Annotated in this window: 98 protein-coding genes and 2 pseudogenes (1 of these 100 running past the window's edge); 70 read left to right on the top strand and 30 right to left on the bottom strand. The window is 68.1% G+C overall.

The genetic code is table 11. The features are described from left to right. Together VK92_RS09065 and VK92_RS09060 are read left to right on the top strand one after the other, a co-directional pair. Positions 1-1,514, top strand: the 3' portion of a protein-coding gene (locus VK92_RS09065) for an oxidoreductase (protein WP_048025872.1). The gene continues 511 nt to the left of window position 1, outside the view; only the last 1,514 of its 2,025 coding nucleotides appear in the window; the start codon falls outside the window, past its left edge; its stop codon occupies positions 1,512-1,514. A gap of 43 nt (positions 1,515-1,557) precedes the next feature. Then, positions 1,558-1,998 (top strand): nuclear transport factor 2 family protein, encoded by a 441-nt coding sequence (locus tag VK92_RS09060; RefSeq protein WP_048025873.1) that lies wholly within the window; start codon positions 1,558-1,560, stop codon positions 1,996-1,998. A 183-nt stretch (positions 1,999-2,181) separates the two neighbouring features. On the opposite strand, the gene VK92_RS09050 is transcribed toward VK92_RS09060, so the two are convergent. Genes VK92_RS09050 through VK92_RS09030 form a run of 5 tightly spaced genes read right to left on the bottom strand, consistent with a single transcriptional unit; the run spans position 2,182 to position 7,245 of the window. Continuing rightward, positions 2,182-3,258: an alpha/beta hydrolase family protein gene (locus VK92_RS09050; protein ID WP_048025874.1), complete on the bottom strand. Its 1,077-nt coding sequence runs from the start codon at positions 3,256-3,258 to the stop codon at positions 2,182-2,184. Between the two features lie 13 nt (positions 3,259-3,271). After that, positions 3,272-4,939, bottom strand: coding sequence for a bifunctional 3-(3-hydroxy-phenyl)propionate/3-hydroxycinnamic acid hydroxylase MhpA (gene mhpA / locus VK92_RS09045; RefSeq protein WP_048025956.1), 1,668 nt, complete (start codon positions 4,937-4,939; stop codon positions 3,272-3,274). A gap of 50 nt (positions 4,940-4,989) precedes the next feature. Then, a complete protein-coding gene (locus VK92_RS09040; RefSeq protein ID WP_048025875.1) occupies positions 4,990-6,057 on the bottom strand; it encodes a maleylacetate reductase in 1,068 nt (355 codons plus the stop codon). A 7-nt stretch (positions 6,058-6,064) separates the two neighbouring features. Further along, a complete protein-coding gene (locus tag VK92_RS09035; protein WP_048025876.1) occupies positions 6,065-6,367 on the bottom strand; it encodes a Dabb family protein in 303 nt (100 codons plus the stop codon). After that, positions 6,364-7,245 (bottom strand): intradiol ring-cleavage dioxygenase, encoded by an 882-nt coding sequence (locus VK92_RS09030; RefSeq protein ID WP_048025877.1) that lies wholly within the window; start codon positions 7,243-7,245, stop codon positions 6,364-6,366. Before VK92_RS09030 ends, VK92_RS09035 begins: the two co-directional genes overlap by 4 nt. A gap of 117 nt (positions 7,246-7,362) precedes the next feature. On the opposite strand from VK92_RS09030, the gene VK92_RS09025 reads away from it, so the two are divergent. From VK92_RS09025 to VK92_RS09000, 6 genes are all read left to right on the top strand, one after another. Beyond that, positions 7,363-8,286: a LysR family transcriptional regulator gene (locus tag VK92_RS09025; RefSeq protein WP_048025879.1), complete on the top strand. Its 924-nt coding sequence runs from the start codon at positions 7,363-7,365 to the stop codon at positions 8,284-8,286. Between the two features lie 162 nt (positions 8,287-8,448). After that, on the top strand, positions 8,449-9,357 hold the full coding sequence (locus tag VK92_RS09020; protein ID WP_048025881.1) for a SphA family protein: 909 nt from the start codon (positions 8,449-8,451) through the stop codon (positions 9,355-9,357). A 495-nt stretch (positions 9,358-9,852) separates the two neighbouring features. Next, entirely contained in the window at positions 9,853-11,943 is a 2,091-nt protein-coding gene (locus VK92_RS09015; protein ID WP_048025882.1) for a TonB-dependent receptor, read from the top strand. 29 nt (positions 11,944-11,972) lie between these two features. Then, positions 11,973-12,740, top strand: coding sequence for an ABC transporter ATP-binding protein (locus tag VK92_RS09010; protein WP_059627677.1), 768 nt, complete (start codon positions 11,973-11,975; stop codon positions 12,738-12,740). Continuing rightward, positions 12,737-13,753 (top strand): ABC transporter substrate-binding protein, encoded by a 1,017-nt coding sequence (locus VK92_RS09005; RefSeq protein ID WP_048025883.1) that lies wholly within the window; start codon positions 12,737-12,739, stop codon positions 13,751-13,753. Before VK92_RS09010 ends, VK92_RS09005 begins: the two co-directional genes overlap by 4 nt. After that, the gene (locus tag VK92_RS09000; protein WP_048025885.1) at positions 13,750-14,790 is read left to right on the top strand and encodes a FecCD family ABC transporter permease; all 1,041 of its coding nucleotides are present in this window, start codon (positions 13,750-13,752) and stop codon (positions 14,788-14,790) included. Before VK92_RS09005 ends, VK92_RS09000 begins: the two co-directional genes overlap by 4 nt. Before the next feature lie 54 nt (positions 14,791-14,844). On the opposite strand, the gene VK92_RS08995 is transcribed toward VK92_RS09000, so the two are convergent. Both VK92_RS08995 and VK92_RS08990 read right to left on the bottom strand, forming a co-directional pair. Next, on the bottom strand, positions 14,845-16,221 hold the full coding sequence (locus VK92_RS08995; protein WP_048025887.1) for an ATP-binding protein: 1,377 nt from the start codon (positions 16,219-16,221) through the stop codon (positions 14,845-14,847). Next, positions 16,222-16,947 (bottom strand): response regulator, encoded by a 726-nt coding sequence (locus VK92_RS08990; protein WP_021157221.1) that lies wholly within the window; start codon positions 16,945-16,947, stop codon positions 16,222-16,224. Between the two features lie 246 nt (positions 16,948-17,193). Here VK92_RS08990 and VK92_RS08985 point away from each other — a divergent pair, with 246 nt between their 5' ends. The 3 genes from VK92_RS08985 to VK92_RS08975 all read left to right on the top strand — a co-directional run bounded on the left by VK92_RS08985 (position 17,194) and on the right by VK92_RS08975 (position 19,129). Continuing rightward, the gene (locus tag VK92_RS08985) at positions 17,194-17,940 is read left to right on the top strand and encodes a MipA/OmpV family protein (protein ID WP_048025889.1); all 747 of its coding nucleotides are present in this window, start codon (positions 17,194-17,196) and stop codon (positions 17,938-17,940) included. Positions 17,941-18,227: 287 nt separating this feature from the next. Then, on the top strand, positions 18,228-18,563 hold the full coding sequence (locus VK92_RS08980; protein WP_021157219.1) for a hypothetical protein: 336 nt from the start codon (positions 18,228-18,230) through the stop codon (positions 18,561-18,563). Positions 18,564-18,610: 47 nt separating this feature from the next. After that, positions 18,611-19,129, top strand: coding sequence for a hypothetical protein (locus VK92_RS08975; protein ID WP_226127361.1), 519 nt, complete (start codon positions 18,611-18,613; stop codon positions 19,127-19,129). A 31-nt stretch (positions 19,130-19,160) separates the two neighbouring features. Here the strand turns inward: VK92_RS08975 and VK92_RS08970 are convergent, their stop codons facing one another. The 3 genes from VK92_RS08970 to VK92_RS08965 all read right to left on the bottom strand — a co-directional run bounded on the left by VK92_RS08970 (position 19,161) and on the right by VK92_RS08965 (position 21,949). Next, positions 19,161-20,375 (bottom strand): lytic transglycosylase domain-containing protein, encoded by a 1,215-nt coding sequence (locus tag VK92_RS08970; protein WP_048025891.1) that lies wholly within the window; start codon positions 20,373-20,375, stop codon positions 19,161-19,163. Positions 20,376-20,612: 237 nt separating this feature from the next. Continuing rightward, positions 20,613-20,789, bottom strand: a complete 177-nt coding sequence (locus tag VK92_RS41580; RefSeq protein WP_155648212.1) for a hypothetical protein — start codon at positions 20,787-20,789, stop codon at positions 20,613-20,615. Continuing rightward, positions 20,789-21,949, bottom strand: a complete 1,161-nt coding sequence (locus tag VK92_RS08965; RefSeq protein ID WP_048025892.1) for a porin — start codon at positions 21,947-21,949, stop codon at positions 20,789-20,791. The genes VK92_RS41580 and VK92_RS08965 overlap by 1 nt, the downstream gene beginning before the upstream one ends. A 482-nt stretch (positions 21,950-22,431) precedes the next feature. Here VK92_RS08965 and VK92_RS08960 point away from each other — a divergent pair, with 482 nt between their 5' ends. Genes VK92_RS08960 through VK92_RS08945 form a run of 4 tightly spaced genes read left to right on the top strand, consistent with a single transcriptional unit; the run spans position 22,432 to position 27,415 of the window. Continuing rightward, on the top strand, positions 22,432-22,941 hold the full coding sequence (locus VK92_RS08960) for a sigma-70 family RNA polymerase sigma factor (protein WP_048025893.1): 510 nt from the start codon (positions 22,432-22,434) through the stop codon (positions 22,939-22,941). A 3-nt stretch (positions 22,942-22,944) separates the two neighbouring features. Continuing rightward, positions 22,945-23,931 (top strand): FecR domain-containing protein, encoded by a 987-nt coding sequence (locus VK92_RS08955; RefSeq protein WP_048025894.1) that lies wholly within the window; start codon positions 22,945-22,947, stop codon positions 23,929-23,931. A 54-nt stretch (positions 23,932-23,985) separates the two neighbouring features. Continuing rightward, complete coding sequence (locus tag VK92_RS08950; RefSeq protein WP_048025895.1) at positions 23,986-26,562, top strand: TonB-dependent siderophore receptor; 2,577 nt, start codon at positions 23,986-23,988, stop codon at positions 26,560-26,562. Between the two features lie 55 nt (positions 26,563-26,617). After that, complete coding sequence (locus tag VK92_RS08945; RefSeq protein ID WP_419761818.1) at positions 26,618-27,415, top strand: hypothetical protein; 798 nt, start codon at positions 26,618-26,620, stop codon at positions 27,413-27,415. Between the two features lie 15 nt (positions 27,416-27,430). On the opposite strand, the gene VK92_RS08940 is transcribed toward VK92_RS08945, so the two are convergent. Then, positions 27,431-28,321 carry a LysR family transcriptional regulator gene (locus VK92_RS08940; RefSeq protein ID WP_048025896.1) on the bottom strand — a complete coding sequence of 297 codons (891 nt, stop codon included), beginning with the start codon at positions 28,319-28,321 and terminating at the stop codon, positions 27,431-27,433. Between the two features lie 112 nt (positions 28,322-28,433). On the opposite strand from VK92_RS08940, the gene VK92_RS08935 reads away from it, so the two are divergent. After that, positions 28,434-28,859 (top strand): VOC family protein, encoded by a 426-nt coding sequence (locus VK92_RS08935; protein WP_048025897.1) that lies wholly within the window; start codon positions 28,434-28,436, stop codon positions 28,857-28,859. Positions 28,860-28,999: 140 nt separating this feature from the next. Continuing rightward, the gene (locus VK92_RS08930) at positions 29,000-29,584 is read left to right on the top strand and encodes a flavin reductase family protein (RefSeq protein WP_021163062.1); all 585 of its coding nucleotides are present in this window, start codon (positions 29,000-29,002) and stop codon (positions 29,582-29,584) included. A gap of 51 nt (positions 29,585-29,635) precedes the next feature. On the opposite strand, the gene VK92_RS08925 is transcribed toward VK92_RS08930, so the two are convergent. Further along, the gene (locus tag VK92_RS08925; protein WP_027787799.1) at positions 29,636-30,532 is read right to left on the bottom strand and encodes a LysR family transcriptional regulator; all 897 of its coding nucleotides are present in this window, start codon (positions 30,530-30,532) and stop codon (positions 29,636-29,638) included. Positions 30,533-30,629: 97 nt separating this feature from the next. Between VK92_RS08925 and VK92_RS08920 the strand changes: the two genes are divergently transcribed. The 3 genes from VK92_RS08920 to VK92_RS08910 are packed head-to-tail and all read left to right on the top strand — an operon-like array spanning position 30,630 to position 33,640. Then, positions 30,630-31,928 carry a CitMHS family transporter gene (locus tag VK92_RS08920; RefSeq protein WP_048025898.1) on the top strand — a complete coding sequence of 433 codons (1,299 nt, stop codon included), beginning with the start codon at positions 30,630-30,632 and terminating at the stop codon, positions 31,926-31,928. A gap of 42 nt (positions 31,929-31,970) precedes the next feature. Continuing rightward, positions 31,971-33,329 (top strand): acyclic terpene utilization AtuA family protein, encoded by a 1,359-nt coding sequence (locus VK92_RS08915; protein WP_048025959.1) that lies wholly within the window; start codon positions 31,971-31,973, stop codon positions 33,327-33,329. Then, on the top strand, positions 33,329-33,640 hold the full coding sequence (locus VK92_RS08910; protein WP_027787796.1) for an AtuA-related protein: 312 nt from the start codon (positions 33,329-33,331) through the stop codon (positions 33,638-33,640). The genes VK92_RS08915 and VK92_RS08910 overlap by 1 nt, the downstream gene beginning before the upstream one ends. A gap of 49 nt (positions 33,641-33,689) precedes the next feature. Here the strand turns inward: VK92_RS08910 and VK92_RS08905 are convergent, their stop codons facing one another. After that, a complete protein-coding gene (locus VK92_RS08905; RefSeq protein ID WP_048025899.1) occupies positions 33,690-34,511 on the bottom strand; it encodes a carbon-nitrogen hydrolase family protein in 822 nt (273 codons plus the stop codon). A gap of 273 nt (positions 34,512-34,784) precedes the next feature. Between VK92_RS08905 and VK92_RS08900 the strand changes: the two genes are divergently transcribed. Beyond that, the gene (locus VK92_RS08900; protein WP_048025900.1) at positions 34,785-36,614 is read left to right on the top strand and encodes a methyl-accepting chemotaxis protein; all 1,830 of its coding nucleotides are present in this window, start codon (positions 34,785-34,787) and stop codon (positions 36,612-36,614) included. Between the two features lie 71 nt (positions 36,615-36,685). Here the strand turns inward: VK92_RS08900 and VK92_RS08895 are convergent, their stop codons facing one another. Next, a complete protein-coding gene (locus tag VK92_RS08895) occupies positions 36,686-37,477 on the bottom strand; it encodes a response regulator transcription factor (RefSeq protein ID WP_048025901.1) in 792 nt (263 codons plus the stop codon). A gap of 219 nt (positions 37,478-37,696) precedes the next feature. Between VK92_RS08895 and VK92_RS08890 the strand changes: the two genes are divergently transcribed. Genes VK92_RS08890 through VK92_RS08875 form a run of 4 tightly spaced genes read left to right on the top strand, consistent with a single transcriptional unit; the run spans position 37,697 to position 42,817 of the window. Next, positions 37,697-40,048 (top strand): hypothetical protein, encoded by a 2,352-nt coding sequence (locus VK92_RS08890; RefSeq protein WP_048025902.1) that lies wholly within the window; start codon positions 37,697-37,699, stop codon positions 40,046-40,048. Continuing rightward, a complete protein-coding gene (locus tag VK92_RS08885) occupies positions 40,045-41,265 on the top strand; it encodes a hypothetical protein (protein WP_122982924.1) in 1,221 nt (406 codons plus the stop codon). The genes VK92_RS08890 and VK92_RS08885 overlap by 4 nt, the downstream gene beginning before the upstream one ends. Positions 41,266-41,278: 13 nt before the next feature. Then, a complete protein-coding gene (locus tag VK92_RS08880) occupies positions 41,279-41,950 on the top strand; it encodes a DUF1266 domain-containing protein (protein WP_021163069.1) in 672 nt (223 codons plus the stop codon). A 60-nt stretch (positions 41,951-42,010) separates the two neighbouring features. After that, positions 42,011-42,817: a hypothetical protein gene (locus VK92_RS08875; RefSeq protein WP_048025961.1), complete on the top strand. Its 807-nt coding sequence runs from the start codon at positions 42,011-42,013 to the stop codon at positions 42,815-42,817. A gap of 42 nt (positions 42,818-42,859) precedes the next feature. Here the strand turns inward: VK92_RS08875 and VK92_RS08870 are convergent, their stop codons facing one another. Together VK92_RS08870 and VK92_RS08865 are read right to left on the bottom strand one after the other, a co-directional pair. Continuing rightward, positions 42,860-43,789, bottom strand: a complete 930-nt coding sequence (locus tag VK92_RS08870) for a phosphatidate cytidylyltransferase (RefSeq protein WP_021163071.1) — start codon at positions 43,787-43,789, stop codon at positions 42,860-42,862. A 37-nt stretch (positions 43,790-43,826) separates the two neighbouring features. Further along, positions 43,827-44,459: a lysophospholipid acyltransferase family protein gene (locus VK92_RS08865; RefSeq protein ID WP_021163072.1), complete on the bottom strand. Its 633-nt coding sequence runs from the start codon at positions 44,457-44,459 to the stop codon at positions 43,827-43,829. A 234-nt stretch (positions 44,460-44,693) separates the two neighbouring features. On the opposite strand from VK92_RS08865, the gene VK92_RS43295 reads away from it, so the two are divergent. The 12 genes from VK92_RS43295 to VK92_RS08810 all read left to right on the top strand — a co-directional run bounded on the left by VK92_RS43295 (position 44,694) and on the right by VK92_RS08810 (position 58,375). Continuing rightward, positions 44,694-44,825 carry a hypothetical protein gene (locus tag VK92_RS43295; RefSeq protein ID WP_269112272.1) on the top strand — a complete coding sequence of 44 codons (132 nt, stop codon included), beginning with the start codon at positions 44,694-44,696 and terminating at the stop codon, positions 44,823-44,825. A gap of 100 nt (positions 44,826-44,925) precedes the next feature. Further along, positions 44,926-45,537 carry a CDP-alcohol phosphatidyltransferase family protein gene (locus VK92_RS08860; protein WP_021163074.1) on the top strand — a complete coding sequence of 204 codons (612 nt, stop codon included), beginning with the start codon at positions 44,926-44,928 and terminating at the stop codon, positions 45,535-45,537. A 73-nt stretch (positions 45,538-45,610) separates the two neighbouring features. After that, positions 45,611-47,380: a bifunctional alpha/beta hydrolase/class I SAM-dependent methyltransferase gene (locus tag VK92_RS08855; RefSeq protein WP_021163075.1), complete on the top strand. Its 1,770-nt coding sequence runs from the start codon at positions 45,611-45,613 to the stop codon at positions 47,378-47,380. Next, positions 47,377-48,783: a phosphatase PAP2/dual specificity phosphatase family protein gene (locus VK92_RS08850; RefSeq protein WP_048025903.1), complete on the top strand. Its 1,407-nt coding sequence runs from the start codon at positions 47,377-47,379 to the stop codon at positions 48,781-48,783. Before VK92_RS08855 ends, VK92_RS08850 begins: the two co-directional genes overlap by 4 nt. Continuing rightward, on the top strand, positions 48,783-49,235 hold the full coding sequence (locus tag VK92_RS08845) for a hypothetical protein (protein ID WP_048025904.1): 453 nt from the start codon (positions 48,783-48,785) through the stop codon (positions 49,233-49,235). Before VK92_RS08850 ends, VK92_RS08845 begins: the two co-directional genes overlap by 1 nt. Positions 49,236-49,472: 237 nt before the next feature. Further along, on the top strand, positions 49,473-52,004 hold the full coding sequence (locus VK92_RS08840; RefSeq protein ID WP_048025905.1) for a type VI secretion system Vgr family protein: 2,532 nt from the start codon (positions 49,473-49,475) through the stop codon (positions 52,002-52,004). A gap of 5 nt (positions 52,005-52,009) precedes the next feature. Continuing rightward, positions 52,010-53,029, top strand: coding sequence for a DUF4123 domain-containing protein (locus VK92_RS08835; protein ID WP_082160919.1), 1,020 nt, complete (start codon positions 52,010-52,012; stop codon positions 53,027-53,029). Positions 53,030-53,034: 5 nt separating this feature from the next. Further along, entirely contained in the window at positions 53,035-55,866 is a 2,832-nt protein-coding gene (locus VK92_RS08830) for a T6SS effector BTH_I2691 family protein (protein ID WP_048025906.1), read from the top strand. A 4-nt stretch (positions 55,867-55,870) separates the two neighbouring features. Further along, positions 55,871-56,602, top strand: a complete 732-nt coding sequence (locus VK92_RS08825) for a putative type VI secretion system effector (RefSeq protein WP_048025907.1) — start codon at positions 55,871-55,873, stop codon at positions 56,600-56,602. Between the two features lie 10 nt (positions 56,603-56,612). After that, entirely contained in the window at positions 56,613-57,341 is a 729-nt protein-coding gene (locus VK92_RS08820; RefSeq protein ID WP_048025908.1) for a putative type VI secretion system effector, read from the top strand. Between the two features lie 10 nt (positions 57,342-57,351). Continuing rightward, positions 57,352-58,080: a putative type VI secretion system effector gene (locus VK92_RS08815; protein ID WP_048025909.1), complete on the top strand. Its 729-nt coding sequence runs from the start codon at positions 57,352-57,354 to the stop codon at positions 58,078-58,080. Positions 58,081-58,123: 43 nt separating this feature from the next. After that, positions 58,124-58,375, top strand: a complete 252-nt coding sequence (locus VK92_RS08810; RefSeq protein WP_048025910.1) for a PAAR domain-containing protein — start codon at positions 58,124-58,126, stop codon at positions 58,373-58,375. Positions 58,376-58,425: 50 nt separating this feature from the next. Here the strand turns inward: VK92_RS08810 and tssF are convergent, their stop codons facing one another. After that, a complete protein-coding gene (gene tssF, locus VK92_RS08805; RefSeq protein ID WP_048025912.1) occupies positions 58,426-60,237 on the bottom strand; it encodes a type VI secretion system baseplate subunit TssF in 1,812 nt (603 codons plus the stop codon). A 194-nt stretch (positions 60,238-60,431) separates the two neighbouring features. Beyond that, the gene (locus VK92_RS08800; protein WP_419761819.1) at positions 60,432-61,454 is read right to left on the bottom strand and encodes a diguanylate cyclase domain-containing protein; all 1,023 of its coding nucleotides are present in this window, start codon (positions 61,452-61,454) and stop codon (positions 60,432-60,434) included. 481 nt (positions 61,455-61,935) lie between these two features. On the opposite strand from VK92_RS08800, the gene bcsB reads away from it, so the two are divergent. From bcsB to VK92_RS08755, 9 genes are read left to right on the top strand one after another with little or no spacing between them, the layout of a single operon-like run. Continuing rightward, a complete protein-coding gene (bcsB, locus tag VK92_RS08795; protein ID WP_048025914.1) occupies positions 61,936-64,248 on the top strand; it encodes a cellulose biosynthesis cyclic di-GMP-binding regulatory protein BcsB in 2,313 nt (770 codons plus the stop codon). A gap of 3 nt (positions 64,249-64,251) precedes the next feature. Then, positions 64,252-65,475 (top strand): cellulose synthase complex periplasmic endoglucanase BcsZ, encoded by a 1,224-nt coding sequence (gene bcsZ / locus VK92_RS08790; RefSeq protein ID WP_048025915.1) that lies wholly within the window; start codon positions 64,252-64,254, stop codon positions 65,473-65,475. Next, positions 65,460-69,341, top strand: coding sequence for a cellulose synthase subunit BcsC-related outer membrane protein (locus VK92_RS08785; protein WP_048025916.1), 3,882 nt, complete (start codon positions 65,460-65,462; stop codon positions 69,339-69,341). The genes bcsZ and VK92_RS08785 overlap by 16 nt, the downstream gene beginning before the upstream one ends. 11 nt (positions 69,342-69,352) lie before the next feature. Next, a complete protein-coding gene (gene bcsE, locus VK92_RS08780) occupies positions 69,353-71,323 on the top strand; it encodes a cellulose biosynthesis protein BcsE (RefSeq protein ID WP_048025917.1) in 1,971 nt (656 codons plus the stop codon). After that, positions 71,320-71,553, top strand: coding sequence for a hypothetical protein (locus VK92_RS08775; protein WP_027787777.1), 234 nt, complete (start codon positions 71,320-71,322; stop codon positions 71,551-71,553). The genes bcsE and VK92_RS08775 overlap by 4 nt, the downstream gene beginning before the upstream one ends. Continuing rightward, positions 71,550-72,326, top strand: a complete 777-nt coding sequence (gene bcsQ / locus VK92_RS08770) for a cellulose biosynthesis protein BcsQ (RefSeq protein WP_021164403.1) — start codon at positions 71,550-71,552, stop codon at positions 72,324-72,326. The genes VK92_RS08775 and bcsQ overlap by 4 nt, the downstream gene beginning before the upstream one ends. Next, positions 72,323-74,860, top strand: coding sequence for a UDP-forming cellulose synthase catalytic subunit (gene bcsA, locus VK92_RS08765; RefSeq protein WP_048025918.1), 2,538 nt, complete (start codon positions 72,323-72,325; stop codon positions 74,858-74,860). Before bcsQ ends, bcsA begins: the two co-directional genes overlap by 4 nt. Before the next feature lie 27 nt (positions 74,861-74,887). Next, positions 74,888-76,444 carry a cellulose biosynthesis protein BcsG gene (bcsG, locus tag VK92_RS08760; protein WP_021160834.1) on the top strand — a complete coding sequence of 519 codons (1,557 nt, stop codon included), beginning with the start codon at positions 74,888-74,890 and terminating at the stop codon, positions 76,442-76,444. Beyond that, entirely contained in the window at positions 76,426-76,629 is a 204-nt protein-coding gene (locus tag VK92_RS08755) for a hypothetical protein (protein WP_042975818.1), read from the top strand. The genes bcsG and VK92_RS08755 overlap by 19 nt, the downstream gene beginning before the upstream one ends. An 81-nt stretch (positions 76,630-76,710) precedes the next feature. On the opposite strand, the gene VK92_RS08750 is transcribed toward VK92_RS08755, so the two are convergent. The 4 genes from VK92_RS08750 to VK92_RS08735 are packed head-to-tail and all read right to left on the bottom strand — an operon-like array spanning position 76,711 to position 79,918. Then, positions 76,711-77,592 (bottom strand): pirin family protein, encoded by an 882-nt coding sequence (locus tag VK92_RS08750; protein ID WP_048025919.1) that lies wholly within the window; start codon positions 77,590-77,592, stop codon positions 76,711-76,713. Positions 77,593-77,624: 32 nt separating this feature from the next. Then, a complete protein-coding gene (locus VK92_RS08745; protein ID WP_048025920.1) occupies positions 77,625-78,017 on the bottom strand; it encodes an OsmC family protein in 393 nt (130 codons plus the stop codon). Between the two features lie 46 nt (positions 78,018-78,063). Next, entirely contained in the window at positions 78,064-79,644 is a 1,581-nt protein-coding gene (locus VK92_RS08740) for a cation:proton antiporter (protein WP_021160830.1), read from the bottom strand. Positions 79,645-79,654: 10 nt separating this feature from the next. Then, positions 79,655-79,918, bottom strand: a complete 264-nt coding sequence (locus VK92_RS08735; RefSeq protein ID WP_048025963.1) for a DUF1427 family protein — start codon at positions 79,916-79,918, stop codon at positions 79,655-79,657. A gap of 279 nt (positions 79,919-80,197) precedes the next feature. On the opposite strand from VK92_RS08735, the gene VK92_RS08730 reads away from it, so the two are divergent. Then, entirely contained in the window at positions 80,198-80,884 is a 687-nt protein-coding gene (locus tag VK92_RS08730; protein ID WP_021160828.1) for a hydrolase, read from the top strand. 22 nt (positions 80,885-80,906) lie between these two features. On the opposite strand, the gene VK92_RS08725 is transcribed toward VK92_RS08730, so the two are convergent. Continuing rightward, a complete protein-coding gene (locus VK92_RS08725; RefSeq protein ID WP_021160827.1) occupies positions 80,907-81,830 on the bottom strand; it encodes a LysR family transcriptional regulator in 924 nt (307 codons plus the stop codon). 118 nt (positions 81,831-81,948) lie between these two features. Between VK92_RS08725 and VK92_RS08720 the strand changes: the two genes are divergently transcribed. The 6 genes and pseudogenes from VK92_RS08720 (at position 81,949) to VK92_RS42825 (ending at position 84,295) form a co-directional block, all read left to right on the top strand. After that, on the top strand, positions 81,949-82,116 hold the full coding sequence (locus tag VK92_RS08720; RefSeq protein WP_021160826.1) for a DUF1427 family protein: 168 nt from the start codon (positions 81,949-81,951) through the stop codon (positions 82,114-82,116). 19 nt (positions 82,117-82,135) lie between these two features. After that, positions 82,136-82,336: pseudogene (locus VK92_RS39635) on the top strand (hypothetical protein); the annotation flags it as partial. Then, a pseudogene (locus VK92_RS41575) lies at positions 82,314-82,538 on the top strand (DoxX family protein); the annotation flags it as partial. The pseudogenes VK92_RS39635 and VK92_RS41575, both read left to right, overlap by 23 nt. A gap of 25 nt (positions 82,539-82,563) precedes the next feature. Then, positions 82,564-83,478 (top strand): glyoxalase, encoded by a 915-nt coding sequence (locus tag VK92_RS08710; RefSeq protein ID WP_048025921.1) that lies wholly within the window; start codon positions 82,564-82,566, stop codon positions 83,476-83,478. Continuing rightward, positions 83,475-84,170 (top strand): YoaK family protein, encoded by a 696-nt coding sequence (locus tag VK92_RS08705; RefSeq protein WP_048025922.1) that lies wholly within the window; start codon positions 83,475-83,477, stop codon positions 84,168-84,170. The genes VK92_RS08710 and VK92_RS08705 overlap by 4 nt, the downstream gene beginning before the upstream one ends. After that, a complete protein-coding gene (locus VK92_RS42825; protein WP_217709461.1) occupies positions 84,167-84,295 on the top strand; it encodes an alginate export family protein in 129 nt (42 codons plus the stop codon). The genes VK92_RS08705 and VK92_RS42825 overlap by 4 nt, the downstream gene beginning before the upstream one ends. Positions 84,296-84,386: 91 nt before the next feature. On the opposite strand, the gene VK92_RS08700 is transcribed toward VK92_RS42825, so the two are convergent. Further along, positions 84,387-85,973 (bottom strand): acid phosphatase, encoded by a 1,587-nt coding sequence (locus tag VK92_RS08700; protein WP_021160821.1) that lies wholly within the window; start codon positions 85,971-85,973, stop codon positions 84,387-84,389. Between the two features lie 224 nt (positions 85,974-86,197). Between VK92_RS08700 and VK92_RS08695 the strand changes: the two genes are divergently transcribed. The 3 genes from VK92_RS08695 to VK92_RS08685 all read left to right on the top strand — a co-directional run bounded on the left by VK92_RS08695 (position 86,198) and on the right by VK92_RS08685 (position 88,561). Further along, a complete protein-coding gene (locus tag VK92_RS08695) occupies positions 86,198-87,583 on the top strand; it encodes a cytochrome-c peroxidase (RefSeq protein ID WP_048025923.1) in 1,386 nt (461 codons plus the stop codon). A gap of 109 nt (positions 87,584-87,692) precedes the next feature. Further along, positions 87,693-88,079, top strand: coding sequence for a hypothetical protein (locus VK92_RS08690; RefSeq protein ID WP_048025924.1), 387 nt, complete (start codon positions 87,693-87,695; stop codon positions 88,077-88,079). An 11-nt stretch (positions 88,080-88,090) separates the two neighbouring features. Then, entirely contained in the window at positions 88,091-88,561 is a 471-nt protein-coding gene (locus tag VK92_RS08685) for an NUDIX hydrolase (protein WP_048025925.1), read from the top strand. Between the two features lie 70 nt (positions 88,562-88,631). Here VK92_RS08685 and VK92_RS38910 read toward each other — a convergent pair whose 3' ends face one another. Both VK92_RS38910 and VK92_RS08675 read right to left on the bottom strand, forming a co-directional pair. After that, the gene (locus VK92_RS38910) at positions 88,632-89,075 is read right to left on the bottom strand and encodes a hypothetical protein (RefSeq protein ID WP_053076319.1); all 444 of its coding nucleotides are present in this window, start codon (positions 89,073-89,075) and stop codon (positions 88,632-88,634) included. A gap of 114 nt (positions 89,076-89,189) precedes the next feature. Continuing rightward, entirely contained in the window at positions 89,190-90,899 is a 1,710-nt protein-coding gene (locus VK92_RS08675; RefSeq protein WP_027787758.1) for a glutamine--tRNA ligase/YqeY domain fusion protein, read from the bottom strand. A 244-nt stretch (positions 90,900-91,143) separates the two neighbouring features. Here VK92_RS08675 and VK92_RS08670 point away from each other — a divergent pair, with 244 nt between their 5' ends. Next, a complete protein-coding gene (locus VK92_RS08670; protein ID WP_011351716.1) occupies positions 91,144-91,353 on the top strand; it encodes an ornithine acetyltransferase in 210 nt (69 codons plus the stop codon). 178 nt (positions 91,354-91,531) lie between these two features. Beyond that, entirely contained in the window at positions 91,532-92,086 is a 555-nt protein-coding gene (locus VK92_RS08665) for an RBBP9/YdeN family alpha/beta hydrolase (protein WP_048025926.1), read from the top strand. A gap of 84 nt (positions 92,087-92,170) precedes the next feature. Here the strand turns inward: VK92_RS08665 and VK92_RS08660 are convergent, their stop codons facing one another. After that, the gene (locus tag VK92_RS08660; RefSeq protein ID WP_048025927.1) at positions 92,171-93,391 is read right to left on the bottom strand and encodes a CaiB/BaiF CoA transferase family protein; all 1,221 of its coding nucleotides are present in this window, start codon (positions 93,389-93,391) and stop codon (positions 92,171-92,173) included. A gap of 249 nt (positions 93,392-93,640) precedes the next feature. On the opposite strand from VK92_RS08660, the gene alaS reads away from it, so the two are divergent. Next, entirely contained in the window at positions 93,641-96,265 is a 2,625-nt protein-coding gene (gene alaS / locus VK92_RS08655) for an alanine--tRNA ligase (RefSeq protein WP_048025928.1), read from the top strand. Between the two features lie 232 nt (positions 96,266-96,497). Here the strand turns inward: alaS and VK92_RS08650 are convergent, their stop codons facing one another. After that, complete coding sequence (locus VK92_RS08650; protein WP_048025929.1) at positions 96,498-97,412, bottom strand: LysR family transcriptional regulator; 915 nt, start codon at positions 97,410-97,412, stop codon at positions 96,498-96,500. A 124-nt stretch (positions 97,413-97,536) separates the two neighbouring features. On the opposite strand from VK92_RS08650, the gene VK92_RS08645 reads away from it, so the two are divergent. From VK92_RS08645 to VK92_RS08595, 11 genes are all read left to right on the top strand, one after another. Continuing rightward, positions 97,537-98,787 (top strand): YbfB/YjiJ family MFS transporter, encoded by a 1,251-nt coding sequence (locus VK92_RS08645; protein ID WP_048025930.1) that lies wholly within the window; start codon positions 97,537-97,539, stop codon positions 98,785-98,787. Positions 98,788-99,164: 377 nt separating this feature from the next. Next, complete coding sequence (locus VK92_RS08640; protein WP_331457552.1) at positions 99,165-100,829, top strand: ShlB/FhaC/HecB family hemolysin secretion/activation protein; 1,665 nt, start codon at positions 99,165-99,167, stop codon at positions 100,827-100,829. 64 nt (positions 100,830-100,893) lie between these two features. Next, on the top strand, positions 100,894-104,052 hold the full coding sequence (locus tag VK92_RS08635) for a two-partner secretion domain-containing protein (RefSeq protein WP_048025931.1): 3,159 nt from the start codon (positions 100,894-100,896) through the stop codon (positions 104,050-104,052). Positions 104,053-104,438: 386 nt separating this feature from the next. Then, positions 104,439-107,882 (top strand): two-partner secretion domain-containing protein, encoded by a 3,444-nt coding sequence (locus VK92_RS08630; protein WP_048025932.1) that lies wholly within the window; start codon positions 104,439-104,441, stop codon positions 107,880-107,882. A 331-nt stretch (positions 107,883-108,213) separates the two neighbouring features. Continuing rightward, positions 108,214-108,750, top strand: a complete 537-nt coding sequence (locus tag VK92_RS08625; protein WP_048025933.1) for an NUDIX domain-containing protein — start codon at positions 108,214-108,216, stop codon at positions 108,748-108,750. 139 nt (positions 108,751-108,889) lie between these two features. Beyond that, positions 108,890-109,327 carry an acyl-CoA thioesterase gene (locus VK92_RS08620; RefSeq protein ID WP_021157113.1) on the top strand — a complete coding sequence of 146 codons (438 nt, stop codon included), beginning with the start codon at positions 108,890-108,892 and terminating at the stop codon, positions 109,325-109,327. A gap of 9 nt (positions 109,328-109,336) precedes the next feature. Beyond that, entirely contained in the window at positions 109,337-110,272 is a 936-nt protein-coding gene (locus tag VK92_RS08615) for a branched-chain amino acid ABC transporter permease (RefSeq protein WP_048025934.1), read from the top strand. Continuing rightward, complete coding sequence (locus VK92_RS08610; RefSeq protein ID WP_048025935.1) at positions 110,265-111,494, top strand: branched-chain amino acid ABC transporter permease; 1,230 nt, start codon at positions 110,265-110,267, stop codon at positions 111,492-111,494. Before VK92_RS08615 ends, VK92_RS08610 begins: the two co-directional genes overlap by 8 nt. Further along, the gene (locus tag VK92_RS08605) at positions 111,491-112,243 is read left to right on the top strand and encodes an ABC transporter ATP-binding protein (RefSeq protein WP_048025936.1); all 753 of its coding nucleotides are present in this window, start codon (positions 111,491-111,493) and stop codon (positions 112,241-112,243) included. The genes VK92_RS08610 and VK92_RS08605 overlap by 4 nt, the downstream gene beginning before the upstream one ends. Next, on the top strand, positions 112,240-112,944 hold the full coding sequence (locus tag VK92_RS08600) for an ABC transporter ATP-binding protein (protein ID WP_048025937.1): 705 nt from the start codon (positions 112,240-112,242) through the stop codon (positions 112,942-112,944). The genes VK92_RS08605 and VK92_RS08600 overlap by 4 nt, the downstream gene beginning before the upstream one ends. Before the next feature lie 184 nt (positions 112,945-113,128). After that, positions 113,129-113,875, top strand: coding sequence for a glucose 1-dehydrogenase (locus VK92_RS08595; RefSeq protein WP_021162382.1), 747 nt, complete (start codon positions 113,129-113,131; stop codon positions 113,873-113,875). A 52-nt stretch (positions 113,876-113,927) separates the two neighbouring features. On the opposite strand, the gene VK92_RS08590 is transcribed toward VK92_RS08595, so the two are convergent. Together VK92_RS08590 and iolB are read right to left on the bottom strand one after the other, a co-directional pair. Beyond that, complete coding sequence (locus VK92_RS08590) at positions 113,928-114,422, bottom strand: heme-degrading domain-containing protein (protein ID WP_048025938.1); 495 nt, start codon at positions 114,420-114,422, stop codon at positions 113,928-113,930. 82 nt (positions 114,423-114,504) lie between these two features. Then, positions 114,505-115,323 carry a 5-deoxy-glucuronate isomerase gene (gene iolB, locus VK92_RS08585; protein ID WP_048025939.1) on the bottom strand — a complete coding sequence of 273 codons (819 nt, stop codon included), beginning with the start codon at positions 115,321-115,323 and terminating at the stop codon, positions 114,505-114,507. Positions 115,324-115,343: the final 20 nt, after the last annotated feature.

The following is a 115,343-nucleotide window of genomic DNA, read 5'->3' as shown; positions in this document are numbered from 1 at the left end:
TCAACGAGTTCATTGCCGCGCGCACGAACCATCGCGACGACGCGTGGGGCGGTGCCTACGAGAATCGCATCCGTTTCGCGGTCGAGATCGTGCGGCGCGTGCGCGAGCGGGTGGGCAAGAACTTCATCGTCGTCTACCGGCTGTCGATGCTCGATCTCGTCGAAGGCGGCTCGACGCTCGACGAGGTGATCCGGCTCGCGCAGGCGATCGAGACGGCCGGTGCGACGATCATCAATACCGGCATCGGCTGGCACGAGGCGCGCATACCGACCATCGCGACCAAGGTGCCGCGCGCCGCGTACGCATGGGTCACGCGGCAATTGATGGGCAAGGTCGGCATCCCGCTCGTGGCGACCAACCGGATCAACACGCCGGAAGTCGCCGAACAGCTGCTCGCCGACGGCTATTGCGACATGGTGTCGATGGCGCGGCCATTCCTCGCCGACGCCGAATTCGTGCGCAAGGCGCGGGAAGGGCGCGCGGACGAAATCAACACGTGCATCGGCTGCAACCAGGCGTGCCTCGACCATACGTTCAGCGGCAGGATCACGTCCTGCCTCGTGAATCCGCGCGCCTGCCACGAAACCGAGCTCGTGATCCGCCCCGCACGGCAGCGCAAGCGCATCGCGGTGGTCGGTGCCGGCCCGGCGGGCCTCGGTTTCGCGGTCACGGCGGCCGAGCGCGGCCACGCGGTGACGCTGTACGAAGCGGGTGCCGAGATCGGCGGCCAGTTCAACATCGCGAAGAAGGTGCCCGGCAAGGAAGAGTTCAACGAAACGCTTCGTTACTTCCGCCGGCAGATCGAGCTGCGCGGCATCACGCTGCACGTCAATACGCGCGCGAGCGCCGAGATGCTGCTGCGGGGCGAATTCGACGAGGTGGTGATCGCGACGGGCATCGTGCCGCGCACGCCGCCGATCGACGGCGTCGGGCATCCGAAGACGCTCGGTTATCTCGACGTGCTGCGCGACGACAAGGCCGTGGGCCGCAGCGTCGCGATCGTCGGCGCCGGCGGCATCGGTTTCGACGTCGCGGAATATCTGGTTCATCGCGATGGCGGCGAACAGGCGGACGCGGACCGGTTCTTCAACGAATGGGGCGTCGATCGATCGTATGCGAGTGCCGGCGGGCTGGGCCGTGCGCAACCCGAGCCGGCCGCGCGGCAGGTGCATCTGCTGCAGCGCAAGGCATCGAAGATCGGCGACGGGCTCGGCAAGACCACCGGGTGGATCCACCGCACGGCGCTGAAGGCGCGCGGCGTCGGCATGTCGTCGGCGGTGACGTACCGTCGCATCGACGACGAAGGATTGCACGTGACGATCGACGGCGTCGAACAGACGCTGCCGGTGGACAACGTGGTGATCTGCGCGGGGCAGGAGCCGTCGCGCGAACTGGCTGAGCAACTGCAGGCCGCCGGATGCCGCGTGCATCTGATCGGCGGCGCACACGAGGCCGCCGAACTCGATGCGAAGCGCGCGATTCACCAGGGCACGACGCTGGCCGCGACGCTTTGACGCCGATTCGTTTCTTTTCCGTCCGATGAGTCAGGAGACTTCGATGACACACGCACCGCTGCAAGTTCATCCCGCCGTCGCGAAATCGCTCGACGCGTGGCATGCGATGATCGACAACAAGGATTTCAGTGCACTCGAATCGATCGTTCACCCGGATGCGGTGTTCCGTTCGCCGATGGCGTTCAAGCCGTACGGGCCGGCACCCGCGCTGTTGATGGCGCTACGCACGGTGATCACGATCCTCGAGAATTTCGTCTATTACCGCCAGTTCGTCACCGACGACGGCCTGAGCGTGGTGCTGGAATTCAGCGCGAGCGTCGGCGACAAGGCGCTGAAGGGGATCGACATGATCCGCTTCGACGAAGAAGGGCGGATCGTGGAATTCGAAGTGATGATCCGGCCGTTCAATGCGCTGCAGGCGCTCGGTGCGGAAATGGGCGCGCGGCTCGGGCAGCAGTTGCCGGCGTTCAAGGTTGGCAGTTGAAGCGGGTCATGATTGCGCAACTGCGCGCGTATCCCGGTTCGGCCGGCCGTCGTGAACGGATGGCGAAGTATGCCTTCACGCACGTGGAAATCGACGGCGTCGCGGCAAGCGGCGGGGCGACATCGTCATGCGTGATGCCCCGCGCGGTGTCGACCGTCGGCACGGCCGGCACCGCATGCGTGTTCACACCACTGCCGCCCGCGCCAGCCGCTCGGCGAACCAGTCGCAGACGAGCGCGGTGCGCTCGGATGCGTGGTTGTAGATCGTGTGCTCGCCGTCCGGCCGGACCTTGAGCGTCGCATCGCCGGACGTCGCGGCATCGAGAAACGGCTGTTGATCGTCGATCCGGATCAGCGGATCTTCACCGCCGTGCAGCACCAGCAGCGGACACACGATACGGTCGCGTTCGGACGAGAAACTCATCCGCGCGAAGTTCGCCGCCACGGCATCGGGATCGTCGTTGCCGAGCATCGCCGCGGCCTGCTCGACGAACGTGCGGAACGGCAGCAGCGTCGGCGCCGCGAGCGCGCCGTTCACGCAGCAGGCCGCGATCCGTCGGTCACTCGCGGCAGTCGACGCCGCCCACAACCCGCCGATGCTGTTTCCCCAGATACCGATCGGCCCGGGCACATGATCGGCGACGTGATCGACGAAGCGCCGATAGGCGGCGCTCATGTCGACGTCGACGAAGATCCGCTGTTCGAGCCGCGTCTCGCCCTGGCCCGGCCCCTCGGCGAGCAGCGTGGCGAGGCCGCGTGCCGCGAGTGCGCGCGCGATCGGCCAGTACGCGAAGCCCCAGCCGCTCTGGCCGCCGAACACGATCACGGTGCCGCGTACGTGCTCCGCCGGCGGTCGCACCAGCCAGGCGATCAGGCGCGCATCGCCGAACGGCGCTTCGACACGTTCGATGCGCTTGTCGGACCAGCGCGCGAGGCCGTGCGACGCGTCGACGAGCCGCGCATAGAGCGCGCGCTTGCGCGGCACGTCGTGGTTGAACGCCATCTGCGCGAACAGCAGGTTCGCGATGGCCATCGCCTGCGCGTCGGCGGCCGTGACCCGGTGGCCGGCATCCGCCGCCTGCGCGGCGCGCGCGAGCTGCGCGTCGGCCAGCGCTTCGGCCGCGACGTCCCACGGTTCGCCGGTGGACGTGCGGGCGTGCAGCGCGGTTGCGTCCGCGTAGTCCATCCCGCAATCGAGCAGGCGCGTGACGGGCATCGCGCGCTGCAGCGACAGCGCGAACGGTGACAGTTCGGTCGTCATGCGTCGGTCTCCTTCACGATGCGTGGGTGACGGCTGCCGAAGCCGCCGAAGCCGCGGCAGGCTCGCTCGAAACGGCGGACCAGTGCAGTGTGTCGCGCAGCGCGTCGACGAGCGCGCCGAGATCGCACAGGTCGCTTACCGAACCGAACACGATGAAATCGGGCCGCTTGATATACGCGGCGATGCCGTGCGCGTGCATGAACGCGTGCTGCTCGCCGTCGAGATCGACCACGGCATCCGGCGCGCACACGTCGTCGGCCAGCACGGCCACGTGACAGCCGAGCTGCGCGAGGAATGCGCGCTGCGCGTCGTCGAGATGGCGGGCAGGGTGCGCGCGCGTGACGAGCTGGAAACCCTGGCCGACCACGTCGTCGAAACGGCCCTCGGCCGCGCCGCGCCTCGCGCGGCCTTGCGGGGCCGGTGCGCCCGTCGTCGGCAGCAGCGTGCCGTCGGCTTGCGCGTGCACGATGCCGTGGCCGAGCTTGGGGAACGGCGGCATCGGCGGCATGTTGCCGGAGCGGAACGCCGCGTCCCGTTCGGCGACCTTGCGCGGATCGTCCTCGTTGACGACCTGCCCGAGAAACAGCGACATCTGCGTGATCGCCGTCACGTGCGGGCGGCGCTCGGCTTCGTAGGTGTCGAGCAGGTCGGCGGACGCGCGCCCGGTCAGCACCAGGTCGAGCTTCCACGCGAGGTTGATGCCGTCGCGCATGCCGGAGCACGCGCCTTGTCCCATGTACGGCATCATCGTGTGCGCCGCATCGCCTGCGAGCAGCACGCGGCCCGCGCGCCAGCGTTCGGCCATCCGCGTCTCGAACGTGTAGACGACGTGCCGCAGCAGCTTCAGGTCGTCCGGGCCGTAGCCGTAGTGGTCGTTGAGCCACTTCCAGCCGGCTTCTTCCGTTTCCCATTCGGCCGTCGATTCGTTCGGCAGCACGCGCAGCTCGAAACGCGTGCGCTTCGTGCCGATCGGCATGTGCATGTACGCGCGCGCCGGATCGCAGTAGATCGTCGTGCGCGCGCAGCCGTCGCCGAGATCGCGCTTGTTTTCCGAATCGAGATTGAGCCAGCGTTCGTTGTAGCCGAAATCGGAGCGTTCGATGCCGAGCGTGCGGCGCACGAGGCTGTTCGCGCCGTCGGCGCCGATCACGTAGCGCGCACGAAAAACGCGCGGCCTGTCGGTCCATTGCGCGTCCTGGACGCAGCGGGACGGATGCGCGGTCAGCGTCACGCCGTCGTCGTCCTGCTGCAGCGTATCGACTTCCCAGCCGCGCAGGATCGTCACGTTCCTGAAGGCGCTGGCGCGTGCATCGATCGCGTCCTCGATGTCGGGCTGGTAGATCGAGATGTGCGCGGGATAACCGCATGCGCGACCGGTCCAGTTCAGTTCGAGCAGCAGGTCGCCGTTCGCGTCGCAGTAGTGATAGGTGTCGACTGCCTTCGCGTTGCGCAGCGCGTGATCGACGTCGGCACTGGCTTGCACGATGCGCGCGGTTTCGCCATCGATGTGCGTGAGGCGCGGCAGGCCGTAGGGCGTCGGCCAGCGTTCGAGGACGATCACGCGATGGCCGGCGCGGCCCAGCATCGATGCGGCGACGAGGCCGGTCGGGCCGTAGCCGACGATCGCGACGTCGCAGTGTTCGGCGGTGCTGTCGCCGTGCGCGCTCGATTCGGTATTCATGTGGGGTGTCTCCATGACTGTGGCGTTTGTTGGTTTGTCGTGTGTTCGATTCAGCGCGCGGTCGTGCCGGGCAGGTTGCCGTCGAACGCGTCCTGCAGCAGCGCGCGCAGGCCGTCGCGTTCGATCGGGCGAGGGTTCCAGTACGGGTTGGCGGCCGCGAGATCGGCCGCGCGATCGAGATCGGCTTCCTGCATGCCGATCGCCTTCAACGAGACGGGCGCGCCGTTGTCGAGCGCCAGTGCATAGAGGCCGCGCGCCGCGTCGTTCGTGCCGATCGCGCGGGCGATGCGCTGCATCGCATCCGGCGCGTGCGCCGCGTTGTACGCGAGCGCATGCGGCAGCACGACCGTATGGGTCGGCGCGTGCGGCAGGTTGAAGCTGCCGCCGAGCGTATGACAGAGCTTGTGGTGCAGCGCCATGCCGACGTTGCCGAGCACCATCCCGCACAGCCACGCGCCGTAAAGCGCGTCGCCGCGTGCGCCGAGATCGGCGGTGTCGCGACGCACGCCGGGCAGGCCGCGCGCCAGCGCGCGAATCCCTTCTTCGGCGACGAGGCTCATCACCGGGTTCGCGTTGTTCGCGTAGAGACCTTCCGCTGCGTGCGCGATCGCATTGAGCCCGCTCGTCACGGACAGCTCGACGGGCAGCGTGACGGTGAGCGCGGGATCGTAGATCACCGTTTTCGGCAGGACGCGCGCGTCGGAGCCCGTGCGCTTGATGCCGTCTTCCGTCAGGCCGTAGATCGGGGTCATCTCGCTGCCCGCATACGTCGTCGGGATGGCGAGGATAGGCAGGCTGCTTTCGAGCGCGATCGCCTTGCCGAGGCCGATCGTCGAGCCGCCGCCGATCGCGATCGCGCAATCCGCGCCGCACGACCGGGCGAACGCCTGCGCATCGCGGGCGATTTCGATCGGCACGTGCATCGTCGCGCGATCGTACAACCCTGCCGCGCGCGCACCGAGCCGCTCGACGATGTATTGCGCGAGGTCGCGCTGCTCCGGCGTGCAGAGTACTAGCGCACGCTGCGCGCCCAGTTCCAGCACTTCGCGTTCGAGATGGTCGAGGCTGCCTGCACCGAAGATCACGCGTGCGGGGCGTGCCTGGTAAATGAAATTCATGTCGTCGTCACTCCATTGCGTAGTCGACCTGGTGGCGCGCGATGCGCAGGCCGGCCAGTGTGTCGCGTACGCGTGCGTGTTCAGGATGCGTCGTGTATCCGTCGAGCGCTTCGCGCGACTCGAATTCGGCGACGAGTATCAGGTCGCACGCGTAATCGGCCGCGCTGAAATCCGCGCCGACCTCGAGGTGCGTCATGCCTGGAATCCGGCCGCGCAGGCTTTCGAATGCACGCTTCACGCTGGCGCGTGCCGCCGCGCGTTCGCTGTCGGTTTCGCCTGCGACGTTCCACATCACGACGTGCCGGATCATGCGCCGCGCCCGGCGGGATTGAGCACGAAGTCGTAATCGAGCGTGTAGAACGGCGTGTCCATGCGCGAACCGTCCGGCGCGATGCCGGGCGCGTGCCGCACCCAGTCGGCGACGAGCGTCGACCGTACGCCGAATACCGCGTCGGAGTCGAGATAACGATCGCCGTCGCGAAACACGTGCGTGATCAGCGTTTCGTAACCGCGCGCCGCGATCATGAAGTGCAGGTGCGCCGGGCGCCACGGATGACGGCCGAGCGCGTCGAGCATGGCGCCGACGGGGCCGTCGTGCGGAATCGGATACGGTTCGGCGAGGATCGAGCGGAACGCGTAACGGCCGTCGGCGCCGGTGCGCAGCCGGCCGCGCGCGCGATGCGTGACCGAACCGTCGTCGGCCGGAAGCTGGACGTCGTAGTGCCCGTCCTCGTCGGCTTGCCAGACTTCCAGCGACGCGTGCGCGACCGGCATGCCGTCGATGCCGCGCACGTGGCCGGATACGAAACAGGGCTCGCCGCATGCGCCGTTCGCGATGTCGTCGAACATCGCGAACTCGGGGCTGCCGTCGACATAGAACGGGCCGAATACGGTCGCCTCCGTGCAGCCGGCCGGCTTCGCATGGTTCTGCGCGGTGACGAGGGTCGACAGCCCGAGCACGTCGGAAAGCAGGATGAATTCCTGGCGCTTGTCGTCGGTAATGTGGCCGACCGCGGTCAGGAAGCCGATCGCGGCTTGCCATTCGGCCTCGGTGAGCTTCGTCTCCCGCGCAAACGAATGCAGGTGCTGGACGAGACTGGTCATGACCGTGCGCAACCGCTCGTCGCGACAGCCGGAGAGCGATGCGATCACGGCCTGCGTGATGGTGTCTTCGTTGAGATTGCGCATGGGGTTGTCTCCTGATGTCGTTGGATGGCGCGTTGACGTAACATTAATTCCTCCCCGGATCGTAAAAAAGATGGTTTGGAGGAGTTTTGTTCTCCGCCAAGTGGAAGAATCCAACGCATGGACAAGTGGACGCAGATCGAATTTTTCGTGCAGGTCGCCGAGCTGGGGAGCCTGTCGAAGGCCGCCGAGCGGCTCGGCATGTCGAGCGCGGCGGCGAGCCGCTGCCTGAATGCGCTGGAGGAGCGGCTGGGGGCGCGGCTCGTCGAGCGGACTACGCGCCGCCTGTGGCTGACCGACGCGGGGCACGAATACCACCGGCGCTGTGTCGCAATCCTGACGGAGCTGTCGGAGGCCGATGCGGCCGTCAACGAAACGAGCGTCAATCCGGCCGGCACGCTGCGCGTGACCGCTTCCGTATCGTTCGCGTCGATCTATATCGCACCGGCGTTGCCGGAGTTTCACCGGCGCTACCCGAACCTGAACGTGCAGATCATCGCGGCGAACCGCTACCCGGATTTCATCGAGGCGGGCATCGACGTGGCGATCCGCACGCGCGAGCATGAAGCGGATTCGGGCATCACCGTGCGCAAGCTCGCCGAGACACGGCGCGTGCTGGCCGCGTCGCCCGGATATCTGGCGAAGCACGGCGCGCCGGCGACACCCGATGCGCTGTGCGACCACCGGTTGCTGGTCTACAACCTCGCGAACGATCCGTACGCGCTGCATTTCCGCCGCGGCGCGAAGAAGCAGTCGGTCACGATCAAGAGCGTGCTCGATGCGAACGAAGGGCAGGTGATCCGCGCGGCGGCGCTTGCCGGGCTCGGCATCCTGATCCAGCCGCTCTACATCATCCACGAGGATATCGTCGCGGGGAAGCTGGTGCCGGTGCTCACCGACTGGCAACTGCCGGCACTCACCGTCAACATCGCGTACCAGAGCCGCCGTCACCAGCCGGCGAAGATCCGTGTCTTCACCGAATTCCTGATCGAGCGTTTCGAACGCCTCGGGCTCGCGCGCAAATGGAAGGAAGTCGGCCGCTGATCGCGGGTCGTTGCCGCGCCGCCGCGCATTTCTCCGTGTAACGAAGAACTGTTCTCCTGAACGTCGTCTTTTTCGCCGCTGTCGTGCGCTTTACATTGCGTCTCCCCGGGCCTGCGATGCCCGGCCCGCGATGACACGATAACAATCCGGTCTGGAGACGACATGAAATTCACCTTGCGACGGGTACCCTTGGCATTCCTGATCGCCGGCGCCATGCAGGTTCCGGCGTCGGCCACGGAGAACGGGCAGATCAGCTATCCGTTCGGCGTCAACACCGTGCTGAACGGGCTGCTTCCGCCGCCCGGCAACACGCAGTACTTCAACTACGCGCTGTACTCGGTATCGAACCGGTTTGCCGGGCCGGACGGCGGCGGCGCGGTGCCGGGGTTCCACCTGAGCGTCGTCGCGGAAACGCCGCGCGTGGTTCACACCTGGGGCGCGACGTTCGGGCCGTTCTCGCTGTCGAGCAGCGCGATCGTGCCGATCGTGCACCTGCACCTGTCGACGCCGGTCGGTACGGGAAACCGCACGTCGCTCGGTGACGTGATCCTCGAGCCGTTCATGATCAACTACGCGAACGCATCGAAGACCTTCTTCGCGTTCTTCTCACCGTCGTTCGCGGTGCCGAGCGGCGCGTATGCGGCGAACCGGATCGCGAACACGGGGTTGAACACGTATGCGTTCCTGCCGTACGTCAGCACGACCTGGTTTCCGGGCCGCGACTGGGAGATCTCGACGACCACGCTGCTGGAGCTGAATTCGCCGAACCATGCGACGCGGTACCACTCGGGTGCGGTGGCCGTGCTCGATTACCTGGTCGGCTATTCGATCGACCGGCGCGTGCAGGTCGGCGTGCAGGGCACGTTCCTGAAGCAGTTCACCGACGATACGCAGGACGGCATCAAGGTCGCGTCGGACGGTTTTCGCGGGCAGTCGGTCGCGATCGGCCCGCAGCTGCGTTACATGTGGGGGCCGGCGTCGGGCGTGGTCGTGAAATACCAGCACGAATTCGCGGTGCGCAACCGGCCGCAGGGCGACAAGCTGTGGGTGCAGTTCAGTTTTCCGATCTAGGCGGCGACGTTGCGCCGGCCGGTCGCGGCGCGCGTCATGGGCGCGAGTGGCCGGTCGACGAGGGCCGGCGCGCTGTTGCGATTGCGTTTGCATCGCGGCGTCGAAACCGGCATGCCTCGGGCAACTGCCTTTCCGGCGGCCGACGCGGTCGTGTCGTCGACACGTGAGCCGGAGTACCGGCCGATTTATCCAGGGATGCTGCCGCTGCGACCCGTCGCGGGTCCCAGCCGCGAGCCGGGCGTACTGACCCACGAATCCTGACAAAACCCTGACGGAATAAATTGATATAACGTATCATCCGACGTTTGGATCGACGGCCGTCCGAGGCTGTCGGGCAAGCCACGTGCGACGAAACCACACGAAGACCGATACGAAGTGACGAAGACGAAACACAGGCGGGCGCGCGACGCGCGGCTGCACGCCGGCTCGCGCCGGTACGACGGGGGATGGCGCTCGCGTGCCGCGTATGGTTGCGCAACCTGGGTGGGGTGTGCGATGGCGACGTCCGCCGCGCTTGCCGCGGAAGCGGCCGCATCTGCATCCGACGACCGCCATGCGCTGCCGGCGATCAACGTCAGCGCGCGATCCGTACCGGCCGACCCGCTGACCCGACCGCTCGAGACGGGCTCGCGACTCGGGCTGGCAAGTCTCGATACGCCGGCAAGCGTCGAGTCGGTCACGGCCGGCACGATCGAGGCGCGCGGCGATCGCACGGTGCTCGATGCGGTGACGCGCACCGCGGGGTTCGCGAGCGCGATGGCGCCCGGTACCGGCGGCACCGCCTTGAGCGTGCGCGGTTTCAGCGGGCAGGAATCCGTGATGACGCTGCTCGACGGCGTGCGGCTGATGCCGGCGGCCGGCACGATCACCTTTCCGTTCGACACGTGGTCGGTCGAGCGCATCGAGGTGCTGCGCGGCCCGGCGTCGGTGCTGTATGGCGAAGGAGCGATCGGCGGCGTCGTCAACGTGGTGCCGAAGCGGCCGCAGCGCACGCGCGAGACGACGCTGCAGGCCGGCGTCGGCGCCGACGGCGCGAAGCGCTTTGCGTTCGATACGACGGGCGCGCTCGGCCCGCGGTTGTCGTATCGCTTCTACGTGAGCGATGCACGCGCGAACGGCCTCGCCGAGCGGGCCGATACGCATACGACGGCCGTCGGCGGCGCGCTGAAATTCGACGTGAGCCCGAAGCTCACGTTGACACTCGACTTCGACTACGGCCGCCAGATGCCGGCGACCTACCATGGCGTGCCGGCACCGAACGGCGTGCTCGATCCGTCGCTGCGCAAGCTCAACTACAACGTCGGCGATGCGACGATTGCCTACTACGACCAGTGGACGCGCCTGTCGGCCCGCTACCGGCCGACGGCCGGCGTGACGATCGACAACCAGCTCTACTACCTGACGTCGAACCGCCACTGGCGCAATGCCGAATCGTACGCGCTCGACACCGCGACGGGTCTCGTCACGCGCAGTGACTATCTCGACATCGGCCATCACCAGCGGCAGATCGGCGATCGGCTGAGCGCACGCTTCGACGGCACGCTGTTCGGCCGCGCGAACCGTTTCGTCGTCGGCACGGAATTCAGCCAGGTCACGTTCAGTGGTACCAACAATTCGCCGTATGGCGGCGAATCGACGGTGCCCGCGCACGGTTTCGATCCCGGCGTGTTCACGAGCCCCGACCCGACGGTGCCGCAGTTCAGCACGCGGGCACGGCAGGCGGCGGTGTTCGCCGAGAACCGGCTCGACGTGCTGCCGCGGCTCGCGTGGGTGAGCGGCCTGCGCTACGACCACATCGCGTTCAGCCGCGAGCAGGCCGCGACCGGCGCCGGCTTCGACAAGCGCTTCGCGAACGTCGGCTGGCGCACGGGCTTCGTGTTCGAAGTCGCGCCGACGCTCAGCGCGTATGCGCAGTACACGACGGGCGCGGAAGGGCTCGGGTCGCTGTTGACGCTGTCCGCGTCGCAGGCGAACTACCGGCTTGCCACCGGCGAACAGTGGGAGGCCGGCGTCAAGCAGACGCTGCTCGACGGCCGCGCCTACTGGACCTTCGCCGTGTACGACATCACGAAGCGCAACCTGCTCAGCACCGATCCGTTCAATCCCGCGCTGCGCCAGCAGGTCGGCCGGCAATCGTCGCGCGGCATCGAGCTGACGGGCGGCGCGCGGCTGCCTCACGGCTGGACGGTCGACGCGAACGTCGCGCTGCTGCGCGCGCGTTATGACGAGTTCAGCCAGAAGGTCGGCAGCGCGACGGTGTCGCGCGCCGGCAATGCGCCGGCCAACGTGCCGCAGCAGACGGCGAACCTGTGGTTTGGCTGGGCATTTGCCGAGCGCTGGCAGGCGAATGCGGGCATGCGTTACGTCGGCGCGACGTACGGCGACGACGCGAACCGCATACAGGTGCCGTCGTACACGGTGTTCGATGCGTCGCTGCGCTGGCAGCCGACGGCGCGCACCGAGCTTGCGCTGTACCTGCGCAATCTCGCGAACCGCACGTACGCGGTGACGACGTCGAACGGCGGCGAGCAATGGCTGCTCGGCCCGTCGCGCTCGGCGGAGCTCGTCGCGACGATGCGCTTCTAGTGCGGCGCGGCGAGCCTCCCGTGGCGCACATGCTCGACATCGAACGCGTGAGCTGGTCTCCCGGCGGTGCGATCGCCGTGCTCGATTCGGTGACGCTGAGCGTGGCCGACGGCGAGTTCGTCGGGCTGGTCGGCCCGAACGGCAGCGGCAAGACGAGCCTGCTGCGCTGCGTGTTCCGTTACGCACGGCCCGATGCGGGCCGTGTCGCGCTCGACGCGCAGGACGTGTGGCGCATGCGGCCGCGCGCGGTCGCGCAGCGCATCGCGGTGCTGCAGCAGGAGACGCCCGACGATTTCGGGCTGACGGTCGACGAGCTGGTCGGCATGGGGCGCACGCCGCACAAGCGGCCGTTCGACGCGGAGACGGCGGACGATCGCCGGATCGTCGAATCCGCACTGCACGACGTCGGCCTCGTCGAGCGCCGCGCGCAACGCTTCGCGTCGCTGTCGGGCGGCGAGAAGCAGCGCGCGCTGCTGGCTCGTGCGCTCGCGCAGCAGCCCGAACTGCTGCTGCTCGACGAACCGACCAACCATCTCGACCTGCGCCATCAGCTCGAACTGCTCGCACGTGTGCGGCGCCTCGGCATCGCGACGCTCGCCACGATTCACGATCTCAATCTCGCGGCCGCGTATTGCGACCGGCTCCACGTGCTCGCGCACGGCAGGGTCGTCGCATCGGGCGCGCCGGCCGACGTGCTGACCGACGCGCTGCTGCGCGACGTGTTCGGCGTCGTCGCGCTCGTCGATCGCCATCCGGTCACGGGCCGGCCGCGCATCACGCCGCTTCATCCGGAATGACCGCCATGCTGTTTCCCGTCCTGCCCTCCGCGTTGCAGTCTGCGTCGTCGTCCGCATTCCGCCGGCTGGTTGCCGCGACTCTGCTCGGCTGCGCGGCCGCGCATGCGGGTGCCTATCCCGTCACCGTGCGCAGTTGCGATCGCGACGTGACGTTCGACCGCGCGCCGACGCGCGCGGTGAGCAACGACGTGAACCTGACCGAGATGATGCTCGTGCTCGGCCTGAAGGACCGGCTCGTCGGCTACACCGGCATCGGCGGCTGGAAGACGGGCACCGCGCGCGTGCGCGACGCGCTGCGCGGCGTGCCCGAACTCGCGAGCCAGTATCCGTCGCTCGAGGTGCTCGCGGCCGCGCGTGCCGACTTCTATCTGGCGGGCTGGAACTACGGGATGCATGTCGGCGGTGCGGTGACGCCGGCGACCCTCGCGCCGTTCGGCATCCGGACGTACGAGCTGACCGAATCGTGCTCGCACGTGATGAAGCAGACGGCCGCGTCGTTCGCCGACGTGTTCCGCGACCTGAACAATCTCGGCCGGATCTTCGGTGTCGACGCGCGCGCCGCGCAGGTCGTGGCCGCGATGCGCGCGCGTCTCGCGGCGGTGTCGCGCGCGATCGGGCGTCCGGCGCCGCTGCGCGTGTTCGTCTACGACAGCGGCACCGACAAGCCGATGACGGCCGGCGCGCTCGCGATGCCGACCGCGCTGCTGACGGCGGCCGGGGCGCGCAACGTGATGGCCGACCTGCCGCGCAGCTGGACGCAGGTGAGCTGGGAAAGCGTGGTGGCGCGCGATCCGCAGGTAATCGTGATCGTCGATTATTCGGCCGTGACGGCCGCGCAGAAGCAGCAGTTCCTGCTGAGCCAGCCGTCGCTCGCGCGCGTGGCCGCCATTCGCGACCGGCGCTTCATCGTGATTCCCTACGATGCGGCGACGCCGGGCCCCGAGAACGTCGCGGCTGTCGAGACGCTGGCGCGCGCGCTGTATCCGGCCGCGTTCGCCGGGCCGGCGCGATGAGCAGGCACGTGCGTGCTTCGCGGCCCGGCATGCGCACGGTGCTGCCGGCGCTCGCGCTGCTGCTGGTCGTGTCGATCGTCGTATCGGCCGCGTTCGGCCCGGCGCCGATCGCGATGCCGGCCGCGGTGCGGATCGTCGCCGCGCACATCGTGCCGGCGTTCGGCGAGGCCGGCGCGTTCGCGGCGGCGGCGGGCGACGACAGCATCGTCTGGCTGATCCGGATGCCGCGCGCGCTGCTCGCCGCGATCGTCGGCGCGACGCTGGCAGCGGTGGGCGTCGCGTTGCAGGCGGCGACCGCGAACCGCCTGGCCGATCCGCACCTGCTCGGCGTGAGCGCGGGCGCGATGCTCGGCGCCGTCGCGGTCACCGTGCTGGCCGGTGCGGCACTCGGCCCGTTCACGCTGTCGGCTGCCGCCTTCGCCGGCGCGCTCGCGGCGACGGCCTGCGTCATCGCGCTCGCTTACCGGCGCGGCCGGCTCGAATCGGACCGGCTGCTGCTCGCGGGCGTATCGGTGTCGTTCATGATGGCCGCGTTCGGCAACCTGCTGCTGTATCTCGGCGATCAGCGCGCCGCGTCGTCGGTGCTGTTCTGGATGCTCGGCGGCGTCGGGCTCGCGCGCTGGGATCTGCTGCCGGTGCCGGCCGTGTGCGCGACGCTTGCCGGCGGCGCGCTGTACGCGCGCCGGCGCGAACTGAATGCGCTGATGTCGGGCGACGTGGCCGCGGCCGCGCTCGGGGTGCCGAGCGCGCGGATGCGGCGCGAGGTGTTCGTCGTCGCGTCGTTCGCGACCGGTGCGATGGTGGCGGTGAGCGGGGCGATCGGCTTCGTCGGGCTCGTGACGCCGCATCTGTGCCGCCGCGTCGTCGGTGCCGAGCACGGCAGGCTGCTGCCGGTTGCCGCGCTGACCGGCGCGATCCTGCTCGTGTGGGCCGATGTGGCGGCCCGCACGCTCGCGGCGCCGGAGGATCTGCCGATCGGGATCGTGACCGCGATGTTCGGCAGCCTGTTCTTCGTCGCGCTGTTGCGCCGCCGCTGAGCGACGCGTGTGCAGCGGGGGCGGGCGCTCAGGTGAGGGTGCCTGCGGCGCGCGTCATTGCCGCGGGACGGCCATGCTCGTGCCGCGGCCGGATGCGTCGCCCTGCGCGACGGTATCCGGCACGTCGAACAGGTTGTCCGGCAGCGTCCGCACGGGCAGTGTGATCACGAAGCGTGCGCCGCCGAGCGGTGAATCCTCGAGCCGCACGTCGCCGCCGTGCACCAGTGCAACGCGTCTCACGATCGCGAGCCCGAGCCCGAAGCCGCCGGTCTGCCGGTCGCGGCTGGAGTCGAGCCGCTGGAACGGTTCGAATACGCGGGCGCGTTCGGCGGCCGGAATGCCGGGGCCGTCGTCGTCGACGCTCAGCACGAGCGCGCCGGACGCGTCGCGTGCGGCGGCGAGCAGCACGGTGCGGGATGCATAGCGTGCACCGTTGCGGATCAGGTTCAGCAACGCGCGGGCAACCAGCTTCGGGTCGCACACGTGGGTCGCGGGGGCTCCGAGCGTCGATACGTCGAGCGAGATGCCGCGATCGGCGACATCGTTCGAGACGTTGCCGGCGACGCTATCGATCAACGCGTCGACGACGACTTCCATCGGCGCGAGCTGGCTCGCGCCCTGTTCGAGCCGGCCGATCGTCAGCAGCTCGGTGACGAGCTCGTCGAGTTCGCGCACGTCGCGGCGCAGCGCGTCGCGGCGTTCGCGCATCCGGCCCGTTTCATCCGGCTCGGCGAGCAGCGCGAGGCCGAACTCGAGCCGCGCGAGCGGCGTCTTCAGTTCGTGCGAGATGCCGTGCATCATTTCGCGCTGCTGCTTGATCGACGCCTCGATGCGCTCGGCCATGTCGTTGAACTGTTGCGACAGTTCGTCGATGTTCGACTTGCCCGACAGCTTCACGCGCGTCGACAGCGTGCCGGAGCCGAATGCGCGTGCGGCGTCCTGCAGCTTGCGCAGGTCGCGCCAGTGATAGTGAACCCACAGCACCACCGCGAGCAGTGCGCTGAGCGCGAGCAGCATGTATGCATAGATCTTGATGTCGAGGCTGAATGCTTCGATCGGCCGCGCATGCAGTACCGAACCATCCGCGAGCGGCATGTAGTAATCCTTGCGGTCGTAGCTGATCGAGATTCGGCCGGCGTCGAGATCGCGCAGCGGCTCGCCGCTCAATTGCGCGCGGGCGGTGGCCATCGGCATGAAGTCGAACCTTTCGTTGCCGTGTTTCGCGAGCTCGCGCAGCGCGAACTTGCGCTGCTCGCCCGGGTGGCGTTCGAGGTAATCGTTGAGCACGAACGCGTAGGTCGTCAACGACTCCCGCTCCGCCTGCGCGGTGCGATCGTAGAAGATCCGGTCGAACGACAGCTGGACGAAGATGATCGACGCGGCGACGAACAGGATCACGACGAGGTACAGCCTGATCAACGGACGCAGCATTTATTCGTCCCACGCGGAAGGGCTGAACAGGTAGCCGCGGCCCCAGATCGTCTTGATCTTGTGCGGCTCCGACGACGCATCCTCGAAGCGGCGGCGCAGCTTCGAGATGCCGGAATCGACCGAGCGGTCGAGTCCGTCGAACTCGATCCCGCGCAGCTGCTTCAGGATGTCGTCTCGGCTCAGCACGGTGCCGGCCGCGCGCGCGAGGATCAGCAGCAGGTTGAATTCGGCAGTCTTGAGGTCGACCGGCTCGCCGCGCCAGGTCACGGTGCGGTTCGGCGGCGAGATCGCCAGCTCGCCGAACACGAGCGCTTCGGGGGCGGCCACGGGCGTGTCGGCGGCGGCCGGCTGCGCACGGCGCAGCAGCGCGCGGGCGCGCGCGACCAGCACGCGCGGCTCGATCGGCTTCGTCACGTAGTCGTCGGCGCCCGTCTCGAGGCCCGCGACCTGGTCGTAGACGTCCAGGCGCGCGGTCAGGATCAGCACGGGGACGTTGGTGAACGCGCGGATGCGCCGGCAGACTTCCATGCCGTCGAGGTTCGGCAGCATCAGGTCGAGTATCACGAGGGCCGGCTGGTGCTCGCGCACCGCCGCGACGGCGAGGTCGCCGCGCCGCACGACCGTCACCGCGAATTCATAGCCGTCGAGGTATTCGCGGACGAGCTGCGCCAGGCGGTCGTCGTCTTCGATCAGCAGTACGCGGTATTTGAGTGGATCTTCGTTCATGGTCTCCTCTTGACGCACGCGTCAACTCACGCCCCGGCAAGCCGGTGCGTGGCGCGGCACGCGAATTCTATCCGGCGCGCCGAAGGCCGGGGGAGCGGGGCGACAATCTCGAACAATCGAACACAATTGAGCACAGATTTTCCGAAGATTCAGGACAGTCTCGGCGCGGGGCGGCACCTAGACTGCGGGCTCCGTCACTTCTATCTCAATATTGTGCGCCCAATACTTCGCCGCTACCGCTATTGCATGCCGCTCGCCGGCCTGACCCTCGCCGCCGCCGCCCACGCGGAAAACCAGTATTCGCTGTCGCTCGGCGGTGGATTCGCACCGCGCTATCCGGGCAGCAACCAGTATCGCGGTGTCGTTGCGCCGGGGCTTTCCGCGAAGTTCGGTAACGGCTTCTTCATCGACAGCACCGAGGGCGCCGGCTACCGGCTCGACCTGCCGCACGGCGTGTTCCTGTCGGCGGCCGTGAGTTACGACGCGGGCCGTGCGGACGAGAACCGCTTCGACCTGCCGGGCTCCGACTACCTGAAGGGCATGGGCCGGATTCCGGGCTCGGTGCTCGTGGGCGTGCGCGCGGGCGTGACGCTCTTCAACGCGGCGGAGCTGAGCGTCACGATCGACACACCGGTGACGCACACGTCGCGCGGCGTGTCGGGGCACATGGATCTCGCGGTGCCCGTGTTCAAGACCTCGCAGCACGAGATCATCGTGACGGGAACCGTGCACGCGGGCTCGGGGCGCTACACGCAGACGTTCTACGGCGTGACCGACGCACAGTCGATGACGAGCCGGTTCCGGCCGTATTCGACGAGCGGCGGGATCGACAGCGCGTCGATGGCGATCGCGTGGAACTGGACGCTGTCGCAGCACTGGTCGGTGCTCGCGACGGGTGGCGTGACGCGCTTGCTCGGTCGCTACGGTGACAGTCCGATCGTCCAGTCACGCAGCAACTATTACGGCATCGCGGGCGTGACCTACAAGTTCTGAGTGAGTTGCGGGCGCGCGCATGCCGCACGCGCGGGCGTCGGTGCCGGCGCCGGTGTTGCAGCCGTCGCGGCGAATCGCGTGCGGTAACATGCTGGCGGGTCCGGCGCCGTGCCGGACTTGCGACCCGGTTCGCCGATACGGCCGGACCGTATCGCGTCACCGCCGGCATTCGCCGGCCGGCCTTCGTCGGGGAACGGTCGGCGGCACGCGGCACCGATCATTCATGCGGCGCCGGGCCGTGCACGAAGGCCGTACACGTCACACCGGGGCGCGACAGGGAGAAACCGATGAAGAACACGATCGCGATACTCGTTGCACTCGTTGCGAGCGCAACCTTTGCAGGATGTGCGGACATGGACACGAAGCACCCCAACGCCACCGCCGGCGGCGCGGTGATGAACCCCGCGCCGTCGGGTGCCGCGAGCGCGTGCAAGGCGGACGCCGCGCCGGACGACGCGCTGGTCGGAAAAACCGAGGCCGATGCGGCCGCGCTGCTCGACGGCTGCCTGTGGCGCGTGCTCGAACGCGACGGCAAATCGCTGCCGGGCACGATGGACTATCGCCAGGAGCGACGCGACCTCGGCATTCGCGACGGCAAGGTGATCTGGGTGCGGCGCGGGTGAGGGGGCTTGCCGGTGGCGCTAGGGGTACACGAGCGTGGGTCGTCGGCATGCGTGCCGTGCCCGGGATCGCCGCGTCTGCGAGGCTGTCGATGATGGCCCGGGCAGGGGCCCGCGCGCTGACACTGGCGGCGCTGGGTGTCCTGGCCGGATGCGGACGACATGATGGCACTGCATCCGGGCCGCGCACCGTATGCATCACCGGCTATAACGAGTACACGCGAAAGCTTCACGAGTTCTGGCTCGACAACGAGCACAAGTCGGGATGCTTCGGCAATCCCTCGGCACGGGAGTCGGGCGAGGCCTTCGGTGGCGGCGGTGGGTTTGCGTGCGGCTGCCGGGTCACGCCGGGGCAAACGGCGAAGCTCACATGGGTGTTCGCGCAACCGCTGGCCGAGATCCGGCGTGGCGCCCAGGCGGAACACAAGGCGATCGACGTGACGATTCCGCAGCCGGAATCGTCGACGTCGCGCTATCTGCGCGTGTATTTCAGGAAGAACGGCACGGCCGAACTGCAATGGGTGGACGACATGAACGCGCCCGAGCTGCCGCCGACCGTGGAGAAATGATCGCCGTGCTACGCGGGCGATCCCGGATGCGTTACTTCGAGATGTACCACAGCGCATCCGTGCTGACGCGCGAAGGCTGAGCGGCCGCAGCCGGCACCTGGGCCGGCGCGGGCGGCGGCGTGTTCGACGTGATGGCCGTCGGCAGCGTGGCCGGAACGTTCGCGGTGGACGGCGAGGCTGCCGTCGTTCCCGACGTCGAAGGCGTATTCACGTACCAGAGTGCATCGGCCGATGCCGTGCGTTTTGTCGTCGCTGCCGCCGCCGGACTGGCTGCCGTATTCGTCGCGGCATTCACCGACTTCTTCGAGAATACGGCCGTCGTCGCCGTACCGGCCTGCGCGGTCATGCCTGCGCCACCGGCTCCGCCACGCTGCGCACGCGCCTCGAACGGCCCGAGCTGGAAGATTAACGTTTGCGCGGGACGCGTCAGGACGGCATACGGGAACTGCAGCTCCCACGACATCAGCACGCGGCCGGACGACGTTTCGGTGAAGATCGCCGGCAGGTGCTTCATGTCGCTGAACTGCACGTAGACCCGCGCGCCATCGTCGAACACCTGGGTCGGCTTGGCCTGATCCGCTCCGGTGACCGTCCAGCCGAAGTTGTACGTGCCGGCCGGGCCGGCCGGGCCGCCCTGCGGGGGCGCCGGCGGCGGAGCCGTCGAGATCGTGCGCGGGCGCGTGACCTGCTGCGGGGCAGACACGCTCAGGCTCGCGAACGGGTTGTACGCCTGGGCCTGTTGCGGCGGCGTAAAGGACGGTGGAAGGATGGGCATGGGAGTATCCGGCGAATCCGGCATGGTCCGGATTGCATCATAGACCTTGCGCGCATACGCGAGGCGCTTGTCGGGCGACGCGGAGTTGTACGCGCCGATCGCGTTCCAGTTGGCGCCGAGCTGGCGGATGTTCTGCGACAGGATCCACGCGCCGACATACGCGTTCGTGCACGCATCGAACAGGCTCTCCCGCGTGATGCCTTCGCGCGCGAGCGTCGGCAGCCAGGTGCTGTTGATCTGCATCAGCCCGATGTCGACCGTGCCGTTCGTGTTGGTGTTGACGGCGTTCGGGTTCATGCCCGACTCGACCTGTGCGATGCCGCGCATCAGGCTGACGCTCACGTGCTGGAACGCGGCCGCGTCGTCGAGGCAATCGGCCCGCGCGACACCATGCAGCGCGCACGACAGCGCAATCGTCGAGGCGATTTTCAGCGTTTCTCGGCTGATCGAACGGGTGGTCTGACGCGGCATGGCAGGATGGGGCGGAATCCGGGCGCCCGGTGCAAGGAAATTACGCGAGACGCGAAGTTTGCCATAGCGAGCAGGCAAATGGCTCGCGTCAAACTTTCCTTTGCATTTGCCCATGCGCCCGACACGCCTTTTTATCGTGTCCGATCACGGCGTGCGGCGAAGCATTATCGGTAAATATGGCCGGATTTCCCGGTGAATGGCGGGGCAATGGCGGCGCCGGAATACTGACGCATCGCGTCATTCGTCCCGGGAAACCGGTGCTGAATCAAACCGGATGAAAATCGGCAGGCGGCCGATATCCGCGGTGAAACGGGCGATGAAAAGGCGATCGGGAAATACGCCGGCGGCCGGTGCCGCCGTATCGGCCGATGCGGATTCGGCCGGCCGCACGGTGGGCAGCCGGCCGTTTTGCATCAGAAGCGGTGACGCAGGCCGAGGTTGACCATCGTCTGCGAGCTCGTGCCCGCGTAGCCGTACGAACCGATCGACGCCTGCGCGCCCATCGAGCCGCCGTTGCCGTCGCCGGTCCGGCCGCTTGCGTGCTGGTACGCGGCGGTCAGGTAGACGTCGGTGCGCTTCGACAGGTTGTAGTCCGCGCCGGCCGATACCTGGTGATAGGTGGCCGACGTGTCGCCGCCCGAGCGCGTATAGCTGTAGCCGACGCCGACCAGCAGCGCGTTCGTCGCCTGGTAGTTCACGAAGCCTTGCCCGGTGTTGTAGTGCTCGTTCGAGTTGAATACCGAGCTCGCATCGCGGCGGTACTGCGCGTTGCTGTAGCCGACGCCGAACGTGAACGGGCCGGCGACGTACTGGCCCGCGATACGCGCGATGCCGATCGAGTGTGCGCTCGCATAACCGTTGTTGATCGGGCCGTCGAAGGTGCCGTCCGACGAGCTGGTCCAGCCGTTGCGCAGCGCGTTCGACGCGGGGCTGTTGGTCGCGTGGAAGTACCCGCCCGCGACGCTGAACGGCCCGTTGTTGTACGACACAGCGGCCGAATACGATTGCGCGGCGCCGGTGCTGCCGGCGATGCCGCCGAACGAATACATCGCGGAGAACTGCAGGCCCGCATAGACGGCCGACGTGTACTTCACCGCGTTGTCGACGCGGAAGCTGTTGTCGTAGTTGTCGACGTCGCCGGGCGTCGCGAACACGCTGCCGAGATAATTGTCGGCGGTGATGCCCTGCACGAGATCGACGAGCGGATCGTACTGGCGGCCGAACGTGAGCGTGCCGTAGCGGTCGCTCGTCAGGCCGACGAACGCCTGCCGGCCGAACATGCGGCCGCCCTGGCCCTGCCGGCCGTTGCTCGGGTCGAAGCCGTTCTCGAGCTGGAACAGCGCCTTCAGCCCGCCGCCGAGATCCTCGGTGCCTTTCACGCCAAAGCGGCTGCCGGCAAGGTTGCCCGCGCTGCTGTTGCCGAGCATCCACGCGTTGTCCTTGCCCTGCGCATGGTTCACGTAGGTGATCGACGTGTCGATCACGCCATACAGCGTGACGCTCGACTGCGCATGCGCGACGGGTATCGCCGCGAATGACGCGATCGAAATCAGCGAGAGGGTCGTGCGTTTCATTTCATCTCCTTGCGCATTGGCTTGTGTTCGTGATCCGGAATGGCAGGAGACTACCGAGTGCGATTAAAACGGAAAAACGAAATTCTCTTTTGTGGCTTGAGGCAGACAGGGATGTGCTCCAGTCTCGACGATCGAGGGATTTGAATTATTGAAAATTGCGTATCAATTGATTGTCATTTCGCGATTTGGCCATTCCGGCTTGCATATCTCGCGATAATTTCGACCGATTCGACGGGGAGTCGAGGTGGTTCGGATATTGTTATCGATCCGTCAAATAACTATTTAACGAATCGATTTGGCCGCGGTGTAATGAATGTGTTAACGACGCATCGGGCGACGGCATCGCGGCGGCGTCTCCCTTCCTGTCACGTTGTCGTGGCACGCATGGCACGCATGGCACGCCGGTCGTCGACCCGGTTTTGTATATAATAATCATTCTCATTTACAAGATCGTTGACGCCTGCGCACCCCGGAACCCGGCCATGTCTGCTGACCAGCTGTCTCTCCATCGAGAAATCGACGCCCTCTATACCGGCCACCACGCGTGGCTGCGCGGCTGGTTGAGCCGGAAGCTCGGTTGCGCGCACCGCGCGGCCGACCTGGCGCACGACACCTTCATGCGCCTGCTCGCACGCGACGAGCCGATCGGCGCCGACGAGCCGCGCGCATTTCTGACCACGGTCGCGCAGCGCGTGCTGAGCAACCACTGGCGGCGCGAACTGATCGAGCGCGCGTATCTCGATGCGCTCGCGCAGCGCCCCGAAGCGTATGCGCCGTCGCCGGAGGAGCGGGCTGTCGTGCTCGAGACGCTGCTCGAAATCGACCGGCTGCTCGACGGCCTGCCGCTCGCGGCGAAGCGTGCGTTCCTGCTTGCGCAACTCGACGGGCTCACGCAGGCCGAGATCGCGCGCGAACTCGGCGTGTCGCTCGCGACGGTGAAGCGTTATCTCGTGAAGGCCGGCACGCAGTGTTTCTTCGCGATGGCGGCCTGACCGATGGCCGCCCCGGGAGCGCCGGCGGTGCCGCCGCAGGTTGCGCGTCGCGCGGTCGAATGGTGGGTCGACCGGCAGGCCGGCCGCACCGGCGAAGCGTTCGACGCCGCGCTCGCGCGCTGGCGCGCGGAGGATCCGGCGCACGACGCGGCATGGCGCCATATCGAGACGATGCAGCAGAGGTTGGGCGGGCTCACGGCCGGGCTCGACCCGCAGGCCGCGCACGCGGCGCTGCTGTCGCCGCGTGCGGGCCGCCGCCGCGCGGCCGTGAAGGCGCTGGCCGTGCTGCTGTTCGCGGGCGGCGCCGCATGGATGGCCGAACCCGCGCGGCGCGCGGCGATCTGGCCGGCGGACCTGCGAACGGCGGTCGGCGAGCGGCGCACGGTGACGCTCGCGGATCGCACGGTCGTCGTCCTCGATACCGACACGGCGCTCGACGTGCGCTTCGACGCCGCCGCGCGCCGCCTGCGCCTGCTGCGCGGCACGATCATGGTGACGAGCGGTCACGACGATCGCGTGCCCGCGCGGCCGCTCGTCGTCGCGACCGCGCAAGGCGAGTTGCGGCCGCTCGGCACACGCTTCGCGGTGCGGCAGCGCGACGGCGCGACGCGAATCGAAGTGTTCGCCGGTGCCGTGCGCGTGCAGCCGGACGATGCGGCGGCACGCGCGCGCGTGATCGCGGCCGGGGAGGGCGCGGATTTCACGCGCGATGCGATCGGCGCGCAGGCACCGCTCGATGCGTATGCGTCCGCGTGGACGGGCGGCATGCTGGTCGCGTCGCGCATGCGGCTGGCCGACCTCGTCGCCGAGCTCGACCGCTATCGCCGCGGCAGCCTGCGCTGCGATGCGGCCGTGGCCGACCTGCGCGTGTCGGGCACCTATCCGCTCGACGATCCCGCGCGTGTGCTCGACACGCTGAAGGCGACGTTACCGATCGATGTGCACTACCTGACGCGCTACTGGGCGACGGTCGTGCCGGCCCGTTCCTGAGCGTGTCGAAAAAAATTTCCGCCGACCTGAGCTGTTTCTCGATGTTCGCGTGACATGGGTAATGAAAGCAGCACTGGCCCATCGTCCACCGACTTCCCGATCATGGTTTCCATCCGTCTCACGTATCGGCGCCGTCCGGCGCCCGACCGACATCTGCCGCGCGCCGCGCGCCCGGCCGCACCCGCCGCGCCCGGGCACCTCGCGCGCCGGCTCGCCGGTGCCGTGCTGATGACCGCGCTGCTGCCGCTGCCCGCGCTGGCCGACACCGGCACCGATGCGGCGCCGGCCGCGCAGCGCGCGGCACGCCGTGCGTTCGACATTCCGGCCGGGCCGCTCGAAGCGGCGCTGAACCGGTTCGGCCGCGACGCGGGCATCCTGCTCGCGTTTCCGGCCGAGCTGACGGCCGGCCTGACGAGCGGCGGCGTACAGGGCCGCTTCGACGTCGACGGTGCGCTCGACCGCCTGCTGGCAGGCACGGGGCTCGTCGCGTTGCGGCAGCCCGGCGGCGGCTACACGCTCAAGCGTGCGGACGGCACGGTCGCGCGACCCGTGGCGGCCGGCGTGGCCGCGGGCGCCGAGTTGCCGGTGATCACGGTGCGCGACAGCGCGCTGCGCGCCGAAAGCTATCGCGCGCCGAAGGAGGCGGGCGTACTGCGTTCCGACATCCCGCTGCTCGACACCGCGCAGGCCGTCAACATCGTGCCGGCGCAGGTGCTGCGCGACCAGCGTCCGCGCAATCTGGACGACGCGCTCGGCAACGTCAGCGGCATCACGCAGGGCAACACGCTCGCGGGCACGCAGGACACGATCATGAAGCGCGGTTTCGGCGGCAATCGCGACGGCTCGGTCATGCAGAACGGGATGCCGCTCGTGCAGGGGCGCGCGTTCAACGCGGCGGTCGACAGCGTCGAGGTGCTGAAGGGGCCGACGTCGCTGCTGTACGGGCTGATGGACCCGGGCGGCGTGGTCAACGTCGTCACGAAACAGCCGCAGCTCGTGCGCTACAACGCGATCTCGCTCGGCGCGTCGACGTTCGGGCACGGCAAGAACGGCGGCAGCGCGACCTTCGATTCGACGGGGCCGGTCGGCGATTCGCGGCTCGCCTACCGGCTGATCGTCGATCAATCGAACGAGCAGTACTGGCGCAACTTCGGCGAATACCGGCAGACCTTCGTCGCCCCGTCGCTCGCATGGTACGGCCGCGATACGCAGGTCGTGGTGTCCTACCAGTACCGGACCTTCCATTCGCCGTTCGATCGCGGCACGGCGCTCGACCCGCGTACCAACGCGCCGCTCGACATTCCCGCGCGGCGGCGCCTCGACGAGCCGTTCAACAACATGGACGGCGAATCGCACCTCGCGCAGCTGAGCGTCGATCACCAGTTCAACGCGGACTGGAGCGCGCATCTCGGCTACAGCTACAACCGCGAGACCTACGACGCGAACCAGTTGCGCACGACGGGCGTCGATCCGGTGAAGGGCACGCTGTCGCGCAGCAACGATGCGACGCACGGCTCGCTCAGCACCGACAGCTACGGGATCGGCTACGTGAACGGCAAGCTGACGCTCGGCGGGATGCGGCACGACGTGCAGGTCGGCTTCGATACCGAATACCGTCGCATCTACCGCAAGGACATGCTGCGGCAGGCCGTGAAGACGCCGTTCAGCTATGTCGATCCCGTCTACGGGCTGCTGCCGCCGTCGAGCACCGTGTCCGCGAGCGACAGCGACCAGACCGACACGCTGCACGATGCGTCCGCGTTCGTGCAGGACACGATCCACCTGACCGACAAGTGGATCGTGTCGGGCGGGCTGCGCTACATCACGTACAACCAGGTCGCGGGGCGCGGCCGGCCGTTTACCGCGAACACCGATCTCAGCGGCTCGAAGTGGCTGCCGCGCGCGGGCGTCGTCTACAAGTGGACCGATACGTTCTCGCTGTACGGCAGCTATTCGCAGTCGCTGAAGCCGTCCTCGTCGATCGCGCCGATGACGGGCTACATCATCGACGGCGCGACGCCGCCCGAGGAAGCGACCGCGTGGGAAGTGGGCGGCAAGCTCGACCTGCCGGGCGGGATGACGGGCACGCTGGCATTCTTCAACATCGACAAGAAGAACGTGCTCGTGTCGCAATACAACGACGCGACCAAGCTGACCGACTGGCGCACGTCGGGCAAGGCGCGCTCGCGCGGGATCGAGCTCGACGTGTCGGGCCGGATCGGCGAGCGCGTGAACGTGATCGCGAGCTACGCGTACATCGACGCGAAGACGACCGAGGATCCGCTTTACGCGGGCAACCAGCTGTGGAACGTCGCGCGCCACACCGCATCGCTCGCGGCCGTCTACGATTTCGGCACGCTGGCCGGCGGCGACGACCTGCGCATCGGCGCGGACGTGCGTTACGTCGGCGCGCGGCCCGGCGATTCGGCGAACAGCTTCACGTTGCCGTCGTACGTGCTCGCCGACGCGTTCGCGACCTACGACACGCGGATCGGCAAGCAGAAGCTGTCGTTCCAGCTCAACGTGAAGAACCTCTTCAACCGCACCTACTACCCGTCGAGCGCGAACCGTTATTTCGTCGCGATCGGCGATGCGCGACAGGTGTCGCTGCTGACCACGCTGCAGTTCTGACCACGCAATCGCCGCGCGGCCGTCCCGGCGGCGCGCGGCTTCGGAGAAGATCCAGATGAACCGGAACATGAAAACCGGCGCCGTGCGCGCCTTTGCCACCGGTGTCGCCGGTGTCGCCGGTGCGCGGCGCCGCGCATTGCGCGCGATCGCGGGCTCGGTGCTCGCGATCGGCGCGGGCCTGGGCCTCGGGGCAGGGGCGGCTGCGCCCGCGCGGGCGGCCGATGCACCGCAGGCCGTCACGCGCGTCGCGATGCTCGTGCAGCTGCGCGGCCCGAACCTGAAGGTCGACGAACTCATCGGCCAGCATCTCGGCGAACGCGGCTACGCGGTGCGCCTGATCGACGAGTCCTCGACGCCCGACGCGGCGCGCGACGCCGACCTCGTCGTGATCTCGTCGACGGTGTCGTCGAAGAACGTGCGCCCCGGCTGGCGCACGCTCGACAAGCCGCTCGTCACGTGGGAAAACGACCTGCTCGACGATCTCGCGATGACGGGCAAGCGTCATGACGTCGACTTCGGCGAAACGGGCAAGGAGCGCTACCTGTGGCTCGTCAATGCGCCGCACCCGATCTCGGCCGGGCTGCCGGCCGGCGCGACGAACGTGTACGGCAAGCAGGCGCCGATGAGCTGGGGCAAGCCGGGGCTCGGTGCGATCACGATCGCGACCGTGTACGGCCAACCCGACAAGGCCGCGATCTTCGCGTACGAGAAGGGCGCGACGATGGACTACGAAGCGCTCGCGCCGGCGCGCCGCGTGATGTTCTTCCTCGACAACGACACGTTCGCGAACCTGTCGCCGGCCGGTGTCGCGCTGTTCGATGCGGCGGTCGACTGGGCGGCCGGGCGGCGTTGACCGACGACGTCGGCGTTATGCCGGCTGCGGCGGCGCGCGCCGTCGTGACGCCGCCTCGATCAGTTGCGCGAGCTGCTGGGCCGGCTCCGACATCGTCCGCCGCGCGCGGTGCACGAGCCCGATGTCGCGGTGGAACGTGTGGTGTCCAAGGTCGATCGCGCGCACGCCGGCCGGCCAGCGGCGATAGACGGCGGTCTGCGGGACGATCGCGACGCCGACGCCGTTCGCGACCAGCTTGACGATCGCGTCGAGCTCGTCGAGCTCACACGTGTCGCGCACCGCGAGGTGCATCTTTCTCAGGAAACGATCGACCTGGCGCCCGCCGAACGATGCGCGGTCGTAGCGCACGAACGGTTCGCGCGCGAGCAGTTCGGCCCAGTCGTTGCCTTTCATGCCGCGCGGCACGATCAGGCGGAACGGTTCCTGCGCGAGCGTCGTCCAGTGCAGGTCGCTCTGCAGCGAAAACGGCGGCCGGATGATCGCGGCCATGTCGATCTCGCCCGCGTCGACCCGGTTGACCAGCTCGATCGACAGCCCCGGTATCACGCGCGTGCGGCACGCGGGATGCCGGCGATGGAAATCGGCGAGCGCGGCCGGCAGCAGTGCGCTCTGCACCGACGCGATCGCGCCGATCGTCACGCGCACGGCGGCCGGCGAGCCGGGGGCCGTCGAGCTCAGGTTCTCGTACAGGCCGAGCAGCGCCTGCGCCTGGCCGAGCACGTGATGGCCCATTTCGTTGAGCCGCGCCGACCGGCCCTGCCGGTCGAACAGCGCGAAGCCGAGCTCGGCTTCGAGACGCTGCATCTGCGCGCTGACGGCCGCCTGCGTGAGCCCGATACGGTGGCCTGCCGCGGCGAACGTGCCTTCTCGGGCGACGGCGACGAGGGTTCTCAGTTCGCGAATCATTCATCAATTCCGTTTGTGAATGACGAAACTATATATTGATTTAATTTTCGCTCGACCTTGACTACCATGGTGCCGTCCTCGCGCCACGCGAGCGTTCCATCACGAGGCAACCATGAGTCTTTCCCCGTTTCACCTGGCGATCCCGGTCTACGACTTGGCGGCCGCGCGCGATTTCTACGGCCGTGTGTTCGGGCTGGCGGAGGGGCGTTCGAGCGCGCAGTGGGTCGACTTCGACTTCTACGGGCATCAGCTCGTGATCCACGAGCATCCGAAGACCGCATCGCAGGAAGGCGCGCATACGAACGCGGTCGACGGTCACGACGTGCCGGTGCCGCATTTCGGGATCGTGCTCGACTGGGCGAGCTGGGAAGCGCTGGCCGAGCGGCTGAGATCGTTCGGCGTGACCTTCGTGATCGAGCCGTATGTGCGCTTCCAGGGGCAGGTCGGCGAACAGGCGACGATGTTCCTGTTCGATCCGTGCGGCAATGCACTCGAATTCAAGGCGTTCCGCGATATCGGCCAGTTGTTCGCGAAGTGACCGGCGTCGTCGTCGGCACCCATTGAAATTGGGTGCGAGAATGCGGCCTTCGGGCTGGCTGCGCACATGCCCACCTGCGCACCGGCCGGCGCCGCGCCGCACGACATCCGTCCGTGCACGCCGTTCTCCAGGGAATCCGTATGGACAGTCACATCGCTCCGGTGGAGCTGAAGAAAGCCTACCGTCTCCTCAACCACGGCCCGACCGTGCTCGTGTCGGCCCGCCACGACGGCGTCGACAACGTGATGGCCGCCGCGTGGGCGTGCGCGCTGGACTTCCTGCCGCCGAAGCTGACGGTCGTGCTCGACAAGTCCGCGAAGACGCGCGAGCTGGTCGAGCGCAGCGGCACGTTCGTGATCCAGGTGCCGACGGCCGCGCAACTGCAGCTCACGCATGCGGTCGGCAGCCACAGTCTCGCCGAGCGTCCGGACAAGCTGCGCGAGGCGGGCGTCACGCTGTTCGACGTCGAAGGCCACGACCTGCCGTTCGTCGCCGGCTGCTCGGGCTGGCTCGCGTGCAGGCTGGTTCCGGAGCCGCACAACCAGCAGACCTACGACCTGTTCATCGGCGAGGTGGTCGCGGCGTGGTCCGACACGCGCGTGTTCCGCGACGGTCACTGGTATTTCGAATCGGCCGATCCGGCACTGCGCAGCCTGCACTACATCGCGGGCGGCAATTTCTATGCGATCGGCGAATCGCTGCACGTCGATCCGGACGCGCAATAAGCCGAACCCGGCGTCACGCGCGGGCGGGCTGTCCCGATCCGGGCGTGCGGTTCACGCGCGCTTTTTCAATTCCGTCAGCATGGTTTCCGCGAACGCCTGCGCGACGCGCGGCAGCGTGCGGCCGCGCTTCGTGACGAGCGCGATCGGCCGCACGAACGCGGGATCGTCGATCGGCTTCGCCACCAGCTCGGGCTCGGCGCGCACCTCGCGCGCGGTCGCGGGCAGGATCGTCACGCCGAGCCCGCCGCGCACCATCGCGACGGCCGTCATCATGTAGGTCGGCTCGCACGCGATGTCGGGCGTGCAGCCGGCCGCGTCCAGCGCGGCATCGACGACGCTGCGCACGCTCGTGCCCTGCGCGGTGAGCACGAGCGGCACGGCCGCGACATCGGCGGTGCTCACGCGGCGCTTGCGCGCGAGCGGATGATCCTTCGGGCACACGGCGACGAGCCGGTCGGCGCCCGCATACAGCACCTCCAGCGACGCATCGAACGTGTCGCCGCCCGTCAGTCCGAGATCGGCCTCCTCGTTGCGCACGAGCGCGGTGACGAGGCTCGCGACGCCGTCGCGGATCTCGAAGCCCGCGCGCGGCACGTCGCGCCGGAACGACTGGATCAGCTCCGGCAGCACGCTGGACGCGAAGGTCGGCAGGCACGCGAGCCGCACCGTGCCGCTCGTGCCTTCGCCGAGCGCGCGCGCGTCGCGCAGCACGCGCTCCATGTCGTCGAGCGAACGCTGCAGCAGCGGCAGCAGCTCGCGCCCGGTCTGCGTGAGCGCGACGCTGCGGCTGTTGCGGTCGAACAGGCGCGCGCCGACGATTTCCTCGAGCCGGCGGATCTGCACGGTCAGCGCCGGCTGCGACAGGTGCAGCCGCGCGGCGGCGCGCGTGAAGTTGCCGGCGTGCGCGACGGTGACGAACGCGCGAATGTCGCGAAGATTCAGATCCATAATGGTTCGTGATTGCTGCGATCAAATCATTTCAATTGTGCTATCGCTGCGCCGACCTTACGCTCGTCTCCAACAAAAGACAAGGTAGGAGACACGGATGCTGCCGTTACTCGGGCTTGGCACGATCGTCGTGCTGCTGGCCGCGATTCTGTCGAAGCGGATGTCGCCGCTCGTCGCGCTGATCATCGTGCCGATCGCCGCATCGCTGATCGGCGGCTTCGGGCTGCACACCAGCAAGTTCGTCGTCGACGGGCTGAAGGGCCTCGCGCCCGTGGTCGGCATGTTCGTGTTCGCGATCCTCTATTTCGGGACGATCACCGACGCGGGCATGCTCGACCCGATCATCGACCGGATCCTGCGCGCGGTCGGCACGCGGCCCACGCGGATCGTGATGGGCACGACGCTGCTCGCGCTGCTGATCCACCTCGACGGCTCGGGCGCCGTGTGTTTCCTCGTGACGATTCCGGCCGTGCTGCCGCTGTACGACCGGCTGAAGATGGACCGGCGCGTGCTGGCCGCCGCGGTGTCGATGGCCGCGGGCATCAACTTCCTGCCATGGACGGGGCCGATGATCCGCGCGTCCGCTTCGCTGCACCTGCCGGTGTCGGCGCTGTTCAATCCGCTGATCCCGGTGCAGGCGATCGGGCTCGTGTTCGTGTTCGGCGTCGCGTACTGGCTCGGGCGGCGCGAGGAGAAGCGGCTCGGCCTGTCGCGCGACGATGCGTCGATTCCGTTGCCGACCCGCGAGCTGACGCCCGACGAGCAGGCGCTGCGCCGGCCGCACCTGTTCTGGTTCAACCTCGTGCTGACGCTCGTCGTGCTCGGCACGATGGTCGTGATGGGCGAGAAGATCCCGCCGGCGATCATGTTCATGGTCGGGCTGTGCATCGCGCTGATGGTGAACTACCCGGACGTCGACATGCAGAGGAAGCGCATCGACGCGCATGCGCGCGCGGCGCTGATGATGGCCGGCATCCTGCTCGCGGCCGGCGTGTTCACGGGGATCATGCAGGGCAGCGGGATGCTGAAGGCGATGGCGCAGGCGGCGGTCGGCTTCGTGCCGCCGTCGATGGCCGGCCACATCCCGGTCGTGCTCGGCCTCGCGTCGATGCCGCTCAGCATGCTGTTCGATCCCGATTCGTTCTACTTCGGCGTGCTGCCCGTGATCGCGGAGGTGGCCGGCCAGCTCGGCGTGCCGGCCGTGCAGGTCGGGCAGGCCGCGCTGCTCGGCCAGATGACCACCGGTTTCCCGGTCAGCCCGCTGACGCCCGCGACCTTCCTCGTCGTCGGCCTGTGCGGCATCGAGCTGGCCGAGCACCAGAAGTTCACGTTTCCGCTGCTGTTCGGCGCGTCGATCGTGATGACGGTCGCGTGCGTCGTGCTGGGCATCTTTTGATTTTCACCGGCGGCGCACCCGCCGGACGACGACGGTATGGACATGACAGCAAAGCAACCTGAACGGCGCGTGCGCATCGGCGCGGGCGCCGGCTACTCGGGCGACCGGATCGAGCCTGCGGTCGAGCTGGCCGAACACGGGCAGCTCGACTATCTCGTCTTCGAATGCCTGGCCGAGCGCACGATCGCGATCGCGCAGCAGGCGCGGCGCCAGGACCCGTCGCTCGGCTACGACCCGCTGCTCGACGCGCGGATGCGCGCCGTGCTGCCGGTCGCCGCGCCGAAGGGCGTGCGCATCGTGTCGAACATGGGCGCGGCGAATCCGCGTGCGGCCGCACGGCGCACCGCCCGGATCGCGCAATCGCTCGGCGTCGCCGGGCTGAAGGTCGCGGCCGTCGAAGGTGACGACGTGCTCGACGTCGTACTGCGCGGCGCGTTCCGCTTCGAGGAATCGGGCGACGACGTCGCCGCCTATCGCGACCGCATCGTGTCCGCGAACGCGTATCTCGGCGCCGCGCCGATCGTCGACGCGCTCGCGGCCGGCGCGGACGTCGTGCTGACCGGTCGCGTCGCCGATCCGTCGCTGTTCGCCGCGCCGCTGATCCATGCGTTCGGCTGGCGGATGGACGATTGGGACACGCTCGGGGCCGCGACGGTCGTCGGCCACCTGCTCGAATGCGCGGGGCAGGTGACGGGCGGTTATTTCGCCGACCCCGGCTACAAGGACGTGCCGAACCTCGCGCGGCTCGGGTTTCCGATCGGCGAAGTCGCGGCGGACGGCTCGGTCGTGATCACCAAGGTGCCGCACGCGGGCGGCCGCGTGAGTGCGGCGACCTGCAAGGAACAGCTGCTCTACGAGATACACGATCCGGCGCGGTACCTGCAGCCCGACGTCGTCGCGGATTTCACGCAAGTCACCGTCGCCGAGGAGGCGGCGGACCGCGTGCGCGTGACGGGCGGGCGCGGCGCGGCGCGGCCCGACACGCTCAAGGTGTCGGTGGCGTATGTCGACGGCTGGATCGGCGAAGGCCAGATCTCGTATGGTGGCCCGGGCGCGCTCGAACGCGCGCGTCTCGCGCTGGGGATCGTCCGCGAGCGGCTGGCATTGACCGGCGTCGCCGCGACCGAGCTGCGCTTCGACCTGATCGGCGTCGATGCGCTGTATGGCGACGCGACGCCGGCCGTGCGCGGCGAGCCGGCCGAGGTGCGTGTGCGGGTGGCCGGCCGCGCGGCGAGCGCCGGCGAAGCGGCGCGGATCGGCAATGAAGTCGAGACGCTCTATACGAACGGGCCGGCCGGCGGCGGCGGCGCGTTCAAGTCGACGCGCGAGGTGATCGCCGTGCAGTCGGTGCTGCTGCCGCGCGCGGCCGTGACGCCGTCGTTTTCGTTCGTGGAGGCATGATGCAACTGCGTGAACTCGCGCATGCGCGCACCGGCGACAAGGGCAATACGCTGAACGTGTCGGTGATTTGCCGCGATCCGCGCCATTACGATCATCTGCGCACGCATCTGGGTGCCGATGCGGTAAAGGCGTGGCTTGCGGGTATCGTGCACGGCGACGTCGTGCGGTACGAACTGCCGGCGCTCGGGGCATTCAATTTCGTGCTGCGCGATGCGCTCGGTGGCGGCGTCACGCGCTCGCTCGCGCTCGACGCGCACGGCAAGTCGGTCAGTTCGGCGCTGCTGGCGATCGAGGTGCCGGAGCCGGCGTGACGGGCATGACGGGCGTGACGGATGGCGCCGCCCGGGCGGGCGAGCCCCGTCACGGAATCAGCAACTCGCGAAGCCCGTCCGCATGCTCGATACGTTCGCCGGCGATGTGCAGGCGCTGGTCCCTGCGATAGTCGTAAACCGCGCGCGACGCGGCGAGCTGGTCGAAATCGAGCTCGATCGCGTGGCGCGATTCGCCGTTGCCGGCTTCGAAGATCAGGTTGCCGAACGGATCGGCCGCGAGGCTGCCCCCCGCGAACACGACGTCGTGCGTGCTGCCGCCGACGCGGTTGGCGACCACCGTGAACACCTGGTTCTCCATCGCCCGCGCCGTTGCCGACGTGCGGTGGACCGGGCGGTACGGTTCCATGTTGCCGTCGGTGATGAGGATCAGCTCGGCGCCGAGTTCGGCGAGCGCGCGGCCGGTTTCGGGGAATTCGTTGTCGTAGCAGATCAGCAGGCCGATCCGCACGCCGTGCCATTCGATCGTCGCGTAGCGGTCGCCGGGCAGCACGACGCCGTGCTCGCTCACCCACAGGTGTGTCTTGCGGTAGCGCAGCGCGATGCCGTCCGGCGTGACGAGCACGGTGGTGTTGTAGAAGCGGCCGCCGTCGTTCTCGATCAGCCCGACCACGACGGCAACGTCGCGCGCGCGTGCGGCCGCGATGACCGCGCCGACGCTCGGGCCGTCGAGCGGCTCGGCGCATTCGGCCAGGTTCGACGGATCGAGGAAGCCGGTGAGCTGCGCTTCCGGAAACATCACGATGTCGGTGCCCGGTGCGCAGGTCGCGATCGCGTCGAGCGTGCGCTGCAGGTTGTAGTGCGTGTCGCCGTCGCGGCCGGCGAGCTGGACGATGTCGAGCTTCAGTTTCATGGGCGATTTCGGTGGGTGGGGCCGGCGCGGCCGGCTCCGCAACGTTGGACGTCGGAACGCCCGAGTATGCGCCGAACCGCCGGTTTTCCCATCCCGCCGGCGTGTTAACCCGTCAGGGGTATTGATCCCGCGTACTGTCGCCGGCCCGGGCTCAACTTTTTTTGCCGGTCTGACCAGTCGAACCTCAAGTTGCATCGCGTGCGGTCGTTAAGGACGGTTGAGTGCCCATTTGACCAACCGAAAACAACGCGGCAACCGGAGATCACCGTCATCATGCTGTCATCGATTCGCGCCCGGATTCTGGCGACCTGCGTCGCCATCGTAGTCACGGCCCTGGCCGTGACAGGCGGCCTTGTGTACTACGTCGTCAAGCAGCACAACGACACGACCATCGACCAGAACCTGCAGTCCGTCCTGACCGGCCACGCGCTCGCGCTCGACGAGTGGGTCGCGAGCCGCGCGCAGCAGACCCAGGCGCTCGCGGACACGCTGACGCCGGGCGAAGGCGATCCGCTGCCGGCGCTGACGCTGCTCGGCAAATCGGGCGGTTTCCAGGTGCTCACGCTCGGCCTGCCGGATCGCACCGCGTATTCGAACGTCCCGCTCGCGGCCGGCTACGATCCGACCGCGCGCCCGTGGTTCAGGCAGGCGGTCGACGCGGGCCGGCTCGTCGTCACGGCGTTGTACCGCGACGCGTCGACCGGCAAGCCCGCGTTCGCGTTCGCCGCCCCGATCGTTCGCGGCGGCACGCTGAAGGGCGTGCTCGCGGCGAGCCTCTACATGGAGCGCGCGAGTGCGATCGTGGCGTCGATGCATCCGACGCCGTCGAGCTTCGCATTCCTGGTCGACAGGAGCGGGCGCCTGATCGCGGGCGCGAAGACCGATCTGATCATGAAGCCGGCCGCCGAGCTGTCGCCCGAACTGACGCCGGAGCGGCTCGCCGGCCTGCAGACGGCGACCGAACCGGTGGCGATCGACGTGGACGGCGTGACCAAGCTGCTGCGCGCGCGCCCGATCGCCGGGACGGACTGGTCGCTCGTCATGGCGCTCGACCGGTCGGACGTGACGGCCGGCATGCGCGCCGTCGCGACGACGACGCTCATTGCGATCCTCGTCGTCGCCTGCGTCGCGGCGGCACTCGTCGGCGCGTTGACGAACGCGGCATTCAAGCGCGTGCTGCTCGTGCGCGACGCGCTGACCGACGTCGCGAGCGGGAGCGGGGACCTGACGAAGCGGCTGCCGGCCGACGGCGGCGACGAGGCCGCGCAGATCGCGCGGGCCTTCAACCTGTTCGCCGAAAAGATCAGCGCGATCCTGCTGCAGATACGCGGATTCAGCGAATCCGTGAGCGTGGCGAGCGCGGAGATCGCGCAGGGCAACCAGGACCTGTCGAGCCGCACCGAACACGCGGCATCGAGCCTGCAGGAGACCGCGGCGGCGCTCGAGGAGATCGCCGGCACGGCGCGCAACTCGGCCGATGCGGCCACGCAGGTGAGCCGGCTGGCGGAATCGGCGTCGGGCGTTGCCGTGCGCGGCGGCGAGGTGGTGAGCGAGGTGGTCGCGACGATGGACGAGATCACGAAGGCGTCGGCCGAGATCTCGAACATCATCGGCGTGATCGACGGCATCGCGTTCCAGACCAACATCCTCGCGCTGAACGCGGCCGTCGAGGCGGCGCGCGCGCACGAGCACGGACGAGGCTTCGCGGTCGTCGCGGGCGAGGTGCGCACGCTCGCGCAACGCAGCGCGGTGGCCGCCAGGGAGATCAAGCAGTTGATCCAGTCGTCCGTCGAGAAGATCGAAGGCGGATCGGGGCTCGTGAAGACGGCCGGCACGACGATGGACGAGATCGTCGAGGGCGTGCGCGGCATCACGAGCGTGATCGCGGAAATGACGGTCGCGGCGAACGAGCAGAGCACCGGGCTCGCGCAGGTGAACCAGGCCGTGTCGCAGCTCGATCACTCGACGCAGCAGAACGCCGCCCTCGTCGAGGAGTCGGCTGCGGCCGCCGCGCTGTTGCGCGAGCAGGCGGCTCAGCTCGCGCAGACGGTCGGCGAATTCAAGCTCGCGGGTTCGCAACGGGCCGCGACGGCATCGGCATGATCCCGCCGCGGCCGCCGAAGGCCGCCGCAAAGAGGCACGAAGGAGGGCGAGAACGGGCGCGACGGAGCGCGCTATCCGTCGGCCTGCGCCTTCAGGAACAGTGAAAACAGTTCCGATTGCGAATTGATCGCGAGCTTCCCGTAGATGTTGCGCCGGTGCACCTTGACCGTTTCGGCGGAAATCGACAGCTTGTTCGCGACTTCCTTGTTCGAGCGGCCGCTGAGGATCAGCCGGATCACGTCGAGTTCGCGCGCGGTGAGCGGCGTGCCGAGCCGCGCCATCGCCTGCTCGAAGCCATCGTGCGCGCCGGTCCGGCGCGGCGGCGCTTGCTCCGCGGAGGCGGGCTCGAACGCGAGCCGCTGCCGCATCAGCCCGGCCACCCACGGCCGGATCAGGTCGAGCAGCGCAACCTGCCCGGGGCTGAAGCGTCGTTTGCTGCCGAGCGACAGGCACAGCGTGCGCGCATCGTCGAGCACGACGTTGAACTGCACCTCGTCCTCGACGACGTTGTGCGTGAAATAGAGCGTGTAGTACTCGGTATCGCGAAAGCATTCGGGGGCGACGTCCGACAGCCGGAACAGGCCGCTCCTCGGCGCGTCGCGGTTCGCGATGTAGAACGGGTCGAGCTGGTACAGGCCCTGCACGTAGTCGCGGAACAGCGGGTCGGGGCCGCCGCCTTCGTACGGGCATTCGGCGAACACCTGCGGGCGGCCGTCGCCGAAGGTCAGCACGACCCAGCTGTCGACCGCGACGTATTCCTCGATCAGCCGGATCAGCGCCAGCCAGAAGCCCGGCTGGTCGAGCGACTCGATGAGCCGCCCGACCGAACGATGCCACGCGACATCCTGCAAGGTGAGGTTCATGCGGTTTCCGGGTCGGCGGGACCGGTCGGCGCGCGTCGCGCCGTCGCACCGTGCGCATCGACCTGTCCGGGGATGAAGAACGAGATCGTAACGCCGGGCGACGCGAATGGCGAGGCCGCGCACGGTCGCCGTCTCCTGATAAGCTATCGCGATTCCGAGATGGAGAAGTCGATGACTCCCAGCGCCAATACAACTACAAACGCCCATTCCAATATCGATATGACGACGATGCCCCTGACGGGCCAGCCGCTCGACACACTGATGAACCGGCTCGAAGCCGATCTCGAGGAAAGCGATTCGAGCCGCGAGAGCGACCTTGCGGCTCGACTGCGTGCGCAGCCGTTGCGTGCCGATTCGCTCGACGCGATCGCGCGCCTGCACACGCTGTGGATGCGCGCCGGCGATCCGGCCGCCGCGCGCGCCGTGCTCGACGAGGACGGCGCGGGCGTGCACGACGCGGCGCCGCCCGAGGCGCGGCCCGACATCCGCATGCAACTCGCGCTATACCGGCTGCAGGTCGCCCGGCACCTGGGCGAGAACGACGCCGTCAGCGAGGCGATCGGCCAGATGCACGACGTCTTGCGCACGTCGCCGACGCTCGATGCCGATCGCTACGTCCGCGCACGCATTCTCGATACGCTCGAATTCGACCACGCGGAGCATGCGCTCGACGCGATCGAACTGCGGCATGCGCTGCACCGCGCGATTGCCGACCGCGCCACGTTTCGCGCGTGGGACGAGGCGAACCGGCAATGCCTGCGTGCGTGGGCGCTGCGGCGTCTCGACCGGGACGACGACGCGCGTGCGGCGGCCGAGGCCGCGGTGGCTGCGATGGCATCGGCCGGCGCGGACCAGGACATCGACGCCGACGACTGGCTGCGGATCGGCCGGGCGATGATCGAGATCGCGCCGCTGCAGCTCGACACCATTCGCCAGGCCGTCGAGTCGCGCATTGCCGACTGGGCGCTGCCGCCGCGCCGCGAGGCCGAGGTGAGGCTGGCGCGGCTCGCCGCGCGGGCCGCACACGCGCAAGGCGATCTCGCGGGCGCGCTGGCCCGTTGCGAGATGGCGCGCCACAGCCTCGAATCGGATGGCAGCGACGACTTCATCGAATACGAACTGCCGTGGCTGCTCGAGGCGGGCCGTTTCGACGACGCGGGGCGCCGGGCGTTCTTCCACGTGTACCAGATCGAAAGCGGCATGCTCGACCGGGTCGGGCAGATCATCCATGCGCGCCTGGCCGAGCCGACCGACACGTCGGTCTGGTGGCCGCTGTGCGCGATGCGCGCAGCGGGTTTCCAGCCGACGCTCGAGCGGTTCGTCGAACTCGGTGCGGAAGGGCCCGACGCGCTGGCCGCGCGTTCGCCGACGCATGGCGAGATCTTTGCCGCGTTCGGCTCGCTCGAAGGCGACGCGTTGCGCTACGCGATCGCCGACGCCGCGCGCGAGGTCGCACTGCGGCGCGCGCCCGGCCATCCGTGGATCGCGCGGCTCGCGGCCGTCTACGACGGCGAAACCGGCCGCATCGACGCGACGACCCAGGCCGCGCGCCTGCTCGCGGCCGCGCAGGAAGGCGAGATGTACGACAACCGCACCGGGTTCATGCTGACCGATGCGCGCATTCGGGCGCTGGGTGTCGCCGCCGCGATGAAGCTGCCGCCGCCGCCGCTGCGCAGCGGCTTGTGGAGCTACGGCTACGCGTGCTCGATCGAGGACAGGGCCGAGGAGGCGATCGACGCGCTGCCGGCCGCGGAACAGGCGCCGGTGCGCGCCGATCTCGAGCGCCTGAAGATCGCCGTGTACGAGCAGGGCCGCGCCTGCATGGAGCGCTTCTTCGAGACGGGCGACGGCCATCCGTACGATGCGTGCGCGCACCTGTATTCGATGCTCTGCAACAACCTCGCGATCCTCTATCGCGACGAGGAGCGCTACGACGAAGCGCTGGTCCTGCATCGCAGCGGGATCGCGGCGAGTTCGTTTGCCGAGCATTACGACGGCGTGCGCTATGTGCTCGCGTGCCAGGAGAAGGATGAGGAGATGCTCGAAGCCGCCGAGCAGCTGTGGCACTACGCCGCCGAATTCGGTTACAGCCGGCACGAGCCGAACTGGTACGTGCGCGACGTGGTGCGCGCGCTGTACCGCGTCGATCGCTGCAACGAATTGCCGATCTGGCTCGAGCGCCTGGTCGGCTGGCAGCGCGAGCACGACCAGCTCGACGGCAGGTTGCCTAACGAGGCACTGATTGCCCGCCTCGTGTTCGCGGCCCACATGTCGGAGTCGCATCCGGACCAGGCATCGGCGCTGTACGACGCCGCGCGTGCGCAGGCCGACGCGTCGCGCGATCTGGACGTGCTGCTCCGGGCCGCCGACGCGGCGTACGAACTGGGCCGCCAGCCGGACGTGAAATATTTCTACGAACGGGTGCTCGCCGGCAACCGGCACGCCGCCGAACCGCTCGACCTGAAGGTGGACGTGATCGAGCGGCGGATCAGCGAGGCCGGTGCGCCGCCCGCGGCGCCGGGCCCGGCGACGGCCGCGCCGGGCAAGCGCTGGTGGAAGTTCTGGCAATGACGGCCGTCGGTCGGCGGACAGGCTATGCGCCGCGCAACGCGCTGAACGCCGATGCGCTGAAAGCGGCGATCGCCGCGCGCAGCACCGCGCGAGGCGATGCCGACGCGGTGCGCGCGTGGCTGCTCAACCATTTCTACCGGCACGTCGTCGCGAACTTCGAGCCGGCACGCACGATCGGGTCGCTCGACGACGCGCGGCAGGCGCTCGGTAACGCCGCGCCGCCGGCGTGGGTCGCGCGGCGCTTCGGTGCGGACGCGAAGACGATCGGCGAGGCCGACGCCGGCAGGCTGGCGCCCGTCGTCTGGGTCGACCCGGGCGATCCGCAGCTTCTCGCGCTCGAAACCACGCTCGTCGAGTTCCTCGAGTCGCGCAAGGGGACCGGGCTCGACGGCAAGCTCGACCGTGTCAATTGCCCGCAGGCGCTCGCGATGTGGGAACGCGAGCATGCGGAGATGGCGGCCCGGATTGCGCGCGGCTGGCGCGAGAGCCAGCGCGACGCGCTGCGCACCTGGTGTGAAACCGCGAACGGCCGCTTCGTCGAATTCCTGCCCGACAGCGCGCTGCTGCGCGCCGAAATGGCGTTCGAGAGTTACGTGATGCGCCATTGCCTCGGGCAGTTCGCCGACCGGCAGGCGCTGACGGGCGGCTACGGCGGGCGCTACGCGGAAGCGATCGAGGCGCGCACGCTGCGGCTGCTGAGCTTCCGGGACGCGAGCGGCCAGCCGCACATCACGATCGGTGTCGCGGTGCGCGCGGACGGCGGCCTCGACGTCGATCAGGTCAAGGGCAAGCAGAACCGGCCGCCGGTCGAGCGCTATGTCGACGACGTGCTGGCGTGCCTGAATACGCTGGGGACGACGGATAACACGCCGCCCGACTGCATCGCGCTCGGTGTGGTCCATACGGCGTCGGGATGGTGCAGGATCGAGGACGTGACGGATGCCGCGTCGCAAGCCCGGCTCGTCGCGCGCCATCCGCAATTGTTCGGGCGGCTCGCCGAACCGACGCCGACCGTCGAGTGGCTGGTCGCCGCGCGGCAGCCCGAACTGTTGCAGGCGCGGCCGCCGCGCGCCGGCTCGGTGCGTTACGCAGTGCGAGCGACGCTGGCGCCCGCGGTGCCGTCCGCGCAGCGGGACGACACACGGCCCGCCTTTGCAACCGAGAACGTGCGCTGGCCCGGCTACGACGCGCCGCATGGCGCCAGTGCCGGCGAATGACGGGGCGAAGACCATGACACTCAAGCTGATCGTCGCGTTGTTCGTGCTGTGGCGTATCGTGCGCTACTTCCGCCGGCGCGGTGCGCGCCATTCGACCTTGTCCGCCCGCAAGCACTGGGCGCTGCTGCTCGCGCATCCGTACGTGGAGGCGACCGGGTTCTCGGGTTTCGACGATGCGGATACGAGCCACCTGAACGACACGTCGCGCAAGTTCTTGCGCGCGCAGATGCTGCATCAGATGGAGTTGCGCACCGACGCGACGGACGACGATGCGCGCGCGCACCTCGCACGTGTGCTCGAGACGCAATGGTTTCGGGCCGACCTGCATGCGCTGCAGCCGACCGACGACCCGCGTGCCGCACTCGCGTTCGCCTGTGCGCGGATGGCGTTCCTCGCGCGCGTGGCGATGCTGATGGGCTGGACCGAGCCGGACACCGCATGGCGTGTGCTGTTGCTCAACGCGCAGCGCGCGCAGGATTGTTTCGACAGCTGGACGGATTTCGGTAGCGCGTATATCGCGGGCCGCAAGCAGTGGGTGGCCGGATTTCGCGCCGATCCGTTCGGCAAGGCGTTCGACGACGCCACGCTGCAGCGCTGGCTTGCACCGGGTGACGGTGCGTGGGGGCGGGCGGCATGGCCGGGGCTGGCGGCGTTCGATCCCGAACCGGTCGCGCAAGCCCGGTGACGCGTCGATGCCGCCAGCCGTTCACTTCGCATGCCGCTTTCCGTTTCCGCCGACGCCGACATGATTTCATCCGTTCATCCCCTGTTGCGACGCCTGGCGCTTTCCGTTGCGTGTGCGGTGCCGGCGTCGGTGCTGCCCGCGACGGCGCAGGCGGTCGAGCCGGTCGCCGCCGACCGCCTGCTGCGCACGTTCTTCCACGACCACTACGGCAACTGGCGCGCGGACCGCAAGGGCTGGCAGTCGGACGCGGGCGATTTCATTTATTCGCCGTGCGGATCGCTGCGCGTCGCGACCGCCGACGGCCCGCGGTATCTGCTCGCGGTGTGCGGCGAGACCGAGGCAGCCGTGCAGGACGGCACGCCGGGGATGGATTCGGACGGCACGACGGGCACCATCGACCTGTACGTGCTGAAGCCCGCGGCGGACGGCAAGACGCTCGAGCCGGTGGTGAAGAAGACGGATATCGCGTCCGGCAAGCGCGGCGAGCCGGGTACGGTGCGCATCGAGCGGTACGGCCCGCACCTGTTCGGCTTCACGATCGGCGACGGCGTCACGCTGCAGGGCTATACGATGGCGATGCGATCGATCTGGCTGCCGGTCGGCAACGCGATCGTCGAGGCGGCGGCGCGCATCGACGAAGCGCTCGACAACACGGGGTCGCTCGATTGCGGGAACGCGAAGTCCCGTTGCGAGAGCCGCACGTTTTCGATCGTGCCCGACACGACCGGCACCGGCGACGTCTATCCGCTGACGGTCACGGAAACGGGCTCGCGCGGCGACAAGGAGATTCACGCGCGCTACACGGTGAAGTTCGACGCGGCACGCGGCCGCTACGTGGTACCGAAGGCATTGCGCGCAGGATACTGACCGTTCGCGCGAAGGAGCGGGCGGCGCGGTGCCGCCCGAGCGTCACACGTACAGGTACCGTACGAGGTGAAAGAACACCGGCGCGGCGAAGCAGATCGAGTCGACGCGATCGAGCATCCCGCCGTGGCCCGCGATCATCGAACCCCAGTCCTTGGTGCCGAGCGAGCGCTTGACGGCCGACAGCACGAGGCCGCCGACGAAGCCCGCGATCACGATCGCGAGCGAGATCCCGAACGCGGCGCCGAAACTGAACGGCGTCACGCGATACAGCGACGCGCCGCACAGCGTCGCGAGCAGCCCGCCGCCGACGAACCCCTCGACCGTCTTGGACGGCGACAGCTGCGGCGCGATCTTGCGGCGCCCGAACAACTTGCCGACGACATACTGCAGCACGTCGCTGATCTGCACGACGAACAGGAAGAAGAACAGCAGCAGCGCGTTCTGTCCCGTGTAGCGCGGAATGTCGAGGATCAGCACGGCCGGCGCGTGGCTCAGCCCGTACACGCACACCATCAGCGCCCAGTTGATCTTCGCGTTGCGGCTCAGGAATTCGCGCGTGTCCTGCGTGAGCGCCGACACGAGCGACATCGCGAAGAACAGGTGCACGGGCACGAAGATCGAGTACATCCCGTACCAGTCGATCCCGAGCAGCAGGTATTGCACGGGGATCGCGACGAAGAACGCGATGAACAGCGTCGTGTGGTCGCTCGCGGTCGTCGGCGTGAGCGTGATGAATTCGCGCAGCGTCAGGTAGGACAGCACCGCGAACACGAGATACGTGACGTTGTTGCCGAGGCTGATCGCGATGACCATGATCGCGATCATCGCCCACCACGCACGGATGCGCTGGTTCAGGTTGACGATGGTCGCGCTCGTGCCGCCGCTGCGCGCGCCGAGGATCGCGCCGATCACGGTGGCGATGACGAGCACGCCCGTGACGCCCGCGACCAGTTCCCAGAAGAGAGTTCGCATGAGGGATATCCGGAAAAGGGGAGAAGGGGGGCTGTGTTCAGCCGGCCGGCCGCTGCGGCGGCGCGAGCGCGACGATCGCGTCGCGCATGCGGGCGAGGAACGTCGGCTTGTCTTCCTGGGCACCGAGCGCATCGTTCGCGCCGAAGTGCACCTTGCAGATCAGCGGCACCGGCCAGATCGCACCCTTCGGCATGATCCGTTGCAGGTTCTCGAGATAGACGGGCGCGAGCGCGACGTCCGGAAACTCGGTCGCGAGGTGGAACAGCCCGCTCTTGAACGGCTGCGGCAGGATCTCGGCGCCGCGCGTGCCTTCCGGGAAGATGATGATCGAATGGCCCTGCCGGAGCGCGTCGCGCACGGGGTCGAGCGGGTCGCCGCCGGACTCGCGGTGGCGATCGATCAGCACGACGTTCAGCAGCTTCTGCGCGATGTGGCGCTTCGCGTCGCTGCTGTCCCAGTAGTCGCGCGCGGCGACGGGCCGTACGACCGCGCGCACGTCGCGCGGCAGCGCGGCGAGGATCGCGAGCGTGTCGATGTGGCTCGTGTGGTTCGAGAAATAGATCTTCTGCGTCGGGGACGGCGGCCCCTGATGCCAGACCGGATACGCGCCGGCGACGAGCCGCACGATGGACAGCAGGAAGTCGCGCTGCCAGACGTTGAGAATGTTCATCGGCGCTGCGCCTCCTGCCTGCATGCATGGCCCGCGGCGCTTGCGCGGCGGGCGGGACCCCGGAATGCCGGCGCGGCAGGATGCGCGCCGGACGGCCCTTGTTTAAATTTTTTCAAATTCGTGGCTGCCTGTCGCAGGTCCGCGATAATCGGACGATTCGCCGCCACACGCTGTTGCGTCGCGGCGAATGCGCCGGTCGGCGGCGTGATAATCGGCTGTTGCACGAGTGCCCGTTTGCAGTTCGAATGGATCGTGCTGCGTTCGGGCCAGCGGATTATCGCGAGTTTCCGTCAAAAACGCCAGATTGGCGCCGCGCTGGCGGGCCGGGCGCTGCTTGACGCATCGGGGCCGCTCGGCGACGATTAGGGCCGTCCATGGAAGGCCGTCCAGGGCCGTTTCGCCGCCCGGGGCATGGCGGCGGGAAATGTGTCCGGCTGTGCCGCGTGAATAGAACGAATACGAAACGATGAGCCTCTACGCACTCAAACCCAAATTCCAGAACCGCCTGCGCCCGTTCGCGAACTCGCTCGCCGAGCGTGGCGTCACGGCCAACCAGGTCACGCTGTTCGCGGCCGGCGGCTCGATCGTCGTCGGCGCGCTCGCCGGCCTTGGCGTATTTGCCCGCGCGCTGTTCCTGCTGATCCCGCTGTGGCTGTTCGTGCGGATGGCGCTCAATGCGATCGACGGGATGCTCGCGCGCGAGCACAACCAGAAGAGCACGCTCGGCGCGTACCTCAACGAACTCGGCGACGTCGTGTCCGATATCGCGCTGGTGCTGCCGTTTCTCGCGATTCCGGCGTTCGCTCCGGCAGACGTCTGGCTGTTCGCGCTGACGGCGGTGATCGTTGAATGCGCGGGGCTGATCGGCCCGCTGGTCGGCGTGAGCCGCCGCTACGACGGCCCGTTCGGCAAGAGCGACCGCGCGCTCGCCCTCGGCGCGTTCGCGTTGTGGATCGGGCTCGGCTTTCCGGTCGGCGGCGTCGCCGCCTGGCTGTGGCGGCTGCTGATCGTGCTGTCGATCGTGACCGTGGTGCGGCGCGTGCAGGCCGGCATCGCGGAAAAGGGTAGTCAAGGGTAGTTGAAGCAGTGGCGGTACCGGGCGCCGGAGGGCGGCGCACCAAGATTCGAATAACGAAACGAGAGAAAAATACATGAGCGCACGCACGGCACGTGAGGCCGATTTCATCACGCACGACGGCGAAACGCTGTTCTATCGTCACTGGCCCGCAACGGGCCCGCGCTGCCGCGGCGCCATCGTGCTGCTGCATCGCGGCCACGAACATTCGGCGCGCGTCGCGCATCTCGTCGACGAGCTCGACCTGCCGGATTTCGCGTTCTTCGCGTGGGATGCGCGCGGCCACGGCCGCTCGCCCGGCGCGCGCGGCTACAGCCCGAGCGCGGCTGCGTCGGTACGCGACCTGCAGACCTTCGTCGAACATATCCGCGACACGCACGGCATCGCGATCGAGGACATGGCCGTGGTCGGCCAGAGCGTCGGCGCGGTGCTCGCGGCCACCTGGGTGCACGACTACGCGCCGCCGATCCGCGCGCTCGTCGTCGCGTCGCCGGCGTTTCACATCAAGCTCTACGTGCCGTTCGCGCGGCCGGGCCTGCGGCTGATGCACAAGCTGCGCGGGCTGTTCTACGTGAACAGCTACGTGAAGCCGAAATTCCTCACGCACGATCCCGAGCGGATCGCGAGTTATGCGTCCGATCCGCTGATCACGCGGCCGATCGCGGTCAACATGCTGCTCGACCTGCACGACACCGCGCAGCGGATCGTCGCCGATGCGGCCGCGATCACCGTGCCGACGCAACTGCTGATCTCGGGCGCCGACTGGGTCGTGCATCGCGGCCCGCAGGACCGCTTCTTCGAACGCCTCGGTGCCGCGCGCAAGGAGCGCATCGTGCTGCCGGGCTTCTATCACGACACGCTCGGCGAACGCGATCGCGCGCAGGCGCTCGCGCCGCTGCGCGCATTCGTGCTGCGCGAATTCGATGCGCCGAGCCCGCGCGTGTCGCTCGCCGATGCCGACCGGCGCGGTGCGTTCCACGACGAATACGCGGCGCTCGGCCGCCCGCCCGCGAATGCGTTCGCGCGTGCGTACTGGGCGCTCACGCGAGCCGGCCTGAAGGCCGGCGGCGCGCTGTCGGACGGTATCGCGCTCGGGCTGCGGCTCGGTTTCGATTCGGGCTCGACGCTCGATTACGTGTACCGCAATCGCGCGCAAGGGCGGCTCGGCATCGGTGCGCTGATCGACCGCACGTATCTCGATTCGCCGGGCTGGGTCGGCATCCGCCAGCGCAAGGTGCATCTGCAGGAGCTGATCGGCGCGGCGATCGGCCGCCTGCGCGGCCACGGCACGCCGGTGCGGATCGTCGACATCGCGGCCGGGCACGGGCGCTACGTGCTCGACGCGATCGCGTCGGCCGCCGAGCGCGACGGCGCGGCGCCCGACGACATCACGCTGCGCGACTACAGCCCGCCGAACGTCGAGGCCGGGCGCGTGCTGATCGCGCAGCGCGGCCTCGAGCCGATCGCGCGCTTCGAGCGCGGCGACGCGTTCGACGAGGCGTCGCTCGCGACGCTCGAGCCGCGTCCGACGCTCGCGATCGTGTCGGGCCTCTACGAACTGTTCGGCGAGAACGCGCTGATCGAGCGCTCGCTGCGCGGGCTCGCGCAGGCCGTGCCGCCGGGCGGGTATCTCGTTTATACGGGGCAGCCGTGGCATCCGCAGCTCGAATTCATCGCGCGCGCACTGAACAATCACCGCGGCGAGGCGACCTGGGTGATGCGCCGCCGCTCGCAGGCCGAGATGGACGAACTCGTCGCGCGCGCGGGGTTCCGCAAGCTCGACCAGCGGATCGACGAAATGGGCATTTTCACGGTCAGCCTCGCGCAGCGGGTCGACGCGTCATGAGCGAGTTCGGCGGCGACGCGCGCGGCCTGTCAGCGCAGGCGTCGGCGGCCGGCGCACGCGACGCGTCGTTCGCGCTGCGTGTCGGCTGGCTCGCGGTGATGGGCGCCGTGTTCTTCTCGACCTACGGCTTCGCGAACTGGCTCGCCGCGCGCCGTGCGGCGGTGCCGACCTTCGCGTTCGGCTGGGAGCACGCGATCCCGTTCGTGCCGTGGACGATCGTGCCGTACTGGTCGATCGATCTGCTGTATGCGCTGTCGTTCTTCTTCTGGACGCGCCGCGCCGACCTGCTCGATCACGTGAAACGGCTGTTGACCGTGCAACTGGTTTCGGTTGCGTGCTTTATCGCGTGGCCGCTGCGCTTCGGGTTCGAGCGGCCCGACGCGGGCGGCGTGGCCGGTGCGCTGTTCACGCTGCTGATGGGGTTCGACAAGCCGTTCAACCAGGCGCCGTCGCTGCACATCGGGCTGCTCGTCGTGCTGTGGGCCGTCTATGCGAAACACGTGCGCGGCATGCTCGCGCGCGTCGTGCTTCACCTGTGGTTCGCGGCGATCGGCGTGTCGGTGCTGACGACCTACCAGCATCACGCGATCGACGTGCCGACCGGTGCGGCCGTCGGCTGTCTTGCGCTGTTCCTGTTTCCGCTGCGCGATGCCGCGGGCCGGCTGCCGGGCGCCGATGCGTCGCCGGGCGCGGCCGGCCGCGCGCTCGCGCGTCGTTATGCGCTCGGCGCGGCGGCGGTCGCGCTCGTGGCGCTCTGGTGCGTGCCGCGCGCGCCCGGCTGGGCGCTGGCGGCCGGGTGGGTCGCGCTGGCGCTCGCGTGTGTCGCGTGGATCTACCGGCGCGGCGCACCCGGCGCGTTCCAGAAGGATGCGCACGGGCGTTTCCCGGTCGTCATCCGCTGGCTGCTCGCGCCGACGATCGCCGGCGCATTCGTCAATTCGCGGCTGTGGACGTTCCGGCAGCCGGCGCCGGTGCGGATCGACGAACGCGTGTCGCTCGGCCGCACGCCGACCACATCCGACGTGCGCCGCTACGGTTTCACGGCACTGGTCGACCTGACGGCCGAAATGCCCCGCTGGGCGGCGGCCGACGCATCGCTCGCCTATGCGAGCGTGCCGCAGCTCGACCTCGTCGCGCCGACGGCCGCGCAACTCGCGCAGGCCGTCGCGGCGCTCGAACGCCTGCACGGGGAAGGGCACGACGTGCTGGTCTGCTGCGCGCTCGGCTACGGGCGCAGCGTGCTGTGCGCGGCCGCGTGGCTGGCGGCGCGACGCGGGTTCGGCGATGCGCGCGACGCGCTGGCCGCGGTGCGCGCGGTGCGGCCGCATGCGGTGTGGTCGGACGACGGCGTGGCCGTGCTGCAGCACTGGATCGATCGCCGGCGCGGCGCGGGAGGCGTGTGATGCGCGACCCGTCCGCGCCATTCAGGATTGCCGCCGCGCGCGGCGCGCTCGATGCGGGCGCGTGGGCGATCGCGGCCGCGCTGGCCGCGGCCGGCGCGGGCTGGTGGATCGCGTCGGGCTGGGCGCCGGCGACGGTCGCGCGCGTGCTGCTGGCCGTCGTCAGTACCGGGTCGGGGATCGCGGCGCTGTGGGTCGCGGTGCGGATCGAGATCGACCGCCGGCTGTTCGCCGCGCTTGCGCGCGCGGCGGCCGGCGACGCGTCGGTCGACGACGCCCTCGCCGCGCTCGACCGCGCGCTCGCCGATCTCGGCTGGATCGACGCATCGAAGGCCGGCCGCGCGCTCGACGCACGCGTGCGCGGCGCGGTCGGGCTGTGCCGGGCCGGCGTGCTCGTCGCGATCGTGCAGTGGCTCGTGGTCGGGCTTGCGATCGCTGTTGCGCAGGTCGGCTAGCGTACGGATGGCATTTTTGCGAAATGACGTTCAGACGGGTAATTGTTGCTCGTCTGGTTTTGCGGAACAAGTAACATTTACTGGATTTTTGGGGAGCTTATTGCAGTAAGAATGTTGCGCGGTAGTCTTCGATTTGACGAAACCATACATTTTCCTGTCTATCGAATTGCGGTGAAAGGCATTTATAATCTTCGCTCGGCAGAAATCCCGCCTGAATAACAACCGAGGGCATGCTGCGTGAGCAACACCGCACTTTATAAGGCGTTGCGTCTCGGCGACGCGCAATACAATCGACTGATCAAACTCGATACGCCGCTCGGCGTTGACTGGTTGCTGCCGCTTTACGTCAAGGGCACCGCCAGGCTGGGGCGCGATTATGAGTTCGTGATCGACGTCGTTTCGGCCCGCGGCGGGCAGATCGAACTCAAAGCACTGCTCGCCAAGCCGGTCACACTGTGGATTCAGCAGGTCGACGGTTCATACATGCCGATCCATGGTTATGTCCACCGGTTCAGCCGGTTGGGGGCGGACGGCCCGCTCACCTATTACAAGCTCGCTTTTTCCTCGTGGCTTTATTTTCTGTGCCTGCGTCGCGACATGCGGGACTGGCAGGAGCAGAACGGTGAGCAGATTCTGACCGACGTCTTCAACGAGCACCCGCAGGCGCGTGGCGCATTCCGTTTCGACGTGCACAAGCCGCTGCCGTCGTATTCGAATCGTGTGCAATGGGAATACGACCTCAATTTTGTTCACCGCAGCATGGAAGAAGCAGGCGTGTTTCCCTACTTCGAGCAGGCGGAGAATGGCCGTTCCCACATGATGGTTGTCACGGACGACGCCTATTTCGTCCCGACGCTGAGGCAATCCGTTGTCCAGTTCGGTCGTATGGACATTGGCGGCGAATTGGACGGATTCGCGCAATGGAAGGAGCAGCTCCAGATCGAGAGCGCACAACTGACGTCGCGCTCGTTCGACTACAAGCGGCCCGATCTTCCCCGGCAGGTCCAGGGGGTGACCGATGTGCACGGCAATCTGCCGACGGATGGCGAGATCTACGACTATCCCGGTGCGTACATGTGGTCGGATCGGGAACAGGGCGAGCGTCTCGCACGGATCCGCCTCGAGGAGAGGATGTCGCGGATGAAGCGCTTTCATGGCGTTGGCGCTTTACGCTGTGCGATGCCTGGAAGGCGTTTCGAGCTTCGTGGCCATCCGGTGCACGACGCGGGGAGCCAACCGGATCGCGAATTCGTGTTGCTCGGTGTCGACTGGCTGATCAGCAATAATCTGCCCGGCCTGGACGGGGTCGAGGCATTCCCCGACGGGCTGGCCGCGGAAATCGCAAACGCGAAGACCGGTGCAACGGTGCATCACGCCGATGGCAGCGAGGGCTTCTTTCAGGTGCAGGTCGAGGCGCAACCGCGGAATGTGCCGTTTCGCAGTTCGTTCGATCACAAGAAGCCGGTCATGCAGCTACAGAACGCGATCGTTGCCGGGCCGGGCGGCGAAGAGGTCTACACCGACTCGCTGAACCGGGTGAAGGTGTGGTTTCACTGGAATCGCCGCAACGGTCAGGACGAGCGTGCGTCATGCTGGGTCCGTCCGACGTTTCTCGACGCGGGCGCCAATCGCGGCGGCATTCAGCCGCTGCGCAAGGGCGATGAAGTCGTCGTCGGTTTCATGGAAGGCGACTGCGACAGGCCCGTCATTATCGCGAGGATGTACGGCGGCGCAACGCAACCGGTGTGGCACACGAACGGCCTGTTGTCGGGCTATCGGTCGCGCGAGTACGGCGGCACCGGCTATAACCAGCTCGTGATGGACGATTCGACGCAGCAGAATCGCGTTCATCTTTATTCGAGCAGTTATCAGTCGCATCTGCACCTCGGCTACCTGATCCAGCATACGGACAATACGCGCGGCGCATTTCTCGGCAGCGGCTTCGACCTCAAGTCGGACGCTTATGGTGCTATTCGCGCGGGGCAAGGGCTGTTCGTCTCGACACATTCTGCGACGGTTAACCAGCCGCTGAACGTGACCGCGGCGTCCGAGCAACTGGCAAGCGCGGAAAGCGTGATGGAACTGACGTCTCAGGCGAGCGCCGCAAATCAGGCCGAAAGTCTGGAGGAAGGGCACGACGCACTGAAGCGATTTACCGATGCCACGCAATACAACGTGGCGGGAGGCGCAGGCAGCGGCGGGCGGACGGGAGGTGGCGGCACCGGTAGCGCAAACGGGTTCTCGACACCGATCATGCTGATCGCAAGTCCGGCCGGCGTGGGCGTGTCGACACAGGATTCGGCGCAGCTCGCGGCAAACCAGCAAGTCAATATCGTGAGCGGCAGGAGTACGCACGTTGCCGCCGGCAAATCGCTGATCGCGAGTGTGATGGAAAAGATCAGCCTGTTCGCGCAGAACGCTGGGATCAAGCTGTTCGCGTCCAAGGGCAAGGTCGAGATTCAGGCGCAGAGCGACGAGATGAAACTCACCGCGCTCAACGACGTGACGGTCACCAGTTCGAGTGGACGAGTCGTTATCTCTGCCGAAAAGGAGATCTGGATCGGCGCCGGGGGTTCGTATATCAAGATCACGCCCGACTTGATCGAGAACGGAACCAGTGGCCAGATTCTCGAAAAATGCGCATCGTGGGACAAGCCGGGTGCGTCATCGATGCGTCTGCCTTCGCCGATTGCGAGTGTGCAGAAAGGATGTGCGTGGAAGACGGCGTCGGCGTCGGCCGACAGCGCGTCGAGCGTCGTGTTGGAGTAGGCGTCATGAGTCATCCGAACAACCGCGACGCAGCGCGTCAGGAAGGCGTCGATTTGTCGAGCGAAGAAGCGGCAATCGATACGACGGTGAGTGTGTTGCATGCTTATTTCGACAAGCAGCCGGACATGCACTGCCTGCTGGTCGTCGACCCGGCCCAGCGCGATTTGCCGAGCGAGGAAGGCTCGGTGTTCAGCGAGTTGACGCGCACGGTCGTGACGATCGCGCACGACGCCTATCCGGATGAACACCAGCCCTACCTCGTTGAACTGGATCTGTCTTCGCCGGCAGGCACCGCGCTTCTGAAAGAAAGCGTGCGACTCGCGGTCGAAGACAGGCGTCCTGCGTCGATGGCACAGGGCCTCGGGCAGCGGATCGGCGGATGGTTGGCAAGTTCTGCGTCGCCTGACAAAGTCGCCGAGCACTGGTCGACGCAGGTGCTGCAGTACGACGAGCGAGGGCGCCTATGTGCGCTGCGTTTTTACGACACGCGTGCGCTGGGCCTGATCTGGCCAGTGGTGACCGAACGGCAGCAGCAGGACCTGCTGGGGCCGGCCAAGGTCTGGCATGCGCTTGATGCATGTGCGAAGCCGCGCGCGTATAGCCGGGGCGCGGAATCGAGTCGGGCGTTTTCGCTCGCGAAGGCGCAATGGCCGGGCGTGCATCGTCATGGTCTCGTTAACCGCGCACTCGCATTGCATGCATTGGCGGCAGGCCGTCAGCCTGTACCCGCGGAAGTGGATGCGGCCGTTGCTGCCGCCGCGCGTGCGGAGCAATACGGGCTGCATGATCGTGACGACCTGGTTGCATTCATCGGACATGCGCTTGACTGGCATCCGTGGTTCGACCGGCATCCCGAGGTTGCGAAGGCGTTGCAGCAGTGTTCGCCCGACGATTTTTATACCGCAGCGATCGGCCACCTCCAGCCTGGCGAAATCGACGAAATTCGACGCGGTGCGTGGTATGACGAGAGGGCGTTGTCTTCGGCCGGGTCAAGCCGGTCGGCGACTGACACGAGATACGAATAACGGAAATGGCGACTACTGAACAAGAATGCGCGAATTGCCAGAAGACCGGGCTGGCGATCCTTCCCGTCCGCTATACGGTTTTGCCGAATACCGTTCCTGCAAGATTGCCGGACGGCATTGGGGGGAAAGGTGTCACGGATGTTCCGTTGACGACGCATCGTTATGGGTTGCGCACGCTCCGGGACGGGTGGTTGTACCTCTACTATGTCCAGAGTGCGAGAGGTCCCAAACGGTGGGAAGTTTACAAGGTGACGGGAGACGGGCGCTTGTGGAAGCAGTCGAGGCCACTGCCCGACAAGCCTTCCGCGCATCCTGCATGCGCCCAGCGCGCGATCGCGGTACCGATGGACGTGATCGCGATCGAGCGTCCTGAGAAATGCACGGGCCGTGTCTACATCGCGTTCTCGGAACACGCGTGGATCGAGGATACGTTCAAGCGGTACGAGGCAAATCCTGCCTTGCTCGAACAGCGCATGCAGTGGATCGAGCCGTCGAAATGGATCAACGGCGGCAACGATTCGCAAAAGCATGCAGTCGTCGCAACCCGAAAAAGTATCGATGATGTCGTCGAGTACATGCCGGGTCTGGATCCCAAGCTCCTCGACCCGAAGGATCAGCCGTTGACCGACAAGGCCGGCGCCTACGATCCGAAACTGATGGGCCGGGAGTCGACCCGGTATCCGTTGCATATCCGTCAGGCCTCTCCGCTGTCCACGAGCGAAGCGTTGGTCAAGCTGATGAACACGATCGGTTCGACCGGCAAGGGGCAATCTCATCCGCCGATGATGCTGGCCTTGTGGGACGGTATCGGCAACGCGCACGAACTGAACGATTTTCGCAACGACGCAGGCAGCATGTTGTCCTTGTATGTCAAGGAGCAGGGCACGCAGATCGACGCGATGCTGTCGATCGATGCGGCGGAAGTCGCCGTGCGCAACGGCGCGGTTGCATTCAAGAGCCGCATGCGGTCCGCGTTGCGGGCGGGCTGGGAAGGCATGTTGAACAATCCCGGCGCGATGGACGGGATTCCGAGTTATGCCGTCATCTCGCCGGAGCAGCAGGCGGCGTCGGACAGGCGCATTCAGGAAGCGGGCGTGATCAGCCCCGAAGAAGCGAAGACGATCGGCGACGCCGAGTGGCCGAAGTACCAGGACAAACTGAATCTTCGAAAGCTCGGGGATTTCCGGCCGTGGTTCAAGTCCGTTCAGGACGCGGTCAAGGCGATTCAGGCCCGGCGTACGCCCGATGTGAAGGCGTGGCTGAAGGCGCCCACGTTCATCGCGGCGTTGCATGATTATCACGACGAGAACGCGGACGACGGTCGGGCATTCGAGAAGGTCATCGTTCAGGCGATCAACGGGTTGCCGTCGGAAGATCGCGGCGCGGCCGTCGTCTACGATCTGGTCAACAACATGGATCCGACATTGCCGACCAGCCTCGTGTGGCGTGCGTTCGCCTACAACCAGAAGCATCCGAAGGCAGAGATCAAGGAACTGCTGGCACAGGCGATCGCGAACAAGACGACCAAGGCGGATCCGGTCAGCGACATTGCCGACAAGATCGGCAAGGTGCTGGAGCAACTGAAGAACTTCGTCGATTTTCGGGAGAAGATGACCGAGGTTCATGAGCATCAGAACCCGATATCGGTATCTGAAAAGTACTTGAAGAGTATTCAAGGTGACGGTCTCGTCATCACGATGGGAAACGCGCTGTTCAAATGGACGGGGCTAGGCGTGCTGGGGGACTGTGCGGGCACTTTCATGATTCGCGGTGCGCTGATGTTGCGCGTCGGCATCAGCAAGGCAGACACGATCGATCTCGTCAGGCAGGCGGTCAAGGTCGAGCCTGACTTGCGCCTGAAGTTGCAGCAGGGATATCGGGCGTTGCGCGGCCAGGGCATTGCGGCGCAGGACGCGTTCGTGAGGACGATGCAGTCGCTCGCGGAACACGAAGGCGGGCAGCTCTATCGTGCGAAGTGGAATGCGGTCAAGCTGACGCAGGAAGGCAAGGCCGTCAATCTAGGCGTGCGGATCGGCGGTACCTTGGCCGTGATCGAATTGCTGAGCTTCGGGTGTGCGCTTGCGAAAGCGGACAAGAAGGGCGAGGACTACGCGATGCTGGTGGCGGGAGGGTTCTCGTCGATGTCCGCGTGTTTGCAGGCGTCGACGAAGGTGATGACGGGGCTGGCGAAGGATGCGGCGCGGACGTTGACCAATCTGAAGGCGATTACGGGGTATTTTGGTGCGGCGTCGTCGATGATTGGGATGGTGCTGGATTTTGGGAAGGTGTATGACAATGCAGTGCAGAGAAAATACTCTGCGATGTTTGGGTATTTTGTTAAAGGGACGCTTGGATTTGGCGTGACTGCTGCAAATTTCCTAACGGCATTGACCTCATCAGCTCCGTTGGTTGCTCGGATTACTGGGGGGCGTGGCGTAGTATTTATCGGAAAAATAGGAGCTGGCATTGCGGGTGCCACCGCTCGGTCGGGAGCAATTGCTGCAGGTTCGGCTATAGGACGGGATGCCGCTAACAAAGCTGGTATGAAGGCAGTTGGAGTTGCAGCCGGAGAAGCCGGGATTGTGCTTACTGAGCGCGCCGGCCTTCTGGCGATTGGTCGTGTGGTTTTGTTCCTTGCAGGCTGGGAGGTTGCCGTGGCGCTGGTGGTGTTGCAGCTTCTGATTGCGTATTTTTCCGATAATGAACTGCAGACATGGTTCGAGAAATGTGCATTCGGTAAAAGCCCGGATAGCCCGCCATGGACGATCGATAAGCAACGCGAAGAATTTGAGAAGGCCCTTGCTAGTGTCGGCTTGAAATCCGATAACGGTGTCTGAAAATATGAATAAAGATAGAGCATCTTCTACAACCTTGCTTCGCGGGTGTATTAAGAATCTAAAAAAAACACGAAGCAGTCGTGATTTCTTCTTTAGCGACGCTGATCGTGTCGCGATGGGGGCGACGGCAGTTGCGGCAGGTTTGGTTGGTTTGGGGGGAGTTGCCGTCGGGTTGAGTGGGATGGCGATGGATACCACTGAAGAGGCCGATTTGCTCGAGTTTGAGATTGAGGGGAAATCGGTGAAGGCGTGGGTGTGGTGGTCGGTGTTCGCAGAGGGCGATGAGGTGGAGATTGTTGCTGAACGATGGGGTGATATTTGGCACGCCTTTGGTATTCGTCGAATTTCAGACAAAATTGTCGCACTTCATCCACATTGCAGTCGGGGGCGTTATGCCCACTATCGAGCATCGTTTAGGTGGGGCGGGATGTTTCTTGCGTTGGCACTGGCGGTAGCGTATTTCATCATTGCTTGCTTTGCCATATTCAAAGGTGGGGCTCCGATTGATAGTTTGCTTATAGGTTGTGCGATGGGAAGTTTGGGTTCTGCTGCGATTTTCTCTCTTATTACCTATCGAATTTCACGGAAGATGATGGGCTTTGTCCGCCTTGCTGAAGGGATTTTTGAAGGGTTCGGCTGGAAGGACGTGAAGAACATCGATCTTCCTGCCATCACGAAGAAGGGGAAGAAGCCAGACGAACCAGGTGCATTGGGTGTGCTGTATTTCCGCTACTGATTGTTGGTCGATGAGTATGTTGTCCGATCAAATGCAGTTGCTCCGTGGACGCATTGGCAATCTACGGAAGTCGCGTTGCAGCCAGGATTTCTTCTTTACCGGTGCTGATCGTGCCAAGATGGGCGCGACAGCGATTGCGGCAGGCGTGGTCGGTTTGGGCTGTGTTGCAGTCGGGTTGAGCGGCATGGCAATGGACACCACCGAAGAGGCCGATCTGATCGAGTTCGAACTCGATGGTAAGCCCGTTAAAGCATGGGTTTGGTGGTCGGTGTTTGCCGAAGGTGACGAGGTTGAGGTTGTTGCAGAATATTGGGGGGATACCTGGCACGCATTTGGAATCCGAAGGATTTCCGACAAGATTGTGGCGCTCCACCCGCATTGGAGTCGTGGGCGCTTTGCTCACTATCGTGCTTCATTTAAATGGGGCGGGATCGCATTTGCGTCATTGATGCTTGTTGGGTATTTTATTATTTCGTGTTTTGCGATTTCCAAAGGCGGGGTTCAGATCGAGGATTTACTTATCTCTGGTGCAATTGGGACCTTGATGACAGCCATGGGGTTTGCATTTGTTACATATCGAGTCTCACGAAAAATGATGGGTTTCGTTCGTCTTGCTGAAGGGATCTTTGAGGGGTTCGGCTGGAAAGACGTGAAGAATATCGATCTTCCTGCCATCACGAAGAAGGGGAAGAAGCCAGACGAACCAGGTGCATTGGGTGTGCTGTATTTCCGCTACTGATTGTTGGTCGATGAGTATGTTGTCCGATCAAATGCAGTTGCTCCGTGGACGCATTGGCAATCTACGGAAGTCGCGTTGCAGCCAGGATTTCTTCTTTACCGATGCTGATCGCGCCAAGATGGGCACGACGGCGATTGCGGCAGGCGTGGTCGGTTTGGGCGGTGTTGCAGTCGGGTTGGGCGGCATGGCAATGGACACCACCGAAGAGGCCGATCTGATCGAGTTCGAACTCGACGGCAAGCCTGTTAAAGCATGGGTTTGGTGGTCGGTGTTTTCGGAAGGCGATGAGGTAGAGGTTGTTGCCGAGCGTTGGGGTGACACGTGGCAGGCATTCGGTGTTCGGCGACTCTCTGACAAGATCGTTGCACTTCATCCGCATTGTAGTCGGGGGCGTTATGCTCACTATCGGGCATCGTTCAAGTGGGGTGGGGTGTTTTTCGCGGCGGCGATGATAACGGCGTATTTTATAATTACATGCTTTGCCGTTTTTAAGGGTGGCGTCCCGATTGAGAATTTAATCATAACTTGTGCGTTGGGAACTTTAGTGTCTGCACTGGGTTATGGATTTATTACCTACCGGGTCGCACGGAAGATGATGGGCTTCGTCCGCCTTGCTGAAGGGATTTTTGAAGGGTTCGGCTGGAAGGACGTGAAGAACATCGATCTCCCCGCCATCACGAAGAAGGGGAAGAAACCAGGGGAGCCTGGCGCACTCGGCATCCTGTATTTCCGTTACTGAGCACACTCGGCTCAGGTTACCAATACAACAAGGCATCCCATTCATGATGAACCTCATCCGTGTCGGTGACGACACCGACCATGGCGGCAAAGTCATCACCGGTTCGTCGAAGATGCGTTTCGACGGCCGTTTCGTGGCGCGCAAAGGCGACGAAGTGTCGTGTCCTCAGCATCCGGAAATCAAGCCGAACCTGATCGTGGAGGGCGACGAATCGATGACCGACGACGGTGTCCCGATTGCGCGGCACGGTCATCGTGCGACTTGCGGATGTTGCTTGATTTCAAGCCTTGTCTGAGTGGTACGGGGCACGAAACAGCCGTTTTCCGAGGCTGGTCGCCTCGATAGTCAGACAAGTGCGATCGACCCCGGTCGCGGAGTGCATCGTTGAATTTCCCGACCGGTGTTGGCCGACATGACGACAAGCTGGACGAAGTTCGTTGCCGACATATGCATTGTGAAAAAGCGTTCCATTACGCCGACGAATGCATTCAGGCAGGTTGCGGCGAACGCCTGTTCATCAACAGTCAAGGTCACCTCCAGCCCCCGTACGAAGCTCGGCATCGGCTCTCTCGACAGCCAGAGCTGCTTGACGCGATGACCCAGATCCGTCAATCCGTCGATCAGGTTCATATGATTCCCGGACCGCGGAGCGAATTGACGGAGGAGGCGTTTCAATTCCACAAGCCCTGTACGCGTCAGGTCACTCGCGTGTGGCGCGAGTTGTGCGATAAGCCGCCATACGACGTCCCCTTGTTGCGGCAATTGAGCGACCGCGGTCGGCGTATCGAGCATCACGATGCGCGACACCATTGCGCCTTGTTCATTCACGAGATCGCCATTCTCCGCACTTGCTCGCATCCTGCGCGGGAGATCGCCGTTCGAGCAGGTCAGGTTCGCCGTGATCTGCTCGATCCCGGTGTCGACGGCAGGGCGGCCATCGAGTCCGATCAGGCTGAGTGCGGCGTCAATCTTTCCTGACGGTGTGGCTGCCGTGCCTTGGACGAGAACCCAATAGGGGCCGGCCAGACCGCCGGCGCCGCCGTGCATGAGCGACGTGAACGGATGGATGGTCTTCGCTCTGGGTACGCCAGCCGTGGCGCGGACCGTGTCGACCGACCAGATCGTGACTTCGGCCGCATCGGTGTTCTGGGATTGAACCGGATACGTGTCGGTCAGCGGGTCTCGCTTGAGCGGCACGGACGTGAGCTGGAACAGATTGACGATCGGCGTGCAGAAGAGTTTCAGGTGCTCCGCCGACAGATTCTTCAATTGCTGCGCTTCTCGCGAATCCGGATGCAGGTCGCGGATGGCGAGGTGCAGCGTCAACTGCGGGCCGGGTCCTGCAGTACGCACGAGCGCGGCGAGATCGACGTCGACGAAATCGAATTTCTTCGAATACGCAAAGTATTCGCCGAGCAGCCTCAAAGCCGGTGGTCCGTCGTCTTCTTCGATCAGTTTCTCGGTATCGTCGTAGCCCACTGACGCAAGCGGCGGAGCGCGCAGTGCGGTCCAGCGCCGTTCGGCATCTTCGACGAAAGCTGCTGCCGTGCGCATCGTCATGGCATCCATTGCCGCGGCGACAACTTCGTCGGCGCCGTCGATATGGATGCGCAAGGGACTCGGGATGGACTCGATACGAAAGCCGGGCCGGGTAACCGCGAAGGTGACGGAGAGGAGGCCGGATGTGTGCGGCGGCAATATGACGTCGGAGGGAACGGCGGTTGCCGATGCGTAGCGCGCATTCGCAATGCGTATGGGCGCAAGCGTGACGTCGTACACGGTACGGAACCGGCAGGCATCCGCCGTGCTCAGGAGTTCCGTGCCACGGGGAATCAATGACGGCTCGGCGAGCTTGTCGAACATGTCCGAAACGTCGAACCGGGCAACGGTACATGCCGGCAGCGGTCGGCCATACTGGGGATGCAGCATGCCGAGGAGGGCGTCGGCAAACTCCGTGTAGTTGTCGTCGAGCCGATCGTCGATATTCGCGGCAAGAAGGGCGAATGATTGCAGCATTCGCTCGATATGCGGATCTTCGGAGCGGTCTCCGTTGATTCCGAGGCGGACTGCAATTTTGGGGTAGCGCGCCGAGAAGGAGGCAATCGACTGGCGCAGTAGGGCAAGTTCTCTTTCGTAGTGCGGAAGCAGATGATCCATTGCGTGCAGTGGCGAACCGATCAAGCGTCAAAAACACGAATTCGCTCTTTGTCCGTTCGCGCTGAATGATGTCGGGCGCGTTAGCGCTGGCATCGCAATGATAACCGTGAAATTACAAAATGCTGTCGGCACGTGTCGATCTGCTTTCATGTCGCCCGGTTTCAGAATCGAATTGGCGACGCCGGATGCCGATGTCACGCGTCGCGTGCCCGCTGCGACCGCGTGCGCTTCACGTCATACATCGCCTGGTCCGCATGCTCGATCAGCGCGGTCATGTCGGTGCCGTCGTCGGGCAGCAGCGCGATCCCGACGCTGACGCCGAGCCGCAGCGGGCGCCCCTCGAATTCGAACGGTTCGCTGACCTGCCGCGCGAGCCGCGTGCTTTGCGCATGCGCGTCGTCGCGGTTGCCGATGTTCGGCAGGATCACCGCGAATTCGTCGCCGCCGATACGCGCGACCGTGTCCGAGCGCCGCACCGCGCCCTGCATCCGCGTGGCGATCTCGCGCAGCGCCGCGTCGCCCGCGCGGTGGCCGAACCCGTCGTTGATCGGCTTCAGCCCGTCCATGTCGATGTTGAGGATGCCGAGCCGGCCGTTCGCGCGCAGCGTCGTGTGCATCGACTGCCGCAGGCGGTCGTAGAACAGCGCGCGGTTCGGCAGCCCCGTGAGCGCGTCGTGCGTCGCGCGCATGTAGAGTTCGTTTGCCTCGTTGCGCGCCGCGTGGAACATCGCGGCGGCGATCAGGTCGGCCGTCAGCCGCAGCGTGCCGGCATCGGCTGGCGAAAAGCCGTCGACTTTCGGCGACATCACCTTCAGCACGCCGACCGTCGTGTCGGCATGGGTGAGCGGCATCACGAGCATCGAACGCAGGCCGACACGCCGGCATGCGTCGCGATCGACGCGCGGGTCGGTTTCCGAATCGATGCAGTGGAGCAATTCGCCTTGCTGCACGCACAGGCCGGACAGGCTGCCCGAGCGCCGCAGCCGCAGGCCGAGCATCCCGGCCGCGGTGCCCGACGCGGCGCGGTACACCATGTCGTCACCCTCGGCGAATTCGACCGCGGCGGCGCTCGCGCCGGTGAGCTGCGGCACCTGCTCGGCCACATACGCCATCACGCTGCCGAGGTCGAGGCCGAGCTTCGCGATCTCGGTCTGGGCGGCAATGATGCGCAGCAGGGTGTCGGGGGACGGAGTGACGGTGTCGGCGATTTGATTCAAGTCAGTTTTCCGTGAAAGAAAGCACGTCCGGCGGCACGGGATTGCGGTAGCATACGCGCCGCTCCGCGGCGGCGCGTTCTGGGGCGGTCTGCAACGGACCGCCGCCGGCCGGCCGAACCGCGCCGGCAGTATGCCGTTCGGCCCGTCGGGCGACAACGGCGCAATTCTTACCATTCCTCCCTCTCGCGCAGCATTTTCGACTGGATTGAGGTTTTTTTCGCTTCATCGTCGCGAATCGGGGTAAGTTTTGTCCTATTTTTGAGATAGTGTGACGAATGAGCGTGTGCCGGTGCCAGGCGCGCGCGCAGCACGATGACAGGCGATTAAAGAAATCGCCGCATCGTTTCGATAAATGAATCAGGCCAGTTGGATAGATATGAGGGGAAGCAGTGGGATTGTTCACTCACGGGCATAGCTGCTTTGCGCGCATCGGTTCCGATGCAACGGATGACCTGACGATCCTGACGAAACGGGGCGGCGCATGAAGCCGGCCGTGTCGCTGTTCGTCCTGTCGGCCGCCATGGTCGGCGCATTTCACGCGGCCGCGCTGTCGGCCGCGCCGATGCCGGCCGTGCCGGCCGCCGCCGCGGCCTCGGGCGCGATGCCGGCGCCGGTGCTCGCGGCCGCGCCCGCGGCGGCCAGTGCGCCGTCCGCAGGCTTGCCGGCGACGACGGTGCATCTGCCGTTCGCGTCGCTCGGTGCGTTCGATCCGCTGCGCCTGCGCGGCGCCGACGACGCGCGCACGATCAACGCGGGCGTGCGGCTCGACCGCGTGGTCACCGGCGCGCGGCTGCGCCTGACCTACGCTTATTCGCCGTCGCTGGTGTTCCCGATGTCGCACCTGAAGGTGTCGGTGAACGGCGAGGTGATCGCGACCGTTCCGTTCGACGCCGCGCAGGCGGGCCGGACGGTCACGCAGGAAATCCCGATCGATCCGCGCTATTTCTCGGATTTCAACCAGATCGGCCTGCGCCTGATCGCGCACTACACGCTCGACCATTGCGAGGATCCGTCGAACTCGGCGCTGTGGGCCGACGTGAGCCCGAAGAGCGAGCTGATCCTCGACGAGTCGCCGGTGCGCCTGCCGAACGATCTCGCGCTGCTGCCCGCGCCGTTCTTCGACCGGCGCGACAACGGCCGCGTGCGCCTGCCGTTCGTGCTGCCGGCGTCGCCGGATTCGGCGACGCTGCGCAGCGCGGGTGTGCTCGCGTCGTGGTTCGGCGCGCTGGCCGACTACCGGCATGCGCGGTTCCCGGTGTCGTCCGGGCTGCCGGCGGACGACCAGGCGGTGGTGATCGGCACGGCCGCGACGCTGCCGGCCGGCCTCGCGCTGCCGTCGATCAACGGCCCGCTGCTCGCGGTGGCCGACAACCCGGCTGCGCCGGGGCGCAAGCTGCTCGTCGTCACGGGCCGCACGGCGGCCGAGGTCGACGACGCGGTCGCGACGCTCGTGCTGGGCCGCGCGGCGCTGTCGGGGCCGGCGGCGACGGTCGCACACGTCGATCCCGGCGCGCCGCGCAAGCCGTACGACGCGCCGCGCTGGTTGCCCGTGAACCGGCCGATCGCGTTCCGCGAGCTGGTATCCGATACGCGCCAGCTGGAAGTGCGCGGCACGACGCCCGACGCCATCCGCCTGAACCTGCGCGTGCCGGCCGATCTGCATTCGTGGAACGGCGCGGGCGTGCCGATCACGCTGCGCTACCGCTACACGGCGCCGCCCGTGCAGGACAACTCGACGCTCGCCGTCGAGATCAACGAGCAGCTCGTGAAGTCGTACCGGCTCGGGCCGTCCCATGCCGAGGACGCGCACGGCCGCATGCAGCTGCCGCTGCTGTCGGTGCCCGAAGGGCGCGTGACGAGCGACGTCGACATCCCGGCGTTCCGGGTCGGCAGCGGCAACCAGCTGCAGTTCCGCTTCACGCTCGACTCGCAGAAGACGGGCCTGTGCTCGAGCACGGCGACCGAGCCGCAGCGCGCGGCGATCGATCCCGATTCGACGATCGACTTCTCGCACTTCGTCCATTACGCGCAATTGCCGAATCTCGCGTTCTTCGCGAACAGCGGCTTCCCGTTCACGCGCTTCGCCGACCTGTCGCAGACGGCCGTCGTGATGCCCGACCGGCCGTCGCCGCAGGAGCTCGAGGCCTACCTGACGATGCTCGGCCACATGGGCGAATGGACCGGGTTTCCGGCCCTGCGCGTGCAGGTCGCGCGGCCCGGCGACGTCGCCGCGCTGTCGGGCAGCAAGGACCTGCTCGTGATCGACGGCTCGCCCGCGTCGCCGCTGCTCGCGCACTGGCGCTCGGCGCTGCCGCTCGTGATCGGCGAGCGGGGCGGCGCGGGCGGCGAAGGCACCGCGCGCATCGCGTTCTCGGTGAAGGAGCGCTGGCGCAACGGCGTCGGCCTGGCCGAAGGCGGCGCGCACATCGAGCAGACCGGCTCGCTCGCGGCGCTTGCCGGGTTCGAGCTGCCGGGCAGCCGGGGGCGCAGCGTGGTCGCGCTGACGGCGACCGACCAGCCGCGCCTCGGCGATCTGCTCGACGTGTTCGAGAACGCCGGGCTCGTGTCGCAGCTGCAGGGCGACCTCGCGCTGGTGCGCCCGGGGCAGGTCGACAGCCTGCGCGTCGGCGAGCCTTACGTGGTCGGCTTCGTGCCGTGGTATGCGCGCGTGTGGACGGAAGCGGCGCGGCATCCGGTCGTGCTCGGCGCGGTCGGCGTGGTCGCGGGGCTGTTGCTCGCGCTCGGCGTGTTCAGCGTGCTGCAGAGAATCGCCGCGCGTCGACGGGGGATGTAACGGATGGCGCGGGTTATGGCGAAGCGACGGGCAACGCGGCCGGCGCGGCGCGTCGGCGCGGCATTCGCGCTGGCGGTGGCGATGACGTGCACGGCAGCCGGCATGGCCGCGCGCGCGCACGCCGCGGGCACGGCTGACGCGGCCGACGCGGGATGCGGCGCCGCGTGGCCGCGCTGGGACGCGTTCAAGCGCGATTTCATCTCGGCCGACGGCCGCGTGATCGACGTCGGCTCGGCCGATTCACGCACGGTGTCGGAGGGGCAGGCGTATGGACTCTTCTTCGCGCTGGTCGCGAACGACCGGCGCATGTTCGACACGATCCTCGCATGGACCGAGAACAATCTCGCGCAGGGCGACCTGAGCGCGCGCCTGCCGGCGTGGCTGTGGGGCCGTGCGCCCGACGGCGCGTGGCGCGTGCTCGACGCGAACGCGGCGTCGGACGCCGACCTGTGGATCGCGTATGCACTCGTGGAGGCCGGGCGGCTGTGGCACGAGCGCAGCTACACGGCGCGCGGCGCGCTGCTCGCGAAGCGCGTGCTCGACGACGAGACCGCGACCGTGCCGGGCCTCGGCCTCACGCTGCTGCCGGGGCCGACGGGGTTCAAGCTGGCCGACGGCCAGTGGCGCGTGAACCCGAGCTATTCGCCGCCGCAGGTGATCCGCGCGCTCGGCGCGCGCCTGCCCGACGACCGGCGCTGGGCCGCGCTCGCCGCCAGTACCGGCCGCGTGCTGCTCGACACGGCACCGAAGGGCTTTTCGCCCGACTGGGCGTTGTATCGCGCGGGCACGGGTTTCGGGCCCGATCGCGACACGCATGCGGAGAGCGCGTACAACGCGATCCGCGTGTATCTGTGGGCCGGCATGCTCGACCGCGCCGATCCGCTCGCCGCGCCGTTGCTCGCACGCTTTGCGCCGTTCGCCGACTACATCGCCGCGCATGGCGCGCCGCCGGAGAAGGTCGACACGACGACGGGCGTCGCGGGGCCGAACGACGGCAACGGCGGGTTTTCGGCGGCCGCGGTGCCGTTCCTCGACGCGCGCGGCCAGCGTGCGCTCGCCGATGCGCAGGCGGCGCGTGTCGATACGCTCGCGCGCCAGTCGGCGCCCGGTTACTACACGAGCGTGCTGACGCTGTTCGGGCTCGGCTGGCGCGACGGGCGCTACCGGTTCGGCGCGGACGGCACCCTCGACGCCCGCTGGGGAGGCCGCTCGTGCGCCGCCCGCTGAAGCGCGCCGCGCCGCACGTCGCGGGATTCGCGTGGCTCGCGTCGTCGGTGTGCGCGGCGGCGCCGGGCACCGCGCCGGGCACGACGATGGCATCCTCCGCGACGCCGGCGGCGGCCGCGTCCGCCGATGCGCAGCGCCAGCTCGACACTGCGCGGATGTGGGGCGTCAAGCATCGCGACGACCTTGCGCGCGACGCGCTGCGCAAGGGGCTGCTGATCGCGCCGGGCGATCCCGAGCTGCTGGCCGAACAGGTTCGCGTGCTGTTGCGGCTCGGCGATGCGAAAGGCGCGCAGGCCTCGCTCGCGCGCCTGCAGGCACAGTCGCCGAATGCGCCTGCCACGCGGCGGGTCGCCGACGAATATCGCGTCGCGACGAGCGGGCGCGGCGAGATGGCGCAGATTCGCCTGCTCGCGCGCAGCGGCCGTGCCGACGAGGCGGCACGGCGGATCGTCGCGCTGTTTCCGAACGGTGCGCCGGACGGTGCGCTCGGCGCCGAGTACTACCAGATCGTGTCGAATGCGCCGGGCGGACGCGAGCCGGCGATCGCCGCGCTGCGCCGCGCGGTCGCGGCCGATCCGCAGGATACGAGCGCGGCGATGGCGCTCGTGCGGCTCCTGAACCAGCGTGCCGACACGCGGCCGGAGGCGAACCGGCTCGCGTGGGCGCTCGCGAAGCGCGCCGACGCCGACCATACGGAGGCGATGGCGCAGTGGCGGCGCGTGCTGCAGTCGGCCGGCAGCGATCCCGCGTATCTCGATGCGCTGCATGCGTATCTCGTGCTCGTGCCGGACGACACCGAATTCGTCGATCGCGCGGCGGCATTGGATCGCCAGCGCGACGCGCAGCGCCGGCTCGAGCGCGATCCCGACTACATCGCGCAGCAGCGCGGCCTGCAGGCGCTCTCGCGCGGCGACCTGGCCGGCGCCGATCCGCTGCTGACGCGCGCCGCGCGCGCACGCGCGGACGACGCCGACGCGGTCGGCGGGCTCGGCCTGTTGCGCCTGCGCGAAGGGCGGCACGACGAGGCGCGCGCGCTGTTCACGCGCGCCGCGACGCTCGCGACCGACCAGCGTGGCAAATGGCAGGGCCTCGCGCGCACCGCGCAGTTCTGGGGGCTGCTCGCGCAAGGCCGCGCGGCGGCCGCCACGGGACGTCCGCAGGACGCGGAGCGCGCGGCGCGTGCGGCACTCGCGATGCAGCCGGACAGTCCGGACGCGAAGCTGCAGCTTGCCGATGCGTTGCTCGCGCAGCGCGACTGGGCGCGCGCGGAGCCGTTGCTGCGCGAACTGCTGGCCGCGCGTTCGCCGAGCGTCGCGGCCGTGCGCGACACGGCCACGCTGTATCAGAACACCAGCCGCGCGGACCGGATCGGCCCGCTGCTCGACGCGCTGCAAGGCCGCGTGACGGGCCGCGACGACCGGCACGCGCTCGACGGCCTGCGTGCCGACCTGCTCGCGGACCAGGCGCGCGTGCTGGCGGACAAGGGCGAACGCGGGCCCGCTGCGCAGCGCTACGAGGCGGCCGTGCGCGCGGCGCCCGACGCGCCGTGGACGCGCTTCGCGCTCGCGCGCCTTTATCGCGACATGGGACTGCCGCAGCTCGGCCGCACGGTGATGGACGACGGGCTCGCGCAAGGCGCGACGCCCGAGATGCGCTACGCGACCGCGCTGTATCGCAACTCCGTCGACGACGCGGCGGGCGCGCAGGCCGCGCTCGCGCCGGTCGACGACGCGCATCGTACGGACGGAATGCGCGCGCTCGCGCGCAAGCTCGATGCGCAACGCGCGCTGGCCGACGCACGCGATGCGCTCGCGCGCGGCGACCGCACGGCGTTCGCCGCGTCGCTCGCGCAGGCCCAGGCGAGCGCGCCGGACGATCCCGACATGCTCGCCGCGATCGGCGCGCAGTGGATCGACGCGGGCGAACCGGATCGCGGCCTCGCACCGCTGCACGACTGGATCGCCGCGCACCCGCGTGAAGCCGATACGGACGTGCGGCTGCGCTATGGCGACCTGCTCGGCAGCGCGGGGCGCGACGACGCGCTTGCCGCGTGGCTCGACACGCTGCGCCGGGAACCGTCGCTGACGCCCGCGCAGACGGCGCGGATCGAGGACCAGTCGCTGCGGCTCGTGTTGCGGCAGACCGACGAGGCGATCGCACGGCAGGACTACGCACAGGCGCGCAAGCTGCTCGATCGTGCGAGCCCGGCCGGCCGCGCGGACAAGCGTCATGCGCTCGAACGGGCCGATCTCGAGCGCGCGCAAGGCCGTTACGACGCGGCGCGCGATGCGCTCGCGCCGGTCGTCGCGCGCACGCCGGACGATGCCGATACGCAGCTCGCGCTGGCACGCATCGACGAGGACAGCGGCAACCGTGCCGCCGCGCTGGCGCGCGTGCAGGCGGTACTCGCGCGCACGCCGGACGACGACGTCGACACGCAACTGTCGGCCGTGCGCCGCCTGAACGCGCTGCGCCGCGCGGACGAAGCCGCGCAGGTGACCGACCGGCTGCATGCCGCGTATCCGGCGCGCGCCGACGTGACGGTCGCGGCCGGGCGCGTGGCCGAGGCGCAGGGCCGCTATGACGACGCGGCGTCGCTGTACCGGTTGTCGCAATCGCAGGAGCGCGCGACGGGCGTGAGCCCGGGTCGTGACGGCCTGACGCCCGCGCAGGCCGCGTTCGCGGATCTCGAGCAGCGGCGCAATCCCGAGATCGAGACCGGCTGGACGCCTGCCTACAAGTCGGGCGACGAAGGCATCTCTTCGTATCGCGCGCAGCAGGTGCCGATCTACATGCAGATGCCGGTCCGCTACGACGGCCACGTGTTCGCGCAGATCGACACCGTGCATCTCGACCCGGGCACGCTCGATACGAGCGACCCGAATGCGTATTCGCTCAAGACCTTCGGCACGTTCGCGGCGCTCAAGGCGCAGAACGCGCTGACGCCCGCATCGATCGCGAATCCGCCGGGTTCGCTGCACCAGTCGACGACGGGCGTCGCGCTCGGCGCCGGTTATCTGTCGGACGCATGGCGCGTCGACCTCGGCACGTCGCCGCTCGGTTTTCCCGTGCATTACCTCGTCGGCGGCGTGCGTTACCGGTTCGACGCAGGCCCGGCCAGCTTCTCGGTGAACGCGTCGCGGCGGCCGGAAACGAGCAGCGTGCTGTCGTACGCGGGGATGCGCGACCCGTGGACGGGCGCGGTCTGGGGCGGCGTGCGCCGCGACGGCGTGAACCTGCGCGCGTCGGTCGACGTCGGCCGCACGAACCTGTTCGCGGAACTCGGCGCGGGCGTGCTGTCCGGCCGCAACGTCGAGCGCAACGCGGAAGTCACGCTGCGCACCGGCTTCACGGTGCCCGTGTACGAACGCGCGACGATGAAGGTCAGCACGGGGCTCGTCGGCAACGCGTGGCACTACGCGCAGAACCTGCGCTACTACACGTACGGGCAGGGCGGTTACTACAGCCCGCAGCGCTACCTGTCGCTCGGCGTGCCGATCGAATGGGCGGGGCGGCACGATGCGCTGTCGTGGGACCTGACCGTCACGGGCGGGATCTCGAACAGCTACGAGAAGGATTCGCTGTATTACCCGACGTTCTCGGACCAGCGGGCCGCGCAGGTGGCGGCCGGGTTCGTGTACGCGGGCAGCTCGACGCGCGGCGTGTCGTTCTCGTACGGCATCAACGGGATCGTCGAGTATCGCGTGAACCCGCACCTGAGCGTCGGCGCGCAGCTGCACGTCGACCGGTCGCACGACTACGCGCCGAGTTCGGCGCTCGTGTACCTGCGCTATGCGTTCGACGCCCGTGCGCAACGCAGCTGGCTCGTCACGCCGACACCCGTGCGGCTTTATTCGGATTACTAGGGGAACGCGCCGTGAATACGGAAATCGATGCCACCCGTCCCGCGCTCGGCGCCGCCGGCCTGCTGGGCCGCCTGCGTGCGCTGCTGGGCGCGGGGCCGGCCGGCGGCCGCGCCGGCACGGTGAGCCGGCTCGCGATCGACGGCTTGCCCGACGCGTGGACACAGCTGGAAGCCGGCGGCCTGTACGCGATCTACGCGGCCGGCGGCACGCCGGCCTGCGATGCGCTCGTGTGGGAGAGCGCGCGGCAGGCGCGCACGCGCGACGTGACGGTCGTGCTCGCGCGCGACGCGGCGCACGTTGCCGGGCAGATGCGGGCGCGCGGTTTCGCGGACGGCGCGCACCCGGCCGGCTGGCCGCGCAACCTGAACGTGCTGGCGATGCCGCCCGCGGCCGAGCCGGCCGGCGGTGACGGCACCGGCGCGGGCACGACGGCCGACGCATCGCGTCGCGCGGCGCCGGGCCCGTTCGCGCGGCTGACCGGCGGCCTGCGCGCGATGAAGCGTTACGGCTTTCGGGCACGCTCGCTGTATTTCGTCGAGGGCGCGCAGCGCTGGTTCAGCTGGGACGACCCGATCGCGCTGGCCGACGAGGCGCACGCGCTCGCCGACTGGTGCCGCACGCGCCGGATCGCGCTCGTGCTGCTGCTCGATCCCGAAGCGACCCGCGCGGACGACGCGGCACGCACCGACGATGCACCGCTCGTGCGCGATGCGGATCGCACGCCGCGCAGCGGTTTCCACGGTATCTGCTCGGGCGTCGCGCAGTTGCAGCGCACCCACGGCGAGCTGCTGTGGATCGTCGACTTCTGGCGCGCGGGCGATACGCTCGCGGCCGGCGAGGTACGGCCGCTGCGTTTCGCGCCGGGCGGCCGGCTGTCGGCGAGCATCGACGGCGGCGCGACCGAGCCGGCGAACCGGATGAAGCTCGCGAGCGACGAGGATCGCGTCGTCGTCAGCCGCGCGGTGCTCGACGGCACGAACCGCGCGCCGCAGGGCTGGGAAATCGTCGAGGACAACGCGGCCGTCGTTGCCGCCTGTGCGCATGCCCAGGCCGCGACCGCGGTGCTCGTGTTCCGTTCGCATGCGCAGCTCGAAGCGCTGTGCGCGGACGTGCACACGCTGCGCCGGCAGTGCGGCGGTGCGCTGAAGATCGCGGTCGTCGAGCGCGGCGAAGTGCTGCGCCAGCAGTTCGAGATGCTCGTGCTGAGCGTCGGCGCGAGCCGCGTCATCGCACGCGACCTGCCGGTATCGCGACTGCAGGGGGCCGTGCATGCGCTGCGCGGCCAGCTTTATGCGCGGCCCGTCGCGGCCGACTATCGTGCGGCGCTCGCGGCCGCGCTCGGCGATTCAGTGCTCGGTTATCTGCCGGTCGGCGCGTTCTGCCTGCGGATTCGCGCGGTGCTCGATCGCGGCGCCGTGCTCGCGCTGCCGCACACGCTCGCGAAGATCGCGCTGCTGCCCGGCGTGTCGCACGTCGACGCGCTGCGGCATTGCCGCCCGCGCCGCGCGGGCGACGTCGTGACGGCCGATGCCGCGCACCTGTACGTGTTCCTGTTCGCGTGCGAACCGGCGGACGCGGAGGACGCGCTCGCGCGCATCTTCGACGTGCCGGTCGACACGCTGTCCGACCGCGTCGTGTGTCTCGGGCAGGGCAGCATCGATACCGAACTCAACGCGCTGAAGGCCGAGAACCGGCGTGCGCCGATCGCCGACTACAGCGACTTGTTCGGGGCCGCGCAGCCGGCGGGCGCCAGTCGCGCCCCGCTCGCGCGCACCGGGCCCGGCGACGCGTTGCCCGACGCGAGCGAAGTGAGCGGTGCGATCGACGCGATCGATACGATCGTCGCGCTCGAGGCGATCGGTGCGATGCCGGCGGCCGCGGCGGCTGCCGACGCTTCGGCACCGGAACCCGTCATACTCGCCGCGCGCAAGCGCAGCGCCATCCGCAGCGCGATGCCGCTGCGCAAGGAGGGGGTCGCATGATCGCCGAACTCGTCATCGGATTCATCGTCGGCATCGCGATCGCGGTGCCCGTGTGGATCGTCGCGCAGCATCTCGGCATCGGCCGCGGTTTTCATGCGCCGCGCGGGATCGACCGGCGTGACGCGGTGCCGTGCGAACTCGTGCCGGTCGCGCTGCGCGGGCGGCTGCTCCCGGACGCCGGGCGCGAGCGTGGCGAGCATGACGAACGTCACGGTGAGGCGGCCCGATGAAGACGATCGCCATTACTTCGACGACCGGGGGGGCGGGCCGCACGACGCTCACGGCCGCGCTCGCGGTGCTGCTGGCGCGCCGCGGCCGGCCGGTCGTCGCCGTCGAATTCGATGCGCAGAACCTGATGGGCGCGACGCTCGGCCTCGACACGCTGGCCGAGCACGGCCTCGCGCAGAGCGTGCTCGGCGGCGCCGAGCCGTGGCATGCGCACACGTGGCGCAACGCCGATGGCGTGCTGTTCGTGCCTTACGGGCAGGTCGACGCGGCCGGCGCGGCCGCATGCGATGCGCGGCTCGCGGCGGATCCGGCGTGGCTGTCGCGCGCGCTCGACGAGATCGCGTTGCCCGCCGACGGCGTCGTGCTGATCGACACCGCGCGTTATCCGTCGACGCAGGCCGAGCAGGCGATCCGCCGCGCGGACCTGACGCTCGTCGTCGTGCCGCCCGAGCCGGCCGCCTGTGCGACGACGGCCGCGCGGCTCGGGGCGCTCGGGGCGGGTGGTGAACTGCACATCGTCGTGAACCGGCTGAATCCGGCGCGCGACATGCAGCGCGACGCGCTCGCGATGCTGCGTGCGGTCGCGGGGCCGGCGTCGATGCTCGAGCAGCGCATCCACGTCGATGCGGCCGTGCCCGAAGCGCTCGCGCGCGGCAGCTGGATCTTCGACGATGCGCCGTATTCGCAGGCGTCGCACGACCTGAACGGCGTCGCGAACTGGGTCGATACCTGGCTGGCGGCACGCGCGGCCGTTCGCCGCGGAGCGGCGCGATGAACGCGCGCATCGCGTCGCGCCTGCGCGCATTCGGACGCCGCACGGCCGACTGGATCGCGCGCGGCATCGGCTTGCCCGCGCAGCGCACGCTGGTCGACTGGCTCGTGCGGCTGTTCTTCCACGCCCCGCCGCCCGGCCGGCCCGATCACGTGCGCCGCTGGGTGCGTGTCGCGTCGCTGCGGCTCGCGCAGGAGTGGGGCGTGCTGCAGCCGCTCAGCCCGCGCGAATGGCTGTGGCGCGCGATCGTGCGGGCGCCGCGCGCGGCCGACGGCCGCCCCGCGCGCGATCCGCTCGCCTGGTTCGACAAGTACGTCGTGCCGGTCTACGTGGCCGGGCGCGCGGTCGGCCGGCGCGTCAACGCGTTGCTCGAGCGTCTGCCATGGGTGCGCTGGGGCGGCTGGCTCGACGCGCGCGCGAACGGCGTCGGCCGGCGCCGCTGGCTCGCGCCGCTGCTGCTGGTGGCCGGCGCACTGCTGTGGGCCGCGGCCGGCATGTCGCCGCTGATGCCCGGCGCGCAGTTCGCGTTCTTCGCGATCGTCGCGGTGCTGGCGCTCACGCTGCGCCGCCTGCCGGGCCATCTGCCGACGCTCGCGCTCGCGTCGCTCGCGCTGCTCGCGACGGTGCGCTACGTGTGGTGGCGCACCACGCAGACGCTCGATTTCCGCGGCCCCGTCGAGGCCGTCGCGGGTTACCTGCTGTACGGCGCGGAAGCCTATACATGGATGATCCTGCTGCTCGGCTTCGTGCAGACGGCCTGGCCGCTCGACCGGCCGATCGTGCCGCTGCCCGACGATCCCGACACCTGGCCGACCGTCGACATCTACATCCCGACCTACAACGAGCCGCTGTCGGTCGTGAAGCCGACGGTATTCGCCGCGCAGAGCATCGACTGGCCGAGCGCGAAGCTGCGCGTGTACCTGCTCGACGACGGCCGGCGCCCGGAGTTCGCGGCGTTCGCGGCCGAGGCCGGCATCGACTACCTGACGCGCGACGACAACCGCCACGCGAAGGCTGGCAACATCAACCGCGCGCTGCCGAAGACGCACGGCGAATACATCGCGATCTTCGACTGCGATCACGTGCCGACGCGCTCGTTCCTGCAGACGACGATGGGCGTGTTCCTGCGCGACCCGAAGTGCGCGCTGGTGCAGACGCCGCATCATTTCTTCTCGCCCGATCCGTTCGAGCGCAACCTCGGCACGTTCCGCGAGATCCCGAACGAGGGCAACCTGTTCTACGGCCTGGTGCAGTCGGGCAACGACCTGTGGAACGCGACGTTCTTCTGCGGCTCGTGCGCGGTGCTCAAGCGCAGCGCGCTGGAAGAGGTGGGCGGCGTCGCGGTCGAGACCGTGACCGAGGATGCGCACACGGCGCTCAAGCTGCACCGGCGCGGCTATACGTCGGCGTACCTGCCGACCGTGCAGGCGGCCGGCCTCGCGACCGAAAGCCTCGCGGGTCACGTGAAGCAGCGCACGCGCTGGGCGCGCGGGATGGCGCAGATCTTCCGCATCGACAACCCGTTCCTCGGGCGCGGGCTCGGCCTGATCCAACGGATCTGCTACGGCAACGCGATGCTGCATTTCTTCTACGGGATTCCGCGGCTCGTGTTCCTGACGATCCCGCTCGCGTACCTGTTCTTCCACCTGTACTTCATCAACGCGTCGTCGCTCGCGCTCGCGAGTTACGTGATCCCGTACCTCGTGCTCGCGAACGTCGCGAACTCGCGGATGCAGGGGCGCTACCGCCATTCGTTCTGGGCCGAGGTCTACGAGTCGGTGCTCGCGTGGTACATCGCGCTGCCGACCACCGTCGCGTTCTTCAGCCCGAAGCACGGCAAGTTCAACGTGACCGACAAGGGCGGCAAGATCGACGAAGGTTACGTCGACTGGTCGACGTCGAAGCCGTATCTCGTGCTGTTCGGGCTGAACGTGCTCGCGATCCTCGCCGGCATCTGGCGGCTCGTGGCCGACCAGGGCGACGAGGCGTCGACGATCCTGATCACGCTCGGCTGGACCGTGTACAACCTCGCGATGCTCGGCGCCGCGCTGGCCGTTGCGCGCGAGACCAGGCAGGTGCGCGTCACGCACCGGATCGCGATGCGCGTGCCGGCCACGCTGCTGCTCGCCGACGGCTCGACGGCCGCATGCTTCACGAGCGACTACTCGACCGGCGGCCTCGGCCTCGAAGCGGTGCCGGGGCTCCCGGTCGCCGTCGGCGACACGCTGACGGTGTGCGTGACGCGCGGCGACCGGCCGTTCCCGTTCCCGGTGCGCGTGACCCGCGTGACGCCGACCCATATCGGCGTGAGCTTCGAGGAACTGACGCTCGAACAGGAGCGCCAGCTCGTGCAATGCACGTTCGGGCGCGCGGACGCGTGGCTCGACTGGCACGAAGGCCAGCGCGTCGACACGCCGCTCGGCGGGCTGAAGGAAGTGCTGCGCATCGGCCTGGACGGCTATGTACGAATGTGGAAGGGTGCGGCGCGCGGCCTGCAGGCCATGCTGGCGCCGAAACTCGATCGGGCGCGCGACTGACGCGGCGCTCATCATGGAGTGGGTTAGATGACGTTCTGGAATCTGTATTTCATCCTGAAGTTCGCGCTGTTCGCGACCGGGCACCTGCAGCCGTTCTGGCTCGCGAACCTCGCGTTCGCGGTGGCGCTCGCGATGAGCGCGCCGATCCGGCGGCGTGCGTGGCGCATCGTCCGGCAGGTCGTCGCGATCGCGATCGCGGTGCCGCTGCTCGCGCGCGAGCTGCATGCGCCGCCGCTTGCCCGTCTCGCCGAGGCCGCGCAGGAAGTCAGCACGTTCCGCCTCGACTACTGGATGGAGCTGCTGCCGCGCCTGCTGCCGCCCGTGCTGGTGCTGACGGTGGCCGGTGTGCTGATCGTCTACTTCATCGTCAACCGGTGGCTGCGCGTCGCGACCTTCGTGCTGGCCGTGCTGGTCGTGATGCCGCTGTGGCAGGCCGGCAGCGGGCTGATGGCGCGTGTCGTCGCACCGCTTCCGCAGCAGGCGAACGCGGCAGGCACGACGCTCGCCGGCCAGCCCGAGGACCACAACGCCGCGCTCGCGACGTTCCGCACGCAGGAGTCGCAGCGACAGGTCGCGTTCGGCCACCTCGGCAGCGATCCGGCCGCCCAGTTCGACGTGATCGTGCTGCACATCTGCTCGCTGTCGTGGGACGACCTCGATGCCGCGAAGGCGCGCAACCATCCGATGCTGAGCCATTTCGACTACCTGTTCTCGAACTTCAGCACGGCCGCGAGCTACAGCGGCCCGGCGGCGATCCGCGTGCTGCGCGCGAGCTGCGGGCAGGAAGCGCACGCCGACCTGTACAAACCCGCACCGCAGCAGTGCCACCTGTTCTCGCAACTGGCGAGCGCCGGTTACTCGGTGCAGTCGCTGCTGAACCACGACGGCCACTTCGACAACTTCCTGCAGGTGATCCACGACAACATCGGCGTGGCCGACGCGCCGATGATCTCGAACGCGGCCGCGCCCGTTGCGATGCACGCGTTCGACGGCTCGGCGATCAAGGACGACTACACGACGCTCGCGAACTGGTACGCGCAGCGCGCGTCGGTGCAGGGCCCGGTCGCGCTGTACTACAACACGATCAGCCTGCACGACGGCAACCGGATCGTCGGCAGTTCGCTGACGAGCATCGACTCGTATCCGCAGCGCGTGACGAAGATGATGGACGACTTCGACCGCCTCGCCGACCTGATCGCGCAATCGGGCCGCCGTGCGGTGATCGTGTTCGTGCCCGAGCACGGTGCCGCGCTGCGCGGCGACAAGTACCAGGTCGCGGGGCTGCGCGAAATCCCGACGCCGCGCATCGTGCACGGGCCGGTGGGCGTGCGGCTCGTCGGCTTTGCCGGCAATCACGGCGCGACGACCGTGATCGACCAGCCGACCAGCTTCCTCGCGCTCGCGCAACTGCTGTCGAACCTCGTGTCGAACAGCCCGTTCAAGCCGGGCACGACGCTCGCGCAATACGCGGCCGACCTGCCGCGCACGCGGATGGTCGGCGAGAACGAGGGCACGGTGACGATGCAGACGGCCGAGGGTTACTCGGTGAAAACTCCGGATGGCGTATGGATCGACGAACAGTAATGCTGCACGGTGACGGCGACGACGACCGCCTGTCGCAACCGAACGACGTGCTCGGCCTCGCACGGCATCTGCCCGCGCTCGATCCCGGGCGTTATGTCGACGAGCAGGCGCGCCGTGCGTTCATCGAGTCGCTCGACCGCTGGCCGACACTGGCGAAGCTGATGGGATTGAAACCGTCGGCGTAACACGGACGGGACGACGGCCGGCATGCGTGCCGGCCGTCGGATGCCTGCGGGCGATCCTGCCTGTCGTGCCTATTGCGTCTATTACGCCTTGCGTTCCGGCTGGCGCGTCCATTCGTTTTCTTCGCCCGGCACCTTGCCGAAGGTCTGATCGGCCCACGCGACGCGGGCCGCGTCGATCTTCGCGCGCGCGCTCGACACGAAATTCCATTCGATGAAACGCTCGCCCGGCAGGTGCGCACCGCCGAGCAGCATCACGCGTGCGCCGCTTGCGCTGGCGAGTGCCACGGTCGCGCCGGGTTCGAGCACGGCCATCGTCGCGGGGGCGAGCGGCGTGCCGTCGATGGCGAGGTCGCCGTCGACCAGGTATACGCCGCGTTCCTCATGTTCGGCATCGAGCGCTAGCGTGCCGCCTGCCGCGAATTCCGCATACGCATAAAGCGTCGGCGAGAACACGGCGACCGGCGACGCGAGCCCGAACGCGGTACCCGCGATCACGCGCACGGTCGTGCCGTCACGCGTGAACGACGGCAGCGTGTCGGCCGGATGATGGACGAACGCGGGCGCGGTGTCTTCATGCTCGACCGGCAGCGCGACCCAGGTCTGGATCCCGTGCACCGGCTGCTCGCGCGGCCGGTCTTCGTCGGGCGAGCGCTCCGAATGCACGATGCCGCGGCCGGCCGTCATCCAGTTCACGTCGCCCGGCACGATCTTCTGCCGGAAGCCGAGGCTGTCGTGATGCATCAGCGAGCCGTCGAACAGGTAGGTGACGGTCGCCAGGCCGATGTGCGGATGCGGCAGCACGTCGATGCCGCGGCCGGCCGGCAGCACGGCCGGCCCCATCTCGTCGAAGAAGATGAACGGGCCGACGAGGCGTGCGGCGCGCGCGGGCAGCACGCGGCGCACGACGAGGTTGCCGATGTCGCTTTCGCGCGGCGTGAGCAGGGTCTTGATCGAGGCGGACATGGTGGGGGTTCTCGTGGTCGATGCAGGGCGCGTCAGGCGATCGCCGTGTCGATGGTGATCGGATGCGAGAGGATCTTGTGCACCGGGCAGGCGTTCGCGATCTGCAGCAGGCGTTCGCGCTGTTCGCCGGACAGGTCGCCGTCGAGCGTGATGCGGCGCACGATCGTGCTGCCCGCGCCGCCCGATTCGTGCGCGAGCTTCACGTGCACTTCGGCGAGCGGCCAGCCCTTGCGTTGCGCATACATCTTCAGCGTGATCGCGGTGCATGCGCCGAGGCTCGACAGCAGCAGCGCGACGGGCGTCGGCGCGGTGTCGCCGCCGCCGAGCGGCGTGGGCTCGTCGGCGCGCCACTGGTGGACGCCGTCGGTGAAGTGGACGAGGTAATCGACGGCACCGATGCTTGCTTCGACGGACAGTTCGCTCATTGCAGTTCCATAAGGAGAAAGGGGGAGGCGGCGGCTTGGCCGGGCTTCAGGGTTCGAGCAGCCGCTGCAGGCGCAGTTCCTCGAAATCGAGTTCCGATTCGATCCGGTGCAGGACCGTGTCGTCGACCTTGCCGTCGCGATGCAGGTCGAGCAGCGCGCGGCGCGACACGCCGACGAGGTCAAGTTCGACGCGCAGCATGCGCGCCCGCACGTTGGCCGGTTCGGTGCCATGACGAAACGCGCGTTCGTTGAAGGTCACGCGGTTCCGGTATTCGGCGAGCAGGCGGTCGAGCGAAGGGCGTTCGAGGCTCGACCCGCGCTGTTCGAGCGCGTCGAGTTCGGCGAGCGCCGCGCCGAACGTATGCGCGCGCACCGCGTGCTCGGACATCGTGTGCCGCGCGGCCGGGCGCAGCTTCAGTACGCGGATCAGCGGCGCGAGCGTGCCGCCCTGCACGACGAGCGTCGCGATGATCAGCAGGAACGTGCTGAACAGGATCAGGTCGCGGCCGGGGAAGGTGGCCGGCAGTGCGATCGCGGCCGCGAGGCTCACGACACCGCGCATGCCCGACCAGCCGAGCACGACGGCTTCACGCCACGACCACGGCGCGTGGCCCGCGCGCGGCGCGCGCAGGCGGCCCGGCAGCCACATCGCGACGAACACCCATACGACGCGCGCGCCGATCGCGGCGGCGGTGGCGGGCAGCGCGACGCGCAGGCCGGCCATCAGCACCGCGCCTTCGTGGTTCACGCGTGCGAGGATCGCGTGCAGCGCGAGGCCGATCAGGATGAACACGAGCGCGTCGAGCACGAACACGATCGCTTCCCAGGTCGCCTTCGCCTTGATCCGCATGTCGGCGTCGAACACGCGATGCTGGCGCACGCCGAGCACGAGGCCGCAGGTCACCACCGACAGCACGCCCGAGCCGTCGACGGCTTCCGCGATTCCGTAGCTGCCCCACGCCATCGCGAAGGTCACGACGATGCCGAGCATCGGGTCGCGCAGGCGCGGCAGCACCCAGCACATCGCATGGCCGCACGCGAGGCCGACCGCGATGCCGATCAGCGTCAGCGAGAAGAACAGGCCGGTGGCGCTGGCGGCCGTGATCGATACCGCCAGCGCGGCCGACACGGCCATCTGGTACAGCAGCAGGCCCGACGCATCGTTGACGAGGCTCTCGCCTTCGAGCACCGCGACGAGCCGCGCGGGGAGCGGGTGGCGCTGCAGGATCGCCTTCGCGGCGACCGCGTCGGGCGGCGACACGATCGCGCCGAGCGTGAAGCAGGCGGCCCACGGCAGCGCCGGGTTCACGGCATGCACGGCGAGCGCGACCGCGACGGTGGTGAAGACCACCGCGCCGAGCGCGAGCGACGCGATCGATGCGAGCTCCTGCCGGAATTCCTTCCACGCGGTGTAGAACCCGCTCGACATCAGCAGCGGCGGCAGCACGGCCGCGAGCAGCAGCGCCGGGTCCATGTCGGGTACACGCTTGCCGGCGACCGCGACCACGCAGCCGCCGAGCAGCAGCACGACGGCCGGCGGAATCGAGATGCGTTCGGCGAGCCACGTGAGCGCGCCCGCGCCGCAGATCAACAGCAGCAGGTAATGAAACAGTTCGACGTTGGTCATGAGCCTGGCGTCACGACGGCTTGCGGTCGTTGGCGGCGCCGCCCGGCAGCGTACCGAACATGTGCTGGCCGCATTGTGCGTCGTGCCACGCGGTATTGAGCCGGTAGCCCGACAGCATCCGGCGCGCGAGCGGGAGGATCTGCTCGCCGGCCAGCATGCCGAGCAGGCCGAGGAGCGCGATGATCGGCGGCGCCGGCGAATTCACGCCGAGCGCGCCGTAGATGACACCGGCGAGGATGCCGGCGAACAGCGACAGAAAATACGGTTTCGTGATGAAAACCTCTCGTGACAGGCTGGTCGGGCGCGAAGGCGGCGCCTTCAATGTGCTGGAAGCGTATCGGTTTTACGTGCGGAAAAAAAGGGCGGACAGCCTTCGGAGCCCCTCTCTTTCGGAATTCGATCGATTCCATTTCTTGGATGTTCGGGCCGCGACTTTTCCGATTAAATGGCTGCAACCGGAACACGCCGCTCCGGGGCGACGCACAGCCGGCTCCTCCGCCATCCCGGTCGGGGCAAGCCTTGAACGTTTCCAGACCAAAGGATGATTCGCTACATGAGCAACGCCAAGCTTGAAGTCCTCACTCCCCACAATAGCCAGATCATCTTCATCGACCAGCAGCCGCAGATGGCGTTCGGTGTGCAGTCGATCGATCGCCAGACGCTGAAGAACAACGTCGTCGGGCTCGCCAAGGCCGCGAAGGCATTCAACATTCCCACCACGATCACGACGGTCGAAAGCGACAGCTTCTCCGGTTACACCTACCCTGAACTGCTCGACGTGTTTCCGAACCAGAAGACGCTCGAGCGCACGTCGATGAACTCGTGGGACGACCAGAAGGTGCGTGACGCGCTGGCCGCGAACGGCCGCAAGAAGGTGGTCGTGTCCGGCCTGTGGACGGAGGTCTGCAACACGACGTTCGCGCTCTGCGCGATGCTCGAAGGCGGCTACGAGATCTACATGGTCGCCGATGCGTCGGGCGGCACGTCGAAGGACGCGCACGACTACGCGATGCAGCGGATGATCCAGGCCGGCGTCGTGCCGGTCACCTGGCAGCAGGTCGCGCTCGAATGGCAGCGCGACTGGGCGCGCCGCGACACCTACGACGCGGTGATGGCGATCGCGAAGGAGCACTCGGGCGCGTACGGGATGGGCGTCGACTACGCATACACGATGGTCCACAAGGCCGCACAGCGCACCGCGACGCCGCACGAGTCGATTCCGGCCGTGCCGGCGAAGTAACCGGCCGCGTGTTGCCGCCGGGTCAGACGGGCGGCAGCGCCCATGGCGCGTGCGACAGGTGTTCGACGAGAAAGTCGAGCAACGCCGTCACGCGCGCGGCGCGCAGCATGCCGGGCGGTGTGACGAGGTTGACGTTGATATCGGGAATTTTCCAGTCATGCATCACTTCCTCGAGCGCGCCGCTTTGCAACTCGTCCCACACCAGGAACGACGGCTGCAGCGCAAGGCCCTGGCCGGCGATCAGCGCGGGGCGGAGCACGTCGGCGTTGTTCGCGCGAATGCGGCCGCGCACCGGCACGCCGAATTCCTCGCCCGACGTCTTGTGGCGGAAGCGCCAGAATTCGGGCGTCGGGATGTTCGTGTAGGTCAGGCATACGTGCTGGTCGAGTTCGCTCGGATGAGTCGGCCGGCCGTGCCGGTCGAGATACGCGGGCGACGCGACGAGCGGCCGGCGCACCGCGCACAGGCGGCGCGCACGCAGCGACGAATCGTTCAGTTCGGCAATCCGGATCGCGACGTCGAAGCCGCCGGACACGATGTCGACGAAGTGGTCGGTCAGCACGAGGTCGACGTCGACGCGCGGATAGCGTTCGAGAAACGCGGGCAACAGCGGCGCGAGATTGCACAGGCCGTAGGACATCGGCGCGTTCACGCGCAAGAGGCCGTGCGGTTCGAGCGCATGCGCGGAGGCTTCGCCTTCGATCAGTTCGGCATCGGCGAGCAGCCGGATCGCGCGATCGCGCAGCAGCTCGCCGGTCGGCGTGAGCGACAGCTTGCGCGACGTGCGGTACAACAGCATCGCGCCGAGGCGTTTTTCGAGGCGGGCGATCGCTTTCGACACGGTCGGTTGCGATACGCCGAGCAGGTCGGCGGCCTTGGCGAACGAACCGGTCTCGGCGACGCGCGCGAAGATGGCCCAGGCTTCGAGATCGGGAAGGTGTTGCATGGCTGGAAGGCGTGGCAGGCAAGCGAAGCGGGTGGGGCGGCAGCGGATCGCGCCGCGAGCGCATGGCGCCCGTGCGGGCGGAAATGCGGGGTCATTCTAATCCAGTCGTGAGGAGCGTATGGAATCGTATGTCGTTTCATTGGGTGCCGGCATGCTGGTCGGCGTCATGTACAGCGTGGTCAAGGTGCGTTCGCCCGCACCGCCGCTGATTGCCCTGGTCGGGCTGGCCGGCATGCTGGCCGGCGTCGCGGCCGTCGCACCGGTCCGTCACTGGCTCGGTTTCTGACTGGATCGAAGGCACATCGATGAACGCACCCGCCACTCGACCGGATCTGATCCTTCACAACGGAAGGTTCACGATCCTCGACCGCGCGAACCCGTCGCTCGCGCTTGCAATGAGCATGCTCGAGCGGCAGGTGGCGATCACGCCCGCGCCGCAATGGGTGCGCGTGGCCGGCGGTTTCACCGAGCCCCCGTTCGCCGGGAAGCGCCTGCCGACGATCGACGTGGCGCGGCGACGGCGGCCCCGGCATGCCGACGCTCGTCGCGATGGCGGTGGCGCACGACTTCCGGAACCGGACGGGCGCTGCGCATTTCATGGCGCTCGACAGCTTCTTCGAGCATCTCGGGCTGATCGCGGCATGCGTGCTCGCGACGCGGCTCGCCGATGCGAAGTATCCGGCCGGCAACGGCCGTGCCACCCGATGACGATCAACAACAAGGACATCCAGTCATGAAAACGATTCGTTCCGCCTTGCTCGCGCTGGCGATCGCCGCCGGCCTCGTCGCGGCGCCGGCTGTGTACGCGAAGCCGCCCGTCCTGCCGGCGGCCACGCCGACGCTCGCCGTCGGGCCGCAATACGACACGACGCACGTGTATGTGGCGCCGGAGGATTTCGATCGCTTCACCGACAGCTTCGTCGCGACGTTCGGCGGCAGCAAGTCGAAGCAGGGCGTGTTCCAGGTCACGCCGACGCCGAGCCAGACGATGTCACAGCTCGTGTTCACGCCGGCCGGCACGATCTCCGTGTTCGGCTTCAAGACGCCGACTCCCTGGCCGTTCGGCGCGGAGCGCACGGGGTATCTCGTCACCGACATGGACGCGGCGATGAAGGTGGCGCGCGAGCACGGCGCGGAAGTGATCGTCGACACGTTCCCCGATCCGATCGGCCGCGATGCGGTGATCGCGTGGACGGGCGGCGTGAAGATGCAGCTCTACTGGCACACGCAGGCGCCGAAGTACGATCCGCTGCAGACGGTGCCGGAGAACCGCGTGTACGTGTCGCCGCAGAGCGTGCGCAAGTTCGTGCACGACTTCGTCAAGTTCTCGAACGGCAAGGTGGTGTCCGACGATCTGAAGGCGCCCGGCGTCGAGATCGGCCGCCCGGACGACACCTATCGCCGCATTCGCATCACGTCGGGCTTCGGCAAGATGACGGTGCTCGTGACGGACGGCCACCTGCCTTATCCGTACGGGCACGAGACGACGGGCTACGAGGTGCCGGACCTGGCCGCAACGCTGGAGAAAGCCAGGGCGGCCGGCGTCGACGTGCTCGTGCCGCCGTACTCGGCGGACGGGCGCGACGCGGCGCTGGTCCGGTTCCCCGGCGGTTATGTCGCCGAGATCCACGCGGGGGCAGCGCGATGAAGCACGAGGACACGATTCTTGCCGCGGTGGCCGGCTTCGTCGACACGCTGAGCTTCGTCGCGCTGTTCGGGCTGTTCACCGCGCACGTGACCGGCAACTTCGTGCTGATCGGCGCGGGGGCCGCCGGGTTCGGCCAGGGCATCCTGCTGAAGCTGAGCGTGTTTCCCGCATTCGTGTGCGGTGTCGTCGCGAGCAGCCTGATCGCACGCGCGTTTTCCGGGCGGCCCGCGTGGCAGGGTACGCGGGCGCTGCATGCGGTCCAGGCCGTGCTGCTGCTCGGCTTCTGCGCGGCCGGCGTGTGGGCGTCGCCCGTCACGCAATCCGACAGCCTGCCGGTGTTGCTGGCCGGCATCGTCGGCACGTTCGCGATGGGCATCCAGAACGCGCATCCGCGCGTGATCGCGCGCGCCGGCGTGCCGAACACGGTGATGACCGGCAACGTCACGCAGGCGATTCTCGACGTCGTCGACCTGCTGTCCGCCGGCACGCCCGACAGCGTGCGCACGGCGGCACGCGCGCGCTTCGCGAAGATGTGGCCGGCGATCGTCGCGTTCGCGCTCGGCGCGACGGCCGGCGCGCTGGGCTTTCGCTATCTCGGGTTCTGGGCGCTGCTGGCTCCGGCCGTCGCGCTTGCGGGACTGGCGGCGTGCGCGGGGATGTCGGCCGGCACCGCCGCGCGGGAGCATGCGTGATCGGGCCGCGCATTGCGCAGCAGGTCGATGCGGCGTCGGGCGACCGGCATCCGCACGACGGTCGTGTCGAGGCAGGCGGGCACAACGCGGACCATGTCGGGGTCGAGCTGAAGTACGGCGGGTGACGCGCGCGTTCCGATGAAAAAAGGGCGGCCGGGAGGCCGCCCTTCGTGCGTTCGGGCCGGCGATGACACCGGCCCGCCTGTCGCGATGCCGTTACAGGTTCGGCGACAGTTGCAGCGCGTTCGTCAGGTCGCCCATCGGCTGCCCGCCGTTGGCCTTCAGCGCGTCGTCGCGCTGTTGCAGGCCGGCGAGGCGCGGCAGCGAGAAGCGGCGCGTGATGAAGCGCAGGATCGACGCGGTGTCGTACTGCGTGTGGTCGACGAAACCCTTCTTCGAGAACGGCGACACGATCAGCGCCGGAATGCGCGTGCCCGGGCCCCAGCGGTCGCCCTTCGGCGGCGACACGTGATCCCAGAAGCCGCCGTTTTCGTCGTACGTGACGACCACGACCATGTTCTTCCACTGCGGGCTCGCCTGCAGGTGCGCGAGCACGTTCGCGATGTGCTGGTCGCCGCTCGCGACGTCCGTGTAACCCGGGTGTTCGTTCAGGTTGCCCTGCGGCTTGTAGAACGCGACCTGCGGCAGCGTGCCCGCGTCGATCGCCTTGATGAACTCGCTGCCGTCGGTGCCACCGTCGAGCAAGTGCTGCGCGCGGCTCGTGCTGCCCGGTGCCTGGTTCGCGTAGTAGTTGAACGGCTGGTGGTGCGGCTGGAAGTTCGGCGCCGTCATGTTCGGGCCGTAGATCACGTTCGCCGTGCCGCTTTGCGCGGCCTGCAGTGCCTGGTTCCACGCACCGCTGTACCACGCCCACGACACGCCCGCGTTGGTCAGCAGGTCGCCGATGTTCTGTTGCGACTGCGGCGGCAGCGTCGTCGCGGCCGACGGGTCGGCGAGGTTCGGATCGCCGCCCGAAGCCGCCTTGTTGCCGCTCGGCTGGTACGGCGGCTGCATCGTGTTGATCGCGTAGAAGTCGGGCGTCAGGTTGCCCGAGTTCACGAACTTCGGCGCGCCGTCGAGCGCGGAAGCGGGCGAGTTGCTCGCGAGCTGCAGCGACTTGCCGTCGGCGGCGACGGCCGAGATCGAACCGGCGGCCGGGCTCTTGTCCGCGTTCGCGTAGAACGGCGCGCACGCGCAGATCAGGTACTGGTGGTTCAGGAACGAACCGCCGAACGCGCCCATGAAGAAGTTGTCGGCCAGCGTGAACTGCTGCGCGATCTTCCACAGCGGCAGCTTCGTCGCGTCGGGCGTGTAGTGGCCCATCACGAGGCCGCCCGAGTCGGCCCATGCGGCGAACATGTCGTTCTTGCCGCCGTTGATCTGCATCTGGTTCTCGTAGAAGCGGTGATACAGGTCGCGCGTCGTCACGCTCATCGGCGTGTTGAAGCCGTTCGGGTCGTCGATCGCGAACGGCGCGTTCGGCAGGTTGGCCGTCATCGCCTCGGTCACGGCCGGCGTCACGCCCTTCGCGGTCAGGCCGCCCCAGGCCTTCGGCAGCGTCGCGAGCGGCTGGCCGTTGCGGTCCTTCTGCTGTGCGCTGGCCGCGGTCACGTTCTGCAGGCCGTTCGCGCCGGGGAAGTTGCCGTACAGGTTGTCGAAGCTGCGGTTTTCCGCGTAGATCACGACGACGTTCTTGACCGTCGACAGGCCCTGCTGCTGCACGTCGTCGCCGCCGCAGGCGGTGAGGGCGGCGGCCGCGGCAACGGCGATCGGTGTAAAGCGAATCCAGGCGTGGTTTTTCATCCGTTGTACTCTCTATCTCTCTCTTGTCGCGTGGGGAACCGGCGCATTCGTGCACCGCCGGTTCGCGAGGTGACCGTGGCATGTCCGGCTGCACGCATTTTGAGGGTGCGATTTGACAGGCGGGTGTAGGCGTCCTTTCGATTGGCTGTCGGTGAGTCGTCATGTAACGGTCATGCGGCTGACATAAACTCCGGCCGCTCCTGAACCTACTTTCCGACGAATCGATGAAACCTCGCCAACCGACAGCCGGCGCATTCGCGCATTCGTGGCTGCATCTCGCCGGCGCATTCGCGCTGGCCGCCACGCTCGTCACCGTTGCCGGCTGTGACGGACAGCCCGGTGCCGGTACGCCGTCCGCGCAGGCCGCGAGTGCGTCGGGCGCGCCGGACGGTGCGCACCCGGTTGCGTCCGCAACGGTTGCCGCGAGCAGCGCCGTGGTCGCGACGAACCAGCCGCAGACGCGCGCACAAGTTTACGAAGGCGTGCGCCGGATGACGGCCCTCGGCAAGCAACTTTTCTTCGACCCTACGCTGTCAGGTTCCGGCAAGCTCGCGTGCGCGTCGTGTCACAGCCCCGATCACGCATTCGGGCCGCCCAATGCGCTGGACGTGCAGTTAGGCGGCGACGACATGAAGCATCCGGGCTTTCGTGCGGTGCCGTCGCTCAAGTACCTGCAGGGCGTGCCGCAGTTCACCGAGCACTTCCACGATTCCGACGACGAAGGCGACGAGAGCGTCGATGCCGGCCCGACGGGCGGCCTCACGTGGGACGGCCGCGTCGACACGGGCGCCGAGCAGGCGCGCATTCCGCTCACGTCGCCGTTCGAGATGAACAGCTCGCCGGCGAAGGTCGCGCAGGCCGTGAAGGCCGCGCCGTACGCGCAGGAGTTCCGCGCGGTGTTCGGCGTGAAGGTGCTCGACGACGATGCGGCCACGTTCAAGGCCGTGCTGCGCGCGCTCGAAACCTTCGAGCAGACGCCCGAGCTGTTCTCGCCGTACACGAGCAAGTACGACGCGTATCTCGCGGGCCATGCGCAGCTCACGCCGGCCGAAATGCGCGGGCTGCAATTGTTCAACGACGAAAAGAAGGGCAACTGCGCGAGCTGCCACATCAGCCAGCGTGCGCTCGACGGCACGCCGCCGCAGTTCAGCGATTTCGGGCTGATCGCGATCGCGGTGCCGCGCAATCGCGCGCTGCCGGTCAATCGCGACTCGCGTTTCCACGACCTCGGTGCGTGCGGCCCCGAGCGTACCGACCTGAAGGGCCGCGACGAATTCTGCGGGCTGTTCCGCACGCCGTCGCTGCGCAACGTCACGCTGCGCAAGACCTTCTTCCACAACGGCGTGTATCACACGCTCGAGGACGTGATGCGCTTCTACGTCGAGCGCGACATCCATCCGGAGAAGTTCTACCCGGTCGTGCACGGCAAGGTCCAGATTTACGACGACCTGCCGAAGCGCTACTGGCCGAACATCAACCGCGAAGCGCCGTTCGACCGCAAGCGCGGCGAGCAGCCGGCGCTGAACGCGGCCGAGATCAAGGACGTGATCGCATTCCTCGGCACGCTGACTGACGGATATCAGCAAACGGCCGCGCCGGCCGGGCACTAGAAGGCATCGCCGGTTGCACGCATGCTATGCTCGCTCGTTGACGGGCGTGGCGCGAGCCGGTTCGCCGGCCTGCGCCACGCCGTTCGATCGAACATCCAAGGAGAACAACATGTCGATGCGTGCATCCCTTTCCGCCGTCACGCGTGTGCTGGCCGGTGCCGCGTGCGCAGCCGCGATGCTGCCCGCCCACGCGCAGAACAACCTGAACTTCCTGACCAACACGCCGCTCAGCTATTTCAGCAAGGCCGACACGGCGTCGCTGTCGAAGGCCGCCGAGAAGGTGCGCGACGAAGGCAAGGACGGCGAGACGACGACGTGGCAGAGCAGCGGCCGGGGCACGCAGATCGATGCGAAGCTCACGCCGACCACGACCGAGACGGACGGCAAGACCTGCCGCGAAATCACGACCGACATCACCGCGAAGGGCCAGGCGATGACGCTCAAGCCCGTCTACTGCAAGACGGCCGCGGGCAAGTGGCAGCTGCAGAAGCGCTGAGCACGCGTGTGATGAAGCGGGGCGGCGCGCCGCGCACGGTGTCGTGCGGCGTCGTGATCCTCGATGCGGCCGGCCGCGTGTTCCTCGCGCACGCGACGGACACCACGCACTGGGACATCCCGAAGGGGCAGGGCGAGCCGGGTGAATCGCCGGCCGACGCCGCGCTGCGCGAATTGCTCGAGGAAACCGGCATCGCGCTGGCGCCGGCCCGGTTGCTCGATCTCGGCCGCTTTGCGTACCGGCACGACAAGGATCTGCACCTGTTCGCGGTTCAGGTGGCCGAAGGCGAGATCGATCCCGGGCAGTGCACGTGCACGTCGCTGTTTCCGAGCCGTCGAGACGGCTCGATGATTCCCGAGATGGATGCGTATCGCTGGACCGTGCCGGCCGACATCGACGCGTATGCGAGCCGCAGCCTCGCGCGGCTGTTTCGCACGAAGCTGTCGCTGGTGGATCTGCATCGGCGGTTGACGGGCGCGTAACCCCGGCATGCAATAAAAAAACCGGCGCAAGCCGGTTTTTTCATGGTTCGTCCGATGCGCGGCCGGCGTGTCAGGCCAGCCATCGATCGGTGTCGCGATGCTGGTCGAGGCCGATCGCTTCGAACTCGTCGAACGCGTCGCCCTTGGCGACGCCGAGATGGCGAAGCGCTTCGTTGATCGCATGATCCGACACGACGAGCGGGCCGCTTGCGCGGCCATCCGCGAAGCGCGCATGCGCCTGGATGCCGCTGCCGCCAAAGAATTCGGCTTCGACATAGGCCAGTGCAGCGTGCGCACTCAACTGTTCACACAGCGACAGAAGTGCCGGCGGCAGTACCGTGTCGCCCCCGTCGGTCAACGGGCAGAACGGGATCGCGTGAGCGTCCCGGAACGCGGTGTCGAGCGGGATCATGTCGATGTCGCCGCGCAGGCGGACGACGCGCAGCCCCCGCGGCAGCGGCGCGGACGCAAATGCGCTGGATCTGGCGACGATGGCCTGCAGCGAATAGGGCATGGCGACGGTTCCTGACGTGGCATTCGGGGCAGGCCGCCCCGACGAGCGGCCGGTCGGGCTGCGCATGACGAACGGCACAGGCGCGGGCGACCGGCGCCGCGCCTGTCCGATCCGTCAGGCCGGCTTGCCCCAGCTGTCGCGCAGCCCGACGATCCGGTTGAACACGGGCTTGCCCGGCTTCGAATCGACACGATCGGCCACGAAGTAGCCGTGACGCTCGAACTGCACGCGCGTTTCCGGCGCGATGTCGCTGTTGCCCGGCTCGACGTACGCCTGGACGATCTTCTTCGAATCGGGATTCAGCGCCTCGAGGAAGTTCGCGCCGCCCGCGTCCGGATGCGGCTCCTTGAACAGGCGGTCGTAGATCCGCACTTCGGCCGGCTGCGCATGTTTCGCGCTGACCCAGTGGATGTTGCCCTTGACCTTGTAGTTGTTCGCGCCTTCGGTGCCCGACTTGCTGTCCGGGAAGTAGTTGCAGTGCACGGCCGTCACGTTGCCGTCGGCGTCCTTGTCGAAGCCCGTGCACTCGATCACGTAGCCGTAGCGCAGGCGTACCTTGTTGCCCGGGAACAGGCGGAAATAGCCCTTCGGCGGGTTCTCGACGAAATCCTCGCGCTCGATCCACAGCTCGCGCGAGATCGGGAACGTGCGCACGCCGCGATCCGGATGGTGCGGATGCACGGGCGCCGTGCACGCTTCCTCGAGGTCTTCCGGGTAGTTGTCGATCACGAGCTTCAGCGGATCGAGTACGGCGACCGTGCGCGCGGCCTTGTCGTCGAGGTCGTCGCGCAGCGCGCCTTCGAAGATGCTCATGTCGATCCACGAATCGATCTTCGTCACGCCGATCCGCTCGCAGAACAGGTGGATGCTCTCCGGCGTGAAGCCGCGGCGGCGCACGCCGACGATCGTCGGCATCCGCGGGTCGTCCCAGCCGTCGACGTGGCCTTCGGTGACGAGCTGCAGCAGCTTGCGCTTGCTGGTGATCGCGTACGTGAGGTTCAGCCGCGAGAATTCGATCTGTTGCGGCAGCGGGCGCGTGAACATGCCGGCTTCCGCGAGTTCGTTCAGCACCCAGTCGTACAGCGGGCGGTGATCCTCGAATTCGAGCGTGCACAGCGAATGCGTGATGCCTTCGAGCGCATCCGAGATGCAGTGCGTGTAGTCGTACATCGGGTACACGCACCACGCGTCGCCGGTGCGGTAGTGGTGCGCGTAGCGGATCCGGTAGATCACCGGGTCGCGCATGTTCATGTTCGGCGAAGCCATGTCGATCTTCGCGCGCAGCACGTGCTCGCCTTCCTTGAACTCGCCGGCCTTCATGCGGCGGAACAGGTCGAGGTTTTCTTCCGGCGTGCGGTCGCGGAACGGCGACGGCTTGCCGCCTTCGGTCAGCGAGCCGCGGTTCGCGCGCATTTCTTCCGCGCTCTGGCTGTCGACGTATGCCTTGCCGCGCTGGATCAGCAGCTCGGCGAATTCGTACAGCTTGTCGTAGTAGTCACTCGCGAAGTACTGGTGATCGACCGCGTCCTTGCGCCAGTCGAAGCCGAGCCAGCGCACCGCGTCGACGATCGAGTCGACGTACTCGACGCTTTCCTTTTCCGGGTTCGTATCGTCGAAGCGCAGGTGGCACACGCCGCCGTAGTCGCGTGCGACGCTGAAGTTCAGGCAGATGCTCTTGGCATGGCCGATGTGCAGGTAGCCGTTCGGCTCGGGCGGGAAGCGTGTTTCGACGCGGCCGCCCCATTTGCCGGTGCGGTTGTCGTCGTCGATGATGTTGCGGATGAAATTGGAAGCCGCGGGGGCGTCGTTGCGTTCGGTGCTCATGCGGATGGCGTCAGGTTGTGTCGGCGCGTCGCGCCGGTTTAATCCCGTGATTCTACCTGACCGGGGTCCGTCCCGCGCGGCTGGCGGCGCGGCAGGCGCGGGTTTCGACGGATTATCTCGATATTGTGTCGGCTGTAACACGACGTAAATCGGATTGCCCGGGCCGTTTGGCGTTGCCTATGATGGCTTCACCGATTCAATGCCGCCGCTCGCATGACCGCGCGGCGAGAGGACACCAACAATCATGATGAAGAAGACCACGTTTATCGTTCGTACCGCCGTGATCGTCGCGGCCCTGTCGCAACTCGGCGCGTGCGCCATGACGCATACGCAGCGCAATGCCGGCATCGGCGCGGCCGCGGGCGGCGCGCTCGGCTACCTGGTGACGGGCGGCCCGCTCGGCACGGTCGCCGGCGCCGCGGCGGGCGGTATCGTCGGCGCGAACGTGCGCTGATCGACGACATGACGCGAGCCGCGTGCCACGCGGCTCGTCGTCCGGTCGCGACGCCGTCCCGCACGCGTCCCGGCCCCATGCACATCCTTTCGGTTTCAGACAGGCAGCATCAGGGAGGAACGGGTGTGCGACACTGCGTCGACGCCATATAACGATTTCACCCGTCGACGCACCTTCCATGAGCTCATTCCCCGTTCTCGTCCTGCCGGGTTACGCCAATTCGGGCCCGCTTCACTGGCAGAGCCGCTGGGAGCGTGCCGATGCACGTTTCTCGCGCGTCGCGATGCCCGACTGGGACCGTGCGTTCCGCAACGGCTGGTGTCTCGCGCTCGATCGCGCGGTCGAAGCCGCGCGCGGGCCGGTGCTGATCGCCGGCCACAGTCTCGGCACGCTCACCACCGCGTGGTGGGCGACCCGCTATGCGCGCCCGGCCGCGCTCGCGAAGGTGCGCGGCGCGCTGCTCGTCGCGCTGCCCGACCCGGGCGGCCCCGCGTTTCCGGCCGATGCGCACGGCTTCGGGCCCGTGCCGCTCGAACGGCTGCCGTTTCCGACCTGCGTCGTCGCCAGCAGCGACGATCCGTACGGCTCGCCCGCGTTCGCGCGCCGTTGCGCGAACGCATGGGGCAGCGCATTCCACGATATCGGCCCGCGTGGCCACATCAATGCGGACAGCGGGCTCGGCGACTGGCCCGAGGCGCGCGGCTGGCTCGACGCGCTCGCCCGCCGCGGCTGACGGCGCGCGGCGGGGCGGCAGCGGCAACTGCGGCAGCCGCCTGCCCGCCGGCACCCGCGCCGGGCGCCGTGCGCGGATCGCCTCTCAGATCGCCTGTTTCGCGCGCAGCCGGGCGATCTTCGCGTCGTCGTAGCCGAGCATGTCGCGCAGCACGTCGTCGGTCTGCGCGCCGAGCAGCGGCGGGGCGGTACGCGCGTCGGGCGGCGTCACGCTCATCCGGATCGGGTTGCGCACGAGCTTCGCGTTCGCGCCGCTCGGGTGCGGCAGCGACACCTGCATCCCGCGCGCGACGACCTGCTCGTTGTCGAACACCTCGTCGAGATCGTTGATCGGCCCGCACGGCACGCCGGCCGCTTCGAGCACGTCGATCCAGTCGGCCTTGCCGCGTGCCTTCACCATTTCCGCGAGGATCGGCACCAGCGTGTCGCGGTGACGCACGCGCGACGGATTCGTCGCGAAACGCTCGTCGTCGGCCAGCTCGGGCCGGCCGCCCGCCTCGACGAACTTGCGGAACTGTCCGTCGTTGCCGACCGCGACGATGATCCACCCGTCGCTCGTCTGGAACGTCTGGTACGGGACGATGTTCGGATGCGCGTTGCCCCAGCGCACCGGCGGCTTGCCGCTCGCGAGGAAGTTGGTGTTCATGTTCGCGAGCAGCGCGACCTGCACGTCGAGCAGCGCCATGTCGATGTACTGGCCTTCGCCCGTCCGGTCGCGGTGGGTGAGGGCGGCGAGCACCGCGATCGTCGAGTAGAGGCCGGTCGCGAGGTCGGCGATCGCGACGCCGGCCTTCTGCGGGCCGCCGCCCGGCTCGCCGTCGCGTTCGCCGGTGATGCTCATGAAGCCGCCGATTCCCTGGACGATGAAGTCGTAGCCGGCACGATGCGCGTACGGGCCCGTCTGGCCGAAGCCGGTGACCGAGCAGTAGACGAGGTCGGGCTTCACCGCGCGCAGCGATTCGTAATCGAGCCCGTATTTCTTCAACTGGCCGACCTTGTAGTTCTCGAGCACGACGTCGCTTTGCGCGGCGAGTTCGCGCACGATCTGCTGGCCCTCGGGCGTCGCGATGTCGACCGTCACCGAGCGCTTGTTGCGGTTCGCCGCCAGGTAGTAAGCGGCCTCGGCGGTATCGGCGCCGTCCGCGTCCTTCAGGTACGGCGGCCCCCAGTGGCGCGTGTCGTCGCCGGCGCCCGGGCGCTCGACCTTGATCACGTCCGCGCCGAAATCGGCAAGCGTCTGCGCGCACCACGGGCCCGCGAGCACGCGGGTGAGGTCCAGCACGCGGATATGGCTCAGGGCACCCATCGTCGAATCGTCTCCTTTCATGGCTGGCCTTGGCGGGCAAGGCGAATTGGCATGCCGAGCATCTTAAGGCGAATCGGCGTCGCGAGTGGCCCAGCCGGGCCGGCAGGAGGGCCGAGCCGCTTTGCCGGCGCTTTGCCCGGAAGCCGGCCCCGATCCCGTATAATCGATCGTTTCCGAATCCATGCCGCCGCGCGCCGCCCAAGGGCGCCGGCGTTTGAAGCCGTCTTTGCCAGACTGTCCCCGCACGCCATGAAAGCTGCCGAAATCCGCGAGAAATTTCTCAAATTCTTCGAATCGAAGGGCCACACGATCGTCCGCTCGTCGAGCCTCGTGCCCGGTAACGACCCCACGCTGATGTTCACGAACTCCGGCATGGTCCAGTTCAAGGACGTGTTCCTCGGCACGGACCCGCGCCCGTACTCGCGCGCCACGACGGCGCAGCGCAGCGTGCGCGCGGGCGGCAAGCACAACGACCTCGAGAACGTCGGCTACACGGCGCGCCACCACACGTTCTTCGAGATGCTCGGCAACTTCTCGTTCGGCGACTACTTCAAGCACGACGCGATCAAGTTCGCGTGGGAACTGCTGACCACGGTCTACCAGCTGCCGAAGGACAAGCTGTGGGTGACCGTGTACCAGGAAGACGACGAAGCCTACGACATCTGGGCGAAGGAAGTCGGCGTACCGACCGAGCGCATCATCCGCATCGGCGACAACAAGGGCGCGCGCTACGCGTCGGACAACTTCTGGACGATGGGCGACACCGGCCCGTGCGGCCCGTGTACCGAAATCTTCTACGACCACGGCCCGGACGTGTGGGGCGGCCCGCCGGGGTCGCCTGAAGAAGACGGCGACCGCTACATCGAGATCTGGAACCTCGTGTTCATGCAGTTCAACCGCGACGCGCAGGGCAACATGACGCGCCTGCCGAAGCAGTCGGTCGACACCGGCATGGGCCTCGAGCGTCTCGCCGCGGTGCTGCAGCACGTGCACAGCAACTACGAGATCGACCTGTTCCAGAACCTGATCAAGGCCGCCGCGCGCGTGACCGAGATCAGCGACCTCACGAACAACTCGCTGAAAGTGATCGCCGATCACATCCGCGCGTGCTCGTTCCTGATCGTCGACGGCGTGATCCCCGGCAACGAAGGCCGCGGCTACGTGCTGCGCCGCATCGTGCGCCGCGCGATCCGCCACGGCTACAAGCTCGGCCGCAAGGGCGCGTTCTTCCACAAGCTGGTGGCCGACCTCGTCGCCGAGATGGGCGTTGCCTATCCGGAGCTGAAGGAAGCCGAGCAACGCGTGACCGACGTGCTGCGCCAGGAAGAAGAGCGCTTCTTCGAGACGATCGAGCATGGCATGTCGATCCTCGAAGCCGCGCTGGCCGACGTCGAGGCCAAGGGCGGCAAGGTGCTCGACGGCGAACTCGCGTTCAAGCTGCACGATACGTACGGCTTCCCGCTCGACCTCACGGCCGACGTGTGCCGCGAACGCGGGATGACGGTCGACGAGCCGGCATTCGACGACGCGATGGCGCGCCAGCGCGAGCAGGCGCGCGCGGCCGGCAAGTTCAAGGCCACGCAGGGCCTCGAATACACGGGCGCGAAGACCACGTTCCACGGTTACGAGGAAATCGCGTTCGACGACGCGAAGATCGTCGCGCTGTACGTCGACGGTTCGTCGGTCAACGAAGTGAAGGCCGGCCAGGATGCGGTCGTCGTGCTCGACCACACGCCGTTCTACGCGGAATCGGGCGGCCAGGTCGGCGACCAGGGCGTGCTCGCGAACGCCGCGACGCGCTTCGCGGTGGCCGATACGCTGAAGGTGCAGGCCGACGTGATCGGCCATCACGGCACGCTGGAGCAGGGCACGCTGAAGGTCGGCGACGTGCTGCGCGCGGAGATCGACGCGCACCGTCGTGCGCGCACGCAGCGCAACCACTCGGCCACCCACCTGATGCACAAGGCGCTGCGCGAAGTGCTCGGCGCGCACGTGCAGCAGAAGGGTTCGCTGGTCGACGCGGAAAAGACCCGTTTCGACTTCGCGCACAACGCGCCGATGACCGACGACGAAATCCGTCGCGTCGAGCAGATCGTCAACAACGAAATCCTCGCGAACGCGCCGGGCATCGTGCGCGTGATGCCGTACGACGAAGCGGTGAAGGGCGGCGCGATGGCGCTGTTCGGCGAGAAGTACGGCGATGAAGTGCGCGTGCTCGACCTCGGCTTCTCGCGCGAACTCTGCGGCGGCACGCACGTGCACCGCACCGGCGACATCGGCCTGTTCAAGATCGTCGTCGAAGGCGGCGTCGCGGCCGGCATCCGCCGCGTCGAGGCGATCACCGGCGACAACGCGCTGCGCTACGTGCAGGAACTCGACGCGCGTGTGAACGAAGCGGCAGCGGCGCTGAAGGCGCAGCCGTCGGAACTCACGCAGCGGATCGCGCAGGTGCAGGACCAGGTGAAGTCGCTCGAGAAGGAGCTGGGCGCGCTGAAGTCGAAGCTCGCCTCGAGCCAGGGCGACGAACTCGCGCAGCAGGCCGTCGAAATCGGCGGCGTGTACGTGCTGGCGGCGACGCTCGACGGCGCGGACGCGAAGACGCTGCGCGAAACGGTCGACAAGCTGAAGGACAAGCTGAAGAACGCGGCGATCGTGCTGGCGGCCGTCGAAGGCGGCAAGGTCAGCCTGATCGCGGGCGTCACGCCGGATGCGAGCAAGAAGGTCAAGGCCGGCGAGCTCGTGAACTTCGTCGCGCAGCAGGTCGGCGGCAAGGGCGGCGGCCGTCCGGACATGGCGCAGGCGGGCGGCACCGAGCCGGCGAACCTGCCGGGCGCGCTCGCGGGCGTGAAGGGCTGGGTCGAAGAGCGCCTCTGATCGGCCTGGCCGGCGCGGCGCCCGCAAGGGCGGAGCGCCGGCCCGCACCGCGCGATTCTTTCGACGGAATCGCATGAAACGACCCGATCGGCATCGGTGCCGGTCGGGTCGTTTTGCGTTTACGCGCCGTGTGTGCGGCCGATCCGCCATCGTGCCTGACGCACGGACGGTTGCCCGGTACGCAAACGGACGGTGCGTGAGTGCGCCGTCGCGCGCCCGTTGGCGGATCGCTTCAGGCCGGCAGCGCCACGTGCGCTTTCTGTACGGCGTCCTGCTGCCGCTCGGCTTCCCCAAGCGCATCGCGCAGCGCGGCGAGCGCCGCCGACGCATAACCCTGCCGCCATGCGAGCAGCGTGTCGATGCCCTCCAGCTCGGGGATCACGTGCGCGGCGATGTTGCCGGTCTCGGGCTGCAGGTCGAGTACCGAACGCGGCGCGACCGCGACGCCCGCGCCGGCCGCGACACACGCAACGATCGCGTGATACGAGCCGAGTTCGAGCACGCGCGCCGGCTTGACGCCGTGCGCCGAATACCACCGTTCGACGTACTTGCGATACGTGCAGCCGCGCTCGAATGCGATCAGCGTCGGCAGGATCACGTCGCGCGGCGTGCGCACCGGTGGATGGCCGCGCGGCGTGAGCAGCACGAGATCCTCGCGGAAGATCGGCACCGTCTCGAACGTGTCGGGCAGCGTGTCCGGCGCCGGCGGGCGCGCGAACAGCGCGGCGTCGATCTCGAAGTCGCGCACGCGCTCGATCAGCCAGCCCGTCGTGCCCGTCACCAGTTCGAGCGACACGTCGGGCCATGCGTGGTGATAGCGCGCGAGCACGGTCGGCAGCCGGCTCGCTGCCGTGCTTTCCATCGTGCCGAGCCGCAGCCGCCCGCGTGGCGTGTCCTCGCGCACCGCGTCGCGCGCCTCGTCGGCGAGCGCGAGCAGGCGCTCCGCATATGGCAGCAGCGTGTGCCCGGCCGGCGTCAGCACGAGCCGGCGGCCGTCGCGCACGAACAGCGCCGCGCCGAGTTCTTCCTCGAGCTGCTTGATACGCGTCGTCACGTTCGACTGCACGCGATTGAGCTTGGCCGCCGCGCGCGTCACGCCGTTCTCGCGCACCACGGCCCGGAATATCGCCAGTGCCGCCAGATCCATGATTCTCTCCGAGCGATGAATGGATTCTCAATTATTCATTTTTCGAGAACGTTTGGTCAAGCTACGATGGAAACGTTCCGATTTCCGATCCGGCCGGCGCGTTCCGCGCGCGGCCCATGCCGCCATGTCCCGTTCCGATGCCCCGAGCGCCGCTGCCGGCGCGCCTTCCGTCGACGATACCGACCGCCGCGCCCGCACGGTCGCGCTGGCCTGCATGGTCGGCCTCGCGATCGTGCTCGGTGTCGGCCGCTTCGCGTTCACGCCGCTGCTGCCGCTGATGCTCGCCGACGGCTCGATCGGCCTGAAGGCCGGCGGCTGGCTCGCGTCGGCGAACTACGCGGGTTACTTCGTCGGTGCCGTCAGTTGCGCCGCGCTGCGGGTGGCGCCCGCGCGCATGGTGCGCGTCGGGCTCGTGGCCACCGTGTTGCTCACCGCCGCGATGGGTGTCGGCCACCTGCTGCCCGTGTGGCTCGCGGTGCGCTTCGTTGCGGGCGTCGTCAGCGCATGGACCTTCGTCTTCATGTCGCAATGGGGGCTGCGGCGGCTGGCCGAACTGGTCGCGCCGGAGTGGAGCGGGGTGATCTACGCGGGGCCCGGCGTGGGCATCGTGGTGACGGGGCTGATCGGCAGCGCGCTGGCCGGCCAGCGCGCGGCGTCGGGCTGGCTCGGTTTCGCGGCGCTGTCGGCCGTGCTGTCGGTCGCGATCTGGCGCACGTTCGGCAGTGCGCCGGTGTCGGCAGCCATGCCGCCGGCCGTGACTGCCCGGCATGCGGCGACGGTCGCGGCGCCGCACGACACGCGGCGCCATCGTGCGGACGCCGCTTGGCTCGTCGTGCTGTACGGCATGCCGGGCTTCGGCTACATCATCACCGCGACGTTCCTGCCCGTGATCGCGCGCGCCGCGCTGCCGGCCGGGTCGCCGTGGCCCGACCTGTTCTGGCCGATGTTCGGCGCGGCGCTGATCGTCGGCGCGGTCTCCGCTTCGCGGCTGCCCGGCCACTGGGACAACCGGCTGCTGCTCGCGGCCGGTTGCGCGACGCAGGCGCTCGGCATCGCGGCCGGGATCGTGTGGCCGAACGCGGCCGGTTTCTCGGTCGGCAGCCTGTTGCTCGGCCTGCCGTTCACCGCGATCACGCTGTTTGCGATGCGCGAGGCGCGGCGCCTGCACGGCGAACGCGCGGCCGGGCTGATGGGCTATGCGACCGCGTCGTACGGCGTCGGGCAGATTGCGGGGCCGCTCGTCGCGGCGCCGCTGGTGGCGCGATACGGGGCGTTCACGCCCGCGCTGTGGGTCGCGGCCGCGGCGCTGCTGGCTGGGGCGGCGGGGTTCGTGGCGATGACGGCGGTTGCCGGTGCGCATCGACGGCGCGCGTGATACCGACGGACGATGCCGTCGGCGCGCACGGGCGACGTGTCGATTGCCCGGGGACGATGCCGTTTCGATCCGGGTAAATTAATAGGATTACTATTTTTCCCGGAAGCGGATTAGTACGCGACTGATTTTTAAAGACGATTGCTGCGCAAATTTCGTACCTGATCTACATACATCCGGAATGCCTGTCTGTAGCATCCGCCGAATAAATTGATCGCCGGAGGGGTCCGGCGATTGCACTTCGGATGCAGTGGCGCATGTGGGTAGATCAACGAAGAATTATCGTCCGTTGCCGTAACGACATCGGTTGTTTAGTCATCACGGGCGCAAGTACAGCCGGTTCACCGCCCGGGGTGGTTGCCGACAGTGGTGTGCCGCGCGTGCTTCGGGGCGCCGGCAGCATGCTGTGCCTGTCGTTGCTGTGGGGCGCGGGCGTGGCGGGCGTGCCCGGGCAGGCACACGCACAGGTGCCGAACGCCGGAGCGACGATGCGCGACGTCGAAACGTCGCGTCCGGCGCTGCCGCCGAAAGCCGCGCCCGATCTCGAGATCGTTCCGTCCGAAAGCGCCGCGCAACCGCAACCGGATGCCGGGCCGCGCATCGCCGTGCGCGCGTTCCAGATCGGCGGCAACACCGTATTCGACACCGCAACGCTGCAGGCGCTCGTCGCCGGGCTGGCGGGCGACGCGCTCACGTTTGCCGACCTGCAAGGCGCGGCCGAGCGGATCACCGCCTACTATCGCGAGCGCGGTTACGTGCTCGCGCGCGCCTACTTGCCGAAGCAGGACATCGAAGACGGTGTCGTGCGCATCGAAGTCGCTGAAGGGCGCTACGGCAAGATAGAGATCCAGAATCATTCTCGCGCACTCGACGCCGTGCTGCGGCAGCCGCTTGCCGCGCTGCATCCGGGCGACGTCGTCCGCGGTTCCAGCCTCGAGCGCAGCCTGCTGCTGCTCGACGATCTGGCGGGCGTCGGCGCGCGCGGCACGCTGCGCCCCGGCGAAGCGCCGGGCACCACCGATCTCGTCGTCGATGCCGAACGCGGGCCGCCCGCATCCGGGTCGCTCGAATTCGACAACTTCGGCGGGGTGTCGACGGGGCGCTACCGCGTCGGCGGCAGCGTCGACGTCAATGCGCCGCTGCGGCTCGGCGATCGCCTGAGCCTGCGCGGGCTCGTCAGCGACGAACGGCAACGCTATTACCGCGCCGCCTATCAGGTGCCGGTCGGGCCGGCATCCACGCGGGTCGGCGTCGCGTATTCGTCGTTGCGCTACCGCGTCGCGGGGCGGTTTTCCGATCTCGAGATGAGCGGGCGCGCCAGCGTCCAGACCGTCTACGTCGCGCAACCGCTCGTGCGCGCACGCGATTTGAGCGTCACCGCGCAGGTGCAATACGAGAACAAGAACCTGCACGACACCTACGGCACTTTCTCGCTCCAGAACGACAAGAACGTCGGCCTGTGGACCTTCGGGCTCAGCGGCAACAGCCAGGACGGCTGGCTGGGCGGCGGCCGCAACGGCTTTTCCGTGATGTTCGGCGTCGGGCGGTTGCGCAGCAGCGATGCGTTCGAGGCGAATCCTCTGACGAAGTCGATCGGCGGCTTCAAGAAGCTCAACGTGGACGCGCAGCGGATCCAGGCGCTGGGCGGCCGTTTCCAGTTGTACGGGCAGGTCAGCGCGCAGTTCGCGTCGCGCAATCTCGACTCGTCCGAGAAATTCAGCCTCGGCGGCCCGTACGGCGTGCGCGCCTACGCGCTCGGCGAAGGCAGCGGCGACCAGGGCTGGCAGGCCAGCGCGGAACTGCGTTATCTCGCCGCACCGGGATGGCAGGTCAGCATGTTCGTCGACGCGGGCGCCGTGCAGATCAACCGGCATCCGTGGACGAGCGAACGGAATACGCAACACATGCAGGCGGCGGGTATCGGCGCGAGCTGGTTCGGCGCGAAGCGCCAGGTGTCGCTGACGGCCGCATTGCCGCTTGGCCGGGGCGGCGATTCGCCGACCCGCGCGCCAAGCGTATGGGTTCAGGCCGCTCAGTATTTCTGAGTGGGCGTGATCGGCTGCTCGGTCGTTTCACGAGCATTCAAAAACCAGATAAAGAGGATTCCAAATGAATAAGGCCTATTCACTCGTATGGAACGAAGCGCAGGGCGGCTGGTGCGCGGTGAGCGAAACCGCGCGTCGCCGTGGCAAGGCGGGTGGCGGCAAGCGTCTGCTGGCGGCCGGGGTGTCGCTGCTGGGTCTGGCAGCGACGAGCGCGTATGCGTTGCCGACGGGGGGCGAGGTGGCCTCGGGGAAAGCGGATTTCGCGACGTCTGCTGACGGCAAGACGATGTCGATCAACCAGCACACGGACAAGCTGATCACGAACTGGCAGGACTTCAGCGTGGCCGGCGGCGAGCGCGTGTCGTTCCAGCAACCGGGCATCAAGTCGATTGCGTTGAACCGCGTGATCGGGACGAACGGCAGTCAGATCCATGGACAGATCGACGCGAACGGGAAGGTGTTCGTGGTGAACCCGAACGGCGTGGTGTTCGGCGCGGGTGCGCAGGTGAACGTGGGCGGTCTGGTGGCATCGACGAAGAACATTTCGGATGCGGATTTCCTGGCGGGTAACTATCGGTTCTCGGGCGCGTCGGACAAGTCGGTGGAGAACGCGGGGGCGATCACGGCAGCCGAAGGCGGCAGTGTGGCGCTGCTGGGCGCACGGGTGTCGAACACGGGCGTGATCCGCGCGCAGGCAGGTCGCGTGGCGCTGGGTGCGGGCGACGCGTTCACCGTGAACTTCGACGGCGACGGCCTGCTGAACCTGCAGGTGGAAGGCGGCGCGATGGACGCGCAGGCGCACAACGGTGGGCTCCTGAGCGCGGAAGGCGGTGAAGTGCTGATGACGGCCCGCGCGGCGAACGGCCTCCTGAACGCGGTGGTGAACAACAGCGGGACGATCGAGGCGCAGGGCTTGAAAGAGCGCGACGGGAAGATCGTGCTGGACGGCGGCCTGGTGCAGGTCGCGGGCAAGTTGAACGCGGCAGGCGGTGACGTGACGACGCGTGGCGAACAGGTGAAGGTGGCGGTCGACACGCAGGTCGACACGCGTTCATCGTCGGGCCGCACGGGTACGTGGACGATCGAGTCGGCGAACGCGAACGTCGACGGCGCGGACGCTGCGATCGGCGCGGCAACGATGTCACGCGCGCTGGGCACGACGAACGTCGCATTGACGAACACGTCGGGCGGCCTGACGGTGGATGGCGCGGTGAACTGGACGAGCGACCATACGCTGGCGCTGACGTCGCAAAAGGGCGACGTGGCGCTGAAGCAGGCGGTGACGGCGAGCGGCACGAAGGCGAGTGTGAAGGCAACCGCCGCAGGCGAAATCCTGATTGACGACAAGCTTGCGCTGACGGGCGATCAGGCGCATCTGGAACTGAACTCGGCGAAGGGCCACCGGCTCACGCAAGACAAGGCGTCGGTGACGCTGTCGGGCCGCAACGCATCGTTCTCGTCGAACGGCGAAGGGTATCAGGTGATCCACGACGTGGCGGGCCTGCGCAACGTGGACCGCGACCTGAAGGGCCGCTACGTGCTGGGCAACGCGGTCGACGGCAAGAACGGGGCATTCCAGAGCATCGGTGCGAACAGCGCGTTCGAAGGCGTGTTCGACGGTCTCGGCAATACGGTGTCCCGGCTGAAAATCAATGGCAGCGGCTCGTCCATCGGCCTTTTCGCCGAGAACCGCGGGCGTATCGCCAACCTCGCGCTCGATTCGATCGCGGTGAACGGCGCGAGCACGTCGATCAGGACCAGCATGATGATCGGCGGTCTGGCCGGCGCCAATCGCGGCGGGACGATTTCGAACGTCCGCGCAACGCAGATGAGCATTGTGTCGTCCGGCACCGGCTATAGCATCGCGGGCGGTCTCGTCGGCGAGAACAACGCCGGCGTGATCGACGGCGCGCGCTTCCAGGGCTCGATCACCGGCAACGACAGAACGGTGAACATCGGCGGTATCGCCGGGACGAACGCCAGCTCGCGTATCGCGAACAGCCGTGTCGATGCCGAGATCAGGAACGTGCGGTCGCCGTCGTCGACCATAACGAATCTGGTGGGCGGCCTCGCCGGCCTGAGCTGGGACTCGACCATCTCGGATTCGTCGAGCGCCGGCCGGATTATCGCGGGCAACTCCGTGTACGCGGGCGGCCTCGTCGGTCACGCGGTCGGCGGCGCCATCGACCGCTCGAACTCGTCGATGGCCGTCTCGGCCGGTCAAGTCGGCATGGTTGGCGGGGCGATCGGCTCGAACGTCTATACCACGCTGTCGAACGTGTCGGCGAGCGGCAACGTCAGCGCGACGTCCGGGGTGGAAATCGGCGGTCTCATCGGTCGTAGCGATTACGCGACGATTCGCGATTCGTCGGCAAGCGGCAATGTCAGTGCGACGGCGAACAGCAGGATCGGCGGCTTCATCGGCACGAATGCCAACAGCAGGATCAGCCATTCGCACGCGACCGGCAACGTGACCGGCAACGGCTCGGCGGCGACCGGCGGTTTCGCGGGCGTGAACGACGGCGGCAGCCTGCTCGTGGACGTGTCGGCGAAGGGGCGCGCGGCGGATGCCGGACGCGGCGTCGTCGGCGGTCTGGTCGGCCGGAATGCCGGTGCGATTCTGCAAGGTAACGCGTACGGCGACGTGAGCGCCGGCAATGCGAGCAGCATCGGCGGGCTCGTGGCCGTGAACGACGGATCGATCGATCATTCCCAGTCGAGCGGCGCCGTGCGCGGCAGCCAGGACAGCAGCGTAGGCGGTCTGGTCGGCACGAATCGCGGCAGGGTGGTGTCGTCGAGTTCGACGTCGAACGTGGTGTCGGGGCGCGGCAGCTACGCCGGGGGCTTGATCGGCGAAAACCGCGGCAAGCAGGCCATCGTGAGCGGTTCGACGGCAGGCGGCACCGTGACGGCTACCGGCGGACTGTACGCGGGCGGGTTTGCCGGCGCGAACGACGGCTTGATCGACGGTTCGGAATCGTCGGGCACGGTCTTCGCGTCGGGTGCGTATGTCGGCGGCTTTGCGGGCCAGAACTACGGCACGATCCGTTCATCGCGTACGAGCTCGAAGATCGACTACCCGGCGCAGACACGGCCGTTGTTCGCAGGTGGTTTTGCCGGACTCAATGCGGGCAGCATCGAATCGAGTCAGGCGACGGGCGCCGCATCGACGGAGCCGTTCGTCGGTTTAAACATCGGCATGATCGACGGCAAGCCCTGGTAATGCAGGTCAGCGTTGGATAACGCGCTGGGCATGTCACGGGGCGGCAATCGTGCCGACCCGTGACAATGACCGCCCATTCCGATCGTTTCGGGCGGCATTCAAGGCCCGACCGGATTTTCTGTGTCTCGGTCGACCTGGGCGGCAGGCGCCGTACCGACGTCCGCGACGCAAGTCCGGCTGCGAATTTTACCATCCCTATTCTGATATTAATATAGGAATGCGAATCTAATGTTGATCGAAAGCCGAGCGCGAACGTGAATTTGCTCGGCGGGGGCAGGGGCAGTCTGTCGAGCAGAAGTGTTCATGCTGCCCGGTTTTAGCCGGGTAGCGTGATCGGAGGCCCATCGAAGATGGGCCAGTTGAAATGTCAAAAAAGAGGATTCCAAATGAATAAAGCCTACTCGCTGGTATGGAACGAAGCGCAAGGCGGCTGGTGCGCGGTGAGCGAAACCGCACGTCGCCGCGGCAAGACGGGTAGTGGCAAGCGCCTGCTGGCGGCCGGGGTGTCGCTGCTGGGTCTGGCAGCGACGAGCGCCTATGCGCTGCCGACGGGCGGCGAGGTGGCCTCGGGGAAAGCGGATTTCGCGACGTCTGCTGACGGCAAGGCGATGTCGATCAACCAGCACACGGACAAGCTGATCACGAACTGGCAGGACTTCAGCGTGGCCGGCGGCGAGCGCGTGTCGTTCAAGCAGCCGGACGTCAAGTCGATCGCGTTGAACCGGGTGATCGGGACGAACGGCAGCCAGATCCACGGCCAGATCGATGCGAACGGGAAAGTGTTCGTGGTGAACCCGAACGGGGTGGTGTTCGGTGCGGGTGCGCAGGTGAACGTAGGCGGTCTGGTGGCGTCGACGAAGAACATCTCGGATGCGGATTTCCTGGCGGACAACTACCGGTTCTCGGGGGCCTCGAGCCAGTCGGTGGAGAACGCGGGGGCGATCACGGCAGCCGAAGGCGGCAGTGTGGCGCTGCTGGGTGCGCGGGTGTCGAACACGGGCGTGATCAGCGCGAAGGCAGGTCGAGTTGCGCTGGGCGCCGGTGACGCATTCACCGTGAACTTCGACGGCGAGGGCCTGCTGAACCTGCAGGTGGAAGGCGGTGCGATGGATGCGCAGGCGCACAACGGCGGCCTGCTGAAAGCGGAAGGTGGTGAAGTGCTGATGACGGCACGCGCAGCCAATGGCCTGCTGAACGCGGTGGTGAACAACAGCGGGACGATCGAGGCGCAGGGTTTGAAGGAGCGCGGCGGGAAGATCGTGCTGGACGGCGGCCTGGTACAGGTCGCGGGCAAGCTGAACGCTGCAGGCGGTGAAGTGACGACGCGCGGCGAGCGAGTGAAGGTGGCGGGCGACGCACAGGTCGATACGCGCAGCGCGTCGGGCCGTACGGGTACATGGACGATCGAATCGGCGAACGCGAACGTCGAGAATGCGAACGGCGCGCAGCGCGGCTCGACGATCGACGGCACGAATTCGAACGTAGCGAGCGCGGACGCCGCACTGGACGCGGCAACGCTGTCACGCGCGCTGGACACGACGAACGTGGCATTGACGAACACGTCGGGCGACCTGGCGGTGAATGGCGCGGTGAACTGGACGAGCGACCATGCGTTGACGCTGACGTCGAAGAAAGGCGACGTGGCGCTGAAGCAGGCAGTCACGGCGAGTGGTGCGAAAGCAGGCGTGAAAGCAAACGCCGCAGGCGAAATTCGCGTGGACGACAAGCTTGCCCTGACGGGCGATCAGGCGCATCTGGAACTGAACTCGACGAAGGGTCACCGCTTCACGCAGGACAACGCTTCGGTCACGCTGTCGGGCCGCAACGCCTCGTTCTCGTCGAACGGCGAAGCGTATCAGGTGATCCACGACGTCGCGGGCCTGCGCAACGTGGAGCGCGACCTGAAGGGCCGCTACGTGCTGGGCAACGCGATCGACGGCAAGGGCGCGGCGTTCCGGAGCATCGGCGCGAGACGCGCGTTCGACGGCGTGTTCGACGGCCTCGGCAATACCATCCGCGATCTGTCGATCTCCAATCCGGGCAGCAACGCCGTCGGCCTTTTCGAGGCCAACGGCGGGCGCATCGCCAACCTCGGGCTCGACCGGATCTCGACGCGCGCGGTCGTGCCGTACGGCCGGTCGCCGGCCAGCGTCGGCACGCTGGCGGGCTACAACTTCGGCACGATCTCGGACGTGAAGGCGACGAACGTCGCGGTGAGCGGCGAAGGCATGACGATTGTCGGCGGGCTCGTCGGCAGCAACTACGGCGGATCGATCGAGCGCGTCTCCGTGCTGGGTTTCGTCAACGGCGGCAACGATGCGCTGCACGTCGGCGGGCTGGCCGGTGAAAACATCTCGTTCATCTCGCCCGGTGCCGACGATGCGCTGATTCGCGACAGCCGTGCGGACGTCCAGGTCCTCAGTGCGTCGAACGGCAGCGCAGGCGGGCTCGTCGGGGACAACCGCGGCCTCGTCGACGGATCGACGGCGACCGGCATCGTCAACGCACGCGGCAGCGGCGCGCGCGTCGGCGGGCTGGTCGGCGTCAACAATGGCGGCGTGATCAACGCGTCGACGGCCGTCGGCGATGTGCGGGGCGCCCGCAACGCATCCGTGGGCGGCCTCGTCGGCCACAATGCGGGCCGGGTGGACGCATCGACGTTCAAGGGCATCGTGGCGGCGACCGACGGCGCGCGTGTGGGTGGCCTGGTCGGCGAAAACCGTGGCGTCGTGAGCGCGTCGACCGCAGCCGGCAGGGTAATGGGCGGTGCGTCGAACGTCGGCGGCCTCGTCGGCGCCAACTTCGCGAGCGTGCGCGACTCGGCGGCCAGCGTCAACGTAGAGGCCGGCATGGCAGGCGTGGCGGGCGGGCTGGTCGGCCACAACGCGGGCAGGATCGACGCGTCGAGCACCGACAGCTACGTGATGGCAGGGGCGAACGGCATCGCAGGCGGGCTGGTCGGCCGCAATGCGGCGACCGGCGAAGTGCTCGCGTCGTCGGCGGCTGGCGACGTGATCGCGGGCGACTTCGCAACGGCCGGCGGACTGGCCGGCGTGAACGACGGCGCGATCCGCGGTTCGTCGGCGAAGGGGGCCGTGATGGCCGGCATGATGGCGCAGGCCGGTGGACTGGTCGGCGTCAATGCGGGCACGGTGCAGGCGTCCAAGTCGACGGGTTCGGTCGTCAGCGATTTCGAGAGCGTCGTCGGTGGCCTCGTGGCGTCCAACAGCGGCGTGATCGACGGATCGTCCGCGTCGGGCGATGTCAGGGCCGAGTTCGGCAGCATCGCCGGCGGGCTCGTCGGCCGCAACACGGGTACGGTGCGCGACGCCGGCGCGACGGGCACGGTCGCCGTGATGGGGACGGGCAAGGCCGGTGGGCTGGTCGGCTTCAATGCCGGCCGCGTGTCGTCGTCGAGCGCAAGCGGCGACGTGCTGGCCGATCGGCGCAGCTCGGTCGGCGGCCTGATCGGCGAGAACTACATGGGCGCGTCGGTCGAGCACTCGAGCGCGACCGGTTCGGCGGCCGGTAGCCACGACAGCTACGTCGGCGGCCTGGTCGGCTTCAATAGCGGCATGGTCGCATCGTCGTCGGCAGCCGGCACGGTTTCCGGCGGCTACTATGCGCGGCTCGGCGGCCTGGCCGGCGCGAACTTCGGCACCTTCGACAACTCGACGACGGCAACCCGCGTCGCGCTGACGCCGGGTTACGGTCAGCAAGCCGGTGCGTTTGCGGCGCTGAACTTCGGCCTCTTCAAGGGCAGCAGTGCAACCGGCGCTGCTGCGGGGATGCCTCTCGCCAATCTCAACTACGGCCAGATCCGCGACTGACCGGTGCCTCCCATGTCGGCGGCCCGGCCTGACCTGACCGGATCGCCGGCAATCCTGCCGCACGCGGCGGCACGCGCAAGGGAACGGGCCTTCGCCCGCGAGCGGGACGCGACTCGCCGGGCGTGCACGCGCATGCCCGGTGCGCAAACGGGTCGGGCGCGAACGCGGGCCGAACGCCGGCGGATGGCATCGCCCGCGCGGTTCCGGCCGGTTCGTCCGGCCGTCGCAGAAATCCTCGGCGCCGCGCAAACTCGCTAGAATCGAGACTTTCCCGCGCCGAACGCGACCGGCGCCGCCGCTGCAGGCGGCCCCGGTCGCCCCATCTCCATCGATGACCACCGCCGATTACCGCTTTTGCCCGCGCTGCGCCAGCCCGCTCACCGAGCGTGCCGATCCCGACCACGAAGGCGGCCGCATCCGCCAGGCCTGCCCCGACGACACCTGCGGCTACGTGCACTGGAACAACCCGCTGCCCGTCGTCGCCGCGATCGTCGAACTCGACGGCAAGATCCTGCTCGCGCGCAACGCGGCCTGGCCCGAAGGGATGTTCGCGCTGATCACCGGTTTCCTCGAAAACGGCGAGACGCCCGAGGACGGCATCGCGCGCGAGGTGTACGAGGAAACCGCGCTGAAGGCCGAGCACGTGTCGCTCGTCGGCGTGTACGAATTCATCCGCAAGAACGAACTGATCATCGCGTACCACGTGCGTGCGTCGGGCACGGTGTCGCTATCGCCGGAACTGCTCGAATACCGGCTCGTCGATCCGCCGCTGCTGCGCCCGTGGCGCGCCGGCACGGGCGTCGCGCTCGCCGACTGGATGCGCGCGCGCGGCCTCGATTTCGAGTTCGTCGACCGGCCGGGGCAGTGACGGGCCGGCCTGCCCGCAGGATATCGTCCGCCGCGCCGCGAGCGATCGCGACGCGGCGTTCCGCTTTTCGCCGGCGTGCCGTGCCGCACGGCCGCCGCGCGTCGTCCTCGTCGTTCCCATCGTCCTGACCGCCATCGCCATGTCCGACAAGCCGCAACCGCGTCCGCGCGACGCCTACCGCCACTTCCTGCCGATCACGACCCGCTGGATGGACAACGACGTCTACGGGCACGTGAACAACGTCGTCTACTACAGCTACTTCGACACCGTCGTGAACGAGTACCTGATCCGCGCGGGCGTGCTCGACGTCGAGCACGGGCAGACGATCGGGCTGGTCGTCGAGACGCAGTGCAACTACTTCGCGCCGCTCGTGTTCCCGCAATCGGTCGATGCGGGGCTGCGTGTCGTGAAGCTCGGCACGTCGAGCGTGCGCTACGAGGTCGGGCTGTTCGCGCAAGGCGATGCCGCGCCCGCCGCGCAGGGGCATTTCGTGCACGTGTACGTCGATCGCGGGACGCGCCGTCCCGTGCCGCTGCCCGACGCGTTGCGCGCCGCGCTCGAGCCGCTCACTGCCTGACGGCTCGCGGTGCACGCGCTCGCGCTCCAGGCCTTCAACGGCCTCAGCTACGGCTTGCTGCTGTTCATGCTGTCGGCCGGCCTCACGCTGATCTTCAGCGTGCAGGGCGTGCTCAACTTCGCGCATGCGAGCTTCTACATGCTCGGCGCGTATGTCGGCTACAGCATCGCGGCCCATGCGGGCTTCTGGCCGGCGCTCGTGCTCGCGCCGCTTGCGGTCGGGCTGCTCGGCGCCGGCTGCGAACGCACGTTGCTGCGCCGCGTGCAGGCGCACGGCCATACGAACGAACTGCTGCTGACCTTCGGTCTCGCTTACCTGATCGGCGAGGGCGCGAAACTCGTCTGGGGCCTCGCGCCGTTGCCGGCGCCCGTGCCGCCGCTGTTCGACGGTGCGCCCGTGAGCGTTTTCGGCCTCGCGTTGCCGCGCTACCGGCTGTTCATGATGGCGATGTCCGCGACGATGCTGGTCGCGCTCGGCGCGCTGCTGCGCGTGTCGCGCATCGGGCTCGTCGTGCGTGCGGCGCTCACGCATCGTGCGGCCGTCGAGGCGCTCGGCTACGACGTGCCGCGCGTGATGACGGGCCTGTTCGGCGCCGGCACCGCGCTCGCGGCGCTGGCCGGCGTGATCGGCGCGCCGCTGGCGGTGATCGAACCCGCGCTGGCCGAGACCGTCGGGTCGGTCGTGTTCGCGGTCGTCGTGATCGGCGGGCTCGGCTCGCTCGGCGGCGCGTTCGTCGCGTCGCTCGCGGTCGGCTTCGCGCAGACCTTCGCGGCCGCGAGCGACACGTCGCTGCGCGACCTCGCGTCATGGGCCGGCATCGTGTTGCCCGACCGCGTGGCCGCGGTGTCGATCGCGCAACTCGCGCCGCTGGTGCCGTACCTGCTGCTCGTCGCGGTGCTGGTCGCGCGGCCGCGCGGGCTGTTCGGAGAACGGGTCGATGCGTAGCCGCGTGCTCGCCGGATGCACGCGCTGGGCGCTGTTCGCCGCGTGCTTCGTGCTGCCCGCGTGGCTGTGGCCGCATGGCGCGGTGCTCGGCTATCTTGCGCAGACGGCTGCGCTCGTCGTGCTCGCGCTGTCGTACAACCTGCAGCTCGGTACGACCGGGCTGCTGTCGTTCGGGCACGCGGCGTTCGCGGGCCTCGGCGCGTTCGCGGCCGCGCACTGGTTCAACCATATGGGCGGCCCGCTGCCGTTGTTGCCGCTCGTCGGCGGCGTGGCCGGCGCGGGATTCGGATTCGTCGCCGGGTTGCTCGCGACTCGCCGTTCCGGCACCGCGTTCGCGATGATTACGCTCGGGCTCGGCGAATGCGTCGCGGCCGCCGCGTGGAGCGTGCCGGCATGGTTCGGCGGTCTCGGCGGCGTGCCGATCGACCGCGCGGGCGGCACGACGTGGGGCGGCTGGCAGTTCGGCGCGCCGGCGCACGCGTATGCGGTGATTGCCGCATGGTGTGTCGCGTCGGCATGGGCGATGCACGCGCTGACGCACACGCCGCTCGCGCGGCTCGCGAACGCGGTGCGCGACAACCCGGCGCGCGTCGCCGCGCTCGGCACCGATCCGCGCCGCGTGCGGCTCGCGATGGTCACCTGCGCGTCGTTCTTCGCGGGTATCGCCGGTACGCTGACGCTGATCGACATCGAGATCGCGACGCCCGACAGCGTGTCGATGGCGCGCTCGGCAACCGTGCTGATCGCCGCGGTGATCGGCGGCACCGGCGCGTTCTTCGGGCCGGCGGCCGGCGCCGCGGTGCTGACCGCGCTGAGCATCGGCGTCGCGGGCGTGTCGCGCGCGTGGGCGCTGTACCTCGGCGTGCTGTTCGTCGCGATCGTCGTGGCCGCACCGCGCGGGATCGCCGGTATCGCGCAAGCGGTCGCGCACGCGTTGCGGCGCGGCGCGCCGGGGGCCGAGCGGTGGCGCCTGCTGTGCGGCATCGGCGCGTGCGTGTTCTGGGGCGTCGCGGTTGTGTGCGCGGCCGAGCTCGGTTATGCATGGCGCTTCGCGCAGGACGACGGCTCGGGTCTCGCATTCGGCGCGTGGGGCATCGATGCCGATACGCCGGCCGGCTGGGCCGTCGCGTGCTCGGCGGCCGGCATCGGCACGCTGCTGTGGGGCTGGCGCGCGCGGTTCGTGCAGGGCAGCCAGGCCGGCAAGCGGGAGGACGCGCGATGAACGGCAACGCGATCGCGCTGCATGGCGTCGTGCAGCGCTTCGGTGCGCAGACCGTGCTCGACGGCGTCGAACTGAGTATCGCGGCCGGCGAGCGCCATGCGCTGATCGGGCCGAACGGCGCGGGCAAGTCGACGCTGTTCGGCGTGATCGCGGGCGCGACGCGGCCGACGCGCGGGCGGGTCGTGCTGCACGGCGTCGACCTGCGCGGGCGCGGGCCGGTCGTCGCGAGCCGCCTCGGCATCGGCCGCAGTTTCCAGCAGACGAGCGCGTTCGCGCGGCTGACCGTATTCGACAACCTGCGCTGCGCGGCGCTGCATGCGCCCGCCGAACGGCGGCGCTGGTGGAACCGGCTGCGCGAATCGGCGTCGGTCGATCTCGCGGCCGCGCGCGTGTTGCACGACATCGGGCTCGATGCGCGGCGCGGCGCGCTGGCCGCCGAACTGAGCTATGCGGAACAGCGCGCGCTCGATCTCGGGATCGCGCTCGCGAGCGGCGCGCGCACGCTGCTGCTCGACGAACCGACGGCCGGCATGAGCCGCGAGCAGGCGGCGCGGATGATCGCGCTGATCCGCGCGACGACGCAAGGCCGCACGGTGCTGATGATCGAGCACGACATGGACGCGGTGTTCGGTTTCGCCGAACGCATCACGGTGCTCGTGCGCGGCGCGGTGGTCGCGACCGGCGCGCCCGATGCAATCCGTGCCGATTCTCGCGTGCGCGCCGCGTATCTGGGAGAGGGGCGCGCATGAGCGCACTGCTCGACATTCGCGGCCTGCGCGCGTGGTACGGATTGCAGCCGGTGCTCGACGGCGTCGATCTTGCGCTGGCACCGGGCGAGACGCTCGCACTGCTCGGCCGCAACGGCTCGGGGCGCTCGACGCTCGCGAAGGCCGTGCTGGGGCTCGTGCGCACGGCCGGCTCGGTGCGCATCGCCGGTGCCGAATGCGCGGGTGCGCGCACGTTCGAGATCGCGCGGCGCGGTGTCGCTTACGTTGCCGAAAGCCGCGACGTGTTCCCGCTGCTGACGGTGCGCGACAACCTGCGGCTCGGGCTGCGCGGTGCCGGCGGTGCGGCCGAACGCGCGGCGCTCGAACGCCTGTTCGAGCGTTTCCCGCTGCTGGCCGCGCGCGCGGACGTGAAAGCCGGGCGGCTGTCTGGCGGCGAACAGCAGGTGCTCGCGCTGGTGCGTGCGCTGGCTGGCCGCCCGCGCGTGCTGATCGTCGACGAGCCGGCCGAAGGGCTCGCGCCGCTCGCGGTCGACGAAGTCGGCGCCTGCCTCGCCGCGCTGCAGGCCGACGGCGTCGCGATCCTGCTGATCGAGCAGCGGCTGCAGTTCGCGCCGCGGCTCGCACGGCGCGTCGCGGTGATGGGGCGCGGACGGATCGTCTACGACGGCGCGCTCGACGGCCTGGACGGCGAGGTCGCCGATGCGTGGCTGAGCGCCGGCTGACGGCGCGCGATCGATTGTTCGGCAAACTCCGCCAGTCAATTCGTGTCGAGCCGCTTTATCGCGGCGGTGCCGCACCGTACATTGCCAGTCAGGCCGGTCGTCGTCACAACGCGTCGACGCGTCAACGCATCGTCGCGGCAACCGGCGCCATCCATCGAAGGTCTTCTGACTGAGGAATGAAATCATGAGCAAGCTGGCAGGCAAGGTCGCGATCGTCACGGGCGGATCGAAGGGCATCGGCGCGGCAATCGCGAAGGCACTGGCCGCCGAAGGCGCGTCGGTCGTCGTCAACTATGCGAGCAGCAAGGCGGGTGCCGACGCGGTCGTCGGCGCGATCGTCGAAGCGGGCGGCCGCGCGGTCGCGGTGGGCGGCGACGTGTCGAAGGCAGCCGACGCGCAGCGCATCGTCGATACGGCGATCGACACGTACGGCCGTCTCGACGTGCTCGTCAACAATTCCGGCGTGTACGAATTCGCGCCGATCGAGGCGATCACCGAAGAGCACTATCGCCGTCAATTCGACACGAACGTGTTCGGCGTGCTGCTGACGACGCAGGCAGCCGTCAAGCACCTCGGCGAAGGCGCGAGCATCATCAACATCAGCTCGGTGGTGACCAGCATCACGCCGCCCGCCAGCGCCGTCTACAGCGGCACCAAGGGCGCGGTCGACGCGATCACCGGCGTGCTCGCGCTCGAACTCGGCCCGCGCAAGATTCGCGTGAACGCGATCAACCCGGGGATGATCGTGACCGAGGGCACGCACAGCGCGGGCATCATCGGTTCGGATCTCGACAAGCAGGTGCGCAGCGAGACGCCGCTCGGCCGCCTCGGCGAGCCGGACGACATCGCGTCGGTGGCCGTGTTCCTCGCGTCGGACGATGCACGCTGGATGACCGGCGAGCATCTCGTCGTGAGCGGCGGGTTGAACTGATCGTGCGGGGCGGTGCATCGGCGCGCTTGCGCCGGTCGTGCCGCCGTTGTCGTTACGCGTGCGGCGCGAGTGCGTAACGGCCGACGTGCCACTGCAGGCTCTCGACGACGAGCGCGTGATTGTGTTCCGAGTCGAGCCCCGCGATCGTCATCGCGCCGACGATGCCGGCCCCGGCAACACGCAACGGCACGCCGCCGCCGTCGAGCGCATAGTCGTCGTCCGACAACCCCTGCGACTGCAACGACCAGCCGGCGCGACGAAAGCGCTCGCCGACCGCGAGTGAGCTGAGACCGAAGCGCAACACCGTGTTCTGTCGGCGGCGGATCGCGTGGCTGTCGTTCGCGTGGCTGCCGTCGAGCGCGCAATAGAACAGCGGCGCCTGCTCGCCGACGATGCTCACCGCGATCGGCAGCCCGCGGCGCGACGCGAGGTTGACCGCGATCTCGCCCATCCGGCGGGCAAGCGCCGCATCGAAGCGCGGCAGCGCCGGGTTCGACGCGTCGTCGTCGAACGGGTGGGGATCGAGGCGAAAGAGGGTCGTCACCATGGCGGCTCCGTGGCGTTCCCGGCGCTGGGTGCGCGTGCCGGGCATCGCATCGTCACGGGCCGCGCGCGGGCCCGTTTTCCATTCAGCGCTTCGGCGCCGCGTCGAGCATCCATTCGTGCGCGGGGTCATTCCTGAACGCCCACGCGCGGCTCGGTCCGGCCATCACGTTCAGGTAGTACAGGTTGTAGCCGTGCGGCGCGACCACCGGATGGTAGCCGCGCGGCACCATCACGACGTCGTGGTTCTCGACCGCGCACGCTTCGTCGAGGCTGCGGTCGTCCGTGTACACGCGCTGGAACGCGAAACCCTGCGGCGGATCGATCCGGTGGTAGTAGGTTTCCTCGAGCGAGGTTTCGTCGGGCGCCGCATCGCGGTCGTGCTTGTGCGGCGGATAGCTGCTCGAATGGCTGGCCGGCGTGACGACCTCGACGACGAGGAGGCGCTCGGCCGCCGGGTTGTCGCCCATCAGGATGTCGCACACGTAACGCGTATTGGTGCCTTGCCCGCGTACCGAGCGGCGCATCCGTTCGCCGTCGAGGCGTTGCACGGGTTTGTCGCCGCTCGCATACGGCGCGGTGCACAGCGCGATTTCCGCATCGCGCGTCGCGACCAGCGTGACCGTCTTGCCGCCCGGCACGTACAGCGCATCGGGCGATACGTCCTCGAATACGCTGTCGCGCTTGCCGAGCGCATCGTGGGTCGTGCCGTCGACCTCCGCGCGCACCGTGCCCGTGAGCACGACGACGCACAGTTCCCGCGTGCCCGTGTCGAGCGTTTCGGTGTCGCCGGCTTTCAGGCGCAGCGCGCGAAAGCCGACATGCTTCCAGCCGGCCGATTCCGGCGTGACGTTGCAGATTTCGCGGTCGGCAGAGGCTTTGACCAGCAGGGGAGAAATCGTCATGGGGTGGGGCTCCGCAATGG

Origin of the sequence: Burkholderia sp. LK4 (genome assembly GCF_001043615.1) — a bacterium.
Classification (GTDB): Bacteria; Pseudomonadota; Gammaproteobacteria; order Burkholderiales; family Burkholderiaceae; genus Burkholderia; species Burkholderia cepacia.
Note: the sequence above shows the minus strand (reverse complement) of the source record. Positions and strands in the feature narration are given on the sequence as shown.

Bases quoted from the DNA above. Each gene is read 5' to 3' on its own strand.
- VK92_RS09060 (WP_048025873.1), top strand. From the start codon at position 1,558: ATGACACACGCACCGCTGCAAGTTCATCCCGCCGTCGCGAAATCGCTC.
- VK92_RS09050 (WP_048025874.1), bottom strand. From the start codon at position 3,258: ATGACGACCGAACTGTCACCGTTCGCGCTGTCGCTGCAGCGCGCGATG.
- mhpA (WP_048025956.1), bottom strand. From the start codon at position 4,939: ATGAATACCGAATCGAGCGCGCACGGCGACAGCACCGCCGAACACTGC.
- VK92_RS09040 (WP_048025875.1), bottom strand. From the start codon at position 6,057: ATGAATTTCATTTACCAGGCACGCCCCGCACGCGTGATCTTCGGTGCA.
- VK92_RS09035 (WP_048025876.1), bottom strand. From the start codon at position 6,367: ATGATCCGGCACGTCGTGATGTGGAACGTCGCAGGCGAAACCGACAGC.
- VK92_RS09030 (WP_048025877.1), bottom strand. From the start codon at position 7,245: ATGCGCAATCTCAACGAAGACACCATCACGCAGGCCGTGATCGCATCG.
- VK92_RS09025 (WP_048025879.1), top strand. From the start codon at position 7,363: ATGGACAAGTGGACGCAGATCGAATTTTTCGTGCAGGTCGCCGAGCTG.
- VK92_RS09020 (WP_048025881.1), top strand. From the start codon at position 8,449: ATGAAATTCACCTTGCGACGGGTACCCTTGGCATTCCTGATCGCCGGC.
- VK92_RS09015 (WP_048025882.1), top strand. From the start codon at position 9,853: ATGGCGACGTCCGCCGCGCTTGCCGCGGAAGCGGCCGCATCTGCATCC.
- VK92_RS09010 (WP_059627677.1), top strand. From the start codon at position 11,973: ATGCTCGACATCGAACGCGTGAGCTGGTCTCCCGGCGGTGCGATCGCC.
- VK92_RS09005 (WP_048025883.1), top strand. From the start codon at position 12,737: ATGACCGCCATGCTGTTTCCCGTCCTGCCCTCCGCGTTGCAGTCTGCG.
- VK92_RS09000 (WP_048025885.1), top strand. From the start codon at position 13,750: ATGAGCAGGCACGTGCGTGCTTCGCGGCCCGGCATGCGCACGGTGCTG.
- VK92_RS08995 (WP_048025887.1), bottom strand. From the start codon at position 16,221: ATGCTGCGTCCGTTGATCAGGCTGTACCTCGTCGTGATCCTGTTCGTC.
- VK92_RS08990 (WP_021157221.1), bottom strand. From the start codon at position 16,947: ATGAACGAAGATCCACTCAAATACCGCGTACTGCTGATCGAAGACGAC.
- VK92_RS08985 (WP_048025889.1), top strand. From the start codon at position 17,194: ATGCCGCTCGCCGGCCTGACCCTCGCCGCCGCCGCCCACGCGGAAAAC.
- VK92_RS08980 (WP_021157219.1), top strand. From the start codon at position 18,228: ATGAAGAACACGATCGCGATACTCGTTGCACTCGTTGCGAGCGCAACC.
- VK92_RS08975 (WP_226127361.1), top strand. From the start codon at position 18,611: ATGCGTGCCGTGCCCGGGATCGCCGCGTCTGCGAGGCTGTCGATGATG.
- VK92_RS08970 (WP_048025891.1), bottom strand. From the start codon at position 20,375: ATGCCGCGTCAGACCACCCGTTCGATCAGCCGAGAAACGCTGAAAATC.
- VK92_RS41580 (WP_155648212.1), bottom strand. From the start codon at position 20,789: ATGCAAAACGGCCGGCTGCCCACCGTGCGGCCGGCCGAATCCGCATCG.
- VK92_RS08965 (WP_048025892.1), bottom strand. From the start codon at position 21,949: ATGAAACGCACGACCCTCTCGCTGATTTCGATCGCGTCATTCGCGGCG.
- VK92_RS08960 (WP_048025893.1), top strand. From the start codon at position 22,432: ATGTCTGCTGACCAGCTGTCTCTCCATCGAGAAATCGACGCCCTCTAT.
- VK92_RS08955 (WP_048025894.1), top strand. From the start codon at position 22,945: ATGGCCGCCCCGGGAGCGCCGGCGGTGCCGCCGCAGGTTGCGCGTCGC.
- VK92_RS08950 (WP_048025895.1), top strand. From the start codon at position 23,986: ATGGGTAATGAAAGCAGCACTGGCCCATCGTCCACCGACTTCCCGATC.
- VK92_RS08945 (WP_419761818.1), top strand. From the start codon at position 26,618: ATGAACCGGAACATGAAAACCGGCGCCGTGCGCGCCTTTGCCACCGGT.
- VK92_RS08940 (WP_048025896.1), bottom strand. From the start codon at position 28,321: ATGATTCGCGAACTGAGAACCCTCGTCGCCGTCGCCCGAGAAGGCACG.
- VK92_RS08935 (WP_048025897.1), top strand. From the start codon at position 28,434: ATGAGTCTTTCCCCGTTTCACCTGGCGATCCCGGTCTACGACTTGGCG.
- VK92_RS08930 (WP_021163062.1), top strand. From the start codon at position 29,000: ATGGACAGTCACATCGCTCCGGTGGAGCTGAAGAAAGCCTACCGTCTC.
- VK92_RS08925 (WP_027787799.1), bottom strand. From the start codon at position 30,532: ATGGATCTGAATCTTCGCGACATTCGCGCGTTCGTCACCGTCGCGCAC.
- VK92_RS08920 (WP_048025898.1), top strand. From the start codon at position 30,630: ATGCTGCCGTTACTCGGGCTTGGCACGATCGTCGTGCTGCTGGCCGCG.
- VK92_RS08915 (WP_048025959.1), top strand. From the start codon at position 31,971: ATGACAGCAAAGCAACCTGAACGGCGCGTGCGCATCGGCGCGGGCGCC.
- VK92_RS08910 (WP_027787796.1), top strand. From the start codon at position 33,329: ATGCAACTGCGTGAACTCGCGCATGCGCGCACCGGCGACAAGGGCAAT.
- VK92_RS08905 (WP_048025899.1), bottom strand. From the start codon at position 34,511: ATGAAACTGAAGCTCGACATCGTCCAGCTCGCCGGCCGCGACGGCGAC.
- VK92_RS08900 (WP_048025900.1), top strand. From the start codon at position 34,785: ATGCTGTCATCGATTCGCGCCCGGATTCTGGCGACCTGCGTCGCCATC.
- VK92_RS08895 (WP_048025901.1), bottom strand. From the start codon at position 37,477: ATGAACCTCACCTTGCAGGATGTCGCGTGGCATCGTTCGGTCGGGCGG.
- VK92_RS08890 (WP_048025902.1), top strand. From the start codon at position 37,697: ATGACGACGATGCCCCTGACGGGCCAGCCGCTCGACACACTGATGAAC.
- VK92_RS08885 (WP_122982924.1), top strand. From the start codon at position 40,045: ATGACGGCCGTCGGTCGGCGGACAGGCTATGCGCCGCGCAACGCGCTG.
- VK92_RS08880 (WP_021163069.1), top strand. From the start codon at position 41,279: ATGACACTCAAGCTGATCGTCGCGTTGTTCGTGCTGTGGCGTATCGTG.
- VK92_RS08875 (WP_048025961.1), top strand. From the start codon at position 42,011: ATGATTTCATCCGTTCATCCCCTGTTGCGACGCCTGGCGCTTTCCGTT.
- VK92_RS08870 (WP_021163071.1), bottom strand. From the start codon at position 43,789: ATGCGAACTCTCTTCTGGGAACTGGTCGCGGGCGTCACGGGCGTGCTC.
- VK92_RS08865 (WP_021163072.1), bottom strand. From the start codon at position 44,459: ATGAACATTCTCAACGTCTGGCAGCGCGACTTCCTGCTGTCCATCGTG.
- VK92_RS08860 (WP_021163074.1), top strand. From the start codon at position 44,926: ATGAGCCTCTACGCACTCAAACCCAAATTCCAGAACCGCCTGCGCCCG.
- VK92_RS08855 (WP_021163075.1), top strand. From the start codon at position 45,611: ATGAGCGCACGCACGGCACGTGAGGCCGATTTCATCACGCACGACGGC.
- VK92_RS08850 (WP_048025903.1), top strand. From the start codon at position 47,377: ATGAGCGAGTTCGGCGGCGACGCGCGCGGCCTGTCAGCGCAGGCGTCG.
- VK92_RS08845 (WP_048025904.1), top strand. From the start codon at position 48,783: ATGCGCGACCCGTCCGCGCCATTCAGGATTGCCGCCGCGCGCGGCGCG.
- VK92_RS08835 (WP_082160919.1), top strand. From the start codon at position 52,010: ATGAGTCATCCGAACAACCGCGACGCAGCGCGTCAGGAAGGCGTCGAT.
- VK92_RS08830 (WP_048025906.1), top strand. From the start codon at position 53,035: ATGGCGACTACTGAACAAGAATGCGCGAATTGCCAGAAGACCGGGCTG.
- VK92_RS08825 (WP_048025907.1), top strand. From the start codon at position 55,871: ATGAATAAAGATAGAGCATCTTCTACAACCTTGCTTCGCGGGTGTATT.
- VK92_RS08820 (WP_048025908.1), top strand. From the start codon at position 56,613: ATGAGTATGTTGTCCGATCAAATGCAGTTGCTCCGTGGACGCATTGGC.
- VK92_RS08815 (WP_048025909.1), top strand. From the start codon at position 57,352: ATGAGTATGTTGTCCGATCAAATGCAGTTGCTCCGTGGACGCATTGGC.
- VK92_RS08810 (WP_048025910.1), top strand. From the start codon at position 58,124: ATGATGAACCTCATCCGTGTCGGTGACGACACCGACCATGGCGGCAAA.
- tssF (WP_048025912.1), bottom strand. From the start codon at position 60,237: ATGGATCATCTGCTTCCGCACTACGAAAGAGAACTTGCCCTACTGCGC.
- bcsB (WP_048025914.1), top strand. From the start codon at position 61,936: ATGAAGCCGGCCGTGTCGCTGTTCGTCCTGTCGGCCGCCATGGTCGGC.
- bcsZ (WP_048025915.1), top strand. From the start codon at position 64,252: ATGGCGCGGGTTATGGCGAAGCGACGGGCAACGCGGCCGGCGCGGCGC.
- VK92_RS08775 (WP_027787777.1), top strand. From the start codon at position 71,320: ATGATCGCCGAACTCGTCATCGGATTCATCGTCGGCATCGCGATCGCG.
- bcsQ (WP_021164403.1), top strand. From the start codon at position 71,550: ATGAAGACGATCGCCATTACTTCGACGACCGGGGGGGCGGGCCGCACG.
- bcsA (WP_048025918.1), top strand. From the start codon at position 72,323: ATGAACGCGCGCATCGCGTCGCGCCTGCGCGCATTCGGACGCCGCACG.
- bcsG (WP_021160834.1), top strand. From the start codon at position 74,888: ATGACGTTCTGGAATCTGTATTTCATCCTGAAGTTCGCGCTGTTCGCG.
- VK92_RS08755 (WP_042975818.1), top strand. From the start codon at position 76,426: ATGGATCGACGAACAGTAATGCTGCACGGTGACGGCGACGACGACCGC.
- VK92_RS08750 (WP_048025919.1), bottom strand. From the start codon at position 77,592: ATGTCCGCCTCGATCAAGACCCTGCTCACGCCGCGCGAAAGCGACATC.
- VK92_RS08745 (WP_048025920.1), bottom strand. From the start codon at position 78,017: ATGAGCGAACTGTCCGTCGAAGCAAGCATCGGTGCCGTCGATTACCTC.
- VK92_RS08740 (WP_021160830.1), bottom strand. From the start codon at position 79,644: ATGACCAACGTCGAACTGTTTCATTACCTGCTGCTGTTGATCTGCGGC.
- VK92_RS08730 (WP_021160828.1), top strand. From the start codon at position 80,198: ATGAGCAACGCCAAGCTTGAAGTCCTCACTCCCCACAATAGCCAGATC.
- VK92_RS08725 (WP_021160827.1), bottom strand. From the start codon at position 81,830: ATGCAACACCTTCCCGATCTCGAAGCCTGGGCCATCTTCGCGCGCGTC.
- VK92_RS08720 (WP_021160826.1), top strand. From the start codon at position 81,949: ATGGAATCGTATGTCGTTTCATTGGGTGCCGGCATGCTGGTCGGCGTC.
- VK92_RS08710 (WP_048025921.1), top strand. From the start codon at position 82,564: ATGAAAACGATTCGTTCCGCCTTGCTCGCGCTGGCGATCGCCGCCGGC.
- VK92_RS08705 (WP_048025922.1), top strand. From the start codon at position 83,475: ATGAAGCACGAGGACACGATTCTTGCCGCGGTGGCCGGCTTCGTCGAC.
- VK92_RS08700 (WP_021160821.1), bottom strand. From the start codon at position 85,973: ATGAAAAACCACGCCTGGATTCGCTTTACACCGATCGCCGTTGCCGCG.
- VK92_RS08695 (WP_048025923.1), top strand. From the start codon at position 86,198: ATGAAACCTCGCCAACCGACAGCCGGCGCATTCGCGCATTCGTGGCTG.
- VK92_RS08690 (WP_048025924.1), top strand. From the start codon at position 87,693: ATGTCGATGCGTGCATCCCTTTCCGCCGTCACGCGTGTGCTGGCCGGT.
- VK92_RS08685 (WP_048025925.1), top strand. From the start codon at position 88,091: ATGAAGCGGGGCGGCGCGCCGCGCACGGTGTCGTGCGGCGTCGTGATC.
- VK92_RS38910 (WP_053076319.1), bottom strand. From the start codon at position 89,075: ATGCCCTATTCGCTGCAGGCCATCGTCGCCAGATCCAGCGCATTTGCG.
- VK92_RS08675 (WP_027787758.1), bottom strand. From the start codon at position 90,899: ATGAGCACCGAACGCAACGACGCCCCCGCGGCTTCCAATTTCATCCGC.
- VK92_RS08670 (WP_011351716.1), top strand. From the start codon at position 91,144: ATGATGAAGAAGACCACGTTTATCGTTCGTACCGCCGTGATCGTCGCG.
- VK92_RS08665 (WP_048025926.1), top strand. From the start codon at position 91,532: ATGAGCTCATTCCCCGTTCTCGTCCTGCCGGGTTACGCCAATTCGGGC.
- VK92_RS08660 (WP_048025927.1), bottom strand. From the start codon at position 93,391: ATGGGTGCCCTGAGCCATATCCGCGTGCTGGACCTCACCCGCGTGCTC.
- alaS (WP_048025928.1), top strand. From the start codon at position 93,641: ATGAAAGCTGCCGAAATCCGCGAGAAATTTCTCAAATTCTTCGAATCG.
- VK92_RS08650 (WP_048025929.1), bottom strand. From the start codon at position 97,412: ATGGATCTGGCGGCACTGGCGATATTCCGGGCCGTGGTGCGCGAGAAC.
- VK92_RS08645 (WP_048025930.1), top strand. From the start codon at position 97,537: ATGTCCCGTTCCGATGCCCCGAGCGCCGCTGCCGGCGCGCCTTCCGTC.
- VK92_RS08635 (WP_048025931.1), top strand. From the start codon at position 100,894: ATGAATAAGGCCTATTCACTCGTATGGAACGAAGCGCAGGGCGGCTGG.
- VK92_RS08630 (WP_048025932.1), top strand. From the start codon at position 104,439: ATGAATAAAGCCTACTCGCTGGTATGGAACGAAGCGCAAGGCGGCTGG.
- VK92_RS08625 (WP_048025933.1), top strand. From the start codon at position 108,214: ATGACCACCGCCGATTACCGCTTTTGCCCGCGCTGCGCCAGCCCGCTC.
- VK92_RS08620 (WP_021157113.1), top strand. From the start codon at position 108,890: ATGTCCGACAAGCCGCAACCGCGTCCGCGCGACGCCTACCGCCACTTC.
- VK92_RS08610 (WP_048025935.1), top strand. From the start codon at position 110,265: ATGCGTAGCCGCGTGCTCGCCGGATGCACGCGCTGGGCGCTGTTCGCC.
- VK92_RS08605 (WP_048025936.1), top strand. From the start codon at position 111,491: ATGAACGGCAACGCGATCGCGCTGCATGGCGTCGTGCAGCGCTTCGGT.
- VK92_RS08600 (WP_048025937.1), top strand. From the start codon at position 112,240: ATGAGCGCACTGCTCGACATTCGCGGCCTGCGCGCGTGGTACGGATTG.
- VK92_RS08595 (WP_021162382.1), top strand. From the start codon at position 113,129: ATGAGCAAGCTGGCAGGCAAGGTCGCGATCGTCACGGGCGGATCGAAG.
- VK92_RS08590 (WP_048025938.1), bottom strand. From the start codon at position 114,422: ATGGTGACGACCCTCTTTCGCCTCGATCCCCACCCGTTCGACGACGAC.
- iolB (WP_048025939.1), bottom strand. From the start codon at position 115,323: ATGACGATTTCTCCCCTGCTGGTCAAAGCCTCTGCCGACCGCGAAATC.